The following is a 115343-nucleotide window of genomic DNA, read 5'->3' as shown; positions in this document are numbered from 1 at the left end:
CGCGGGTGCTGGAGGCGTGGGACCGCCAGTGCGCGTTCTGCGGCTTCGACGGCCAGGTCGGCGGCGTGCCGGTGGGCCTGGAGGCGGCGCACATCCGCTGGTTCACCGTCGACGGGCCGGACGAGCTCGACAACGGCCTGGCGCTGTGCTCGCTGCACCACAAGCTCTTCGACCGCGGTGTGCTTGGCCTCGACGACGACCTGGCGCTGGTGGTGTCCCAGCGCTTCTCCGCTCGAACCTCCCACGGCCGAGCCATCTACGAGCTCCACGGTCGTCGGCTCCAACCGCGCCCAGGGACACCGACGCCAGCCGCGCGACACGTCGTCTGGCACCGCGAGCAGGTCTTTCACGGGCTACCACTGGCCGCATGAACGAGGAGCACGACAGCAACCTGGACCTCGACGCAGTAGCTCGGTTCCTCGCCCCCGACCGCGTCTGGCGTCGCGAGGACGTCCTCCGCAGGCCTTGCCCGATCCCCGCCGTCCCCGGCGTCTACGGGTGGTGGTTCGACCAGCCACCGGCGCTCATCGACTCGAGCAACTGCCAAACCTGGCAGGGCCTCACGCTCCTCTACACGGGGATCAGTCCCAAGCGACCGCCGGTGAACGGACGACCGCCGAGCAAGGGCCAACTCCGGCAGCGCATCAGGACTCACTACTCGGGCAACGCCGAGGGATCGACGCTCCGTAAGACGCTCGGCTGTCTCCTGGCCGACGAGTTGGGCATCCAGCTGCGCAGAGTCGGTTCGGGGCGTCGACGCACTCTCGTCGCTGGAGAGCAGGTCCTGTCGGCCTGGATGGCCGAGCACGCCTTCGTGAGCGTGGTCAAGCATCCGCGGCCTTGGGAGCTCGAGGACCAACTCATCGCCACGTTGGACCTGCCGCTCAACCTGGACGGCAACAGCCGCAACGCCTTCCACGGTGACCTCTCGGAGGTCCGTCGCCGCGCCGTGGCCACCGCCAACGAGCTACCTGTCGTGCCGAATCCAGGAGTCGGTGGCCGCTGACCGAGTGGCTCACGAGCTGACGGTTGTGTTCCGGTTACGGTCCGTCCATGGGGGATCTGACACCCGGCGTCTACGAACACTTGCTGACCGAGTCGCTACACGACCGTCTGGCCGGCATGACTCCGGAACTTCTCTCCCTTGGTGAGTTGGACCCCGCAGACGCCCATGAGGTCCTGACGCGGCACATCACCGAGCTGGCGTCGCGCGCCCTGCGCATAGCCGGCGGCAGTGACCGCACCGCGGTCAGTCGGCAGGTCGCGCTAGCGAACGACATGGTCAAGGCCATCACCGCAATGGCGCCGGAGGCCGCAGCCCCTCAGGACGCCGTCGTCGAGCCGCCGCGCACGCTGCTCGCCGTCGCTCAGCCCTCCCCCACACCCGGCCCGGCGACCTTCCCGGACCGACCGGCCGTCCCGATGTCCACCAGCGCATTGCTGGTCAACGGTCGCGGTCAGCCGCGTATCGGCTTCGAGGTCGCCCGCGAGCTCGCCTCCGCCGATTCCGTCGACCTGCTGTGCGCCTTCATCAAGTGGCAGGGTCTGCGGGTCCTCGAGAAACAACTCACCGAGCTGCGCGAGCGCGGCGGCCGGCTGCGCGTCATCACCACCACGTACATGGGCGCCACCGACCAGCGCGCCCTCGACCGCCTGGTCGAGCTCGGCGCCGAGGTGAAGGTCTCCTACGAAACTCGGACGACCCGGCTGCACGCCAAGGCATGGCTGTTCCGCCGCGCCACCGGGCTGTCGACGGCGTACGTCGGCTCCTCCAACCTCTCGCGGACCGCCCTGACCGACGGCCTTGAGTGGAACGTGCGGCTGTCCAACGTCGAGCAAGCGCACCTGCTCACCACGTTCGCCGAGACCTTCGACAGCTACTGGCTCGACCCGTCGTTCGAGATCTACGAGCCGCCCCGCGACGGCGACCGGCTCCGCGAGGCCCTCGCGGCCGAACGCGGCGGCCCGTCCGACCTGCCAATCCAGATCACCTCGCTAGACGTTCGCCCCTATGGCTACCAGCAGGAGATCCTCGAGGCACTCGACGCCGAGCGGACCGTCCACGAGCGGTGGCGCAACCTCGTCGTGATGGCGACCGGCACCGGCAAGACGGTCGTCTCCGCGCTGGACTATCGACGACTACGCGACAGCGGCATGGTCGACCGGCTCCTGTTCGTCGCCCACCGCGAGGAGCTGCTGACCCAAAGTTTGTCGACGTTCCGCCACGTCCTACGCCAGGGCGACTTCGGCGAGCTGTTCGTCGGCGGCCAGCGGCCCCGCGAGTGGCGGCACGTGTTCGGCTCGGTCCAGTCGCTCAACCAGCTCGACCTCGACAAGCTCGACCCCACCCACTTCGACGTCGTCATCGTCGACGAGTTCCACCACGCGGAGGCGGCCACCTACCGACGGCTGCTCGAGCACCTCAAGCCCATTGTCCTCCTCGGACTGACGGCGACGCCCGAGCGGGCCGACGGCGCCGACGTGCGCACCTGGTTCGACGGACGCACCGCTGTCGAGCTACGACTGTGGGAGGCACTCGAGCAGAACCTGCTCGCGCCGTTCCAGTACTTCGGCATCCACGACGACGTCGCGCTCGACCAGCTGCGGTGGAAGCGCGGCCGCGGGTACGACGTCGCCGAGCTGACCAACGTCTACACCGGCGACGACCACCGCGTCCGGCTGGTCCTGCAGGCGGTGAAGGACAAGGTCGAGGACCCCGGCCGGATGCGCGCGCTCGGCTTCTGCGTCAGCGTTCGGCACGCCCAGTACATGGCCGAGCGATTCACCAGGGCCGGCATCCCGAGCCGCGCGGTGATCTCGACGTCGACCCGTGAGGAGCGAGCCGCGGCGTTGGCGGCGCTGCGCGACCGGACGGTGAACGTCCTGTTCACCGTCGACCTGTTCAACGAGGGCCTCGACATCCCGACCGTGGACACCGTGCTCTTCCTCCGCCCCACGGAGAGCGCGACAGTGTTCCTCCAGCAGCTGGGCCGTGGCCTACGCCTGGCCGAGGACAAGCCCTGCCTGACCGTCCTCGACTTCATCGGCTTCCAGCACAAGCAGTTCCGCTTCGACCTGCGCTTCCGCGCGCTGACCGGCAGCTCACGACGAGGTGTGCAGCGGGACGTCGAGCAGGGCTTCCCCACCCTCCCGGCGGGGTGCCACATCGAGCTCGACCGTGTGGCGCAGCGGATCGTCCTCGACAACATCAAGCAGTCGCTGAACGTGTCGTGGAAGGGGCTGGTCAGCGAGGCGAAGCAGGAGAAGTCGCCCTCGCTGTCCAACTTTCTCGAGGAGACGGGCGTCGAGCTCGAGGACCTCTACCGCGGCAACGGCCGCAGCTGGTTGGACCTGCAGCGCGCGGCCGGCTGGGTCGACGACGTGCCTGGCTCGGACGACGCCCTCCTGGGCGCCGCACTTGGCCGGATGCTGCACGTCGACGACCTAGAACGGCTGCGGTTCTTCCAGTCGGCCGCGCGACCGGGCACCGCAGCCCAGACCAGCGCTCGTCTGCGTCGACTGACCGCGATGCTGCACTTCTCCCTGTTCGGCTCTCGGACACCGTTCAGCAGCATCGAGGAGTCGCTGGCTCGACTGCTGGCCAACCGTGGCCGCGCCCAGGAGCTCGTCGAGCTGAGCGACGTCCTGCACGAGCGGATCCACCGGGTGGCTCGCCCGCTGAGCGAGGCCGGCGACCGTCCGCTACACGTGCACGCGCGCTACAGCCGCGACGAGGCCCTCTCGGCCTTCGGGCTCGAGGACCTCAACGGCACGTGGGGCTCCGGCGTGCGCTGGGTGCCCGGCGACCGCGCTGATGTCTTCTTCGTGACCCTGCAGAAGACGGAGGCGCACTTCTCCCCCACCACGATGTACGCCGACCACGCCATCACGCCGACGCTATTTCAGTGGGAGTCGCAGAACGCGACGGCCGAGCGATCAGCGACAGGTCAGCGCTACGTCAACCACCGGGAGATGGGCACGTCCGTGCACCTGTTCGTCCGGGAGTCCAAGACGGCGGACGGCACGCTCGGCACGCCGCCCTACCTCTACGCCGGGCCGATGTCCTACGTGTCCCACACCGGCGAGCGCCCGATGCGCATCCTGTGGCAGCTCGACCATGCGCTGCCGGCCGATGTCTTCCACGCCGCCAAGGTGGCGTGAGCCGTCGATGCACCACCCTGGCCACCGTCCTGATAATGCAGCAAACCGAGATCCTTGCAGCAGTCGCGGCATGACCCCCGACTCTCGGGCCTCGAGTTCAGTGGTGAAGTGGTCAGCCGCGGGCATGAGCGGTGAGATCGCCGAAGGCTGCGAGCAACTGCTCGCCGCCGAGGCGGCACGTCGGCCCACAGAAACGATCCCCGAGGCACTGGACTGGGCCCTCGCCTGGAGCCTGACCGGGCTGCCGTTCGAACATGCCGCGCGTTGGTGTGACCTTCCCTTGCCGCTCGCTGACCTTCCAGTCGCAGCGGCGGTCGCCACCCGTCACGGTGTCACACCCTGGCTCATCGAGGCGTGGGTCGGACTCGACGTGCGGCCCACCGTCGGCGACATCCCCGTCATCGGGGAGCTGCAGAGAGTGGGCTGGGGCAGGCCCGCCCTGGACCTCGTCGCCACGGCAGGTTCAGTCGACGCATCCCGGGCCGTCGAGCTGCTTGCCCGACTTCTGGTTCTGCCCCCGGCCACGGTCCTCGACGGCATCCGCACCGGACTCGACCTTCCCGCCGCGGTCGAGCTCGCGGAGTATGCCGAAGCAGGCGGCGCCACGGGGCAGCTTCTGAACCGTCTCTTGCGCGACCGGGTCGTCTCCGAGGAGCTGGGAGCGCGGATCAACGTAGCGATCACCGACATCGGCGACGCCATGCCGACCGGGCTCTGGGCCACACCCGCGGAACCGGACGCACGCGTAATCCGCTCGATGCGCGCCAGCCTGCCGGAAGGTCTGTGGGCGGTGTTCCTCTCCGCCGACGAGGAGAACCCCGGGCCACCGGAGGTCGACGAAGCGAACGGCGGCAACACTGACGCCTGGACGCGGAACGACAACACCTGGGGACTGATCGATCCTCCGGAGGACCGCGCGGTCGAGCCGACCATGAGGTGGGCGACGGCCCACCAAGTCGACGCGCTGCGCAGGTACCTGGCGAGCTACCTGCGCTTCCTCGAGCCAGGGGACTGGGTCGAGCTGTCGTGGCCGCCGACGGGGAACCTCACCACGGACGGCTACTGGAGCTACCGGGACCTGATCGAGTGCGACGAGCATGGCACAAACTGGGACGACGACTGTGCCGTCTGCGAAGAGAACCGCGACGCCTGGGATCACGAGGACGATCCGGTTTGCATCCACAGCCCGGCCCAGTGGGACTGGTACGTCGACGTACAGACGATCCGAACCATCGACGATGGTTACGAGGACGGCGTCGACGTCGACAGCTGGTTAATCATGACCACGGCGATGGATCCACGCGAGGTGCGCTACCTGTAGAGGGGCGGAGCTGGGTGGCGTAGCGCGTGCTGCGGAGCTGACACAGCGATCGACCGAGCCGCTGCAGCAGATGGAGTGGGCGCGAAGGCAGACTGCATCTGTGACTACGGACCCGCGCCAGCGCGGAATCGGCGCGACCTGGTTCATGCCCGCGAGCAGCGGGGAGCCTCTGCTCATCGACCTCCCCGGCGCGAACCTCGACTTTGCCGTCACGACTCGAGACAACCTCTCGGAGTTGGACGAGAAGTGGAACGTGCCGGGGACGTACGTGCTCGTGGACCCCGTTGATGCCGACGGCTGTGCCGGGGTCTACGTCGGCAAGGCGCCAGGCGGGCTGACCACTCGCGTTCGGCAGCACGTCCGCGCTCGCGAGAGCTGGCGCCGCGCGCTACTCATCCGCAGGCCGTACCAGGGGTTCAACAGCGCGGAGGTCGGCTGGCTCGAAGGACGTCTCTACGACGTCCTCGATTCGGCCAGCCGGGTCACCCTCGGGAACGGCAATCGACCGAGCGACGAGACCCTCCCGCAGTGGCAGCGCCAGCAACTGGAGGCAATCATCGCCCCCGTCCTCGGCGTGCTCCGCGTGCTCGGCCTCGACCCGGACACGCCCGATCAGTCTCTGCAGCTCTCGGTGGCGCAACCTGGTAGGCGCGCACACTACGGGGACACCCTCATGGACCTCATCGAGGCTGGACTTGTGAGGGACGGAACCGTTCTCCATCCAACGACCTCGTCATACGAGGCCAGTGCAATGGTGGGGGTCGACGGCGCGGTGACCGTTCGCGGTGAACGCCATGAGTCGCTGTCCTCCGCGGGCAGGGCCGTGACAGGGCACAACGTCAACGGCTGGGAGTTCTGGGGGCTCCTGTCGGGGAGCGGCGAATTGGTACCCATGAGCGTCCTGCGGAGTGCGCCCGTCGTCGGCGGCACGGAGCCGGAAACCGCACCTGCCCCGGTGGACTACTCGAACGACGCCGCCGGATCGCCCCCCGCCCGTGTCCATGGACCGGCCCAGACCCACGCCTCCGTGGACGTCTTCGCCTTGCTGCGAGCGTCCCTGTTGTCGGCCGGCGATGTGCTCGTGGTCCGCTACAAGGGCACCGACTACCGGGCCACCGTCAAGAGCAACGGCTACCTGTCCCTCGGCGGACGGGACTACCCCAGCCCCACTGCCGCAGCAGTCGCCATCACAGGCGGCAACGTCAATGGCTGGCGGTTCTGGAAGGTCACCTCGGGGGAGACGCTCGGGTCCCTGCGAGATCGACTCCCCCAGCCCTGAGCGAGCCCCACGCCCTGTGCAGGATGGCTGACACCCTCGCGCTCCGGGCGTGCGTCCACGAACTCGAGTTCCAGACGGCGCAACCGCCGGTCCGCCGGATGGCGCCAGCTACGGGCAAACGGGGGGAATGGGACTCTTCACCCCTAGCTTTCGCAGCAACTCCACCCCCTCGGGGAACGCTCGGTTCTGTGGTCCATGCCGCATGGGTGCGGCATGGACGAACCCGCCTTGAGACGCGAGAGCCCGCGGACCCATCAACCCGGTGAGCCGGAAGTGGCGCCACCGCGTTCCTTGTCCCATGGATTCGACGACGAGCAGATCGGGTCGGCTCCAAGCGACCAGCGCCCACGGTCCCGAATCGCATGTAGCCCATGCCCCGACCACGGGTTCGGTTTCGGCCGCCCCGACGGCCTGCAGGGCGACCAGCGCGGCATTGCCGAATCGGCCGGTGACGTGCAGAAGCGTCCTGCCATGACGATGGGCGCTGCGACCTCGTTCGCCGATCGCGTGGACTGCCTCGGCGATGGGATCCGCCTGGATGAGATCATCGGCCACCTGCAGGATCGCGGCCGTCTGCCCAGCCGTGCCGAACGCTCGGTCGAGCAGGATCGAGTACTCCTCGACGTATGCGGCGGTGGCCTCCGGCAGGAGATGCCCGACCGCGGTGGCCGCCTTGTTGAAGGCAACGGTGTGCGCGGTGACGGCGGCTCGGGGGATGTGCATCCGCAGCACGCCTAGGGCCACCGCTGCAAGACTGCCTACCTGCGGCTCGATCCGTTGCGGCAGATCGTCGCGATCCAGCACCGCGGTGGCCCTCGCCAGCAGGGGCAGCCAAGCCAAGTCCGTGCGCGGCCACGCACCGGCCGCGACGGTCCACAGGGTCAGACGGACGACCAGCATCCGCTCGGCCGGCCCAAGGGTGTCGGCCACCTCGACCAACCGCTCGATCCAGCGTCGATATCGGCGGCGTACCTCGATCGGAGCATGCTCCAGATTGGGCAGGGGAGGTCGGGAGCGCTCGCCCTCGACCGCGATCTCCGCCGTCTCTGCGTCATCGTCTTCCAGGGCCGCTTCGTCGTCGTCGGTGAGTTGCTCGTCCCAGGAGACTCGCAGCAGATCCTGGAAGGGGACGGTGACGCTCCCAGGCGGAACAGGCAGCCCAAGCGCGAAACGCATTAGTGGCTGACCGACGCGGCCGGCGCACTCGTCGAGGTACCGCTCCCACCCGTCGTCGTCGGCGTCCAGGGAAGCGGTAGCCCCGAGGTGCCCAACTGAGCCGGCAGCAGATGCGGTGGGGGCTCCCGGACCGAGGCCCGTGCGCAGCGTCTGCAGGTCACTGAAGAACCGCTCGGCCAGCCGCGGGTCGTCGAAGAGGTCGCGCGGCTGGGTCGTCGGCGTCCTGGGGCTATGGAGTCCCACCCGGCGGAGGACCGCATCGGCGTCCACCACGAAGACGACGTTGCTGTACTGCGGCACCCCGGCCGCCTTGACGACCAGGCGCAGCCGGCTGCCCGCATCGGCGGGCACCGTGGTGGTGTGCGAGTCCGCTCCCGCAGGAACCTCCGCAACCCGCTCCCACGACTCCGGCGGAGCAGCGGCAGCGGACAGCTCGAGAGCCGCGTCGCGGGTGAGGGGTGCCGCCAGCTGCACCTCCAACCCCTCCGGGACACGGAGTGCACCGAGCAGCAGTGGCCCCTCCTGCCGCTGGGGCCGCGGCATCGCCGGCACCGCCCGCAGCCCAGCGACCGGTTGATCGTTCCCCGCGGGCAGCAGACTGACCGGGACGGGCGCAATGAGGCCGAGCTCGCAGTTGCCGCCTTGCGGCTGCGACAGGAGCAGGGCTGCTGCGGAGATGTTGGCGCTGCCGGTGAGGGCCCATCGCCGACCGCCGGTGGTCCACTCCACAAGTTTGCCGTGCCGGTAGCGCTCCTCGTCGTCGCGCACGATTCGGCCGCCACGCTCCTCGACGAGCGCGGCCACGGCCGGTCCGTTCAGGTCCGTGAGTGCAGGCTGGTAGGCGACCGTGAGGCGACGCGGCTGGAGGCGGTCGACCAGCCGCCGCAGCGCGGCGGCCTGCGGGTCGTGGAACGGGGCGAAGACGCTGAGCTCGTCCACCGGTCCGTCCGGCAGTTGGTCCACGATGGGCGCGCGCAAGCTACTCACCAGGCGGACCGATTCGGCGGTGGGTCTGCCCGACGCGGTGAGGTTCGACAGCAACCCGGAGACACGCTCCAGTGCTTGCGGCACCCCTGGCGAGAGCCGCACCTCGGCGGGGAGCCCGCGGAGCCAGTCCACCACGTCGGGGAGGCAGGCCGGATGCGAGTCTGGCGTGGCCCGCAACACCGTCCACAGTTCGGCGTTGGCGTGCCAGCCCGCCAACGTCGTGTTGCCGGATCCCAGCGCGATTGTCGCCCGGTCGGGGCCGACGAGGACGACGAGCTTCGGATGGAAGGCGCCCGAGGATCGCGCCAGCCCGGCCAGGTAGCTGCGGCCCGCCCGCCGTACGGCCCGCGGATCGTTCTGCGACATCGTCACGTCACCGACGACGGTCACCCGCGCTCCGGTGGCCTGCGCGACGCCCAACACGGTGGATTCGAAGAAGCCGAGGTCGGCCGTGAAGCTGAGCAGCAGGATCTCCTGGAGGCCGCCCACCCCCTTGCGCTCCTCCTCGAGCAGCAGGCTCAGGGGAGACGCCAGGCCGCCCGGTGCGTCGTCCTGGGCGCCCGCCTCAGCCAACGAGCACCTGCCCGGGCGCCGTTACGGCCCACTGGGCCGCCTCGTCGTCGAACTGCAGGACACCCGCACTGGCCAGGACCGAGCCGAGCTGGTCGAGGCGCAACCCGACGTCCCCGCGCCCTTCCTGGCTGGTTCGGAACAGGAACCCACCGCGCTCGTGCAGCCGGGTGGGCAACCACATCGAACCGTCACTGCGCCGGCGAGCCTTTGACAGCGCGACACGCCGCGACCGGGCGAGCAGGTCGAACGTAAGGCGACGCGCGAAGTCCTGGAGCTGCTGCGGCTTTGCCTCATCCAGGCGCCGGCTGACCCATTCCGGCCCCAGCTCGATTCCGCGCTGGCCGAGGAAGGCGTCTCGAACCCGGCCTTCCAGCTCGTCGACCCGCCGAGCGCTGGCCGCCAACACGCGCAGTTCGGCAAGCGGGACCGAGTGACCGGACGCCCTCAGCGCCGCCTCGGCAGGAACTGGAAAGCCGCCGCCATCCTGGGTAGCCGGCAACGTGTCGAGGAACGCCTGCACCGTTCCAGTGGGCAGCTCGGCGGCGAGGCGTTCCGCCAGGTCCTCGGCAGCCATGAATCCGTCCACCTGGCTGACCAGCCACGACCACAGCCGCCGCCATGCTCCGACCGCGTAGTTGCGCAGTACCACGCCGCGCCACACCGCCGCCGTCTCCACGTCGGAGGTCACCGGATCCGCAGTGAGGAAGGGACCGAAGGCCAGCACCTGTCCCACGTCACGGGTGAAGGAAGTGACCGCATGCGTGCTAACGATGCGGGCCAGCAGCCGCACGGTCTGCCGTCGTGCCTCCGCCCGCGAGTCCGGCTCCCGATCTCCGCCGTCGGCACACATCAGCCCCGCCAACCAGCGACCGTCCGGCTGGTCCCCGCCACGGCACACGCAGAGCCGTTCGGCGACTGCCGTCAGGTCGGCCACGTGCAGCGACTCCTGAGCGGCCAGCTCGAGAACTTCCCCCAGGCCCTGCCGAACAGCCCCCACGTCAAGGCGGGGACCGGGGGCTGGCCGCGGGCCGGGACTCAGAATGCCGAGAGTTGTCTCCGATCCCGCGTACGGCCCCCAGAAGCCCCACACGCTCTGGACGTACCCGCTGCCCCCGTAACGCGAGGCGTCATCCAGTTCCACGTCTCCGGCTTGCAGCCGGCGCGCGAGCGCGTCGACGCCGTGTGCCCGCGGGAGCCAGCCGATGTCCTCCTGGGAGTGGTGAGCGAAAGAAGCGGTCGCGATCACGACTTCGGCCCGGCGCAGCAGGTCCTGAGTAGCCGGCACCGTGAGATCCCGCACTTCCGCCTCCGCGGCGATAAGTCCGTGCAGCGCGTAGTAGCGACCGTGCGGAGTCACCGCAGTGACGCCCGGTACGAGGTGATCGACCATCCGCATCACGTGGCGCTCGACGGAGAGCGGATACCTGCCGGCCGCGACGTCGAGCCCCGGGCGGCTCCACGACGGCCCGTCGAGTAGTCCATCGGATGCGGTATCGACCACCATGCCGACCGGTTCCCCTTCCGTACACCTGTGCACCTGTGCACCTGTGGACCTGTGGACCTGACGGACTGGACGAGCCTAACGAGTGCTTGTCCAGGCTTGAGCATTCTCGCCTTGTTCACCCAGAAGGCTGGCTGAGGGAGATTGGGCTTCAGCTCCTAAACGCGGTCGGGGCAGTCGAGCGCGTTGAGGATCCGTGCAAGATCGCCCGTCATAACGCCGTCCAGACAATTCCGCGTATGCGCCGCTGGACCTCAGCGGAGAAGCGGAGCCAGACGAGTCCGAACATCAGGCAGCCGGCTCCTCATCGGAGCCCTCTGTCAGTTGTCGAGGCTGCATCCCCTTCGTAGTCATGTACGCGAGAGCGCGCCTGACGACCTCACGCTTGCGGCGCAAGTCTTTGAGCCGTGGGGAGCTCCCGTCACTCAAAGGCTCCAGTCGGTTGAGCTCGGCAGCCAGCTCCGCCTCCAAGGCGACGACGTGGTACCAGAGCATGGCGTCGACCGATAGATCCAGCAGCTGGCGGGCACGGGCGGCGGAGATGCGGGCTGTCAGGTCGACGACGATCTGCTCGAGCGGCGCGTCACCGGCGCCGCCGACTGCAGCCGCGCCCGTGGCCACCGCAGCTCCGGTTGAGGCCAGCCCGCCCAGCAACGCGATGCCGCCCACCATCCCACCAGGCCCGAAGGTGGCGAGAGCGCTCGTGATCGCCGCCGCCCCTGCTAACCCGGCCGGCGCTGCCAAAGCGATGCCCAACGGCCCCGCCACCAGCAACGCGACGCCGCCGAGGCCGAAGGCGATCCGCGACCAAGGAACTCCGGAGCTGTCTTCGAGCACGCCCCTGACTTCCTGAATCGCCTTGCCGATCGTCGTCCCGCTCTCCGGCTGGATGCCGATCTCGATCGCCATGTCACGCAGTGCAGCAGTGGGTGCCTTGCCGGCATTGATGTCGTACGGCTGGACGAGGTTCGACAACGCGCACAGAACCAGGGGATCGATCGCCTCGTCCAGGTTCCAGTCCCGACGCGAACGTGGGGGCGTGCCGTTGCCGAGGCTCTCGACGATCGGCGGTACCGGGCGCCCCTCGTTGACCAGCATCAGCTTGAGCCGGTTCGCCATGTCCTCCTGGACCAGCTGAAGCGCTTGCCCGTAGCGCTCAGCCGTCTTGCGGTCATCGATCAGGCGTCGGACGTGGTGCGCGAAGGCCAGGAAGAAGATCGCCTGTTCGACCGGCGCGGGGATACGTAGTTCGACGCTGCGCTCGACCGGCACGAGACCCGTCTCCTGAGAACCGTGCATCGCCTCCCCGATGAGGGTTCGTACGGAGGGGTGCTCGAAGTACGCCTTGGCGTAGTGACGCGGCCCAACTGCCACGACGAAATCCTGGGCAGCGGGAAACGTGCCGGCGAGGCCGCGCCCCGCCGTCACCAGATCTCCACGACCGTAGACGTTCGCCCAGTCGTCGACGATGCCGTACGGGAATCGCTTGAGGAGCCGCTCGCACTTCTCGTGAATGAAGGCCGAGCCAGCTGGGCTGCCCAGAGTGATTAGGCGCCGAACTCGTAGAGAGGGCGGCAAGTGGTCGAGGAGATCGATCGCCACCACGGAACCCAGGCTGTGCCCGACGATCACAATGTCGCCCTCAGCCGGGAGCGTCTCGAGAACGCGGCGCAGGATCGCGCCCCGAAGTCCTTCGTTGTCGATGTACCTGTCGACCTGGCCGAGCTGGCCGAGCTGCAAGTCGACGACGGCCCTCTGCATCACGTCGACGACGACTTCCGGGACTGCCTCCAGTCCAGCCGTCCAGGCGTCGGGGTCGTGCCCGATGAGCCTGCTCACCCGTGCTTGCCGGCGTTCGTAGTCCCGCCGGCGAGCGTCCTCGTCCTTCGATAAGTACGTGCGCGCCGGCAACGAAGCACGGATCCCATCGGTCTCGAGCAGGTCGCTGTACCGCGGCGCGACCGTCTGCGACTTCTCCAGCGGGTCGTATCCCGCCTCGACGAGGCCGCGGTTGAGCTCCTTGAGCCAGGACCCCTGCGGATCGCCGTTGCCAACTCCGTGCAGGAAGACGAGCACCGCAGACAACCAACAACTCCTTCGCTCAAGATGCTTTACCGCCGCCGCAGCCTGCCACGGGGTGCTGACGCGGCGGAACCGCCACGCGCCGGTACAGGGCCCGGTAGGCCGCCACACGTGCGTGGTCGGACCCGGCGGTCGTTTGCGACTACCGGTCGAGCCGGTCAGCTGGAGCGCGCCGCAGCTCGTCCGGCAGCGCTTTCGCATGCACGACCGCAAGCGAGCGATTGGCCCGAGTGAGGCTCGTGTACAGGAGCCCGTGCCGTCCCAGGTTCTTGCGGAAATCAGCTGGTTCAACGACGAGGACGGCGTCGAACTCCAAACCCCGCGCGTCATCGGCTGAAAGCACTCGCACCGTCAGCTGCCCGTCCGAGTACTCGTCGCTGCCCGCGGTACGAGCCCGCCACCCTCGCGCTGCGAATGCCGCCCGCAGCGGAATCGCCTCCACGCCGATGACAGCAGTCGTCCCGCCAGCGTGGTCCCTGGCCAGCTTGGACGCCGCTGTGACAACGGCCGTCGGCATGTCCGCGGATCGGACCTTCCACGTGACCGGGCGACTGCCCTCTTCCTGCACAGCCATGCCGTGGCGCTCGTGTCGTGGCAGCAGGTGGCCAGCGAACTTGTGGATCGCTGTCGTCGAGCGGAAGACGCTCTTGTAGTCCTCGATATGCGTGTCCACAGCAAGATCCAAGAACTCGAGGCTCTGCTGCCACGACATGCTGCTGTGGTCCGAGCGGCGCTGGTTCATGTCACCGACGAGAGTCCAGCCAGCATCAGCACGGACGAGCGACCGCAGGATGCGCCACTCGATCGGGCGCATGTCTTGAGCTTCGTCGACGATCACGTGGCCCGGGGACTCGAACCGGTGCATCCCTGAGGCCAGCGCACAGTACGCGATCAGAGGCGACAGGCGCTCCGAGCGCAAGGCGACGCCCCAGTCCGGCAAGGACCGCAGGTACGCCTGCCAGTCAGGCGGCGCGAGATGCACGTTGTGACTCAGCCGGTCGTAGATGAGCCTGCCCGCCTCTGTCCTGGACTTCGCCGTCTCCAACCGCCCGCGCCTGCGTAGGGAATCCGCGACAGCGTCGACCAACGTGCAGAGCTCAAAGTCGAAATCCCGATAGGTCGCAGAGTGGCCGCTTTCGGGATCTAGCCCGTCGTTCAGCTCGGGGACGATCCTTCTGAAGATGTCGCGGAGACTGCGCACGATGACAGCGCCGTCGGGAACGAGTGCGCGTACCGCCTTCGACGTGTGCCGCACGTAGTAGTTCGTGGGGCCCAGCAGCAGCACCTTGCCCGGGATGGCAACGCCCTCCCGCTCCGGGTGCACGAGGAAGGCCGCGCGGTGAACCGCGACGATCGTCTTCCCGGCACCGGGGTGCCCCTGCACCACGAGGGGCACCCCCGCATCCCACTTGACGAGGTCGTGCTGACGAGGCTGGAGGGTTGCGAGGACCTGGCGAAGCTCGGTCCGTCGCGGTTGAGCGAGTGTCCTGAGCAGCGCTTCCCTGTGCCGCAAGGCCACTGCATCGGGAACGCGGGTGCCGCTTCGTCCCTCATCTGCATTCTCTCCAGTGGCAGCCGGTTCTGGGACGGTCGCGCGCTGCGGGGGTTGGTGGCTTGGCTTCACCGGTTGCGGCAGAGGCGCCGAGTCTTGACGAGAGCTCCCAGCCGGAGCACTAACCGACTGACCTCGCGCCGGCGGCCGCGGCACCGCGAGCGCCGCTTCTCGGTTGAAGGCTGTCTCTCCTGCGCCCTTGTCCCGCCGCTCGTCGTCGTACCCGACAATGTCATCGCCACGAGGCGTGAAGATCCGCGTGATCTGCACTTCGCCGATCAAGTCGGTACCGGGGCCATGGCCGTAGAACGCGTCGGCTGCCGGGGCCGCCCAACTGATGACCACGAAGTCTCGTTCCCGGGCGTACCACTGCCCGACGTAGACGCTGTCCGTTCCCAGGAGCGGATCCGGCGCACTCAGCCCCATCCGTCCGACGAAGGGCTGGGGCACCGGGCGGTCCAGTTGCACCACACCCTTGCGGCCCCTGACGGGTCCAGACACACGAGGCTTCGCGACCCTGACCGCTCGGGCGGCCTTGTCCGTCAGGGTCTGCACGTAGCGCTTGTTGCGCGCCCGCTCGTCAGCCAGGACAGCTGGGTCGTGCGCGCTCACTCGCACACCTCGACGACGCAGATGGCCAGCGGGGACACCGTCACGTCCGGGGCCCCGGTCTTGTCGAGGTCGTTGAGCGTCTGGCGGTGCGCCTCTTCTCGCCGTGCCAGCTGGCTGTCGAAGAGCTTCACGCCACGCGTCTTGCCGCGCTCGAGGGCGGTCCGCCGGCGGGCTCGGATCGAGGCGCGCGCCCGCTCGTGCTGGTCTTCGAGGAGAACCCTCCGAGACTCGATGAGCGCGGCGATCGCGCTCCTCCGCTTCTCGTTCTCGCGGAGCATCCGGTCGTCCATGAGTCCTTGGAGAACGTCCACACACTTGTCGAGCGCTGCGGGCACCGGCTGCGTCCCCTCCTGCAGCTCCCCGGTAGCCAGGCGGGCAAGGAGGACATCGACGTACTGCTCGCCGACGAGTCGACCGTCGATGCCCACGGCCGTCCCCCAGATCTCCTGGCCGGCACGAGGCGCCTCCCAGCGCGCGACCGCGAGCTGGACGACGAAGGTCCCGGGCTGCAGCTCCCCTCGGGCCGGCACGCGCATGACCGCGAAGCGGGCCTGACGTTGCTCGGGCACGTTGGCGGCTGCCAGAACGAGCGGGTGCCGTGCCGAGAGCAGGTCCATCGTCTGACTTGTCCGCGCGGTCTCCTGATCCAGGACGAGGTGCAGCTCCTCCTCGTTCCGCAGGGCGCGCTCGTAACGGCCGGCTTCGTCGCGGCTCAGTCGTTCCTCGGCCACCAGCCGATTCAGCCGGTCGGCCATGTCGCGGTTTCCTCGGAGGCGTAGACCCGTGCCTCCGTCGATCACCACTGGCGGCGACGCTTGGCAGAGGGAAGCCCAGTCTTCGAGGAGGTGCAGGAGCTCAGCAGCACCGACGTACCGCCCGGAGGCCACGAGGTCGCGTTCCAGGCCCGCGACGTCGTCAGTGGACGCCCCGAGCAGGAACGGTGTCGCCGTCGCGAGGTCCTCGAGACTGCTCCGCTGTTCCTCGATGGCGGCCAGTGCATGGTCCGCTTTGGCCGCTCGTTGGGCGTCGCTGAGATCAAAGTCGAACACGACGTCCTGGAGTGCCTTCAGGTGGTCGGTCACGATCGGCTCGAGGGCCCCAATGCTGCCTTCGAAGACGCCGATTCTGGCGAGGAGCCGTTGCTTGATGCGGTCGTCGAGAGCCGCCGGGCACCAGACGTTGAGGATGGAGATCTGCTCCTCCGGCTGACCGATTCGATCGATGCGCCCGATCCGCTGTTCGACCTCCATCGGGTTCCACGGCAGGTCGTAGTTCACGATCACCGAGCAGAACTCGAAGTCCAGTCCCTCGCTGGCCACCTTATTGGCGAGGACGAGGTCGTAGTGGCCATCACGGAAGTCAGCCATGACCTGGTTTCGGCGATCACGGTCGATGCCACCGTGGAGGACAGCCACTCGGCACCGGTCCCGGAGGCGCCTCTCGAGGTACGCGAGGGTCGGACGCGAGAAGGTGAAAAGTAACGCCCGGCGACCCGAGTCGATGACCTCCAAGAGCTTTGGGACGACGGCGTCGAACTTGCTGTCGACGCCGTCGATCGCTTCGGAGGCTTGCACGAGCTCGATGTGCGGCCGGAGCATCGGGGGTTTGGACGTCGATGGCAGGCTGGTCGAGTCCTCGTCGGCGACGACCTCTTCGGTGCTCCACCGCAACACCGCGTTCCGGGCGGCGGGCAAACAAGCAGATGCCAGACGCAAGGGCATCTGCATCGCGAAGCCGGCGGGTTGACCGGCGGCCGCCGCGCGATTCCGGCACCAGGTGACGTACTCGTCGTAAAACCGAGATTCGGCCGGCGTCCATACGACTTGCGTGTCCATGGCCTTCCGCACCGCCTTCTTCTCATCGACCTCCACCCGCCGCGTGCGGGTGAAGACCGAGGAGAGGACGTTCAGCTCGGAGAGGTAGCGCCGTGCCTGCACGATGTCACGAGCGCTGAGGTTCTCCTGCCCGACGATGTCCCGCAATGACGCGAACTCGACCCGCTTGACCAGCGGGCGTCCCATAGCCAGCGACCGCATCTCGTCCAGCACGCGCACGCGATCGACGCCAGCAACATCAGGGGCAGCGAGGAGGCTGCCCACGCGGTTGAGGACGACGTTCGGCTCCAGCTGGAGCTCCAGAGAGCCCGCGTCCCCGAAGTCGCCTGGCGCGAGCAGCTCCAACAGGTTGTATAGATCTTCGTTGCGCAAGTTGATGGGGGTCGCGGTCAGCAGGACGAGGGCCTCGGCCCACTCGCTTAAGAGGGAACCGGCTTGGTGAGACGCCGTGCTGGCGTTCCTCATGTTGTGCGCCTCGTCGACGATAGCGAGGCTCAGGGGACCGACCAGATCCGCCAGCTCTTCCATCGCGTGCCACATGCGGAATCGCTCGAGGCTGACGACGTAAGCGAACCGGCGAGGCAGCCGGTTCTCCCGCGCCCGCTGCTCAAACTCGGTGGCCGCAGGACCCGAGAGCTCGACGAGCTGAAATCCGAACCGGTCCTCCATCTCACGTCGCCACTTCGCGATCAATGACGCGGGACATACGACGAGGACGCGGTCGGCGGACTTCCGCGCCTCCAGCTCCGTCCAGACGAGACCAGCCTCGATCGTCTTGCCGAGGCCGACCTCATCCGCGATGAGGATGCGCGACTTGCCCGACTCCAGCATGCGGATGACTGGGCGGAACTGGTAAGCGCGAAAGATGGTTCGTGTCGCGCGGAACGAGAACAGGGTATCCGTGAAAGCCCCGGCTAGCTTTTCCCGAGTCAGCGTCGCGCTCAGTCGGCGGGCAGTGTCCGGCGCCTGCTTGATCCAGTCGAACACCGTGTCACTGGATTGGAGCTCGGCGAGCATGTCTTCGCCGTAGGCGACCTGACGTCCGTCGACACGAAGGTCGTAAATCCACTTTCCAGCGTTGAATCGGCGGCCCCGTACGGGATGGTCTCGACCGGTACTGACCACCATGACGTCGTCGTTGACCCCGAACTTCGGGGCAGGCACATCGGTTCCGAGCGACCACAGGTGGTCCAACCACGCCTCCGCGTCACGCAGAGCGTGGTCATCGGGAAGTGCATCTGCGTGGACGTGCTGGCTGTTCCCGGGCGGCGCTCCACGAGAGACGATCAAGCTCCTGGTCTCCGCTCCCCCCGAGAACCAGTAGACGCCTTCGGGGAGCTCAACATCGGCCCGACCGAGATGGCGGACTTGCCCGAAGAGATCGCGCTGATCTAACCGTGGCGGCCCGACGAACAAGGCGTCGAGGCCCGGGACCACGGCGGCGAGCTCCGCCGCATCCTGCGCTTCGGGGTGATACCCGTAGCTCGTCCTGACCTGCGCCGCCGTATACCCGAACAAGTGCTTTCGCTCCCCGTTGCTGACTGCCACCAGAAGATCACAAGCGGCGACCCAAACCACTCTTGTCTGATGCGAGTCATTCCGAAGAGTGGATACCTCTCAGCTAACCGAAGGCGCTCCTTGGTCGCTGAATCCCGTATGCCGGAACCTCGCTGCAGGACCAGACACAGAGACGAACCGTTGCCTCCAGCGCGCCGGCGCAGACCGTCACCGGCCGTAAGGACATGTACAGAACGGCGCCACTTACGGCGTGGCTCAAACGACGAACCGCGGAGCCATGGCCTCCATCTGCTCGATCACCAAGCGGATGGCCTCCGGCTGCTGGTCCGGCGGGTAGCTGTAACGGATCAGCAGCCGTTTGATGGACGACCGCAGCTTGGCCCGGACGTCGTCACGCACAGTCCAGTCGGTCTTGACGTCGCGACGCATGACCGCAACCAGTTCACGAGCGATCTGTGCGAGGACGTCGTCGCCCTGCAGCTCGACGGCCGACTCGTTGGTGTTGACCGCGTCGTAGAAGGCCAGCTCGTCCGAGCTCAGCGGCGGATCGAAGCTGGCCCCGCGCGCAGCCTCGGCCGCGACATCGCGGGCCATCTCGATCATCGCCGCGATGATCTCGGCTGACGTCAGCTGCTGATTGGTGTACTTGTTCATCAGCTCCTGGAGCCGGGCCGAGAACGCCCGCTGACGCACGAGGTTGTGCCGCGTGGCCGCGGCCGACTCACCGACCAGCAGGTCGCGCAGCGCCTCGATGGCCAGGTGCGGGTTAGCTGCCTGCTGCACCGAGGCGGTGTACTCAGGCGTCAGCTCGGTGAGCTTGGGCCGCTCCATCCCAGCCGCCTCGTAGATGTCCACGATCTCCCCGGTGACCGTCGCCGAAGCGACGAGCCCGGCCAGCATCAGTTCGATTTCCGCCGGCACCGGTCGACCTTCGGCCTGGCGGGCAGCGGCGTCGAACTTGCCCATCCACACCCGCACCTCCTCGTAGAACTGCGCAGGGGCGCGTAGCTCTGGGAGGTTCGTGCCACCGGCGGACAGCGCCCACGCTCGGGACAGGTTGTTGGTCAACTCGCGGAACCTGTCGACGAGTGCCTTCTCGTCGTCGCCGACCTGGTTGCCGGGCGTCGCGGGGGAACGAACCCAGTTGGTGAGTCCGAGCAGGGCATCGCGGTAGCTCCGGGCGTCGCCGGTGAGCTTGGAACGCCAATCAAATGCGGCGCAAAGGTCGTCCAGCTGGCCGATCAGGTCGCGGGTCAGCTGCACCGACTCGGCGACATTGCGGCCGACCGGCTTCTCGTCCTGGTCACGCTCGGTGTACTCGGCGAGCGCGGCGGCGAGGTTCTCGGTGATCGGTGCGTAGGCGACGAGCAAGCCGGCGTCCTTGGCCTTGAAGGTGCGGTTGACCCGGGCGAGGGTCTGCATGAGCAGCGCTCCCCGGAGCGGGCGGTCCAGGTAGAGGGTGTGCAGCGGTGGTGCGTCGAAGCCGGTCAGCATCATATTTTGCACGATCACCAGCTCGAGCGGGTCTGCGCCGGACTCTTCCTTCAGCCGAGCCTGAATGACCTTGTTCTGGGACTGGCGCCGCACGTGGTCGGAGACCGGGGGCTGGTCGCTTGCTGTCCCCGAGTACACGACCTTGATCACGCCGGCGTCGAGCGCATCGGACGCCCACTCGGGCTTTAGGGCAACGATCTCGTCGTAGAGCCGGGCACAGATCTCCCGGGTTGCTCCAACGATCATCGCCCGTCCGGACCAACCGAGGAACGGCCGGACGGCGTCGCGCCGGCCCTCCCAGTGCTCGACGATGTCGGCCGCCAATGCCTTCAACCGCGCAGGTGCCCCGTACACAGCATTCAGGACGGCGACGGCGGATTCGACCCGGGCGCGCTCGACGTCGTCCAGCCCCGTGGTCGCCTCGTCGGCAGCGGCGTCGAGTTGCTCCGCGGTGAGATCCTCGGTGCGCTCGACGGTGATCAACCGAGGCTCGAACATGACCGGCACGGTGGCGCCGTCGGCGACTGCACGGGTCAGGTCGTAGGTGTCGATGACCGGCCCGAAGACCTCCGCCGTGTTGCGGTCAGCGAGTGCGATTGGGGTTCCGGTGAACGCGATGAACGTGGCGTGCGGAAGGGCGTCGCGAATGTGCCGGGCGAAACCGTCGAGGTCGTCGTAGTGGCTGCGGTGCGCCTCATCGACGATCACGATGACGTTCCGCCGGTCCGACAGCAGTGGGTGGGCCTGCCCACCGGAACGTTCGTCATCGGTGCGACCGAACTTCTGCAGCGTGGTGAAGTAGATGCCGCCGGTGTTGCGATCGGCCAGTGCGGTGCGCAACTCGTCGCGGCTGCCGACCTGCACGGGGCTCTCGCGGAGCAGCCGAGAGACGGCGAAACCGGTGAACAGCTGGTCGTCGAGCTCCGTCCGGTCCGTCACGACGACGAGGGTCGGGTTGCCCAGGGCCGGGTGGTCGGCCACCGCGTGGGCGTAGAGCTCCATCTCCATCGACTTGCCTGAGCCCTGCGTGTGCCAGACAACGCCGGCCCGTCCGTCGGTCCGCACAGCGTCCACCGTGCTCCCGACGGCCTTGGTGACGGCGAAGTACTGGTGCGGCTTGGCGACCCGCTTGAGCCAACCGTCCCCGAGCTCGTCGAAGGCGATGAAGTTGCGCAGCAGCTGCGCGAACCGCTCCTGGTTCCCCAGCCCGGCAATCAGAACATCGAGGGCGATCTGGACGTCGACATCCGCCGGGTTACCGCCTGTGGCGACGACGGCTCCGTCATCGTCGACGTTCCAGGGTGCGTAGTGGTTGAGCGGGGTGAACGGCGTGCCATACGCCGCGGTCAGACCGTCACTGATGATGGTGAGCGCGCAGCCGCGGAAGGCCAACGGGAACTCACGCAGGTAGGTGGCCAGCTGGCCGTGGGCCTGGGACAGGTCGCCGTCGGCGCGCTTGAGTTCGACGATCAAGACGGGGATGCCGTTGAGGTAACCAACGACGTCGAATCGCCGCTCGATGTCGTGATCCCGGATGGTGACCTGGGACGCGACGAAGTAGTCGTTGTCCTCGACCCGATGGCCCACCACCCGGATGGTGGGGTTCTGCTCTACACCGGCGGAATCGGTGTAGGTCAGACCACGGAAGCCGCCCACCATAATCTGGTGCATCCGGTAGTTCTCGGCGATGGCGTCCGTCGACTTCGGCGCCAGGATGTCGGCGACGGCCTGCTCGCGGTACTCCAGCGGCACGTGCGGGTTGAGCCGGTGAACGGCGTCGAGCAGACGCCCCGGGCAGAAGAGGTCGGCCCAGCTGGTCCGGCCGTTCTCCGCGCCCGGCGCGATGGCGGTGCCCTTGAGCGGTTCCCAGCCGTGCTCGGCGAACTGCTCGATCGCGATAATCTCCCAGTCGGACTCGCTGAAGGTCATCTCGGCTCCCCGTGGACGGCGTCGTTGCTGGTCTCGATCATTCCTGGTGAAAAGCGCTGGGCGTGCTCCGTCGAGCGATAAGGCGCCTTATCGAGGAGCACGCGTGCCGCTAAGTGTGCATTCGGCGGGCTCGACCTGAGTCACGTCTCAGCCTCGGCGACCTCTTCGGCGTCGCGGACCGTGATGCGGCCAGACATCAGCAGCGGCAGCAATTCGTCCCGCGTCGCCTCAAGCCGTGCCGACTCGGACCTCAAAGCGCTGACGATCGCGTCTTGCTCGCGAATCCGATCGCCCACACCTGTTTGCGTATTTAGGTCCGGAAGTCGAAGGAGGAGAGCACCCAGCAGGTCGCGGCGAAGTTCGGTCTGACCGGTGCTGCCCTCTGCCAACAGCTCAATCTGGGAGTCAAGCTGCAATGCAGCTATTCCAGCGAAAGCTGGATCCACCTGCTGCTCGTCGAATCGCACGATCGTAATGTGCGAGTCGACTGTCACGGTCTCACTCTCGGTGATCCACCGTGCCGTGCGGCCCAGGGTTCCCTGGCCGGTGGAGTTGACGAGGAAGTCATGCGGCCGGAGCAACCGGTCGGCGGCGGACGGCTTTGGCTCCATCATCCGAGCCGGCTCGAGGCTCACCTGATGATCGCGCACGCACTTTTGATTGAGGACAATCCAACCCTCGTCAGTTGTGTACCGAGGGGTGATTCCGCGCGTGGTCATGGTTGCGATACTGGACAACGGAACTGGCGAACACCGAGCCGACGCACGCTGCACTTCGGCATGGGCCAGCGCGGCAATCAAGTCAACAGCGGCGGCGTTAGCAGCGATCTTGTCGTCCAGGGCGCCCAGCACTTCCGCGATCGCCCGCTGTCGCTCAACAGCGAGGTCCGGAATCGTCAACTCCCCAAGAATCCCTAGGTTTATGTGAGGTACACCCGTGGCAACGGCGCGGTTCGCGATCTGCTTCAAGAAGCCGGCCGAGCGGCAGGCGTAGAAGACGAATCGAGGGTCGGCCTTGGTCAGATCAACCCTCAGGCGCATCTGACTCTGCGAGATCACATAGGTGTCATAGGGCTCTGGAGGGACGAGCGAGACCTGCCCGAGTGTGCCCCGCTGGGTGAACACGAGGTCGCCAGGTCGAGCCGTATTCCGCGACAGGTCACGATCGAATTTGTCGTGCGTAACAAACGCAAAATCTCCCCCGACATATCGTTCGGCCATGTTGGCACCTCGGATGACCGGAACCCCGTTCACCGAGTAGTCGCTATTGACGAGGTTTGAGCCGAATGGGCCGCCCGCCAAGCCTCGCTCCACCGCTACGGAAGAAAGCGGACGGTCAGGCATGGAGGCGCTCCAGTTGGGTGCGGACGAGCTGTTCGAGGCGGTTGGATTCGTCGAAGGCGGCCAGGAGTTCGCCGCGGAGTCGGTCTATCTTGGCGTCGAGGGGTTCGCCGTCGTCCTCGACGGCGGCGGAGCCGACGTACCGGCCAGGCGTCAGCGCGTAGTCGGCCTCCTTGATCTCGGCCAGCGGCACCGAACGGCAGAAGCCGGGCACGTCCTCGTACGACAGGCCCTTGGCCGCGGCTGAGGCCGAGCCGCGCCAGGCGTGGAAGGTGTCGCCGATCCGCACGATCTCCTCGTCGGTGAGCGCCCGCTCGGCGCGGTCGACCATCACGCCCAGCTCCCGGGCGTCGATGAACAGCACCTCGCCGGCGCGGGCGCCCTTGTCCCGGGCGAAGAACCACAGGCACACCGGGATGCCGGTGGAGCGGAACAGCTGCGTCGGCAGCGCCACCATGCACGACACCAGGTCGGCCTCGACGATCGCCGCCCGGATGTCGCCCTCGCCGTTGCTCTGCGAGGACATCGATCCGTTCGCCATCACCACGCCGGCCTGTCCACGCGGCGCCAGTTTGGACAGGATGTGCTGGATCCACGCGTAGTTGGCGTTGTTCGCCGGCGGCACCCCGTACGCCCAGCGCGGGTCGTCCGCGCTGCGCGTCCAGTCCTTCACGTTGAAGGGCGGGTTGGCGAGCACGTAGTCCATCTGCAGATCGCCGTGTTGATCGCGCGCGAAGGTGTCACCCCACCGCGCACCGAGGCCCTTGTGCTCGATGCCGTGGATGGCCAGGTTCATCTTGGCCATGCGCCAGGTCTCCTCGATCGACTCCTGACCGAAGATCGCCACCTCGCTCGGGTCGCCGTCGTGCTCGCGCAGGAACTTCGTCGTCTGCACGAACATGCCGCCCGAGCCGCAGCACGGGTCATAGACCCGGCCCTTGGTCGGCTCCAGAACCTCGACCAACACCTTCACAACCGACGGCGGGGTGAAGAACTCCCCACCGCGCTTGCCCTCTGCCCGCGCGAAATTGCCCAGGAAGTACTCGTAGACCTCGCCCATCAGGTCCCGGGCCCGGTGCTCGCCCCGCCGGCTGAACCGGGCGCTGTTGAACAGATCGATCAACTCGCCCAGACGGCGCTGGTCGATGTTGTCGTTGTTGTAGAGCCGGGGCAGCGTGCCGCGCAGGCTCTCGTTGGCCACCATGAGCGCGTCCATCGCCGCCACGATCAGCTCACCGATCGTGCGATCGGGCTCGAGGCCCTCGGCCGGCTTACCCTTGGCGTACTGCGCCAAGTAGCTCCACCGCGCGACCGGCGGGACGACGAACACCCCGTACCCCTGGTACTCGTCCCGGTCGTCGATCAGCCCGGCGACCTGATCCTCGGTCCACCCGTCCGCCTTGGCGTCGGCGCGGATCTGCTCGCGCCGCTCGTCGTAAGCGTCGGACACGTACTTCAGGAACACCAACCCGAGGATCACGTCCTTGTACTGGTGCGCCGACAACGAGCCGCGGAGCTTGTCGGCGGCCTTCCACAGGGTGTCCTTGAGCTCCTTCATCGTCGAAGGGGCAGTGGTCTGCTTGAGACGGGGGGGCATGGGACTCACCTGTTCTCGAGGGTTGTAGTGGTGTCCGGGACGGCGAGCGAACCCGCCGCAACCCCGGTAACAAGCGCGTCGGCCCAGGCGTTCAGGGCCTGTTCCCGCCGACGGAGTTCGGTGCGGTACCGATTGACCTCGGCCAGCCGGGTGCCGAGTGACTCAGCCTCGGCACGGGGAAGCGCGGGCACCTCCCAGGTCCGCCACTCGGTGCCCGGCGGGGCCTGGTTGATCCGCTCCGCCAGTACGTGGGCACTGACTGGCGCGTTCTCGGCCAGGCGCAAGATGCGACTTGGCGTACCCACCAGGTTGCCGCCGCGGCTGTCAACCTCGGCTCGGGCCTGGGGCTTCTCCAGGAAGACGACGTCGCCCGGCTCGGTCCAGCCGCCGCTGCGGGCGCGGGCATCGAATGGGTCAAGCAGGACGCCGTCCAGGCTGCCGTCAGCGGTCAGGACATGCACTGTGCCCGCGGGATGCCCGTCCGCGGGCGCTATCCGGCGCCCCTGACGCAGTGTGAGTCTCTTGGCGGCGACGAGCTCACCCAGCGACACGGAGCTCGCGACCGGGCGCTCGCGCCTGACCGTCAGCGATGTCGTGACCTGGGGCAGCGGCTCGACCAGCACACTCGCCGCGGCGTACGCACGGTCTAGCACTCCGTCCTCGACAGGCAGGTGCTGAGCTCGGGTGCCGCGCGGCACCAGCGGGCCGCCGGCCAGCACCTGCCGGAGGTCGCGGGGGCGTAGGTAGCGGTAGGCGCGGGCCTCGGTCCTTCCGCTGCCCATCGGTGTCACCGCCTGAGCGATGTCGGCGGACAGGTCGGTCAGATCGATACCGCCGCCATTGTCCAGGTCTGCCAGACAGACCTCCTTGCGACCGTCGCCTCCGCTCAGTACCCAGACCGCCGGACTCTGCCGGTGGGCGGTGCGCCACATCCCCCGAGGGAGGCGAAGCGCGGCAACCAACGGCCCGGGGCGTAGCGTCGAGGCGCGGAGCTTCGCGGCCTTGCCGGTCAGCTCGTCGGTCATCGTCGCGGCAGGACCAAGCGCCACGGCGACATCGCCCGGTCGGAGGTCCACGGCCAACTCGTCCAGGGCATTCAGGACGTCGTCCCTCGGCTGACCGAGCAGCGACCGCACACGGACAACAGGGCTGGTGGTCCCCCTGTCCGTCACGGCCCAACCCAGGATGGCGGCGTGGCGGCGAAGCCTCCGGTCATCAGCCAGCAGTGCGGTGAAAAGCGGCGCCAGTGCTCGGTCCAGCAACGGGTCAGCGCTCGGGTCGAGGACGGCGCCGCTTCGCCCGGCGGCTGCGACGCTGGCAACCAGGTCAACCAACTCCTGAGTGCAGCCGCGGGCGCCGACCCCACGGGCGAGACGGCCGCCGTCCAGGCGGCTGAGCGCATCCTCATGGCCAAGGGAGGCGGCAACCAGCTCGTCGATGAACCCCGGGAGGACGGCGGGCCAGCCTCCTCGGCGCACCTCGCCGAGCAAGAACGCATCGTCGGGGTCGACCTCGGTGGCCAGCGCGATGAGGTCGGCGTCGGCCAGGTCCTCGCCGGTGACCAGGGCCAGCGCCAGCAGCGTCTCCGCGGAGGAGTGCTCGGCACCAACTGGTGCGGCCAATGCGGGGGCGTCCAGCGCAGACTCCGTGTTGCGGCCGCGTCCGGTGGCGCCCAGGTAGGCGACGACGTCGTCCATGGCGAAGTGCTCGACACCGTCGATGACTGCGGCGGCCACCGGAAACGGGACGGTGACGCCGCGGACGGAGACCCGAGTGCGCCACATCGACACAACCGGGCGTTGCACGCCGGCCAGGGCCGCGATGTCAGGCAGGGTGAGTAGCCGGGTCAGCTCAGACGTCGACATCAAGCACCTCCTCCGCAACAAGTGGGATGACCCTAGCCGCCCAGTCGTTGTCGTAGAGCGAGGAGCCGATAACCCGCCTTATTGCACGTCAGCACCCCGCGGCACCCGATCAGCGGGAATTGAGTGGGCGGGTGATGCATCGCAACGCCCGCCTCCGGAGCACCGCTGTAGAGGAGTCATCCGTAGCGGGATACATGCGGGCCATCGCCGCAGAGATGCCGAGCACCCTTGCGAGGCAGAGCCCAGCCTGGCGGAGCAGGTGTCGAGTCGGGCGGCTGCGGTATTCGGCGGAAAGCCGTCGGAGCGGAACTGCCTATGCGGGCGCGTTCTCCGCCTCGACCATGTGGAGCACGCCTCGGCCGCGCTCCTTGGCGCCGTACATCGCCCGGTCCGCCAGCGAGAGGACCTCGTCCAGCGTCGTCCCGGGCGTAGCCATCGCCAGCCCGATCGAGGCCGACACCCGTACGGTCCGCCGTCCCACCTCGACCTCGTCCACCAGGACAGCGGCGAGCCCGTGCCCGATGGCCTCGGCCGCAGCGGCGTCCACCCCGGGCAGGACCGCCACGAACTCGTCCCCGCCCAGCCGGCCGACCACGGCCCCCGGCAGCTCCCGCTCCACGTGCCGGCGCATCCGCTCGGCCAGCCGCACGAGCAGCTGGTCCCCCACCGCGTGCCCGCCGCGGTCGTTGACCTCCTTGAACCGGTCGACGTCCACGAACAGCACCGCTCCCCCGACGGCCAGCGCCGCGCGGCCGGTGTCGAGCAGGTGGCTGCGGTTGGCCAATCCGGTCAGCGGGTCCTGTCGCGCCGACCGCAGCAGCGCCTGCTTCCAGCCGTCCGCCTTCACCGCCACCGCGGTCAGCCGGTCCACCGTCTCCCGCAGCCGCCGCGACTGCGCGGCGTCCGCCTCGGAACCCAGCTCGGCCGTCGACGACGCCAGCGTGTCGAGCACCGACTCCAGCGGCAGCCCCGCCGCCACCGCCTCCAGCGTCCGCCCCTGCGCGGCCAACAGCCCGGCGTCCCACTCGTGCCAGGCCACCTGCCGCCGCAGCGACAGCACGCTGCGCACCAGCCGGACCTGGATCTCCAGCACCGCCTGCTCCGCCGGCGTGAACTCCCGCGGCTCGTCGTCGAACACTCCCAGTGAGCCGAGCACGAAGCCGTCCTCGTCGATCAGCGGCACCCCGAGGTAGGAGCGGATAGCCCCGGCCACCACCGCCGGGTTGTCGCGGAACACCGGGTGCTCGGCCGCGTCGGACACCTCCAGCGGCGCCCGCAGCGCCACCACGTACGCGCAGAACGACAGCTCGTCGGGCACCTGCGAGTACGGCGCGCCCGCACCGCGCTCGGCCGGGTAGCACTGCTCGTCCGGACCGACCAGGTTGATCGTCGCGATCGGGGCGTCCACCGTCCGCGCCATGTACGCCACCACGGCGTCGAGGTCGGCGATCCCGGCGTGCCCGGGCAGCCGATAGCTCGCCACCGCGGCCAGGCGGGTCGGCTCGGCCACGGCCGGGCGGGGGTCGGGCAGCAGGGGCGTCTCGACGGCGGCGCTCACGCGCGGCGACGCCAGCGGCCGCCCGTCACGATCAGGACACGCTGCGCGCCGGCACCCGCAGGTCGACGCCTTGACGCCGCCCTCCCCCGGCGGGACCGTTCGGCCACCGCGCCGAAGGGAGGCCGGCCATGGGGACGAGCTTCACCGAGCTGGTCGGCTGTTCCGTCCCGATCCAGCAGGCCCCGATGGGGACGGTCTCCTCGCCGGATCTCGTCGTGGCGGTCGCCGATGCCGGCGGCGTCGGCACGGTCAGCGCACTCGGCCTCCCACTGGACCTCCTGCTCCGGCGCCTGGACGGGATGCGCCGGCGCACGTCCGGCGTGCTGTCCGCCAACGTGGTCACCCCGGACGTCGACGAGGGACTGCTGGCCGACGTCGCCGCGCGGGTGCGGCTCGTCGACTTCTTCTGGTTCGACCCCTCGCCGCGGCTGGTGGAGCTCGCCCACCGATCCGGGGCGCTCGTCAACTGGCAGGTCGGGTCGGTCGCGGAGGCGCGGGCCGCGGTGGACGCCGGCTGCGACGTCGTCACGGTCCAGGGACTCGAGGCCGGCGGCCACGTCCGGGGCGCCACGCCGCTGCTCCCCCTGCTGCGGGAGGTGCTCGACGCGGTCGGGGTCCCCGTCCTCGCGGCCGGCGGCATCAGCGACGGACGGGCCTTCACCGAGGTGATGACGGCCGGTGCGGCCGGCGCCCGGATCGGCACCCGCTTCCTCGCGACGACCGAGTCCGGCGCCCACCCGGCGTACAAGCAGGCGGTCGTCGACGCCGCCGGTGACTGCACCGTCGTCACCGACGCGTTCGCCGTCTGCCCCCTGTGCGCCACCAGCCCACGGGCCCGGGTGCTGATCGCCGCGGTGCAGCGGCTCGCCGAGCTGGACGACGACGTCGTCGGGACGGTGGCCATGGGCGGCGCCCGGGTCCCCGTGGGGCGGGGGTCCGGCCTCCCGCCCGTGGTCGGCGCGGAGGGCCACCCCGACGCGATGGCCATGTACGCGGGGGCCGGCGTCGGCTCGGTGACCGACGTCCGCCCGGCCGCCGAGGTCGTCGCCGCTCTGATGGCCGAGGTCGAGCGACGTCAGCCTGCCGGGGGCCGCTGACCGCACCCGACGTCTGGGCCTGGGAGCGGCAGCACTGGCCCTCCTGCTCGCGGCTGCCTGCACCGGAGGGGACGACGCCGCGCCGGACGTGCTCGACACCGTCCTCGCCACCGTGGACCTCGACGGCGCAGTCGGCACGGACGTCGTCCTCCACGACCTGACACCGAGCCCCGACGGTCCGACCGTGGCCCTGGTCGGCGCTGCCGACCGGGGCTGGCTGGTCACCCCGGCGACCGGCGCCGTCCACGAGATCCCCGCCGTCGAGCCGGACAGCGAGCTCGTCCTCACCGACGAGGGGACGCCGCTCGTCGTCGGCACCGCGCTGACGCGGGTCGGCGGCGCCACCCTCCCGCTCCCCCTCGGCGGCCCCCCGGACGCCGTCCTCCTCGACGGCGACACCCTCCACCTCGCCCGCGGCACCCGGCTGGCCGCCGTCGACCCCGACACCGGCGCCGTCCGCGCCACCGCAACCGCGCCCGCCCCTGTCACGCACCTCGCCGCGGCACCGGACGGCGGCCTCGCCGCGCTGGTCACCGATCCCGAGGACGGCACCGTCCTCCTCCACCTCACCCCCGACCTCCGCCCGGACGGCGACCCGGTCGAGGTCGCCGGGCGCGGCAGCACGCCGACCGCCCTGCAGGTGACCGCCGACGGCACCGTCGTCGCCGCCGCCTACGTCAACGAGGCGCTCGACGCCGGGCGGCTGGTCACCGTCGTCGACGGCCGGGTGCGGACCGAGGTCGACCTGGAGGGAACCGACGACACCGCCCTCGACCTCGCCGTCGACCCGACCGGACGCCTCGCCTACCTGGTGCTGTCCGCCTCGTACCACCCGGCGGAGCTGACGGCGGTCGACCTGGCCACCGGCGAGCGCACCGGGACCGTCGGGCTGTGCGGCGGCGCCGGTGCCTTCGGTGCGATCGCGCCCTCCGCCGACGGCCGCACGCTCACCGTCATCGGCTCGTGCATCGACGCCGACGGCCCGTCGACCACCGCCTTCGTCATCGGGTGACGCGGCTCAGGGCCGTCCGCCTCTGGCACCGCGGACGTCGCCGGCGCCACCATCCGGACGACCCGCCGGAAGAGGAGGTCGGCACCGTGTACGTCACCCAGGGTCTGCACCGCCACGTCCAGCAGCGGCCGGACGAGATCGCCACCGTCTGCGCCGGCCGCACCCGCACCCACGCCGAGTCGGTCGACCGGATCGCCCGGCTGGCGTCCGCCCTCCGCGACCTGGGGGTCACGGACGGCGAGCGGGCGGCCATCCTGTCCCTGAACTCCGACCGCTATCACGAGTTCCTCGCCGCGACGCTGTGGGCCGGCGGCGTCCTCGTCCCGGTCAACATCCGGTGGAGCGTCCCCGAGATCGCCGACTCGCTCGCCGAGGTCGGCGCCCGCGTCCTCGTCGTCGACGACGTCTTCGCCGGCTGCGTCGACGGCATCCGCGCGGCCCACCCGCACCTGGAGCACGTCGTCCACGCGGGCGACGGCCCGACCCCCGACGGCATGCTCGCCTTCGAGGAACTCGTGGAGGACCACGAGCCGGTCGAGGACGCCCGCCGCAGCGGTGCCGACCTGGCCGGCGTCTTCTACACCGGCGGCACCACCGGCCGGTCCAAGGGCGTCATGCTCAGCCACGACAACCTGCTGACGTCGTCCATGGGCGGGCTGGCCAGCGAGGACTTCCCGCCCGGCCGCGTCCTCCTGCACGCCGCGCCGATGTTCCACCTCGCCGCCTTCTCCAGCTGGGTCGGCGGCGGCGTGATCGGCGGCACGCAGGTGATGATCCCGGTGTTCGACCCGGTCGCCGTGCTGACCGCCGTCCAGGAGCACGGCGTCACCGACCTGCTGCTGGTCCCCACGATGATCCAGCTGGTGGTCGACTCCCCGCGGGTCGACGAGTTCGACCTCACCAGCGTCCGCCGGGTGATGTACGGCGCCTCCCCCATGTCCGACGCCCTGCTCGGCCGGACGATGAAGGCGCTGCCCAACGCCCGCTTCATGCAGGGATACGGCATGACCGAGCTGGCCCCCGCGGCCACCGTGCTCCGGCCCGCCGACCACGAGGACCCGGCCCACCGGCGCTCCGTCGGCCGTGCCGCCCCGCACACCGAGGTGCGCGTCGTCGGCCCGGACGACGTCGAGCTGCCCCGCCGCGAGGTCGGCGAGATCGTCGTCCGCGGCGGCAACGTGATGCTCGGCTACTGGAACCGGCCGGAGGAGACCGCCGAGGCGCTGCGCGGCGGCTGGATGCACACCGGCGACGCCGGCTGGATGGACGACGCGGGCTACGTCTACCTCACCGACCGCATCAAGGACATGATCATCTCCGGTGGGGAGAACGTGTACTCGGTCGAGGTGGAGAACGTCCTCGCGCAGCACCCGGCGGTGGCCACGTGCGCGGTCATCGGCGTCCCCGACGACACCTGGGGCGAGCGCGTGCACGCCGTCGTCGTCCCGGCGGCCGGCGCCACCGTCACCCTCGAGCAGCTGCACGACTTCTGCGCCGACCGGCTCGCCGGCTACAAGGTGCCGAGGTCGATGGACGTCGTCGACGCGCTGCCGCTCTCCCCCGTCGGCAAGGTGCTCAAGCGGGAGCTGCGCGCGCCCTACTGGGCCGGACAGGAGCGCGGCGTCCACTGAGCCGCACCCGCTCACACCGGGTCGAGGAGCCGGCCGAGGTCGGCCGGGTCGGCCGGGCAGCCGAGGTGCGTGCCCTGCCCGGCGTCGCAGTCCAGCTCGCGCAGGACGGTGACCTGGGTCTGCGTCTCCACGCCCTCCGCGGTGACCGTGAGGCCCAGGAGGTGGGCCAGCGAGACGATCGACCCGACGAGCTGGACGTCGACGGGGTCGACCGCGCCATCGGAGCGCAGTCCGCGGAGGAAGGAACCGTCGAGCTTGAGCTCGTCGAGCGGCAGCCGCCGCAGGTAGGCGAGGTTGGAGTAACCGGTACCGAAGTCGTCGATGGCCAGGCGCACGCCCATCCCGGCGAGCGCGTCGAGGGTGTGACCGGTGAGCGGGTCGGTGCCGATGACCGCGCTCTCCGTGATCTCGAGCTGGAGCTGCTGCGGGTGCAGCCCGCTGTCGGCGAGCGCGGTACGGACGTCGTCGACCAGGTGCTCGTCCCGGAGCTGCCGGCTGGCGAGGTTGACGCTGACGAACGGCCCGCTCCTGCTGGCTCCGAACCAGGAGAACGCCTGTCGGCAGGCAGCCCGGAGCACGTGCCGGCCGAGGGGGACGATCATCCCCGACTCCTCCGCCAGGCCGACGAAGCTCTCGGGGCCGAGGAGCCCCATGCGCGGGTGCTCCCACCGGACCAGCGCCTCCACCCCGTGCAGCCGGCCGTCGGACAGGCGCCGCAGGGGCTGGTAGTGGACCAGCAGGTCCTCCCCCGCCAGCGCCGCGGGCAGCGCGGAGGAGAGCCGGTACCGGGTGATCTCCCTGGCGTCGCGCTCCGGCTCGAACAGCGCCCACTGGCTCCGGCCGTCCGCCTTGGCCCAGTAGAGCGTCATGTCGGCAGCCCGCAGCAGCTCCGCCGGGTCGACGTCGCCGATCGACCGCTCCACCACACCGACGCTGGCGGTGATCTCGACCCGACGACCACCCAGCTGCACCGGCTGCGCCACCGCGGCGAGAACCTCCTCGGCGAGCGCGACCAGCTGCGCGCTGCCCGACGTCCCCGGGACGAGGACGACGAACTCGTCCCCGCCGAGCCGGGCGACCGACAGCCCGCGGTCGCGCACCACGGACTCGAGGCGCTGGGCGACCGCCACGAGCAGCTGGTCACCGACCTCGTGCCCCAGCGTGTCGTTGACCGCCTTGAAACCGTCGAGGTCGAGGTAGCACAGTCCCACCCGCGCACCCGGCGACGCCCGGGCGAAGACGGCGTCCAGGTGGGCGAGGAACGTCCTCCGGTTGGGCAGTCCGGTCAACGCGTCGTGCTGGGCCTCGAACTCGAGCTGGCGTCGCAGGTGGCGCAGCGCCGTGACGTCGTGGACCAGCGCCAGCTGGTAGCGGGGCCTGCCGTCCCCGTCACGGAGCAACGACACCGTGAGGTCGGTCCACACCGACTCGCCGTCGGACTTGAGGAACTGCTTCTCCAGCCGGAAGTGCTCGCGTTCCCCGCGGATCAGCTCGCCGTAGAGCCGCCACACGTGCTCGACGTCGGCGGGGTGCATGAACTCCTGCACGGAACGACGGCGGAACTCCTCGACCGGGTGACCCAGGAGCCGCACCAGGGCGGGGTTGACGTCCAGGATCCGGCCGTCCAGGTCGCCGATCCCGATCCCGATCGCGGCGCCCTCGAAGACCGCGCGGAAGCGCTCCTGGCTGACGTGCAGCGCCTCCCGCGCCTGCTCCCTGGCCGCCGCGGCCGCGCCCAGGATCTCCTCCTCCTCCCGCAGCGCCCGCTCCTGCAGGGCCGCGCTGAAGCCCTCGGCGACCGCCGCCACGAGCGCGTGCCACCGGCGGTCGGGAGGTGCCGGGTCGCGCGGCACCTCCCGTCCACCGGACGACCCCGCCCGGCCCGCGGCCACGACGGTGCCGGGCCCGCCGTCCAGGAGCACGCACAGGGTCTGGGAGAGCGACTGCGGGTTGGTGAAGTGGGCGTCGACCAGGGCGGCCCCCACCTGCCTGCCGACGGACCCCTGGTGGACCGGCGGCTCGTCGAGCGCACCGAGGAGACGGTGCAGCAGGCCCCGCAGGAGCTCCTCGAGCTCGTCCGGCTGCAGGGGCACGTAGCTGGTCCCGGCGACGGCGTCGGCCCACCGCGCGGCGAGGGCACCGACGGGGTCCGGGGAGAGGGTGGCACCCGCCCGGTCCCCGTCGTCCCGGGAGCCCGCCACCGCCGTGCTCACGTGCGGCGGCCGACCCCGGCGAAGCCGGTGGTCCGCTCCGGGTGCCGGGCCGCCGCGTCGGGGTCCTCCGGCCGCCAGAGCGGCAACCACACCAGCCCGGGGTCGACGAGCTCGAAGCCCTCGAAGAACCGCGCGATCTCCTCGCGGTTGCGCATCGTCATCGGCGTCGGGGTGCGGCTGTAGAGCTCGCGGTGCGATGCGGCCGCCTCGGGACGTCCGTCGGCGCTGGCGTGGGACAGGACGAGGTGACTGCCCGGGGCCAGCTCGTCCCGGATCCGTGCCACCGCCCCGAAGGGGTCGTCCTCGTCGCTCAGGAAGTGCAGGACGGCGACCACGAGCACCGCGACCGGCTGGTCCAGGTCGAGCGTCGTCCGGACCGCCGGGTCCTCCAGGATCGTCTCCGGCGCGCGCAGGTCGCCGTGGACCACCGCGGTCTGCTCGTCCCCGGCCAGGATCGCGCGGCTGTGGGCCACCGCCACCGGGTCGCTGTCGACGTACACGACGCGGGCCCCCGGGTCCACCTGCTGCGCGGCCTCGTGCACGTTGCCCACGGTGGGGATGCCGGAGCCGATGTCGAGGAACTGGGTGGTGCCCCGTTCCGCCAGGTGGCGGACCGCCCGGCGCAGGAACGCACGGTTGGCGTGCATGATCACGGGGAGGTCCGGCCACAGGGAGATGGCCTCCCGCGCCATGCGCCGGTCGACCTCCAGGTTGTGCGAACCCCCGAGGTAGTAGTCGTACACCCGGGCCGCACTCGGGCGACTCAGGTCGACCTCGGCCGGGACCCAGCTCGGACGGTCCATGTTCCGTACTCCCATCGGGGTGCCCATCGCTGGCACCCAGCGGCTCGACGCACGACGGCCTCGGTTCCACCCGCATCTGTACCCGAGATCCCGCCGTCCCGGTGCTCGATCGTGCCGGGTGTCGGGCGACACGCCGGAGCGCCCGGCCCGCCGGACGCTCCGCCCGGCCCGCCGTTTCCGTCACGCACGAGGACCGGGCCGTCACTCGACTGTCGGATCCTGGTCGATGATGTAACGGAGATGACCAGGACCGGTTGCGTCGACGTCGCGGTCTGCACGAACGGCGAGTTGACGTACGACGGGATCGGGGGACACCTGCGCCCCGCGGGCGGCACTGGACCGGTCGAGATCGACCTGACCCGGCTGCGGTTCATCGACCCCGCCGGCCTGGTCAGCCTCGCCGTCGTCGCCGAGCGGGCGACGCTGCTGCGCCGTCCGGTCCGCTTCCGCAAGCCCGCGGGCGGCGACGTCGCCAACTACCTCACCCGGATGCGGCTCGGTGCGGAGCTCGGGGTGCTCGACGTGGTCCACGACCTCCCGCAGGTCCGGGAGCGCCGGCTGGGCCACCGGCTCGTCGAGCTGCGCCGGTTCGACGGGGAGGCCGGGCTCGACACCGTCGCCGCCGCCCTCGTGCAGACCTACGTCGACGACCATCCGGAGCTCGTCCAGCCGCTGTACGCCGCGCTCGACGAGATGGCCCGGAACGTCCTGGAGCACAGCACCCGGTCGCACGGCTACGTGGCGCTGCAGCGCTACGACAACCGGGGGGACATCTCCTTCGCCGTCGGCGACAGCGGCATCGGCCTGCGCGAGCGGCTGGCCGCGACGGTCCCCGTGCCCGACGACCGGACGGCGATCGTGCGCGCGTCGCAGGTGCACGTGTCCTCCATCGACCGCCCGGGCCGCGGGCGCGGCATCAGCCGGGTCATCGGCATCACCGGTGAGCACCGCGGCAGCGTGACGCTCGTCAGCGGGCAGGCCAGCGGTACCTTCCGGCGCGGGCACCCGGATTCCGAGCTGACCGATCTGCCCGCGTCCTACCCCGGTACGCTCGCGCACGTGCGACTGAGCCTGTGAGGAGGTCCACGATCGTGACTTCTGTGCTCCCACCCATCGAGGTCCCCCAGCTGAGCGGCGGACGCGAGCGCGCCCGGGCGCTGGTGGAGGGCCTCGGTCAGCGCATGGCCGGCGCCGTCATCGTGGTCGACTTCCGGCGCATGGTCGCCGGCACCCCCTCCTTCGCCGACGAGCTCGTCACCCGGGTGCTGGTCGACGGCGGCGCCGCGGCGCTGCGCGCGGTGCACGTCAGCCGGGAGTTCTGGGACTACCTCCTCGAGGCGGCGCGGGACCACGGCGTCGCGGAGCGCCTGCAGACCGCCTGACCGCGCTCAGTCGGTGGCGCGGACGGCCTCACCGGTCACCCGCATCGCCGTCTCCCACGCCTGCGCCTCCGCCGCGGCGGTGCCGGCGTCGTCGCGCTGGAACCAGGGCAGGGCCGCCTCCTCCCACCGCAGGGCGGCCTCCCGCGCGGGGGACGACGACACGCGGTGCACCAGCATCTGGTACCGCGACCGGGCCGCCGAGACCTGCGCCTCCGTGCCGCGCAGGGGCAGGATCTGGCCCCGGTCCCGGTCCAGCGCCGCCCGGTACTCGGCCATCGCGGCCTGCAGCTCGATCAGGGTCTGGCGCTGGAACTCCCGCGACGCGCGGGCCCGCTGGTCCTGCCGGGCCCGCTCGGCGGCACGGGCCTTGAGCGACTCGGCCGTGGCCTGGGCCGCGACCGTGAGCAGCCCACCGACCACCACGCCGATGAACGCCCACACCGCAGTGCTCACTGTGCCCCCTTGCTCACTCAGGGTACACGGCACGCCCAAGACGCGACAGTCCTCGGCACTCCCTGCCCGGGCACGGGCGCACGCTCAGCCTCCCCGCCGGGCCCACGGGAGGCGACGGCGCCCCGGTCCGCTGCGGAGGCCGGGGCGCCGTCGGGCAGGGACCGCTCAGGCGCTGGAGTGCGGCGCCCCCATCCCCGGGTCGATGCGCACCGGTCCCGAGGCCGACGGCGCCACGTCGAAGTCGAAGATCCCGGTGGGGATGTAGACGGTCGCGCAGGAGTTGGGGATGTCGACGACGCCGGACAGCCGGCCCTCGATCGGCGCCGAGCCCAGCAGCAGGTACACCTGCTCGGGGCTGTACCCGAACGTGGTGAGGTAGTCGATCGCGTGCAGGCAGGCCCGCTGGTAGGCCAGGTCGGCGTCGAGGTAGTGCTGCTCGTCGTCCAGCGTCACCGACGTGCCCGAGAAGGCCAGCCACCGGTCGTAGCGGGGCTCGACGTTGCCGGGCAGGAAGACGGCGTTCCCCGACACCCCGTAGGTCTGCATGCCGCCCTTGATCAGGTCGACGTGGAGGTCGATGAAGCCGCCCATCTCGATGGCGCCGCAGAAGGTGATCTCGCCGTCGCCCTGGGAGAAGTGCAGGTCGCCCACCGACAGGTTCGCCCCCGGCACGAAGACCGGGTAGAACACGCGGCTGCCGCGGGTGAGGTTCTTGATGTCCTGGTTGCCGCCGTTCTCCCGCGGCGGGGCCGTCCGGGCGGCCTCCGCCGCCACCCGGTCGAAGGCCTCCCCGGACAGGGAGCCCAGGATCGCGTCGTCCGGCAGCGGCGGCAGCGCCAGCGGCGGCACCCGGTCCGGGTCGGTGGCGATCAGCGCGCCCTCCCGCCGGTTCCAGCGGGCCAGCAGGTCCGCCGACGGCGCGGTGCCCATCAACCCGGGGTGGGTGATCCCGGTGAACGACACCCGCGGGACGTGCCGCGACGTCGCCGTCTGCCCGCGGAAGTCCCAGATCGCCTTGTAGGCGTCGGGGAACTGGTCGGTGAGGAACCCGCCACCGTTGTGCCTGGCGAAGATGCCGGTGTAGCCCCAGCCCTGGCCGGCCAGCGGGCCGGAGTCCTCCTGCGGGATCGGGCCCAGGTCGAGGACGTCGACCAGCAGCAGGTCGCCGGGCTCGGCGCCCTGCACGGCGATCGGCCCGGACAGCGCGTGCACCCGCGACAGCGGGGCGTCCCGGACGTCGTCGGCGGAGTCGTCGTTGTGGATCGCGCCGTCGAACCACTCGCGGCAGTGCACCCGGAAGACGTCGCCCGGGCGCACGGTGACCGCCGGTGGGATGTCGGGGTGCCAGCGGTTGTGACCGACGAGCTCCTGGTCGGGAAAGGACCTGCTGGAGTCGAGGGGGAAGACGACCTCGGGCATGGCGGACCTCCGGGCGCGGACGGGTCAGGGACGGGGCAGGCGGGCCAGCGCCGGGTTCGCGGCTCGCGCCGCAGGGCGGGAGGGCGGCGGGGCGGGGACCACCGCCGGCGCGTCGGCCGTGCGCCGGGTGCGGTCGATCAGCGCCCGGTTGCGGGCCGACCCGAGGGAGAGCCGCGGGGCGGTGAGGACGCGGGACGCGGGAGCCGCGCAGGTCGGGCAGGGCTCGCGGTCGGCCGCGGTGCCGATCGGGCGGGCGACCTCCAGGAGACCGTGGTCGGCGCACCGGTACTGGTAGACGGCCATCGCGGCCCCTCCTCACCCCCGCCGGTGGACCGGGGCCCTGGCCGGGAGAGCCGTGCTGCTGCGGCTCAGGCCCCCGAGCCTCGGGGACGCGGGACGGCGGTCCAACCGGACGGCACACCTCCTGCGCCGCGACCTGCGCGTGCTGACCGGGAGGCACCGGCGGGTCACGCCGCGGGGTCGGCCGGCCTCTCCGACGCCGCGGTCCCCGGCGCTGCGCCGGCCCATCGCGTCGAAGGGCCGCAGTAGCGTCCGCCGGCGCGTTCCTCGCGGCGGTGCGCGGCCTGGACGAGGACAACGCGGACCGACCTGGTGCCCGGTCTCGCCGGGCCGCCCGGTGGCCGCTCGACGACTGGAGACCTCAGGACGAGCCGAGGACAGCGACACCTGCCTGCCACGTCCCCGACCGTCGATCCTACGGATGGCCTACAGTCGTAGCCATGCGGGTGGCGTCCAGAGAGCTGCGCAACGACACGGCCGGGGTCCTGCGGCGGGCCGCCGCAGGCGAGGTGGTGCACGTGACGGTGAACGGCGAGCCCGTCGCCCAGCTGGGTCCGATCCACGAACGCCGGTCCCACTGGACGCCGAAGGAGGTGTTCGCCGCGCGGCTGGCGAAGGCGCAGGCGGATCCCGCACTCCGGGAGGACCTGCGCGCCCTGACCGGGGACACCGACGAGCTCGGGCCCATCCGGTGAGCCGCGGCCTGTTGGACACCAGCGTCTTCATCGCCCAGGAGGGGCGGGAGCTGGACCTCTCGGCGCTGCCGGACGAGGTCGCCGTCTCGGTGGTGACCTACGGCGAGCTGCGCGCCGGCGTCCTCGCCGCCACGGACGTCTCCGTTCGGTCGCGTCGGCTGTCCACCCTGCAGAACGTGGCCGACCTCCATCCCCTCCCCGTCGACACGGCCGTGGCCGACGAGTGGGCCCGGCTGCGACTCCTCCTGGCCGCGGCTGGCCGGCGGGTCGACGTCCACGACACCTGGATCGCCGCGACCGCGCTGACACACGACGTCCCGGTGGTCACCCAGGACGCCGACTACGAGGTGCTCGCCGAGATCAGCGACCTCCGCGTCGTCACCGTCTGATCCCCGCGGTCGGGCCGTTCGACACGAGCCGGCCGTCCCCGCCGGGGAGGTTCGTCCCGACGGGTCCGTCCTCGTCCGGCTCGACCTACCGGGCCGAGCGGCGCATCGACCACATCTGCGCCGGGCGCTCGAACTGGGTGGCGACCTCCCAGCTCACCGCGCCGTTGACGACCTCCTTGCGGAAGTTGCCCACCGCCACCCGCGCGAGCTCGGGGTCGGCGGCCACGCGGCGGGCCAGCTCCAGCGCGCGGTCCTCGACGGCGGCGTCGTCCACCGCCTCCCACGCCAGGCCCAGGTCGACCGCGCGGGTCCCGTTGACCTCCTCGCCGAACAGCGCCATCGCCGCGGCGGCCTCGCGGCCGATCAGCCGCGACAGGATGACGAAGTGCCCGCCACCGGGGTGCATGCCCCGCTTGAGGAACCCGGCGATCAGGCGGGCGTCCGACGCCACGATCCGCAGGTCGGCCGCCAGCAGCATGTTCATCCCGGCGCCCACCGCCGACCCGCGCACCGCCGCGACCGTCGGCACCCTGACCTGCCCCAGCCGGTAGAAGGAGTCGTAGATCCGGCTCATGCCCTCGTAGGCCTCGGGCGCGGCCGGGTCCCTGCCCGCGGAGGTCAGCGTCGCGATGTCCCCGCCGGCGCAGAACGACCTGCCCACCGCCCGCACCACCAGCGCGCCGACCTCGGGCCGGGCGTCCACCTCGTCGAACACCGAGATGAGCTCCTCGGCCATCTGCGGCGTCAGCGCGTTGCGCCGGTCGGGCGCGTTGAGCGTCACCACCGCCACGCCGCCGTCGACCTCGAGCAGGACCTCAGCGTCAGCCACGAGCGCACCTCCGGATCAGGGGCTCGGCACCGCTGCCGGCCCGCCGGGGCATCAGACCACGACACCGGACGACGCCGTCAGCGAGCCCCGCGGTTGCCGCCCCGGCCAGCGCGTACGCACACTCGCCGCACCGACTCCCGGAGCCCTGATGCCGCCCGCCCGCCGCGCCGCCGCGGTCCTCGCCGCGCTGCTGGTCACCGGCTGCACCAGCGGGTCCCCGGAGCCGGCGCCACCCCGGCCGTTCACCGAGGTCCTGGGCACCGTCGACCTCGACGCCGTCGCGCCCGGCGGCGTCGACGTCCTCGACCTCGCCCCCACCGAGGACGGCGGCGCGCTCGCCCTCCTCGCCGGCACCGACGACCCGGCCGTCGGCTACCTCGCCTCCGTCACCGCGGAGGGGCTCGGCGACGTCCGGCGCATCGACGGCGTCGGCACGCAGCTGTTCCTCACCCCCGACGGCACCGCGCTGGCCGCCGGCCCCGACCGGCTGACCGCCGTCCGGAGCGACAGGTCCGCGGTCACCGGACTCGGCGTCACCGTGACCACCGCGGCCCTCTCCCCCGACGGGCGGCGTCTCTACGCCGCGACGGAGAAGGGGACGCTCGCGAGCGTCGACGTCGCCACCGGCGACGTCCTCACCGAGACCGACCTCGACGAGGGGCTCACCGTCCACACGCTGGCCGTCCGGGACGACGGCGGGCCGACCGCGCTGCTCAGCGACGCCCGCGCCCCCGACCTCGCCGACGTCGCGGTCCTGGCCGGCTGGGACGCGCAGCTCGAGCGGATGACCGGCCCGGTGGAGCTGGCCCCCGACCGGCCGGCCAGCATCCCGTCCGCCCTCCGCCTCGCCGACGACGGCACCGCCGTCGCCGTGCTCACCGCCGGCTCGGGCGACGACCCGTTCCGCGTGGTCGTCGTCGCCGGCGGCGAGGTCACCGCCTCGCACGCCGTCCCCGGCACCGACCGCGTGCCGGCTGACCTCGCCGTCACCCCGGACGGGCGCGCGGCCCACCTGCCCGTCGCCGGCTTCGAGGTCGAGTCCGGCGTCATCACCCTCGACCTGGCCAGCGGGGAGCAGGTCGGCGACGTGCGGCTGTGCGAGGGCCAGGCCACCTTCGGCCGGGTGGCGCTGGCCGGCGACCGGCTCACCGTCATCGGCTCCTGCATCACCAGCGACGCCCCGTCGTCCACCGCGTTCGTCGTCGGCTGACCCGCCCGGGGGCATCGCCACGGGGGTGTGACCTGGATTACTTTCCGGGACACCGCCAACCCGAGGAGACCCCATGGACCGGCTGCGCTTCGGCACCTTCCTGGCCCCGTTCCACCCCGCCGGGGAGAACCCGACGCTCGCGCTGCAGCGCGACCTCGAGCTCGTCGAGCACCTCGACCGGCTCGGTTACGACGAGGCCTGGATCGGCGAGCACCACTCGGCCGGCACGGAGATCATCGCCTCGCCGGAGATCTTCATCGCCGCGGCCGCCGAGCGCACGCGGCACATCAAGTTGGGCACCGGCGTCACCTCGATCGCCTACCACAACCCGCTCTGGGTGGCCGAGCGCATGGTGCTGCTCGACCACCTCACCCGCGGGCGCGCCATGCTCGGCTGCGGGCCGGGCTCGCTGCCCACCGACTCGATGATGCTGGGGCTCAACCCGACCGACACCCGCGAGCTGCTCGAGGTCGACCTCGACATCATCATGCGGCTGCTGCGCGGCGAGACGGTCACCGAGCAGACGAAGACGCACACCCTGGTCAACGCCCGGCTGCACCTGCGCCCCTACACCCAGCCCTGCTTCGAGGTCGCCGTCGCCGCGGTCGCCTCCCCCACCGGCCCGCGCATGGCCGGCCGGCACGGCATCGGGCTGCTGTCGATCGGCGCGACGCTCAGCAAGGACGGCTTCGACGCCCTCGCCCACCACTGGAACGTCGTCGAGGAGCGGGCGCAGCACTTCGGGCAGACCGTCTCCCGCCGGGACTGGCGGCTGGTCGGGCTCATGCACATCGCCGAGACCCGGGAGCAGGCCTACGCCGACGTCCAGTACGGCATCGAGACCTGGTTCCGCTACTTCCAGAAGACGGCGGCGTTCCCGCAGATGGCGGTCGAGGGCGGCGACGCCAAGGAGATGATCGACTTCATCAACGAGGCCGGCATCGGCGCCATCGGCACCGTCGAGGACGCCCGCGCGCAGGTGCAGCGGCTGTGGGACCAGTCCGGCGGCTTCGGCGCGATGCTGCTGCTCGGCCACGAGTGGGCCAACCCGCAGGCCACCAGGCGGTCGTGGGAGCTCATCGCCCAGCACGTCATGCCGCACTTCCAGGGCGGCCAGGTCACCCACGCCCAGGCGACCCTGGACGCCAAGGAGCACGCCATGGGCAAGCGCGAGGACTACGCCGCCCAGCAGATGCAGGCCGTCGCCACCATGACCGAGCGGTACGAGAAGGAGAAGTCGGGCCAGAGCTGAGGACGACGGAGGTCGGGTGGCGGCGCGGCCGTCACCCGACCAGCTCGTCGGACAGCCGGCGCAGCGCCGCCCGCGCGGCCGGGTCGTAGGCCTGCTCGTGCGCCCGGGTCTCGCGCAGCCCGTCGAAGTAGCGCCCGGTCACGCCCTCCAGCGCCGGGTCGACCACCAGCCGCGCCGTCGCCTCGACGCCCTCCTCGATGGTCGACGTCGGCGTGGCGACGATCTTCGTCGGCATGAACGTCGCCGGGTGCAGCGCGTTGACCGTGATGCCGGTGCCCTCGAGCTCCTCCGCCAGGTCGACCGTCGACAGGATCTGCGCGAGCTTGCTCTGGCTGTACGCCCGCGTGCCGCTGTAGCCGCGGGTCAGGTGGACGTCGTCGAGGTCGAGCAGCATCTGCGCCGCCGACGAGACGTTGACGATCCGCGCCGACCCCGCGGCCCGCAGCAGCGGCAGCAGCTCGCGGGTGAGCAGGTACCCGGCCAGGTAGTTGACGGCGAACCGCAGCTCGACGCCGTCCGCGCTCTCCTGCCGGGCCGGGCCGCCGGGCACCTCGCGGCCGATGCCGGCGTTGCTGACCAGCACGTCGAGCCGGTCGACGTCGGCCTTGATCGCCGCGGCCATCGCCCGCACCTGCGCCAGCGAGGCCAGGTCGGCGAGGTACAGCCGCGCCCGCGACCCCAGCTCGTCGACCACCGCCTGCCCGCGCGCCCGGTCGCGGCCGTGCACCAGCACGGTCATGCCGCGGCCGGCGAGGTCGCGGGCCAGCGCCCGGCCGAGGCCGTCGGTGGCGCCGGTGATCAGCACGGTCTGCTCGTCGAGGGGACGCACGCCCCCAGCCTCGGCCCTCAGCCCGGCGGCCGCCAGGACGGATCGCGGCCGGTGGCGCCGATCAGCCGGTCGAGCGCCGGGGCGTCGTCGGGCACCGGCACGCGCGGGCCGAACAGGCTCGGCGGCCGGTCGTCGCCGAAGGACGCCACGAAGCCCATGGCGGCCTCCGCGGAGGCGTCGTCGACGGCGTAGGGCTGGCCGGTGGCGACGGCGAGGTCCCAGCCGTGGACGACGACCTCGTCGAGCGCCACCAGCGCGCAGACGTCGGCCGGCATCACCACTCCCCCGGCCGACGCGGTGCCCTGCCACGCGGACGGCTCCCGCCAGGCCACCGCCAGCGCGTCGAGCTGCTCGGGGATGCGGGTGCGCCAGTCGGCGGGCAGCGCGTCGGCGGAGGCCCGCGGCGCGCCGTCCACCGGCGTCTTCTCCGCGGCCATCCGGAAGGCGTGGGTCAGCCCGGCGAGGTGGTCGAGGACCGCGGCCACCGGCATCTCCGTGCACGGTGTCGGCGCGGAGAGCTGGTCGTCGCGCACGCCCGCCACCACCGCGGTCACCGCGGCCGCGGCCGGGCCCAGGTCGATCGTCGTCATGCGGGGCAGACCGCCCGCCCCGCCACGACTCATCGGTCCCCGCGGGAGCCCGTGCAGCGAGGAGGATGGGCCCGTGACAGGGGGACGAGGGACCGACGCCGCCCTCGTCCTCCCCAGCGCCGGACCCGACCCGATCGCGCTGCCCACCGCGCTGGCCGCCGTCCTGGGCTACGCGCGCGGGCGCCGTCCGCTGTTCTTCCGCTCCCCCAGCGCGCCGCAGGGCCGGTGGTTCCAGGTGCTCGCCTACGGGTTCGACCGCTACGACGGCCAGCGCCGCGAGACCGGCGACGCGGCCACCGACCGCGACGTCCTGCTCGCCGAGGGCCTGCACGGCCGGCTCGACCCGGCCGGCTGGCGCGAGGTCCGCACCGCGCTGGACGACGTCCGGCCGCTCGCGCAGGCCCTCGAGGACCGCGCCGCCGGGAAGGCCTTCTGGGAGCTGCCCGACGACGAGTTCTCCGTTCTCGCCGAGCCCGGCACCGTCGGCGCGCTGCTGCGTGCGCTCGGCGAGCGGCCCGGCGCGCGCCACGTCGTCGCCGCGCTGCACCACCGGCAGCCGTCACTCGTGCCGCTGCTCGACGGCGTCACCCGCCGCCAGCTGTCCGGGCACGTCGTCGAGGGTGACAGCGGGCCGGAGGCCGTCGTCTCCCGCGAGCTGCGGGCCAACGCCGTGGCCTTCACCCGGCTGGAGACGGCGGCGGCGACGCTCCTCGGCCGGCCGATCACCCGGCTGCGGCTGCACGACGTCCTGCTGTGGCTGGCCGGCAGCCTGCGGATGACCCACGCGGTCGCCGTGGGCCGGGCGCTGGCCGCCGAGACCGAGGAGGGGCTGGAGCTGGTCGTCAGCAGTTGACCATCGGGTCGTTGCCGCCGACACGCGCCGACACACCGGCGGGAACGGCAACGACCCGATGATCGAGACGGAACCCGGGCCCTCAGCGGGCGTGCGCCGGCGGGGAGCTGCGGGCGGGGTCGCCGCCGCCCGGGACGGCCACCGGCGGAGGCGGGGTCCACTGCGCCGGCACCCCACCGGACGGCGGGTACTGCCCGGCCCGCCGCACCGCGTTCGCGATCAGCAGGACCCCGAGACCGGCGAGGACCAGCCCGAGGACCAGCAGGCCCGCGGCCATCCAGGTCAGCCCCGGCACCGTGGCCGCCGCCCGGATGTCGGCGGACACGTCCGCGCCGCCGTCGGCGCGCATCACCACGACGGTCCAGTCGCCCTCGACCGGACGCCAGTCGAGCACCTGCGTCCCGCTCCCGGTCGCCGACGCGGCCCAGACGTCGGCCTCACCCGGGGGCACGGCCGGCGGGCCGCCGGGGACGGGAACCGGCCGCAGGTCGTCCGTCACGTCGTCGCGAGACCCGAGCGAGCCGAGCACCCCGCGGCCCACACCGCTCAGGTACCCATCGACCTCGGCGGTGCGCCCGACCGCGACGAACAGCTCGTCGTCCGGGTCCGTGGGCGTCACCTCGAGCAGCGCGGTGCCCAGCAGGTCGTCGACGACCCAGTCGAGCCCCTCGCCCTCCAGGACGACGCCCTCGCTGGCCAGCGCGTACTCCGCCGTGCTCACCGTGGCGTCCGGCGTCCACACGAAGCCGGAGTCGTCGCGGTCGACCTGGTCGGCCCACAGCAGCGCGCTCCCGGCGGCCAGCGGACCCGTCGAGGCCAGCACCAGCAGCGCACCGACCACCACCGCGACCACGCGTCCCGCCGTCCAGCTGCCCGGCGACGACGCGGCGGGAGCGCTCACCGGCCGTGCGGCCACCCCGCCGGCCGGCGCGGTCGGCGACGGGCCGGCCGGGACCGAGCCGGGGTCCGTGCCGCCCATGTCGAGGCGGAACGGCGGGTACCGGTCGGTCATCAGGCCGACGTAGGCCGCCACCCGCAGCGCCCAGCGGTCCATGCCGAGCACGAAGTCGTAGACCGGCCGCGGGTAGCGCCCGGTGACCAGCAGCACCACACCGGCGACCAGCACCAGCAGCGCCACCAGCCCGCCGAAGGCCCAGCCGTCGTCCCGGGCGTCGTCCCAGACGCCGTCCCCGGCCCCCCAGCCGGCGCCGAACCACACGCCCCCGCCGACGAACAGCGCCAGCACGAGGTAGTGCGGGAGGGCCAGCAGCCACCACTTCACGAGGACCAGACCCCGGGACAGCCGCTCGGGGTAGGGGACGTCGAGGTGGGCCGGGTACTCGGGGACGTCGGCGAGGGTGAACGGCGGGTAGCGGTCGGTGCCCAGGGCCCCGTAGCCGTAGTGGTGCACCCGCCAGCTCCACCGCAGGACGCCGACGTTGAAGTCGAACAGCGCCCGCGGGTAGCGCCCGGTGAACAGGATCGCGAAGAACGCCACCACGCCCACGACCGTGTAGGCGATCCACAGGAAGAACAGCACAACGTAGTGCGGGATCAGCAACAGCCACTTCACCAGCCACAGCCCGCGGGAGAGCGAGGCGTCGAGCGACGCGTCGACCCGCACGGGATACGGCGTCCGGTCGTCGGACACGACGTCCTCCCCACCCCACCGGCCGGGACCGGGGGCGGTCACCCCCGGGCGCCGGTGGCCTGACCCGAGACTGGCGACCGGCGTCCCGGGGCGGTACGGACCAAGGGCGGCGCCGACCGGGGTCCCAGGTCCCCGGTCACGACGGCGATCCCCGCTCCGCACCCGGAGGTGCCCGGTGTCCACTCCCGACCGTCCCGCCCCACGACGACCGCCGCGCGCCTCCACACGGAGGGTGGCCGCGGCCGGGCTGCCCGCCGGGCCCGCGGCGCCCGGGCCGGGGACCGAGGACGACCTCGCCGGACTGCCGCCCGTGGCCGCCCGCCACCTGCGCGCGACGGGCGTCGTCGGCCGGCCGCGGACGTGGTCCCTGCTGGCGCCGCGGACCACCGGGGACGCCGCGACGGACGACGGCTTCCGGGTCTCGGTGAGCGACGCCGGCGACCGCTGGGCCGACCTCCCCGGCGGGCCGGTGCGGGCCACCTGGAGCACGCCGGTGGACGGGTGGACCGTCGTCGACGGCCGCGCCCGCCCGGTCCGCGGGGCCGCCGTCTGGCACCTCCCGGGCGGCGCGTTCCGGTACGCCGAGCTGGCCTTCCCCGAGCTGCGCCTCGACGTCCCGCCCGGCGGCCGGGACCGCTGAGGGTGGTCGCCCGGACGGGGAACGGAGGGGTTCCACCCCACGGAGGCCCGTGCCAGGCTCGGCGACGGAGGTCCCACCATGCCGTCTGCCCCACCCGGAGCCCTCGTGCACGCGGGATCCCCCCTGGCCGGCATGCGGCTGACCGAGCTGCTCGACGAGGTGCAGGAACGGCTCGGCGTCCTCGCCCGCAACCAGGGCCGCGTCCAGCACCTGCTCGACGCGTTCCTCACCGTGTCCACGGGGCTGGACCTCGAGACCACCCTGCGGCGCATCGTGGAGGCCGCCGCCGACCTGGTCGACGCCCGGTACGGGGCACTCGGCGTGCTCGCCGCCGGCGGCGGGCTGGCCGCCTTCATCCACGTCGGGATCGACGACGAGCACGCCGCCCGCATGGGGTCGTTGCCCGAGGGCAAGGGCGTCCTGGGCCAGCTGATCACCGAGCCGCGGCCGCTGCGGATCCCCGACCTGGGCCGGCACCCCTCCTCGGTGGGCTTCCCGCCCCACCACCCGGAGATGCGGACCTTCCTGGGCGTCCCCGTGCTCGTGCGGGGCGAGGTCTTCGGCAACCTCTACATGACCGAGAAGCGGCAGGGCGAGTTCACCGTGGAGGACGAGGCGGTGCTGACCGCCCTCGCCGGTGCCGCGGGCATCGCCATCGACAACGCGCGCCTCTACGAGGGGGCCGAGACCCGGCAGCGGTGGATGACCGCGGTCTCCGACGTGCGGGCGAGCCTGCTCAACGCCTCGACGCCGGACGAGGCACTGCGGCTGATCGCCGAGCGGGTGGCCGCGCTCTGCGAGGCCGACGGGACGTGGATCATGGCCGGCCCGGACCCGGCCGACCGGAGCTACTCGGTGCGGGTCCAGGTCGGGGACGGGCTCGACGCCCTCGCCGGCCGGCGGCTGACCACCGCGGAGAGCCCGGTCCTCGAGGCGGCCGCCGCCGCCGAGGGGGTGGTCACCCTCGACATGAGCGGGCTGTCCTACGAGGGGCCGAACGCCCACGTCGGCTGGGGCCCCTGCACCGCCGTCCCGCTGCGCAGCGCGCACGCCGAGGACCTCGTGCTCATCGCCGCCCGCCGGGCGGGTGCCCCACCGTTCGACGCCGCCCTCGCCCCGCTCATCGGCTCCTTCGCCGACCAGGCGGCCGTCGCGCTCGACCTCGCCGCGCAGCAGCGCCTCGCCCGCCGGGTCGACGTCTACGAGGACCGCGACCGCATCGCCCGCGACCTGCACGACCACGTCATCCAGCGGGTGTTCGCCGCGGGGCTCGGCCTGCAGTCGGTCCTCCCCCGGATCCCGGACGGCGAGGCGCGGCGGCGGATCGAGGCGGTCATCGGCCAGCTCGACGAGACGGTGCGCGACATCCGGACGACGATCTTCGACCTGCACACCACCGACGAGACCGCGCGCCAGACGAGCCTGCGCCGGCGGGTGCTCGACGTCGTCACCGAGACCGCCGGCGGCACGCTGCGCCCGACCGTGCGCATGTCCGGGGCGCTGGACAACCTGGTCACCGGGGAGCTGGCCGCCGACGTCGAGGCGGTCACCCGCGAGGCGGTGAGCAACGCCGCCCGGCACGCGGGCGCGTCGTCGGTGACGGTGACCCTGGACGTCGGCGACGAGGTGGTCCTGGAGGTCGTGGACGACGGCCGGGGCATCGACCCGCGCGCCGCGCGCAGCGGGCTGCGCAACCTGCACGAGCGGGCGGCGCGGCGCGGCGGCGGGGCGCTGGTCGAGCCGCGGCCCGACGGCGGGACGCGGCTGCGCTGGTGGGCGCCGCTGCGCTGACGGCGGTGCTCAGTGCGGCCGGGACGCCGGCGACCCGCTGCGCAGCTCCGTGGCGAGCACCGCGACCTGCGTGCGGCGCTCCAGACCCAGCTTCGCCAGCAGGTGCGAGACGTAGTTCTTGACCGTCTTCTCCGCCAGGAACATGCGCTCGCCGATCTGGCGGTTGGTCAGCCCCTCCCCGATCAGCTGCAGGACGGTGCGCTCCTGCGCGCTGAGCCCGGCCAGCGGCCCGGCGGGCTCGGCCGCGCGCCGCATGCGCTCCAGCACCGCCGTGGCCGCCCGCGGGTCGAGCAGCGAGCCGCCGCCGGCGACCGTGCGCACGCCGCTGACCAGGTCCTGGCCGAGGATCTGCTTGAGCAGGTAGCCCGAGGCCCCGGCCACGATCGCCTCGAACAGCGCCTCGTCGTCGCTGTAGCTCGTCAGCATGATCACCTTGAGCTCGGGCACGAGGGCGCGGACCTCCCGGCAGACCGCGACCCCGTCGCCGTCGGGCAGCCGCACGTCGAGGACCGCGACGTCCGGGCGCAGCGCGGGGATGCGGGCGATCGCCTCCGCGGCGTTCTTCGCCTCCCCGACGACGGCGATCCCCGGGTCGGTCCCGAGCACGTCGGCGACCCCGCGCCGGACGATCTCGTGGTCGTCCAGCAGGAACACCCGGATGACGCCGTCCCGGTCGTCGTCCACGGCCATCTGTCCTCCCCGCCGGCCGGAGCCGGGCCCTGTCCCGGTCGCTCGCCCGAGGCTAGGGCGCGCGGGCCCCCCGCCGGGCAGGGCCGGAGGTCCCGAGGAGCGACCCGGCCGGCCTCACAGCCAGCCGAGCACGGCCTCCAGCGCCGTCGCGGGGAGCAGGCGCGCCCGGAGGGGACGGCGGGTCCGCGACACGGGTGCCGCCGGGTGCGCCCGGTCGCGCCGCCACAGCCGGTTCGCGGGGCGCACGGCCATCGCGCCGCCCTTCATGCTCACCCAGCCGCCGGGGCCCGAGCAGGAGCGCCCTCCGCCCGTGGTCGGCGCGCGGGACGGCCGTCGCTGCGGGCGTCGACCTCCGGGTCGTTGCCGCCGACGCGGGCGGACACGCCGTGGCGAGCGGCAACGAGCCGATGATCACCCGCAGGCGCAGCGACGACCGCGCGTCGCTCAGCGCACGGGGTCGCCGACCAGCGCCTCCAGGGTGGCCCGGGCGCCGCGCTCGTGCAGCGACGCCAGCGTCTGCAGGTAGGAGGTGGTGAACCGCTCGTCGTCCACCAGGTCGCCGAAGACCTCGCGGTCGGCGAGGAACGCCAGCGGCTCCTCCCGCTGCCGGAGCGCGTTGGCGGTGAGCCGATCGCGCCGGCGGTCGGCGATCTCGATCGGCGCGCCCTGCTCGTCCACGCCCTCGGAGTAGCGCGCCCAGCCCGCCACCACCGCGGCCGACCGGCGGACCTCGCCGCCGTTGGCCAGGTTGTCCCGCACCACCGGCAGCAGCCACTTGGTCAGCCGCTCGGAGCCGTCGAAGGCCAGCCGCGCCAGGGTGTCGCGGATGGCCGGGTTGGCGAAGCGCTCCAGCAGCTGCCGGCGGTAGGCGTCGAGGTCGATGCCGGGCACCGGCAGCAGGGTGGGTGTGGCCTCCTGCTCCATGTAGTCGAGCAGCAGCCGCTGGAACAGCGGGTCCTGCGCCGCGTCGTGCACGAGCCGGTAGCCGGCGAGCGTGCCGAGGTAGGCCAGCGCCTGGTGGCCGGCGTTGAGCAGCCGCAGCTTCATCCGCTCGTAGGGATCGACGTCGTCCACGACCTGCACGCCCGCCTCCTCCAGCGGCGGCCGGCCGAGCGGGAACCGGTCCTCGAGCACCCACTGGGTGAACGGCTCGCACACCACCGGCCAGCCGTCCTCGACGCCGAACCGCGCGGCCACGTCGGCCCGGTCCTCGTCGGTGGTCGCGGGGGTGATGCGGTCGACCATCGAGTTCGGGAAGGCCACCTCCCGCTGCACCCACTCCCCCAGCGAGGGGTCGCGCAGCGCGGCGAAGGCGGCGAAGCTGCGCCGGGCGACGTCGCCGTTGTGCTGGATGTTGTCGCAGGACACGACGGTGAACGGCGCCAGGCCGCGGTCGCGCCGGCGCACCAGCGCCTCGGTGACCAGGCCGAACGACGTCCGCAGCGCGGCCCCCGGCTCGAGGTCGGCCACCACGTCGGGGTCGGTCGCGTCGAACTCGCCGGTGGTCGCGGCGATGTTGTAGCCGCCCTCGGTGACCGTCAGCGACACGATCCGCGTCGTCTCCGCCGCCATCTTCTCGACCACGGCCTCGGGGTCGTCGGGCGCGAGGAGGTACTCCACGATCGAGCCGACGACCCGCGCCTCGGCGCTCCCGTCGGGGTGCCGGACGACGAGGGTGTACAGGCAGTCCTGGGCCGCCATCACCTCGGCCATCCGGCGGTCCGACGGCAGCACCCCGACGCCGCAGATGCCCCACTCCTGCGCCGTCCCCTGCTCGAGCAGCCGGTCGACGTAGAGGGCCTGGTGCGACCGGTGGAACGCCCCCACCCCGAGGTGCACGATCCCGGCCCGCACCCGTGACCGGTCGTACGTCGGCACCGGCAGCGAGCCGGCGAGGGCGGGCAGGGTCGCGGTGGTGAGGGCGGGCACGGCGGTCTCCTGGGGTCTCAGACGGACAGGCGCCGGCCGGTCGACGGCGAGAAGAGGTGCTCGCGGCCGGGCTGGATCCGCAGGTGCACCCGCTCACCCTTCGCCGGCGGCCGGTTGGGGTCCACGCGGGCGATGACGTTCTCGTTGAAGGCGCCGGAGGAGGCCTGGGGCAGGTCCGGCAGCGTCCCGTGCAGGAAGGCGTCGGAGCCCAGCTCCTCGACCACGCCGACGTCGACCGGGAAGGCGCCGGGCTCGGACTCCGACACCAGGTCCACCGACTCCGGGCGGAAGCCGGCGACCACCGAGTCGGCACCCTCCGCGGACAGGGCGCTCAGCGCCGCCGTCGGCACGGGGATGCGCGCGCTGCCGAGCACCGCGTGCCCGTTCTCCAGCCGGAACTGCGCGAGGTTCATCCCCGGCGAGCCGATGAACCCGGCCACGAAGACGTTGGCCGGCTCCTGGTAGAGCCGCAGCGGGGTGTCGCACTGCTCGAGGATCCCGGCGCGCAGGACCGCCACCCGGTCGCCCATCGTCATGGCCTCGACCTGGTCGTGGGTGACGTAGACGGTCGTCGTCCCCAGGCGGCGCTGCAGGGCGGCGATCTGGGTGCGGGTCTGCACGCGCAGCTTGGCGTCGAGGTTGGACAGCGGCTCGTCCATGAGGAAGACCTGCGGGTCGCGCACGATGGCCCGGCCCATGGCCACCCGCTGGCGCTGCCCGCCGGACAGGGCCTTGGGCTTGCGGTGGAGGAACTCCTCCAGGTCGAGGATCTTCGCGGCCTCGGCCACCCGCTTGCGGATGTCGTCCTTGTCGCGACCGGCGATCTTCAGGGCGAAGCCCATGTTGTCCGCGACGGTCATGTGCGGGTAGAGCGCGTAGCTCTGGAAGACCATCGCGATGTCGCGGTCCTTGGACTTCAGGTGCGTGACGTCGCGGTCGCCGATGCGGATGGCCCCGCGGTCGACGTCCTCCAGGCCGGCGAGCATCCGCAGCGACGTGGACTTGCCGCAGCCGGAGGGCCCGACCAGGACGAGGAACTCGCCGTCGGCGATCTCCAGGTCCAGCGAGTCGACGGCGGGACGGTCGGAGCCGGGGTAGATGCGGCTGGCGGCGTCGTAGGTGACGGAGGCCATGGGTCTCTCCTTGCTGCTGGTCGGTGGTCGGGGGCGTCAGGACCGGGGGTGGACGACGACCTTCACCGAGTCGGGGTCGCGGCGGCCGGCGGTGAGGGCGTCCTCGGCCCGGTCCAGGCCGTAGGTGCCGGTGACGAGGCGGTCGAGGTCGACGCGGCCGGCGGCGACCAGCGCGATCGCCGTCGGCCAGGTGCCGGCGTAGCGGAAGGTGCCGGTCACCTCCAGCTCGCGCTCCTGCACGACCGACAGCGGGAGCGGCACCTCGTCGCCGCCCATGCCGACGAGGACGGCGCGGCCGGCCCGGTCGAGCGCGCGGATGCCCTGGGCGATGGCCGCGGGGTGTCCCGAGCACTCGAGCAGCACCCCGGGCGGGGGGTCGAGGTCGGTGACGTCGGCCGTCCGGGCGTCGACCACCTCGGTGGCGCCGAGGTCCCGGGCGAGGGCGAGCCGGGCGGGGTTGACGTCGGAGACGACCACCTCGGTGGCCCCGAACGCCAGGGCCGCCTGCACGCTGACCAGGCCGATCGGGCCGGCGCCGACGACGAGCACCCGAGAGCCGGCGGTGACCCCGCCCCTGCGGCACGCCCAGATCCCGACCGAGAGCGGTTCGAGCAGCGCCGCGGCGTCGTCGCTGATGCCGTCGGGCACCGGGTGGGCGAAGGCGGCGTGTACGACGACGTACTCGGCGAAGGCGCCGTCGATCGGCGGGGTCGCGAAGAACCGCATCTCCGGGCAGAGGTTGTACCGGCCGGCCAGGCACTGCGGGCAGGTCAGGTCGGGGACGCCGGGCTCGACCGAGACCCGCTGGCCGACGCGCGGCGCGGACACCCCCGGGCCGACGGCGGCCACCTCGCCCGCGGCCTCGTGCCCCAGGACCAGCGGCTCCTCGACGACGAAGCGGCCGATGCGGCCGTGCTCGTAGTAGTGCGTGTCCGAGCCGCACACCCCGACCGAGGAGACCCGGACGACGACCTCGCCGGGGCCCGGCTGCGGCACCGGGCGCTCCTCGACGACGACGTCGCCGGCGCCGCGCAGCACCGAGACCCGCATCGTCGACGCCGGGTGGAGGTCCGCCGTCCCCGGCACCGTCCCGGTGGCGGTCACTTGACCGCGCCGAGCGAGAGACCCTGCACCAGCTTGTCCTGGGCGGCGAAGCCGGCGATGAGCACCGGCAGCGACACCACGAAGGCCGCGGCACACACCTGAGCGAGGAAGAGCCCCTGGCTGGTGACGAACCCGGTCAGGTACACCGGCGCGGTCTGCGCGACGGTGCCCGTGAGGGTCCGGGCCAGCAGCAGCTCGTTCCAGCTGAAGATGAAGCAGATCAGCGAGGTCGCGGCGATCCCCGGCAGGACGATGGGCGCCACCACCGAGCGCAGCGTCAGCAGCAGTCCCGCGCCGTCCATCGAGGCCGCCTCGAGGATCTCCACCGGCACCTCGGCGAGGAACGAGCGCATCATCCACACCGCGATCGGCAGGTTCATCGCCGTGTACAGGACGATCAGCAGCCAGATGTTGTCCAGCAGGCCGCTCCACTGCGCGAACAGGTAGATGGGCAGCAGCCCGGCCACGATCGGCAGCATGCGGGTGGACAGGAAGAAGAACATCACGTCGGTCCACTTGCGCACCGGCTTGATCGACAGCGCGTAGGCCGCCGGGATGGCCAGCAGCAGCACGATGACCGTGGAGACCACGCTGGCGGTCAGCGAGTTGGCCAGCGACGGCCACGGGTTGGCGCCGGTGCCGACGCCGAAGAACTCCCGGTAGCCGGCGAAGGTCAGCGGCGCGAGCAGCGACGGCGGGTTGGTCGCCGCGTCCTCCTCGCTGTGGAAGGACGTCAGCACCATCCACAGCACCGGCACGACGAACAGGAAGCCGATCAGCCAGGCGGCCAGCCCCAGCAGGGCACCGGCCCGCGGCTTGCGCGGCCGGCGCGGCTCGCCCTCGGGCGTGCGGGTCGCGGCGACCGGTGCGACATCGGTGACGGAGCTCATCGCGCGTTCTCCTCCTGGAACAGCGTCGACACCGTCCGCAGCGCCAGCGTGGCGATGAGGATCGTGCCGATGACGACGACGACGCCGGCGGCGGACGCCCGGCCGTAGTCGTGGGCCTGGTAGAAGGTCTGGTAGATGACGTACGGGAGGTTCGCCGTGCCCAGGCCGCCCGAGGTGATCGTGAAGACGGCGTCGAAGTTCTGCACGATGTAGATCGACCCCAGCAGCCCGCCGAGCTCCAGGTAGCGGCGCAGGTGCGGGAAGGTCATGTAGCGGAAGATCTGCCAGCTGCTCGCGCCGTCGATGCGGGCCGCCTCGATGACGTCCAGCGGCCGGCTCTGCAGCCCGGCCAGCAGGATCAGCATCATGAACGGCGTCCACTGCCAGATGAGCGCGATCTCCACCGAGATCAGCGGCGCGGTGGTGATCCAGTCCGGCTGCGGCGCGTTCTCGGAGCCGAACAGCCGCCAGATCGCGGTGAGCGTCCCGTTGAGCAGGCCGTACTCGGGGTTGAACAGCGCGTGCTTCCACAGCAGCGCCGCGGCCACCGGGACGATGAGGAACGGCGTGATCATCATGGTGCGCACCACGCCCCGTCCGCGGAACTTGCGGTCGAGCAGCAGCGCGATGCCCATCCCCAGCAGCAGGCTGACCAGGACGACGACCGCGGTGAGGATGACCGTGGTGAGGATCGCCTGGCGCATGTTGACGTCGGTCAGCACGCTCGCGTAGTTGCTGAACCCCGTGAACCCCCGCTCGTCGGGGTAGTAGGCGTTCCAGTCCATGAACGACACGATCAGCGTGACGACGAACGGCAGCTGCGTCACCACGATGGTGAAGACCAGCGCCGGCAGGAGCGGTGCGCGCCGGGCCCAGTCGGAGGTGCGCCGCAGCGCCCCGCCGCTCGGTGGTGGCGGCGGCGGTGTCCCGACGTCGTCGCGCCTGCGCTCGATGGTCGTGCTCATGGCCGCTCCTCCCCCTCGCGTGCGGGTCCGGTGCCCGCGGGCGCGCAGGTCCGGGTGCTGCAGGTCTGCGTGATCCGGTGCGTGGTCGTCCGGAGGTGCGTGGTCATCCGGACTCCCGCTCGCGGTAGCGCTCGGCGACGTCCTCGGCCACCTGCTGTCCTCGTTGCAGGGCCTCGTCGACCGTCATCTGGCCGGCGATCGCGGAGCTGACGTCCTGCGACACCTGGGTGGCCAGGTCCGGGAACTCCGGGATCCCGATGAACTGGATCCCCGGCGCCGGGCGGGGCTGCACGCCGGCGTCGTTCGGGTCGGCGGTCTGGATGGCCTGCAGCGTCGGCTCGGCGAAGGCGGAGGCCTCGGCGAGGTAGTCGGGGTTCTCGTACGTCGACGCCCGCTTGCCGGCGGGGACCCGCGACCAGCCGAGCTCGTCGCCGACGAGCTCCTCGTACTCGGCGCTGGAGGCCCAGGAGATGAACTCCCACGCCGCGTCCTTCTTCGCGCTCGCCTGCTGGATGCTCCACGACCAGGCGTAGAGCCAGCCCGAGCTGTCGGTCTCGACCACCGGCGCGGGCGCGTAGCCCATCAGGCCGCGGACGGGTGAGTCCTCGGCCTCCAGCGACCCGGCCGCCGAGGTGGCGTCGTACCACATGGCGGCGTTGCCCTGGACGACGTTGTTGAGGCACTCGGTGAAGCCGGCCTGCGGTGCGCCGACCTCGCCGTGCTCGCGGACGAGGTCCACGTAGAACTGCACGGCCGTCCGGAACTCCTCGCTGTCGACCTGCGGCTCCCAGTCCTCGGTGAACCAGGTGCCGCCGAAGGTGTTCACCACCGTGGTCAGCGGCGCGAAGACCTGGCCCCAGCCGGGCTGGCCGCGCAGGCAGATGCCGGCCATCCCGGGCTCGACGCCGTCGACCTCGGCCGCGATGTCGGCGACCTCCTGCCACGTCGGACTCGCCGGCATCTCGATGCCCGCGGCCTCCAGGACGTCGGCGCGGTACATGAGGAACGACGACTCGCCGTAGAACGGCTCGCCGTAGAGCCGGCCGTCGTCGCCGGACAGCGACGCCGTCAGCGGCCCGAGGACGTCGTCCTGGTCGAACTCGGGATCGGCCTCGACGTACTCGTTCAGCGGGGCGATCCACTCGCTGCGGGCGTAGATCGGGATCTCGAAGTTGCTCAGGGTGGCGACGTCGTACTGCCCCGCCTGGCTGGAGAACTCCTGGCTGATCTTGTCCCGGACGTCGTTCTCCGGGAGCACCGTGTAGTTGACCGTGATGCCGGTCTCGGCGGTGAAGTGCTCGGCGGTGAGCTGCTGCAGGTCGGCCATCTGCGGGTTGTTGACCATCAGCACGTTGATCGTGTCCGGGCCGCCGCCGGTGGGACCGCCGCCCCAGCCGGCGCACCCGCTCAGTCCCACCGTCAACGCCGCGGCTGCCGTGGCGGCGCGGGCGGGTCGTCCGTGTCTGCGCAAGGGAACGGTCCTCTCACATCTGTCGAGGACATGACAGGCCGCTCAGATGAGCACACTGTCACTCATTTGTGTGTGGCGTGAGTCTCCTTCGTGGGTGCACGATCCGTCAAGACACCGTGCATGAGTGAGCAGCGGGGCGCTCAGACGAGCAGGAGAAGCGATGGCCGACGACCGCACCGGGCCTGCCGGGATCGTCCTCAGCGCGTCCGTCGCGCGCCGCTTCTACCTGGACGGGCGCTCCAAGGTGGAGATCGCCGACGAGTTCGGGCTGAGCCGGTTCAAGGTCGCCCGCCTCCTCGACGCCGCGCGGGAGAGCGGGCTGGTCCGCATCGAGATCCGGCACGAGGGCGAGATCGACGTCGAGTCCTCGGTGCGGCTGCGCGACCGCTACGGCCTGCAGCACGCCGTCGTCGTCGACACCCCGGACGACGACGCGGCGTCCCTGCGCGGCCACCTCGGCCGCGCCGCCGCGCAGCTGCTGGCCGAGGTGATCACCCCCGACGACGTGCTGGGCCTGGCCTGGGCGCGGGCGGTGAGCGCGATGGCCGAGGCGCTGCCCCCGCTGCCCGGGACGCCGGTCGTCCAGCTCACCGGCGTCCTGTCGCTGCCCGGCGGGCCCGACACCTCGGTGGACGTCGTCCGCGGGGTGGCCCGGGCCTCGGGCGGCGCGGCGCACGTCTTCTACGCGCCGTTCACCGTCCCCGACGCCGCGACCGCGCGGGCGCTGCGACAGCAGCCGGAGGTCGCCAGCGCCTTCGCGCAGCTGCCACTGGTGACCAAGGCGGTCGCCGGGGTCGGCCAGTGGGAGCGCGGCCAGTCCACGCTGTACGACGTCGTGTCCGACGAGGACCGCGCCGCCCTGCACCGGCTCGGGGTGTGCGCCGACGTCTCCGGCGTCTTCCTGTCCGCCGACGGCGACCCGGTCCACGCAGAGCTGTCCGAGCGCATGATCGGGATCGGCGCGGACCAGATGCGCGAGATCCCCGAGGTCATCGTCATCCCCTACGGCACGGCCAAGGCCCGCGCCGTCCGCGCCGCCCTCCGCAGCGGCCTGGTCGGTGGCATCGTGACCCACACGGCACTGGCACACGCCGTCCTCGAGGAGTGAGGGACCGGACGGAGACGGAAGGGGGCCGATGCGCGGGGACGACGAGCGCGAGGTCCTGCTCGAGGGGGGCATCGCCAACCGGGGACGGGTGGTGCGGGCCGGCGACACCGTCCGGCGGCCGCTGCGGCCCACGAGCCCGGCGACCCGGGCGCTGCTGGACCACCTCGCCGGTGTCGGGTTCACCGGGGCACCCCGCTTCCTCGGGGTGGACGAGCAGGGCCGCGAGATCCTCACCTACGTCCCCGGCAGCGCCGTCACCCCGCCCTACCCCGCGTGGGCGCTGACCGACGAGGCCCTGCTCAGCGTGGCGAGGCTGTTGCGCGACTACCACCAGGCGGTGGCCGGCTTCGACCCCGCGCCGCACGGCTGGCCGCCGTCCCCGCCGCCCGCCTTCACCGGCGAGCTGGTCAGCCACAACGACGTCAATCTGGACAACGTGGTCTTCCGCGACGGGCGGGCGGTCGCCCTCATCGACTTCGACCTGGCCAGCCCCGGCTCCCGCGTGTGGGACGTCGCCTGCGCCGCCCGCCTGTGGGCACCGCTGCGGCCCGACCGCCACATCGGCGACGCCCGGCGCGGGCGGGCGCTGGACCGCCTCCGGCTGTTCGCCGACGGCTACGGGCTCACCGACGCCGACCGCGACCGGATGGCGGCGGCGGTCCTGGCCAACCACGAGTGGTGCTACGACGTGATCGGCACCGCCGTCGCCAACGGCCACGCCGCCTTCTCCCGCTACTGGACCAGCGGGACGATGGCGCGGGCGCAGGAGACCCGCCAGTGGTACCTCGACCACGCCGACGTGCTGCGGGCCGCGCTCGGCTGACCCGCCCCTGACGGCGGGCTGGGCCCGACCCCTCGTGCCAGGCTCCGGGCATGGCCTTCGACCTGCACCGCTCGGACGGTGACGTGATCCGCTACGGCGACGACGCCCGGTACAGCTTCACCTCCACCGGCCACCTCGTCGTGTACGACGCCGCGGGCAACAAGGTGCTCTACGGCCACCACAGCTGGGACCGGGTCGAGGAGCCGGTGCCGCCGCCCGCCGAGTGACCGGGTCGGGCCGGCGCCCGGACCGCCCGGTCAGGAGTTGCCGCGGCGCTCCTGCTCGCGCTCGATGGCCTCGAACAGCGCCTTGAAGTTGCCCTTGCCGAACCCCAGCGAGCCGTGCCGCTCGATGAGCTCGAAGAAGACCGTCGGCCGGTCGCCGACCGGCTTGGTGAAGATCTGCAGCAGGTAGCCGTCCTCGTCGCGGTCGACCAGGATGCCGCGGCGCTGCAGCTCCTCGATCGGCACCCGGACCGTGCCGATGCGCGCCCGCAGCTCCGGGTCCTCGTAGTAGGAGTCCGGCGTGGCCAGGAACTCGATGCCCTCGGCGCGCATGGCGTCGACCGTGCCGAGGACGTCGTTGGTCGCCAGGGCCACGTGCTGGACGCCCGGACCGCCGTAGTAGTCGAGGAACTCGTCGATCTGCGACCGCTTCCTGCCCACCGCGGGCTCGTTGAGCGGGAACTTGACCCGGTGGTTGCCGTTGGCGACGACCTTGCTCATCAGCGCCGAGTAGTCGGTGGCGATGTCCTCGCCGACGAACTCGGCCATGTTCGTGAAGCCCATGACCCGGTGGTAGAAGTCCACCCAGCGGTCCATGGCGCCGAGCTCGACGTTGCCGACGACGTGGTCGACGGCCTGGAACAGCCGCCTCGGCCGGCCCGGACGCGGCTGGTGGGACGACGTCCGCGCGACGTAGCCGGGCAGGTGGGGACCGGTGTAGCGGGAGCGGTCGACGAGGCTGTGCCGGGTGTCGCCGTAGGTGGCGATGGCGGCGAGGCGGACGGTGCCGTGCTCGTCGGTGAGGTCGTGCGGCTCCTCCAGCACGGTCGCGCCCGCCGCCCGGGCGTGCGCGACGCAGCGGTCGACGTCGGGCACGGACAGCGCGATGTCGGCGACGCCGTCGCCGTGCCGGCGGTGGTGGTCGGCCAGCGGGCTGGCCGGGTCGTAGGCGCCGGTGACGACGAACCGGGCCGCTCCGGACCGCAGGACGTGGGAGACGGAGTCGCGGTTGCCGGTCTCCGGCCCGGAGTAGGCGACCAGCTCCATCCCGAGCGCCGACTGGAGGAAGTGGGCGGTCTGGGTGGCGTTGCCGACCACCCACACCAGCGCGTCCCAGCCGGTGACCGGGAAGGGGTCGCCGGAGGCGTCGTACTCGACCAGCCCGACCAGCTGCCGGAGCTGCTCGACGTCCAGCTGCGCGAGGCGCTCCTCGTCGTTGAGTACCTGCTCGAGGCTCATGCCCGTCTCCTCCTCCGGGGTCCCTGCGGTGCCGTCCGCAGCGCACACCCGCAACCGGCGACTGGGCAAGTGGTACCGCGACGGATGGGCGAGCTGCGCACCAAGCTGCTGCGCCGAGCCCTGGTGCTGGGCAGACTGCCCACCCCAGGGCCGAGCGAGGGGGACGACCGATGACCGACAGGACGGCGCTCGACGCGCTCGACGTGGCGCTGCTGGCCGCACTCGAGGACCACCCCCGCGCCGGGGACCTCGAGCTGGCCCGCGTCACCGGGGTGGCCCGGGGCACCGTGTCCGCGCGGCTGCAGCGGCTGGCCGCCAGCGGCGTCGTCACCGGCTACGGGCCGCAGGTCGACGTCGGGGCGGCCGGCTTCGGCGTCCAGGCGTTCGTGACGCTGGAGATCGCCCAGGGCGCGATCGACGACGTGCGGCGCGACCTCGAGGCCATCCCCGCCGTCCTGGAGGCGCACGCCACCACCGGCCAAGGCGACGTGCTGTGCCGGGTGGCCGCCGGCTCGCACGAGGAGCTGCAGCAGGTCCTCGTCGACCTCAACCGCTCGCCGGCCGTGGTGCGCTCCACCAGCGTCGTCGCGCTCTCGGAGCTGGTGCCGTGGCGCACCCGGCCGCTGCTCGAGCACGGGGCGGCACCCGGCGCCGGCCGGTCGGGCATGCCCGGAGCGGGACGCCGGACGCAGCGGGCCCGTCCACCAGGTCCACGGAGGCGGTCCGTGTGAACACCGCGTGACAGGACGTGCTCCGGCTGGCGGTGCCCCGGTTGCCGCAGCAGGATGCTCACGACTCAGCCGAGACCGGTGCTGACGCCCTCCGACCCCTCCCACGGACGCACGTCCAGGACGAGAGGAGCGGACATGGCCCACGGTCCTGCTGCCGAAGGCGGCGACCTCCAGAAAGGCCTGAAGCAGCGGCATCTGACGATGATCGCGATCGGGGGCGTCATCGGTGCCGGCCTGTTCGTCGGCTCCGGCGCGATCATCGGCGAGGTCGGCCCGGCCGCCTTCCTCACCTACGCCATCACCGGCGTCCTGATCGTCATGGTCATGCGGATGCTCGGCGAGATGGCCGTCGCCAACCCCTCGACCGGGTCCTTCGCGGACTACGCACGGCAGTCCCTCGGCGGCTGGGCCGGCTTCAGCGTCGGCTGGCTGTACTGGTACTTCTGGGTCATCGTCGTCGGCTTCGAGGCCGTGGCCGGGGCGGCGATCCTGCAGCGCTGGCTGCCCGACGTCCCGCTGTGGCTCATGGCGCTGGTCCTGATGGTGCTCATGACGGCGACCAACCTGTTCTCGGTGGCCTCCTACGGGGAGTTCGAGTACTGGTTCGCCGGCGTCAAGGTCCTCGCGATCGTCGCGTTCATCGCCCTGGGCGCGCTGTTCGTCCTGGGGCTGTGGCCGGACCGTGACCTCGACTTCTCGAACCTCACCGCGCACGGCGGCCTCTTCCCCAACGGCGTCGGCACGCTCTTCTCGGGCATCGTCATCGTGGTCTTCTCGATGGTCGGTGCCGAGATCGCGACCATCGCCGCCGCGGAGTCCGACGAGCCGGAGCGCGGCATCGCACGGGCGACCAACTCCGTCGTCTTCCGGATCCTGATCTTCTACGTCGGCTCCATCTTCCTGCTGGCCACCATCCTGCCGTGGAACTCCACGGAGCTCGGTGACTCGCCCTACGTGGCCGCGATGGAGGAGATGGGCATCCCGGCAGCGGCCGAGATCATGAACGCGGTCGTGCTCACCGCCGTCCTGTCCTGCCTGAACTCCGGCCTCTATACGGCCTCCCGCATGCTGTTCGTGCTCGCCGCCCGGCACGAGGCACCCGGCCGGATGCTGTCGATCAACCGGCGTGGTGTCCCTGCGTGGGCGATCCTCTCGTCCAGCGTCGTCGGGTTCCTCTGCGTGATCGCCGCCTACATCTCGCCGGAGACGGTCTTCCTGTTCCTGCTCAACTCCTCCGGCGCGATCATCCTGTTCGTCTACCTGCTGATCAGCCTCTCCGAGCTGCGGATGCGGCCGACCATCCCGCCCGAGCGGCTCAAGGTGAAGATGTGGTTCTTCCCCGTCCTCACGCTGCTCACGGCGGCCTCGATCGTCGCGATCCTGGTGCTGATGTTCGTCCGGGAGAGCACGCGGTCGCAGCTGCTGCTCAGCCTGCTGGCCTGGGCGCTGGTCCTGGTGGCCTACCTCGTCCGGCGCAGGGTGATCGGCGATGCCCACCTGACGCAGGAGGGCGTGGCTGCCGAGCAGCGCGCCGACCGGTGGATGCACGAGCACGGCGCGGTCGTGGACGTGGAGGTCGACGCCGCCGTGGGCGAGGGGCGGCTCGACCCGCGGGTGATCCGGCGGATGGACGAGGAGGGCTACCCCACCGAGAGCCCGTAACCGCCCGCGCTGCGCCGGGCGCCGTCGAGCAGGGGGACGACGCGGCGCCCGGCGTAGCGTGGGGTCGTCGGTCCCCCTCGTGCGCCGCCTCCCGGGCGGTGCCGGACCCGACGCTCGTCAACACCGCCGTCCCGGCGGAGTCAGGCCGTCGTCCCGTGGCCCCCACCGCCCTCCCCCGCCTGCGCACCGACGCCCCGTCCCTGGGTGGCCCCGCGTGCGACGCGTGCCCGCACGCGACGTCCGACCACGACGCCATCGGACTGCGGTTCTGCCGCGCCACCCTCACGGGGGCGATCACGAGGGGCTGCATCTGCCGGCCGTCCTGACGCCGGCGGGGCCGGGGCGTCAGACCTCGTCCCCGGCCGGTGGGCGATCCCGCTCCTGCGCCAGGTACTGCGCCGTCGTGGTCACGCGCTCGACCCGCGCCAGCCGCCGCCGTTCCAGCTCGTCGAGGTCCCCGTCCGCGGCGGCGACCACGAGGGAGTCGGTGTGGCGCTCCCAGACGTCGAGGCCCAGCGGCATGGCGAGCAGGTCCGCGACGCTGGTGCCCGGAGCCGGCGTCAGGCGGGCGATCCACGTCTCCTCACCCGTCCCCACGCACACCGTCCCGGGGCCGGTGGAGGACCCGCTGGAGGAACTCCAGTGCCGCAGGCCGGTTCTCCTCCCAGCACGGTGTGATCTGCTCGGCCGGCAGGATGAACCCGCCCTCCTCCCAGGTGGCTGGGCGCAGTTCGACGGTGAGGGACACCGCGTCGTACTCGCCGTAGGTCCAGTCGGTGGTGTCTCCCGCGGTCAGGTACAACCCCGAGGACTGCTTCGCGGTGTAGGTCCTGCCGTGCACCTTCGCGATCGACCGTTCCATCTCCTCGGCCAGGTCGCGCACCTCGCCCAGGTCGGCCGCGTCCCTGATCGGCTCGGTGGTGTGGCCCCACGGGTACAGGATCAGCTGCGAGTAGCTGTGGTAGGTGAGCACGCCGCCGAACAGCTCCCGGGCGACCAGGTCGCGCACGGCGCGCACCTCCGGCTCGGAGAAGGCGCGGGGGCCGACGTACGTCTCGTCCGCGGGGACGTGGCTGGAGGTGTTGTTCCTCAGCGTGCCCCACATGTAGCCGTAGTTGCGGTTGGGGTCGACGCCGACGGTGCCGTCGTGGTTCCGGCGCCGATTCTTGCGCCACAGCCGGTTCGGCGGGGTCTGCGTGTACTCGTGCCCGTCCGGGTTGACCATCGGCGCGACCCAGACCTCGCCCTGCTGCAGCCAGCCCTGCACCGGGTCGGACGAGGAGTTCTGCAGCAGGTGCTCGGCCAGCCGGTAGGGGACCTCGACGGAGATCCACTCCCGCGCGTGGTGACAGCCCAGGAAGGCGACCTTGCGGGTGCTGCCCCGGCGCTCGCCGATGCGCAGGGCCCACAGCGGACGGCCCTCCACGCTGCGCCCGATCTCGTGCAGCTCGGCGATCTCCGGGTGCTGGTCGGCCAGGCGCCGCAGGTCCTGCTCCAGGCTCGCCGCCGTGTGGTAGCCGGTCGCCGCGGCGTCGGTCGCGAACGCCGACAGATAGGGGTCGACCGTCTGCAGCTGCTCGACGCCGTACCCCATGGCCTGCAACCGGGCGGCCTGGGCCTCGTCGGCCTGGACCACCAGGTGATCGGGCTCGACCTCCCACACGTCCAGCCCGACGGGAGCGGTGAGGAGGTCGGCCAGCGGGGCCCGCGTGCTGGCGGACGTGACCCTCGCGATCAAGCTCGCCATCGGTCTCTCCCGTTCCCGTTCCCGTGATCCGGTGCACCGGACCTGCCCGCGGCCACGTCCCCTCGGCGACCCGGGTGGGAGCCGCACCCGGCGGGTGCCCGGCTCGCGTGGATCGTCCGCTGCGCCACGCTAGGCCGGGCTCCGTCACGGCGGTGTCAACGCCTCGTCACGGCTCATGCGCTCGACGGCGACGTGACCCCCGACGAGCCGGTGCGCGGCTCGCGGGGGTCGGCACCGCGGGGCTCAGGCGGCCTGCACGGTGAACGGCACGGTGATCACGTCTCCGCCGGCGAGGCGGAACTGGGCCCACAGCCGGTAGGTCCCGGCGGTCGGGAACTCGGCGTGGACGTCGAGCTCGGGGCCGAACGTCTGGCCGGGCAGGGCGAAGACCGGCCGGCCGCGGTCGTCGGTCACCTCGGCGTGCTCGTGGGCGAAGGTCTCGCCGTCGGCGCGCACCACCACGACGTGGCCGGCGGCGGCGAGGTAGGGCTGCAGGTCGTCGACCGGCCGGCCGGTCGCCGCGTCGGTGAGCACGAGGTCCAGGTCGCTGACCTCTCCGGCCACCGCACTCCCCTCGAGCTCGACCCGCACGCCGTCGACGACCACGCTGCGCGGCCCGACGGTCAGGGCCACCGGCTCCGGAGCGGTGCCGGCCACGGTGACCACCTGCCGCTGGTGGACGTCGCCCATCTCGCCCTGCCGCCGGAACTCGGTGTTGACGACGTACCGGCCGGGGGTCGGGAACGTGACGTCGACGGCCAGCTGCCCGGGGGTGCCGGTCGGCTGCGGGTGGACGTGCGTGAACGTGCCGAGGTCCTCGCGGGTGGCGATGAGGTGCATCCACGCCTCGTGGCTGCGGGTGAGGTCCTCGACGGGCTCGCCGGAGGCGGCGTCGACGACGGTGGCGACCAGCCGCGTGGACTCGCCGGGCCGGACCTGCGCGGGCAGCTCGAGCCGCACCTCGACCCCGGCCTCGGCAGCGTCGGCCGGCGGCACCTCGGCGGTCATCATCTCGCTCATCGCCGGGCGCATCGGCATGCCGGTGCCCTGCACCCACGCCAGCGTGCCGTTCATGCCGCGCTCGGCGGCGTCCATCCGGCTGACCGCGGTCAGGCCGGCGCCGAGGGCGAGGGCGACGACGGCGACCCCGGTCAGGTAGGCGTACTGGCCGATCCGCGCCCGCACCGGCGGGTGCAGGATCTCGGCCACCGTGGCCGGACGGCGGAACCGGCGCAGCCGCAGCGCGTTGGTCAGCACGCTGACCGAGCTCATGGCCATGGCCGCGCTGGCCAGCACCGGGTCGAGCAGCAGCCCGTCCCAGGCGTACAGCGCGCCGGCGGCGACCGGGATCAGCAGCAGGTTGTAGCCGAAGGCCCAGGCCAGGCCCTGCTTCATCGTCGCCACCGTGCGCCGGGACAGGGCGATGGCCGAGACGATGCCGCGCAGGTCGCCGCCGACGAGGGTGACGTCGGAGGCAGCGACGGCGACGTCCGCGCCGGTGCCGATCGCGATGCCGACGTCGGCCGCCGACAGGGCCGCGGCGTCGTTGACGCCGTCGCCGGCCATCGCGACGACGTGCCCCTGCTCCTGCAGCCGGCGGACCTCCGCCGCCTTCTGGGCCGGCAGCACCTCGGCGAGCACGTGCTCGATGCCCACCTGGTCGGCGATCGCCCGGGCGGTGGCGGCGTCGTCCCCGGTCAGCATCCACACCTGCACGCCCAGCGCGTGCAGCTGGGCGACGGCCTCGGCGGACTCGGGCTTGACCGTGTCCGCGACGGCGATCGTCGCGGCGGGACGCCCGTCGACGGCGACGAACATCGGGGTCTGCCCGGCCGCGGCCGCACCGGCGGCGGCGCCGGCCAGCACGGACACGTCCACGCCCCGCGCGTCCATCAGCGCCCGGTTGCCGGCCAGCACGTGCCGGCCGTCGACGACGGCGTCGATGCCGTGGCCGGGGACGGCGTCGAAGGAGTCCAGCGGAGGCCGGCGCAGCCCGCGGGCGGTGGCGGCGGCGACGATCGCCTCGGCGACGGGGTGCTCGCTGCCGGTCTCCGCGCCGGCGACCAGGGTCAGTACGTCGTCCTCGGTCCAGCCGCCGGCGGTGGTCACCGCGGTCAGTGACGGCTTCCCGCGGGTGATGGTGCCGGTCTTGTCCAGGACGACGGCGGTGACCCGGCGGGCGGTCTCCAGCGCGTCGCCGTTGCCGATGAGGATGCCCAGCTCGGCGGCCCGCCCGGTGCCGACCATGACCGCGGTCGGGTGGCCAGGCCCAGCGCGCACGGGCAGGCGATGATCAGCACGGCGATCGTGGTGGTGATCGCCATCGTGAGCCGGCCGGTGTCCGGGCCGAGCAGCGCCCACGCGACGAACGTCGCCGCGGCCAGCAGCAGCACGATCGGGACGAACCAGGCCGAGACCCGGTCGGCGAGGCGCTGCATCGGCACCTTCGCGCCCTGCGCGTCCTCGACCAGGCGGACGATCTGCGCCAGCGCGGTGTCCTCACCGACCGCGGTGGCCCGCAGCACCACCGTGCCGGTGCGGTTGAGCGTCGCGCCGATGACCGTGTCGCCGGCCGCCTTGTCCACCGGCAGGCTCTCGCCGGTCAGCATGCTCTCGTCGACCGCGGTGTCGCCGTCGGTGACGACGCCGTCGACCGGCACCTTCTCCCCCGGCCGCACCCGCACCAGGTCGCCGACGACGACCTGCTCGACCGGGACGTCGACCTCGCTGCCGTCGCGCAGCACCCGCGCGGTCTTCGGGGCCAGGCCCACCAGCGCGGTGATGGCGGCGGCCGTGCGCTTCTTGGCCCGGCCCTCCATCCACCGCCCGGCCAGGACGAGCGCGAGGATGACCAGCGACGTCTCGAAGTAGACGTGCAGCGGCAGTCCCCAGCGCTCGGCCGCGGCGGGCCACAGGGTGACGAACGCGCTGTAGAGGTAGGCGACCCCGGTGCCCAGCGCGACGAGGGTGTTCATGTTCGTCGACCGGTGCCGGGCCGCCGTCCACGCGGCGCGGTAGACGTCGCGGCCGGCCCAGGACTGCACGACGGTCGCGACCACGAGGATCGCGGCATCAGCCAGTCCATCGTGTCCAGGTACAGCGGCACGTACATCAGGACCATCAGCCCGAGCCCGACGGCGAGGGTGACCTGCCACTTGCGCTTCAGCGCGGTCAGGTGGTCGTCGTCGTGGGCGTCGGGGACCTCGGCCGGCGCGGTCGCCGGCTGGGCCTCGCGGCGCGGGGTCGCGGTGTAGCCGGCACGGGCCACCGCGGCAGTGAGCTCGTCGAGGCCCACCTGCCACGGGTCGAAGCGGACGGTGGCGACCTCGGTGGCCAGGTTGACCTCCGCGGCGGACACGCCGTCCACCCGGTCGAGGGCCTTCTCCACCCGGCCCACGCACGAGGCGCAGGTCATGCCACCGATCTCCAGCGTGCACGCGGTGGTGGCCTCGGTCGCCGCGGGCGGCGGCGCGGTCGTCGTCATGGCGGATCTCCTGGTCGGACGTGGTCCTGGGTGGGACCGATGCTCGGCGGCGGGCTCCCGGCTCGGACCGGGAGAACCACCGGGTTCGCCGGACGGCGGGGTCGGCCCCGGGCGGCCGCGTCGGCGCCGGTCGGGGCGGTCGCGGCGGCGGGTACGGCTGGGACGGCTCCCGCCGCCGCGGTCGGCCTCAGCAGGAGGCGTACTCGTGCGGGCGCAGCAGCATCGCCGCGGCCATCGCCGGGAGCATGAGGACGTGGCCCCAGAGCAGCAGGGCGCCCTCGTCGACGAGCCCGAGCGCGAACGGCACGAACAGCACCAGGAACGGCAGGTACATCGCCGCGCCCATCTCGGCGATCGGCCGCCAGCGGTGGCCGCGGACCTTCATCCACGCGGACATGGCGACGGTCATGTTCGTGGCCATGATCAGCGCGCCCGTGTACGGGTTGCGCATCAGCTCGGCGGCACCGAGGGCGTCGAGGACGAACGTCCACACCGGGTGCAGCGCCACCATGCCGACGGCCATCGCCACGACCATCTCGGCGAAGTGCCGGGCGAACTTCCCCGCGCTGAGGTGGTGTGCGGTGTGTGGCGCGGGCTCGGGGTGCGCGGCGGTCGCGGTCTGGGTGGGGACGGTGCTGGACACGGCGGGCCTCCGGTAGGGATCGGGTCGGGCGGGGGTCACGGGACGAGGGCGTAGCCGGCCTCGTCGACGGCGGCGGCGATGTCGGCGCGGTCGACGGGTCGGGCGGCGGTGACGGTGACCGAGCCGGTGGCCAGGTCGACGCGGACCGACTCGACGCCGTCGACGCCCGAGATCTCCTCGGTGACCGCGCGCCGGCAGTGCTCGCAGGTCATGCCGGTGACGGTGAAGGTCGTCGAGCCGATGAAGCTGCGGGGCGTGCTGGAGAGCATGGGGACTCCTCGGTCGGACGGGTGGTGCTGCGGTCGGGGACCAGGGTCGGTGCCGGGGTGGGGACCTCTCACCGGGGAAACCGCCGGGATCTGCGCCGGGACGGCACCTCCGCACCGGATCGGGCCGATCCGGTGCCGGATCGCACTAGGGTCGCGGCGTGCTGGCCGGCCGGGACCGCGAGCGCGCGGCCATCGCGGCGCTCGTCGACGCGGCGCGGGCCGGCCGCGGTGGCGCGCTGGTCCTCACCGGGCCGCCCGGCGTGGGCAAGTCGGCCCTGCTGGCGGACGCGCTGGCCCGGGCCGAGGGGATGACGGTCCTCCGCACCCAGGGCCTGGAGTCGGAGTCGCCGCTCGCGTTCGCCGCGCTGCAGCGCCTGCTGCGCCCGGTCCTGGCCGACTGCGTGCAGCACCTGCCGCAGCCGCAGGCCCGCGCGCTGCGGGCCGCCCTGGGCGAGACCGACGACGGCCCCGGCGACCGGTTCCTCGTCTTCCTGGCGGCGTTGAGCGTCCTGGCCGACGCCGGACAGCACCGGCCGGTGCTCGCCGTCGTCGACGACGCGCACTGGCTCGACGACGCCTCGGCCGCGGCGCTGCTGTTCGTCGCCCGCCGGCTGCAGGTGGAGCGGGTCGCCCTGCTGTTCGCCGCCCGCGACGCCGACGTCCGCACCTTCGACAGCGGCGACCTCCCCCGGCTCGTCGTCGGCGGCCTCGACGCCGACGCCGCCGGGCAGCTGCTCAGCGCCCGCGCCGCCGTCGCCGTCCCCCCGGACGTGCGCGACGCGCTGCTCGCCAGCACCGGCGGCAGCCCGCTCGCCCTGGTCGAGCTGGCCGAGGTCCTGACGCCGGAGCAGCTGTCCGGCCGGGTCCGGCTGCCCGACCGCCTGCCGCTGACCGAGGGCGTCGAGCGGGCCTTCCTCGACCGCTACCGGCGGCTGCCCGGCCCGGCGCGGACGGTGCTGCTGGTCGCGGCCGCCGACGACTCCGGGCGGGCGCGGGTCGTGCGGCAGGCGGCCACCTCCCTGGGAGCCGACGAGGAGGCGCTGGCGACCGCCGAGCGCTCCGGGCTGCTGCGCGTCCGGGAGGCCGCCGTCGACCTGCGGCACCCGCTGGTGCGCTCGGCGGTGTACGGCGCCGCCACCAGCACCGAGCGCCGGCAGGCGCACCGCGCGCTCGCCGCCGCGCTGTCCGGCCCGGGGGAGGCCGACCGGCGCGCCTGGCACCTGGCCGCATCGGTCCTCGAACCGGACGAGGCGGTCGTCGCCGAGCTGGACGCCGCCGCGGAACGAGCCCGGGCGCGGGGCGGCCTGGAGGCGGCCGCGTCCGCGTGGGAACGGGCCGCCGAGCTCTCGCCGGCCGGCGACGCCCAGGCCGGACGGCTGTACGCGGCCGCCCGGGCGGCGTGGTTGGCCGCGCAGCCCGTCCGCGCGCGGGCACTCGTCGACGCTGCCGCCGCCCAGGCCGGCGATCCGCTGCTGCGCTCCGACGTCCTGCGGTTGCGGGCCCGCATCGAGTGGAACACCGGGTCGCTGGACACCGGCCGCCGGATGGTGCTCGAGGCCGCCGCGGAGGTCGCGCCGCACGACTCCCAGCGCGCCCGGGAGATGGCGATGTTCGCCGTCGCGCTCGAGGCCTTCGGCGCGCACCGGACCGGCACCGCGGACCCGACCGCCCTCGTCCCGCCGCCCGGGCCCGGTGCGCCGCTGCGCGCCCGCTGCTTCTCCGACCTGCTGTACGGCCTCGACGCGGCCGTCCGCGGGGACTGGACGGCCGCGGTGCCACCGCTGGCCGAGGCCTTCACCCTCGCCGAGGACCTCGCCGAGGAGGACCTGGACCTGCTGCCCAACCTGGGCATCGCCGCGCTCCACCTGGGCGACGACGCGCGGACCCGGCACTACCACGAGCAGCTGCTGGCCCGTGCCCGCAGCACCGGCGCCGTCCTGATGATCCTCTACTCGCTGACGCGCGTCGGCTTCGCCGAGCTGGCCACCGGGCGGTGGACCGCGGCCCGCGCCGCGGCCGCCGAGGCACTGCCGCTGGCCGACCACTCCGGGCACCGGGGGCTGGCCGCACTGCCCACCGCCTGGCTCGCGCTGCTGGCGGCGCTGCGCGGCGACGAGACGGTCGAGCAGCACCTCGCCGACGCCGAGCGGATCTGCACCGACCACCCGCTGGGCATCCTCGCCGAGGTGGTGCCCGACGTGCTGCAGTGGGCCCGCGGCGTGCGCGACGCCGCCGACCCCCCGGCCGCCCTGCACCGGCTGGAGCAGATCCGGTCCCCCATCACCCGCCGGCTGGCCGCGACCGAGCGCATCGAGGCCGCCGTCCGGGCGGGCCGGCCCGAGCTGGCGGGCGACTGGGTGGCGGAGCTGGCCGCCTTCGCCGACGCGACCGGCTCCGCGTGGGCGCAGGCCGGAGCCGAGCACGGCCGGGCCCTGCTCGGCGAGGGACCCGAGGCCGCCGGCCACTTCGAGCGGGCGCTCGCCGCGCACGCCGTGACCGACCGCCGGCCCGACCGGGCCCGCACCCAGCTGGCCTACGGCGCCTTCCTGCGCCGGTCCCGCCGCCGCGTCGACGCACGCGCCCACCTGCGCGCCGCGCTCGAGACCTTCGAGGACCTCGGCGCGCGGCCGTGGGCCGACCGCGCACGGCAGGAGCTGCGGGCCTCCGGGGAGACCGCCCGCCGCCGCGACCCCTCCACCGTCGTGGACCTCACCCCGCAGGAGCTGCAGGTGGCCCGCCTGGTGCGGCGCGGGCTGCCCAACCGCGACGTCGCCGCCCAGCTGTACGTCAGCCCCCGCACCGTCGACTTCCACCTGCGCAACGTCTTCGCCAAGCTCGGCGTCAGCAGCCGCACCGAGCTGGCCGCCACCGCGCTCGACTGACGGCGCGGCGACCCGCGGGCGATCGCCGGTGGTGTCGCTACGGTCTGGGGCCGTGCTGACCGGGCGGGACGCCGAACGTGCGGCGATCGCCGCGCTGCTCGGCGCTGCCCGCGGCGGCACCGGGGGCGCGCTCGTCGTGCGCGGCGTGGCCGGCTCCGGCAAGTCGACGCTGCTGGCCGACGCCCTGGCCGCGGCTCCGGACACGACGGTGCTGCGCACCTGCGGGGTGGAGTCGGAGTCCCCGCTGGCCTTCGCCGCGCTGCAGCGGCTGCTGTGGCCGCTGCGCTCCCGCGTCGACGCCCTGCCGTCGCCCCAGCAGGCGGCGCTGCGGGCCGCGCTGGGTGAGGCCGAGGGCGAGGGCGACCGGTTCCTGGCGTTCCTCGGGACCCTGAGCCTGCTGTCCGACGCCGCCGAGCAGCGGCCGGTGCTGGCCGTCGTCGACGACGCGCACTGGCTCGACGACGCCTCGGCCGCGGCGCTGCTGTTCGCGGCCCGCCGGCTGCAGGCCGAGCGCGTGGCGCTGCTGTTCGCCGCCCGCGACGCCGACGCCCGCACCTTCGACGCCGACGACCTGCCCACCGTCGAGCTCGGTGGCCTCACCGGCGAGGCGGCCGGTGCGGTGCTCGCCGCGCACGCGCCCGCAGGCGTCGACCCCGCGGTGCGGGACCAGCTGGTCGCCGCCACCGGCGGCAACCCGCTGGCGCTCCGAGAACTGTCCGGAGCACTCACCGGGGACCAGCTGGCCGGCCGCACCCCCCTGCCGGCGCGGCTGCCGCTCACCGGCGGGGTGGAGCGCGCGTTCCTCGACCGCCACCGGCGGCTGACCGGGCCGGCGCAGCGGTTGCTGCTGGTCGCCGCGACGGACGACACCGGGCGGCTGGCCGTCGTCCTCGACGCCGCCGGGCGGCTGGACGCCGGGGACGAGGCCCTCGACGAGATCGAGCGCACGGGACTGCTGCGGGTCGACGGGGACGCCGTCGCCCTCCACCACCCGCTGGTGCGCTCCGCGGTCTACCGGGCGGCGAGCAGCACCCAGCGGCGGGCCGCGCACCGGGCCCTGGCCGACGTGCTCGGCGGCGATCCCGACCGGCGGGCCTGGCACCTGGCCGCCGCCGTCGACCGGCCCGACGACGAGGTCGTCGCCGCGCTGGACGCCGTCGCCGAGCGCGCCGCGGCGCGGGGCGGGCACGAGGCCGCCGCGGCCGCCTGGGCCCGCGCGGCCGAGCTCTCCGGCAGCGGGGAGGCCCGTGGCCGCCGGCTGTACCTGGCCGCGTCCTCGGCCTGGCTGGGCGCGCAGCCGTCACGGGCGGCGGCGCTCGCGACCGCCGCCGCGGCCGACGTGGCCGAGCCGCTGCTGCGCGCCCGGCTGCTCACGCTGCAGGGGACGATCGAGTGGAACACCCGCTCGCTCGACGACGGCTACGACCACGTCGTGCACGCCGCGCAGGTCGCCGCCGGCGTCGACGTGGCGCTGGCCCGGCAGCTGGCGATGCTGGCCGCCTCGCTGGCCGCCTTCGGCGCCCGGTCGCCCCGGCAGTTCGACCCGGCCGCGCTCGCGCCCCCTCCGGCACCGGACGCCCTACCCCGCGTCCGCGCCGCCTCCGCGCTGCTGCACGGGTTCCGCGCCGCCGCCCGGCAGGACTGGGGCACCGCCGCCGACCGCTTCCGCGACGCCTTCGCCCTCACCGACGCCGACCCGCTCGACGACCACGTGCTGCAGCCCAACCTGGGCGTCGCGGCCATGCTGGTCGACGACGACGAGCGCGGGCTGCGGCTGCACGCCGAGCAGCTGACCGCCGCCCGCCGCGCCGGGGCACTGAGCATGGTCGAGCACGCCCTCACCCGCGGCGCGCAGTTCCAGATCGCCACCGGCGCCTGGACACAGGCCGCGGGCGCCGCGGCCGAGGCGCTGCCGCTGACCGCCGGTACCGGCCACCCCGGCCTGACCGCGCTGCCGACCGCCCAGCTCGCGGTGCTCGCGGCCCTGCGCGGGGACGACGCCGCCGACCGCCACCTGGCCGAGGCGGCGGCGATCCGGGAGGCCCACCCGATCGGGCTGAGCGACCTGGTCGTCGTCGACCTGGTGCGCTGGGCGCGCGGGCTGCGTGCCGGGCAGCCGGCGTCCGCGCTGCACCACCTGGAGCAGATCAGCTCCCCCGGGCTCCGCCGCACGGCCGCGATCGACCGGCTGGAGACCGCCGTCCGGGCCGGCCGGCCCGACCTCGCCCGCGCCTGGCTGGACGAGCTGGACGCGTTCGCCACGGGGACCGGCGCGCCGTCCGCACGGGCCGCCGTCGAGCACGGCCGGGCCCTGCTGGCCGGGGACGGCGCCGCCGCCGAGGAGCACTTCCGGCGCGCCCTGGCGGCGCACGGGAGGTCACTGCGCCTGCCCGACCGCGCCCGCACCCACCTCGCCCTCGGGGAGCACCTGCGCCGCGCCCGCCGCCGGGTCGACGCCCGCGAGCACCTGCGGGCCGCCCTCGCGCTCTTCGACGACCTCGGGGCCGCGCCCTGGGCCGAGCGCGCCGCGCAGGAGCTGCGCGCCTCCGGGGAGACCGCCCGCCGCCGCGACGTCTCCACCGCGACCGAGCTCACCCCGCAGGAGCGGCAGGTGGCCGCCCTGGTCCGGCAGGGACTGTCCAACCGGGACGCCGCCGCGCGGCTGTTCGTCAGCCCCCGCACCGTCGACTTCCACCTGCGCAACGTGTTCGGCAAGCTCGCCGTGACCTCCCGCGCCGAGCTCACCGCCCTCCCGATCGACCTGTGACGCGGCCCCGGCGAGGAACCCGGCGGTTCTCCCGGCGTGACGCCGGTCCCCCGCTCCTAGCGTCCGGGTCGGAGCACCCACCGACGCCGTGTCAGGAGACGCCATGCCCACGCCGACGACCTCCCCCGGCGGCCGCGAGCCCCTCGACGTGCTCGTCGTCGGGGCCGGCCAGGCCGGTCTCGCCCTCGGTCACCACCTCGCCCGCCGCGACGCCGACTTCCTGCTGCTCGACGCCGGCCCGGAGGTCGGCTCCTCCTGGCGCTCCCGCTGGGACTCGCTGCGCCTGTTCAGCCCCGCCCAGTACGACGCGCTGCCCGGGATGCCGTTCCCCGCCGCGGCCGACACCCACCCCGGCAAGGACGACGTCGCCGACTACCTCGCCGCCTACGCCCGCCACTTCCGGCTGCCGGTCCGGCTGGACTCGCCGGTGCTGCGGCTGCACCGCGACGAGGACGGCGCGTTCGCGGCCACCACGCCCTCCGGCACGCTGCGCGCCCGGCAGGTCGTCGTCGCCACCGGCCCGTTCCAGACGCCCTTCGTCCCCGCGGTCGCCGGCCGGCTGGACCCGGCGGTGCCGCAGCTGCACAGCGCCGGGTACCGCAACCCGGCCCAGGTCCCCGGCGCCGGCCGCGTGCTCGTCGTCGGCGCGGCCAACTCCGGCCTGCAGATCGCCGCCGAGCTGGCGGCCACCCGGCCGGTGACCGTCGCCGCCGGCTCCCGGCCGCTGGAGCTCCCGCAGCGGGTCCTCGGCCGCGACCTGTTCACCTGGCTGACTCGCTCGGGGTTCTTCGGCGTCCCGTCGCACACCCGCCTCGCCCGCCGGCTGCGCGCCCGCGGCGACCTGGTCATCGGCAGCCGCACCCGCACCCTGCGCCGCCGCGGCATCGACGTCCGGCCGCGGCTGACCGGGTTCGCCGGCCGCGCCGCCGCCTTCGCCGACGGGAGCACGGTCGAGGTCGACGCGGTCGTGTGGGCCACCGGGTTCCGGCCCGACCACTCCTGGCTGCACGTGCCCGGGGTGGTCGTCGACGGGCAGGTCCGCCACGAGGCCGGTGTCACCGACGTGCCCGGGCTGTACTTCCTCGGCCTGCCCTGGCAGACCTGCCGCGGCTCGGCGCTGCTCGGGTTCGTCGGCGCCGACGCGGCCGCCCTGTCCGACCGCATGGCCGCCGACGCCCGCCGGGACCGGTACGGCGGGACCGCCGCGGAGGACCCGCCGCTGGCCGCCGCGCGCTGAGCTCTCCCCTCCTGGGAGGGTGACGCCGCACGGAGCGCCGAGCGACCCGGGCGCCACGGCACGCAGGAGCTGATCGTCCCCATGGCAACCACGGCGCTGGTCCTCGACCTCGGCGGCACGTTCGCCTTCGCCCTCAACGGCGCCCTGACCGCCCTGCGTGCCACCCGCCTCGACATCGTCGGTGTCGTCACCCTCGGGATGATCACCGCGCTCGGGGGCGGCACCATCCGTGACCTGTTCCTCGACAGCCTGCCGCCCGCCACCTTCCTCGACTGGCGGTACCTGGCCGTGGCCGCCGGCGGCGGGCTGATCGCCTTCCTCTCCGGCTCCCACCTGGAGCGGATCAACGGGACCATCAACGTCCTGGACGCCGCCGGGCTGAGCCTCTTCGCCGTGACCGGCGCCCTCAAGGCGACCGGGCTCGGCTTCGGCCCCGCGCAGGCCGTCATCGTCGGCGCGATCACGGCGGTCGGCGGCGGCACGATCCGCGACGTGCTCACCCGCCGGGTCCCGTCGGTGCTCAGCAGCGGGCTCTACGCCGTCCCGGCCCTCGTCGGCGCCACCGCCGTCGTCGTCGCCGAGCTGCTCGGGACCCGGGGGACGGTGGCCGCGGTCGGCGCCGCGGTCCTGTGCTTCGTCATCCGCATGCTGGGGGTCCACTTCGACGTCAACGCCCCGGTCCCGCCGGGCAGCCCGCCGCCCGAGGACGGGTGACCGCGCCGTCCGCCGTGCCCCTCAGGCGGCCGGCCAGGCCGGGGCGGTGACCCGGGCTCCGCGGACCGGTCGCGGCCGGAGGCGCCACCAGAGCCACCCGAGTGCGGTGACGGCGCCGACCGCGAGCCCGGGGACCGACGACCCCAGCAGGACCAGGACGATGGCCACGCGGAGGCCCGCGGCGACGGCAGCGGGCACGTCCGGCAGCTCCCGGGGGTCCCGCTCCCGCCGCCCCGGCGGGGACGGGCCGACGGGGGGAGGTTCGTCGGCCTCGCGGTCGTAGCAGCGCACGATGCCGTCCCAGATGGCACGTTCGCGGTCATCGAGCACCGGCCACCTCCTGCTGCCGGCCCGACCATGCTCCGGTCGACGGCGCCTGGCAACGGACGGCGCAGCCGCACCGCCCCGGGACCCGTGCGCGGGACGTCGACCCCGCGCGGCCCCCGGTGCGGTCGGTGTGCACCCGGGGAGCCGGCCCGCCGTCCGGGTTGCCGGGCACCGGCAAGGTCCGCCGCGCCGAGTTCACCGGCGGCTGCCCTTCCCCGGCAGAGGGGAGCGAGGCATGGTCGGGGTGACCGGCAGAGCCGGCGCCATGGACGACGGGAGGGACGAGGGATGACCGCGCGCACGCGCCTCCCCTCCGGCACCCGCGTCCCCGTGCCCGGCGGGTCCTGCGCGGCGTCCCGCGACCGCTCGCCGTGGCCGGTCACCGGCGGCGGGCTGCCGGCGCCGTCGAGGAGTCCGCGCGCCCGCGGTCGGCGCGGCCAGGACAGGGCGCCGCCGCGGTCCCGGTGACCCCTCGGCTGCACATCTCGACGCGTCCCGCCCGCGGGACGCGTTCTCGTCGTACTCCAGGAGAGACCCATGACCACCACCCCGTCCGCGCCCCCGACGACGGCGTTCGAGCCGTTCCGGGGCCTGCTGCAGACCCAGCGGGCCGACTGCCTCCGGCAGCGGGAGCTGGCGCTGGCCGAGGCCGCCACGTCGGTTCCCGACCCGGTGGCGACCAGCCGGGCCGCCACGCTGCTGCGCACGCTCGAGGAGATCGACGCGGCCCTGGACCGGCTCGACGCCGGCACCTACGGCACCTGCGTGCACTGCGGGTCCGCCATCCCCCGCGAGCGCCTGGAGTTCCGCCCGTTCGCGGCCGGCTGCGTCTCCTGCGGGCAGGCGTCCTGAGCCCGCGGCACCCAGCGCCCTCCAGCCGCGGGCGTCCACGGGGCGCCCTGCCGAGACAGCCGCCGGTCCTCCCGGGCCGGCGGCGCCACCGCCGGTGAAGGAGCACGCATGACCACCGACCCGCACCAGCACGGTCCCGCCCTCGTGCCCGGGTCCCCCCGGCAGGTGGCCGTGGTCGGAGCCGGGATGGTCGGCCTGGCCACCGCCTGGTTCCTGCAGGAGGCCGGCGTGCAGGTCACCGTCTACGAGCGGGACCGCGTGGCCGCCGGCGCCTCCTGGGGCAACGCGGGCTGGCTGGCCCCCTCGCTGACCGCGCCGCTGCCGGAGCCGGCCGTGCTCCGCTACGGCCTGCGCGCGGTGGCCGGCCCGCGGTCGCCGGTGTACGTCCCCCTGCGCGCCGACCGAGCACTGCTGCGCTTCCTGGGCTCCTTCGTCGCGCACAGCACCGCCCGCCGGTGGCGGCGCGGCATGGCCGCCCTCGTGCCGCTCAACGAGCGGGCGCTGGAGGCGTTCGACGTGCTCGCCGCCGGCGGGGTGGAGGCGCGCACGCACCCGGCCCGGCCGCTGCTGGCGTGCTTCCGCCGCGAGCGCGACGCCGGGCCGCTGCTCGCCGAGCTGGCGGCGATCCGTGCCACCGGTCAGGACGTGGACGCCTCCTCCCTCACCGGCCGGGAGGCACGGGCCCTCGAGCCGGCCCTGACCGACCGGGTCGGGGCCGCGGTGCAGATCCACGGCCAGCGGTACCTGCACCCGCCGGAGTACCTGGGCTCGCTCGCCCGGGCGGTGCGCGCCCGCGGCGGTGAGCTGCTCGAGGGCACCGGCGTGACCGACGTCCGGGACGAGCGGGGCGGCGTCACCGTCGTCACCGGCACCGGGGAACGGCAGCGGCACGACGCGGTCGTCGTCGCCACCGGCGCCCACCTGCGCGAGCTGGCCGGCCGCTTCGGCGTCCGTCAGCCGGTGCAGGCCGGGCGCGGCTACAGCTTCAGCGTCGCGGTCGAGCGGCTCCCCCGCGGGCCGCTGTACCTCCCGGCCCAGCGGGTGGCGTGCACACCGCTGGGCGACCGGCTGCGGGTGGCCGGGATGATGGAGTTCCGCCGCCCCGAGGAGCCGCTGGACCCACGGCGGATCACCGCCGTCGTCGACGCCGTCCGCCCGTTCCTGCGCGGGGTGCACCTCGACGACCGGCGCGACGAGTGGGTCGGGTCACGCCCGTGCACCCCCGACGGGCTGCCGCTGCTGGGTGCCACCGCCTCCCCCCGGGTGTTCGTCGCCGGCGGCCACGGCATGTGGGGCATCGCGCTCGGCCCGGCCAGCGGCCGGCTGCTGGCCCAGACCGTCGTCAAGGGCGAGGCCCCGCCGGAGCTGACGCCGTTCGACCCGCTGCGCCAGGCCCCCTGATGCCTGCCCGAAGGAGCTCTCCCGTGCCGCACTCCCCTGGCCGCCCTGCGGCGCCCGACCGCACCGCGCTGCTGTCCGTCACCGCGCTCCCGGCCACCCGGCCGGGGCGCGTGGTCGTGGAGGTGGCGGGTGAGGTCGACGCGTACACCGCTCCGCTGCTCGACGCCTGCCTGAGCACCCAGACCCGCCGACGCGGCGTCTCCGAGCTGACCGTCGACATGGAGCGGGTGACGTTCCTGGGCGCCGCCGGGGTCTCCGTGCTGGCCCGGGTGCAGCGCCGGTGCCGGGTGCGCGGGGCACGTCTCGTGGTCGTCCGCGGCGGCCGGCGCAGCGTGCAGCGCCCGATCCGGCTCTGCGGACTCACGGACGTCCTGCCCGCCGAGCCGGGCGCTGCGGAGCGGCCGGGGAGCGGCGTCGTGCACACGGGGTCGCCGTCGCGCGCCCCCGTGCGCCGGACCGCGGCGCGACGCCGCCGGGAGCCGTGCCGGTGAGCGGCGGCAGCGGGCGGTGCACCGGGACGCCGGCCGGGGCGACCTCCCGCTGACCCGGGCCACGGCACCGCGCCGGCCGCATGCAGTCTGGTGTTGCCGACCGTCGGCAGGGTGGACCGGTCGGGCCGTCGGCCGCGCGGGCCGACCCGCCCGGCGTCAGGGAGGACAGATGGCACGCAGCGGGCAGCGCGGCTCCACCGGAGGGTCCGACCGGTCCCCGGCGGCCGGCGACTGGCTCGACCCGGTCGCGGCGGCGGCAGCGGCCGCGTGCCAGGCCCCCGTCGACCTGCTCGGGGAGTACCTCCCCATGCTGGCCGACGCCGCCGTCCACGGGCGCCGCCCGGACGCGTGGGAGCTCGACGCGGTCCGGGAGCTGGGCGGCCGCGCGGCTGCGGGGGGTGTGGGCGCCCGCCGCGCGGTGGAGCTCTACCTGTCGGCGGCGTGGCGCCTGTGGCGGGAGCTGCCGGCGGTCGAGCGGTCCGCCGATCCGGAGAAGGTGCGCGGTGCCGCCGAGGCGGTCCTCCGCGTGCTCGACGACGCCGTCGGGGCGCTCGTCGAGGGCCACCAGTCCGAGCGGCGCGAGATGATCCGTCACGAGGAGGCGCTGCGCCGCGAGTTCGTCGACGACCTGCTCCGGGGGGACGCCGACGTGTCGCGGATGGTGGCGCGCGCCGAGCCGTTCGGGATCGACCTGGGCAAGTCCCACCAGGTGGCGCTCGCCGCGCCGCGCGCTGCCGGCGGCGCCACCGACCGCGCGGCCGTCGTCCTCGAGCGGGTCGTCGTGGACCGGTTCGGTGACCGGGACGTGCTGGTCGCCACCAAGGACGGCCGGGTGGTCGTCGTCGTGCCGTCCCGGGCAGCCGGCACCGGCTCACCGGCGCCCGGCGCCGACGTCGGTCCGGTGCTCCACGAGGAGCTGGGCCGGCTCGGGAGCGGTCAGCGCTGGCGGGTCGCGGCCGGGCGTGCCTTCCCCGGCGCCTACGGCGTCGCCCGCTCCTACGAGGAGGCCCGCGAGGCCCTCGTCTTCGCCGACCGGCTGGACCTCGACGCCGACGTGGTGCACGCCCGCGACCTGCTGGTGTACCGGGTGCTGGGGCGGGACCAGGCCGCCATCGTCGACCTGGTGCGCGACGTCCTCGGACCCCTCGGCCGGAGTCGCGGCGGCGCGGAGGTGCTGCTCGACACCCTGCAGGCGTACTTCGCCGCCGGCGACGTCGCGACTGCGGCCGCCCGGCGGCTGCACGTCTCCGTCCGCACCGTCACCTACCGGCTGGCCCGGATCGCCCAGCTCACCGACCACAGCGTCGCCTCCCCGGACCAGCGGTTCTCCCTGCACGCCGCCGTGCTCGGCGCCCGGCTGCTCGAGTGGCCGGCGAGGCCGCTGCCGACCGACCCGTGACCGACCGGCGGCACCGCGGCCGTGCGGGCTACCGCCGGTGCCGGGACCCGCGCGACGACCGGTGCCCGTCCCCGTCGAGGAGGACGCCGCGGGGCGCCGACGGTGCGGGCGTCCCGGCACCGTCGTCGAGCAGGTACCGGTAGCGCCACAGCAGCCACCGGGGCGCGACGGCGACGGCGACGGCGAGGCCGACGACGGGAGCTCCGAGGACGACCAGCAGGACGGCGGCCGAGACACCGGCGACCGCGACGACGAGGTCTGCCGTCCCCGAGGGGCGGGGCCGCCGGACCGCCGGGTCGAGGACCGGACGGGCGGGCTCCTCGGCCTCCTCCGCGAAGCGACTCCGGATCTCGTCCCAGGCCCGCTGTTCGTCGTGGCTCAGCATCGTCCTCCACCTCCTGCCGCTCCCCAGCCTGCCGCGGACCGGGCTGGTGCACGAGGGGTCCGACCGGTCAGGTGCAGCACACCGTCGTTGCCGGGAGCCGGCAACCGCGGTCGGCGGCCCCCGCGCTCACCGGGGCGTGCGGACCACCGCCACCGGACACGGGGAGAAGGTGAGGCAGCGCAGGCCGACCGACCCCAGCAGCAGGCTCGACCAGCCGGTCCGGCCGCGCGACCCGACCACGAGCAGGTCGGCCGCCTCGGCCACCTCGGTCAGGACGTCCCACTCGACGCCCTCGACGGTCTCCGCGCGGACCTGGACGTCGGGAGCGGCGTCCCGCCACGCGCTCTGCATGCTCTGCCGGAGGACGGCGTCGGCCTGCTCGCGCAGCGTGGTGACGGGCCGCTCCCAGGGTGGGCCGCCGTAGCCGGACACGGTGTCGGTCCACGCGTGCACGACGTGCAGCTCACCACCGCGCAGCCGCGCCTCCGCCTCGGCGAAGCGCAGCGCGGCCACCGAACCGGCCGAGCCGTCGACCCCGACCACCACCCGGCTGGCGGGTTCCTGCCACAGGACGGCGCGAGGCGCGGCGTCGTCGTCGCGCACGACGACGACCGGTCCGGAGGCGTACTGGGCGCACTGCTGGCTCACCGAGCCCAGCACCGCACCGCGCACCGGTCCCCGACCGCGGGAGCCGACCACCAGCAGACCGTCGGTCCCGGCGGCGTCGATCAGCTGCTGCGCGGGCTGCCCGTGGCGGACCTCGGGGTGCACCGGGACGTCCTCGCACCCCGCCGCCGCCGCGACCTCTGCCGCCTCGCTGCCCATCCTCGACCGCACGTCGCCCTCGACGTCGGCGGCGCTCGGCGGGCCGATCCCCGCGTCGTGGACGTGCGGGGGCCGGTCCTCCGGCCACACGGTGACCGGCCGGACCACCCCGCCCCGCAGCCGCGCCTCCTGGAGGGCCCAGGCCAGGGCGGTGCGCGCGCCGGCCGACCCGTCCAGTCCCACCACGACGTCGGTGGTCGTCGCCGTCTCGTCCATCGGTGCTCCCTCCGCGGTCACCCCGGCCCTCGGTCCGCCGCCCGGTCGACCCCTACCCAGGCTCGCCGGTCGTCGTGCGGGAGGGCACCGCGCCGCACCGGCAGGTCGGGCGGGGGTTGCGGGCGGACTCCCCACCGTCCACGCTCGGCGGTCCCAGGGAGGACCGAGGGGGTCGTGGCGCGGGTGGCGGAGCCGCCGGTCGACGGTGCGGACGCCGGCGACCGGGCTCGTCGTCGGAACGCCCCGACGGGGAGGGCCGGGTCCGGGCGCCCGACCACCGCCGTCCGCCCGTCACCGCGCGACGCCCGGCGCGGACCGACCTCGAGGAGCACTCATGGCACCGGACCCCGGACTCCCACCGGCCCCGTACACCGACCGGGACGGGTGCCGGGGACCGGCCGACCCGACCGGGTCGGCCGGCAGCATCGCCTCGGTCGGCAGCGTGGGGTCGATCAGCTCGAGGGCCTCGGTGGGCAGCATCGCGTCACGGGCGAGCTCGGGCTCCCTGGCCTCGCTGGCCTCCGCCGGCAGCATCGGGAGCATCGGCTCGGCGTTCAGCCTGGCCAGCATCGGCTCGCTCGGGAGCATCGCCAGCATCGGGTCCCTCGGCAGTGTCGCCTCCATCGCCAGCAGCGGCCGGATCGGTGCCGTCTTCGGCATCCCCGTGTCCCGGTTGCTGGCCCTCGCCCTCCTCCGTCCCCGGCGTCGGCGCCCGGGACGGCGCCGTCCCCGTCGCGGCCGCTGACCGCGAGGGAGGGCGGCGGCTCGGCTCCGCGGCTCCTCGCGGACGGTCACTGCTGGGCGGCGAAGCGCTCGTCGAGCAGGTCGTTCAGGCACCCCTCCGCCGCGTCGACGGCGCGGGCGTTCTCCGCGCTCGGGCACCGGTCCCACGAGCTGCGGACGACCCCGAGGGCGATGTAGGCGACCGAGATGTCGTAGTCGAGCTGGTCGAGGCTGGTGACGGTCGGACCCATGACGACCTCCTGGGGATCGGTGCCTGCGAACTGCACGCTAGGCCGCAGGTGTGACCGTTCTGATGCGCCCAGGTCATCGGCAGATACCGATCCGTCCCATCCGGCTCTCCCTCCCCCTAGCGTCGGCACCGACCCACCGGAGGACGACGGAAGGCGATCCCATGACCGGTTCGACCACCCTCACCCGAGAGCGGGCCGACCTGATCGAGTCGCTGCGGCGGCACCGGTCCTTCCTGCGGTACACCGTCCGCGGCCTGACCGACGAGCAGGCGGTGCGGCGGCCGACCGCCAGCGCGCTCGACCTGGCCGGGCTCGTCAAGCACGTGGCGGCCACGGAGGCCGGGTGGGTGCGGTTCGTCGAGGGCGGGGCCGAGGCGATGCACCGCAACTGGGGTCCCGATGCCGCGACCCGGCACTGGCACCTCGCGCCCGGGGAGACGCTGGCCGGCGTGCTGTCCGACTACGAGGCGGTCGCCCGGCACACCGACGAGCTCGTCGCCACCCTGCCCGACCTCGACGCCGAGCACGCGCTGCCGGAGGCACCCTGGTTCGAGCCGGGCGCCCGCTGGTCGGCCCGGCGGGTGTTCCTGCACATCGTCGCCGAGACCGCGCAGCACGCCGGCCACGCCGACATCCTGCGGGAGTCGATCGACGGTCAGAAGACGATGGGCTGACCCGTGGCCGGCGTCCTCACCGGGGGGCCGCCCGCGCTCACCGCCGTCCGGCGTCGACGGTCGCGTAGAGCCCGGCGGACGCGCTCGCGCCGGTGACGAGGAGGTCGGCCACCACGCGGGAGGCGACCCAGGCCTGCACGTGGCCCGTCCCGTTGTAGCCGCCCAGCGCGAACACCCGTCCGGCGGAGCCCGGCACCGGTCCGCACCGGGGCAGGGGGTCCTCGGCGAAGCCCACGACGCCCGCCCACCGGTGCGTCACCGGTGCACCCACCCGGAGCTCCTCGAGCAGCCACCGGTCCAGTCGCGCCTGCACCGGCCCGGACACCTCGGCCCGGTCCGTCCAGCTCGCGTCGCCGTCGAGGTCGGAGAAGCCACCGAGCGCGATCCGCCCGTCCGCCGTCTGGTGCGCGTACTCGTGGCCGTGGCGCGCGTACACCGGGAACGGGAGGACCGTCCCGCCGAGGGGTGCGGTGGCGACCATGTTGAGGCGCCGCGGACGCACGGCCCCCGCCGACGGCACCAGCGCCGCCAGGTCGCCGTCCACCGCCACGACCGCCCGGTCGCACCGCACCACCCCGGACGCGGTCCGCACGCGGACGCCGTCCCCGTCGGCGGCCGGTGGCGCGACCACCGGCGTGTGCTCGCAGATCCGCGCTCCGCGCGACTCGAGGGCGTCGGCGAGCGCCCGGAGCCAGCGGACGGGGTGCACCGACCCGTCGTGGGGGAAGAGCAGCCCGACCCGCTCCGGCCGGGCGAGCGGGCCCGGGAGGTCGTCCCCGGCCACCAGCTGCCCCGGGAAACCGTCCTCGGCGAGCGCCGCGGCGTTGTCCCGGACGTCGTCCGCCTCGATCGCGTCGACGGCGAGCCGGAGCAGCCCGTCGACGCGGAAGCAGGAGCGCGCGCCCACGTCCTCGGCCACCTCGAGCACCTCCTGCTGGGCGGACAGCGTCGCCGCGTGGACGGCCGCCGCCCGCTCGCGCCCCCAGAGACGGCGGGTGTCGTGGTACATCGGCGCGGCCCCGGCGAGGAAGAACCCGCCGTTGCGGCCGCTGGCGCCGGAGGCCACCTCGGCCCGGTCCAGCACGACCACCGAGAGGCCGGCGTCGAGCAGGCGCCGGGCGGTCGCGAGACCGCCCACACCGGCGCCGATCACGCACACGTCCGCCCGCGCCTCTCCCTGCAGGGGAGGCCGCGGGGAGTACGGCTCGTCCTGCCACAGCGGAACCGAGCTGCTGGTCACCTGTGTCCACCTCCCCTGGCCGGTGTGGGCGCGTCACGACCGGCACCCTGACTGCTGCACCACGACGGTTCCTCTTGACAGGCAAGTGTTGACTTGCCTACAACGGTGCCGTGGACGCAGACGCCGACCTGTACAAGGCCATCGGTGACGCGACGCGACGCACCATCCTGGACGAGCTGACCGACAGGGACGGCCAGACGCTGTTCGAGCTCTGCGGCCGGCTGACCGTGAAGCACGGCCTGGCCTCCTCGCGCCAGGCCGTCTCGCAGCACCTCGCGGTCCTCGAACAGGCCGGCCTGGTGCACACGCGGCGGCAGGGCCGCTACAAGTTCCACCACGTCGACACGAGCCCGCTGCGCTCGATCGTCGACCGGTGGCACATCGACCGAGAGGAACCGAACCCGTGATCCGCATCAACGTCACCAGCGTCTTCGTCGACGACCAGGCCAAGGCGCTCGCCTTCTACACCGAGAAGCTGGGGTTCACCAAGAAGACCGACGTGCCCGCCGGCGAGGCCCGCTGGCTCACCGTGGTCTCCCCCGCCGACCCGGACGGCGTCGAGCTGCTGCTGGAGCCGGACGGCCACCCGGCGGCGGGCCCGTTCAAGGAGGCCCTGGTCGCCGACGGCATCCCGTTCACCCAGTTCGCCGTCGACGACGTGCACGCCGAGGTCGAGCGGCTCAAGGGGCTGGGCGTGCAGTTCACCCAGGACGCGACCGACTTCGGGCCGGTGGTCACCGCCGTCCTCGACGACACCTGCGGCAACCTGATCCAGATCGCCACCATGAAGTAGTCGCACGCACCGACCAGCCGGCAGCGCGCGGCCGGTCGAGGACGCGGCAGGCCGGGCGGTGCGGGGTACGGCGGGCGCACCGCAGCGGTCGGGCCCACCGCACCCCGCAGCCCCCGGACGGGCCGCGGTCCGAGCGTCGCGACTCAGCCGGCGGCGAGGCGTTCGACGGCGTCGGCCGCGGGGACGGGCCCGCCGGTGGCACGCACCTCGCCCCGCAGCGCCCGCGCCCGGCCGGCGCAGGCCCGCGCGGCAGCGACGGCCGAGCGCAGCGCGACCGGCTCGACGGCCCCCAGCCGGACACCCGCACCGATGCGCTCGAGGGTCTCGGCGTTGAGGAACTGGTCGACCGCCTGCGGGACGGCGACCGTCGGCACGCCGTACCAGAGGGCCTCCCCCGCGCCGCCCATCCCCGCGTGGGTGACGAACAGGTCGGCGTGCGCCAGGACGTCCAGCTGCGGCTGCACCCGCGCCACCACCGCTCCCCGCGGCAGCGGGCCGAGGTCGGCCGGGTCGACCTTGCCGCTGGCGAGGACCACGCGGTGGTCCTCGCCGAGGACCTGCAGGCACAGTCGGTAGAGGTCAGGGCGGTCGGTGTAGGCCGTGCCCAGGCCGACGTAGACCAGCGGCCGGTCGTCGCCGGGTGGTGGCGCCCAGCCGGTCAGCCGCGACGGGTCGGGGCACGGTCCGGCGAAGACGTAGCGGTCGGGGTCGACCCGGTCGGCGTGCGGCTGCAGCACCCGCGGCACCAGGACGACGCACGCCGACGGCCGGCCCACGAACGCCTCGCCGTCGTCGGTCACCCCGTGCGCGTCGAGCCAGTCCCGCAGCGCCGCGGCGAACCGCCGCCCGCTGGGGCCGGCCGCCACCGCCGCCTCGTGCTCGGCCATGTCCTCCTCGTAGCCGTCCCAGGCGACGTACGCCGGGCTCAGCTGCACGGCGGGGACGTCCCAGCGCCGCGCGGCCACGCGGCCGGCGTAGCCGCCGATGTCGTAGAGCACCGCATCGGGCCTCGCCTGCTCCTCCAGCAGCGGCAGCACCGCCGCCTGCTCGTCGAGGAACACGTGGCGCGCCTGGGCCACGTCCTGTGGCCAGTGCTCGTCCGCGGTGGGCAGCAGCGAGCGGTGCGCGAGCACGTCGGCACCCGTGGGCGCGACCAGCGGAGCGAGGCGCTCCCCGACGGCGTAGGTGACGCGGTGGCCGCGGCGGACGAGCTCGGCGATGACGGCGAGGCCGGGGTAGACGTGGCTCGGGGCGGTGGTACCGACCATCAGCAGGTGCACGGGGGCAGTCCTTCCTCGAGGCGGGACGCGACGCCCGGACGGGCGGCGCGGGGCACGCGGACGCACCCCGGGACGTCGACAGCGTCGGGGGTGCGGCCTGGGCCGGTCCTAGAGGAAGAGGAGCTGCTGCACGCGACGAGCGTGGCGCGTCGGGGCCGCGCCGGGCAACGGGGTTCTCGCGACCTCTCGCCGCAGCGGCGGGGAGTCACCCCGCGGCGACCCCCGCACCCGTCACCCGCACCGAGGGCGTGGCGGTCCCGCAGGGGGACCGTCGGCGGTGACGCCCTCGGCGCTGGACCGCGCGAGGTGCCCGTCCCGCGAGGGATCCCCCACCGACTCGCCGCGCAGGGCAGCGGCCGGCGCCGCGTGTGGTGGCGGCCGATGGGCAGCACGAGGGGCCGGCCCGACGTGGGATCGGTGATGATCCGGCTGTCCAGGCCGAACACGGCGCGCACGCTCTCCTCGGTGAGCACCTGCTGCGGCCCACCCGTCGCGTGGACCCGCCCGGACGTCAGCGCGACCAGGTGGTCGGCGTAGCGGGCGGCCATGTTGAGGTCGTGCAGCACCATGACGACGGTGGTGCCGCGTGACCGGTTGAGGTCGGTGAGCAGGTCCAGGACCTCGATCCGGTGGCTCACGTCGAGGAACGTCGTCGGCTCGTCGAGGAGCAGCAGATCGGTCTGCTGGGCCAGCGCCATGGCGATCCACACCGCCGGCGCTGCCCGCCGGAGAGCTCGTCCACGGCCCGGTCGGCCAGCTCCGTCGTCCGGGTCGCCTCCAGGGCCCCACCGCCCGGGCGGGTCTGCTGTGGACGGCCTGCGGACGGACCGTCCGGCGCCGTGGATGCTGTCCGGGTGCCTGCCGTCACGCGTCTCCCCTCACGGGCCTCGCTCCTCACCGAGCCGCCGCGGGCGGGACTGGACCTCGCCGCCCTCGCGACCACCTGGCCGTTGCTCGCCACCGCCCGCCGCGGAGACGGCCACCCGGTACTGGTGCTGCCGGGTCTGCTGACCGGCGACCCCGCCACCCTGGTGCTGCGAACCGCGCTGCGCGCCCTCGGCCACGACGTGTCCGGCTGGAGTCTGGGCCTCAACCGGGGACCGACGGGCCACGTCGTCCACACGCTGCGCGACCGACTCGAGCGGTTGCACCGCACCTCGGGACGGCGGGTCAGCCTGGTCGGCTGGAGTCTCGGCGGGCTGTACGCGCGCGAACTGGCCAGAGCCGCGCCGGGCAGCGTCCGCGGACTGGTCACCCTGGGCACGCCGGTGGTGCGATGGGCTCCCTGGGTCCGCACGGCCTCGGGCATCGTCGACGGCGGCACCGGCCTCCTCCGCCAGGCAGCAGCGCTGCCCCGGCCCTGGGCCGAGCGCGGCTCCCTGCGCGTGCCCGCCACGTCGGTCTACACGCGAGCCGACGGCATCGTGCACTGGTCCTCGTGCCGGTACGAGGTGGGCCCTCGACGGGAGAACGTGGAAGTGCGCGGCAGCCACCTCGGCCTCGCGGTCAACCCCGCGGTCCTGTGGGTGCTGGCCGACCGACTGGGGATCGCCGAGGGCGCCTGGAAGCCCTTTCGGCCTCCGCTCGGACTCAGCACGCTCTTCCCCCGCAGTCGATGACACGACCGCGGCCACGATCGTCCGCGGTCGTACTGCTCTCCCAGGTCACAGGTCAGCCGCATCCACCGTCGTCCGTCTCGCTCTGCTGTCCCCGTTGCCGTCCGGTTCGATCCCGGTCACCCACTCCACGCATCGACCAGCGCGTCTGCCTGTCCGTCCGGCTCACCCGTGGCTTCGCGCGGTCGCCGCCCACCACGGACCGGGCGGGCCCGCAGGACACGCGTCAGCGGGCGGGTCCGGCGACCGTGGCCACCGGGCTCGCGGTCCACGACCCGGGCGGCGGCGGAGTCGGCGCGAGCGGTCCGTCGGCGCTCTGGCATGCGTCCGACGAGGTCAGCCGATAGTTTCCTCGCCTCCAGCGGTACGTCGTGGAGGCGTGGATGGCCGGACCTCGCTCGATCTGCTTCTACACGCCCTCGACGGACCCCTCGGGCATGGGGGCGCACGTGCTCGACCTCGTCGCCGCGTTCGCCGGCACGGTGGACGTGTCCCTGATGGCGCGCGCGCTCCCCAGGACGCAGTGGCTGCTGGACCGGGCCACCGAGCTGGGCGCCGCCACGTTGCCGCTGCCGTCTCCGCGCGACCCGCGGTTCGGGCCCCGGGTCACCGGGTTCCTCGCGGCGCACCCGGCCGACGTCTTCCACTGCCACGTCGGGACCGGCAGCGAGAACTGGGACGGGGTCCGGCTGGGCCGGAGCGCCGGGTGCGCCGTGGTGGTGCAGACCCAGCACCTGCCCTACGCGCTCTCCTCCCCGCGCAGGCGGCAGGCCTACTTCTCCGCGATCGCGCCGGTGGACCGGCTCATCGCGGTCTCCACCGGCCTGCGCCGGACGTACGAGCGGATCGGGGTGCCGGCTGAGCTCTTCACCACGGTGGCGAACGGGATCGCCCCGCTGGCCCGGCGGATGCCGCGGGCGGAGGCACGGCGCGCCCTGGGGCTGGACGCGGAGCAGCCGGTGGTGCTGACCGTGGGCAGGCTCACCCACATGAAGGCCCAGTGGCAGCTGGTCGACGCGGTGCCGGATCTGGTCGCCCGCTTCCCGCAGCTGGCGGTCGTCCTGCTCGGCGACGGGCCGCTGCGGGAGGCGCTCGTCGAGCGGACGTGTGCACTCGGTGTGGCCTCCGCCGTGCAGTTCGCCGGGCACCGTCCCGACGCCCGGCTGCTGCTGGCCGCAGCCGACGTGTTCGTCCTGCCGTCGAGGTACGAGGGGATGTCCCTGGCCGCGCTGGAGGCGATGGAGGCCGGGCTGCCGGTGGTGGCCACCCGCGTGGTCGGCAGTGAGGAGGTGGTCGTGGACGGCGTGACCGGAGCGCTGGTGCCGTTCGGACGCCCGGCCGAGCTCGGCGCCGCGCTCGCGGCGCTGATCGCCGACCCGGGGCTGCGCCGCCGGCAGGGCGCCGCCGGGCGCCGCCGGTACCTGGCCGGGTTCACCCGGGACCGGATGGCGGCGGACACCGCGGCGGTCTACGACGGGCTGCTGCGGGCGTCGACCCAGCCGGCGCTGACCGGGAGCCGGTCGTGACGCGGCTACGGGTGGCCTGTGTGGGCAGCGGCTTCATCGCCGGGAGACACCTGCAGGCGCTCGCGGGGATGGCGGACGTACAGGTCGTCGCGGTCGCCGACACGCAGCCGGAGCGCGCGGCTCAGGTCGCCGCCCGGTACGGCGCCCGCCCCTACGGCGACGGTCTGCACCTGCTGGAGGCCGAGGAGCTGGACGCGGTCTGGCTGTGTGTGCCGCCGTTCGCGCACGGCCCCCTGGAAGCCGCTGCCATCGCCCGCGGGCTGCCGTTCTTCGTGGAGAAGCCCCTGGCGCTGGACCTGTCGACCGCGCAGGAGATCGCCGACCGGCTGGCCGGCGCCGGGCTGACCACCGCCGTCGGGTACCACTGGCGACACCTCGACGTCGTCGAGCGGGCCGCGCAGCTGCTCGCCGAGACGCCCGCCCAGCTGGTGACGGGCTACTGGTGGGACAGGACGCCGCGCGTGCCGTGGTGGCCGCAGCGGGCGTACTCCGGCGGCCAGGTGATCGAGCAGACCACGCACATCTTCGACCTGGCCCGCCACCTCGCCGGCGCGGTCGAGAGCGTCACCGCGGCCGAGCGGGCCGCTCCCGAGGGGGTGGAGGACGTCCCCACGGCCGCCTCGTCGCTCCTGCGGTTCGCCTCCGGCGCGGTCGGGAGCATCTCCTCGGCGCGCGTCCTGGGCGGGCGGCACCGGGTCGCGCTGCACGTCGTCGCGGAAGGCCGCGTGCTGGAGGTCTCCGAGCGCGGCCTGACCGACCACGAGCTCCTGGTGGGGACGGGGGACGGCACGGAGGTGCTGCGCTCGGAGCAGGACCCGATCGCCGCCGAGGACCGCGAGTTCGTCGACGTCCTGCTCGGCCGGGCGCCTCGGACCCGCGTCCCGTACTCCGAGGCACTGCGCTCGCACGCCCTGGCCTGCGCCGCCGATCGCTCCGCCCGGGAGGGTACGCCGGTGCGCCTCACGGGCGGGAGCGCCGGCGGCTGAGCGCCCGCTGCGGCCGATCGCCGTGTCCGCTCCACGCCTGCCTCGCCTCCCAGGACCGTCTCCCGTGTGTCACCCGGACTCCTCGCGAGGGCCTGCCTGGCCACGACCCAGCCGAGCCGGCAGCGCGCCCGCTGCGCCGCGCGGACGTAGGACGGCACCCGGCGGGGCAGGCCCACGGAGGGTCTGACTGCGGTGTTCGCCGACGGCAGGCCGGTGAGGCACGTCCAGGGCGTCAGCTGGCCCACCGACTGGACGGTGGCACCCGGCCACGGTCCCTGCTCGGCCCTCCGGCCCTGCGGCACCGCCGGTGCGCGACGGCCCGCACCAGCGCAGGGACGCTCCCCCGTCTCGGCCACCACAGCGCGCTCGTTCGCAGCAGGTGGCCGACCGGGCGCACGGCGCCCGGAGGGCGGCTGCTCACGTCTCCGCGGCAGGGTCCTCCCCGGGGAGCGGCACGGCGTCACGCGGCGGAGCGGCCGGCAGGCCGCTGCCGGTCAGGTGGTCGGCGTCGTTGAACGAGACCAGCGTCCACTCCGGCTCGCCGGCGGACGAGAGCCGGTGCCGCCAGTGGGTGAGGCTGGTGTTCAGCGGCGCGCAGTCCACCCGGTTGCCGCTCGCGCCCAGGCCGAACGCCAGCGCGAACGACGCCTCCACGACCCCCGCGTGGCACACCGCCACCACCGTCTCGTCCCGGTGCCGGGCGACCAGACGGGACAGCGCGCCGCCCGCGCGGGCCAGGAACGTCGCCCAGCTCTCGCCCCCCGGGGAGAACGCCCGGTAGGGGTCCCGCGTCCCCGGAGGCTCCTCGCCGCCGCGGTACCGAGCCCGCCACTGCTCCACGGTCAGCCCGTCGGCCTCCCCGGGACGCAGCTCGTGCAGCCCGTCGTCGTGCTGCACGGGCAGGCCCAGCGCCCTCGCGACGTACTCGGCGGTCTCCAGCGCCCGCGGCAGGGTGCTGGCCACGAGCCGGTCGGCGTGCAGGGGCCGGTCCACCAGCCGTTCCTCGAGCAGGCGGGCCTGGTCCCGTCCCCGAGCAGTGAGGCCCGCGTCGCCACGCATCCCGCCGATCACCGGTTCGACGTTCGCCACGGCCTCGCCGTGCCGCACCAGGTACAACTCCGTCGCCACCAGGTCCTCCCCTCGGGAGCCCCCGCGGCCCCGCCGGGACAGCGTTCCCCACCGCGCGGTCCAGTGCTGCGGCGCGGAGGCACCTGCGGTCGCTGCTGCGCCGAGCGGCACGGTGCCCCACCGCGGACGACGGGCTGTGGTCCGTCTCCGCCGCACCGCGGCCGGTTCACGCTCCACCTGCCCGAGAGGTCGCCGCCGGGTCCGGCGCGATCGCCCCCCACGGTCCAGCCGGGCGAGCGGCTCGCTCGCCCGGCTCAGCCGGCGGGACGCCGCGGCCCGGCGCTTCAGCCGCCCTTGCGGCGGGCGAAGACCAGGCCGGCCACCTCGGCCGCGCCGGCTGCCCGCAGCACTCGCGCCATCTCCCGCAGGGAGAACCCCTCCGAGTACACGTCGTCGAAGACCAGGATCCGCCGTCCCACGACCCGCTCGGGCTCGGGGACCGACAGCGCGGCACGCAACTCGCCCTCGGCGATCCTCTGGCGCTCCGCCGGGCTGATGCCGAGGAACCGCCCGGTGGGTCCCGACTTGGCGATGAGGCCCGGCACGAAGGGCCAGCCCGGCCCGTCACGCCGGGCCGCCTCGACGATCACCTGCAGGTAGTCCCACAGCCGCTGCGCTCGCGGACCGACGTAGATGGCGCCGGTCGTGATCAGGTCGTAGCCGGCCAGCTCCTCGCGGTTGTCCTCGAGGAAGCCGACGAGGATGCGCCCGAGGACCTCGGCCAGGTCGCGCTCATCCCCGTACTTGTACCGGTAGATCGCGCTCCACATCTCCTCCGCCCTGCCCGACACGGTGTACAGGCGGGAGAAGTAGCGGTCGTCGAAGCCGCACACAGTGTTGGGGCACGAGCCCCGCTCATCCACGACCTGACCGCAGACGTCGCACACCAGGCCGTCGGATGCCGCGCCGCCGTCGACGGTGCACGCGAAGCAGATGGCCGGAGTCCCCGCGATCCGGTAGGCGCACGAGGCGCAGGCGTCGAAACCCGCCGGCGCCGGCTCGAGCGCCTCCAGACTGATGGGCATCGTCACCTCTGCAGACAGCCGGGGAGCACGCACTCGGGCAGGCGGACTCTAGGGCACGGAGCCCCGAGCAGGCTCGCGGTCGCCGGGGTCCGCCGGCGCCTCCGGCCCGCCGCCCGACCTCGCCGACCCCTCGGCTGCACCGTTGAGGGATCCCTGGGAGACAGGCAGCGCCGGGTCGCGCTGGGTGGGCGACGCCCCCGTAGTGGGTTCGGCCCACGGGAACGACGGGACGACGTCCGGACGGTACGGCTGATGCCAGGCACGCCACCCTCGGCAGCTGAGGTAGGCCATGAGCAGGATGGCCGACAGGGCGCCGTCCCCCACGAGCATCGTCCCTGTGTCGACGGCCCGCTCACCGGAGGCCTAGGACAGCGCCGTGGTGGTCACGGCGACCTTGTGGAAGATGACGAGCTCCCACACGCCGCGGTAACCCAGGGGCCGCCAGGCCAGCAGCGCGAACAACCCTGCGAAGACCACCAGTCCGTAGGCGCGCCAGGCCTCACCACCGCGGTCTCCGGACCTGGACCACGCGGTACCGCATCCGCTGCTCGGCCAGGTCTCCCTTCGCTGGATCCACGTGCACATGGTCGGGGAGACCGCACGGCACGCTGGTCACGCGGACGTCCTCCGCGAACTCACCGACGGCAGGACCGGGCTGGCCTGACCGCCGGCGTCCAACGGGGCCGCGTCGATCCCCCTGCGTGCCGCTGGAGGACCCCCTGCGGTACGGCGATGGCCGACCGGGACAGGACGCCACGTCGACGCCAGTGGGGGTTCCCGAACGGGCCGCCACGGGCGTCTGCTGCAGGCGTGGTCGTCGGCGGTAGCGCCCGACGGCGAATCGGATGTGCCCTCGCCCGGCAGGACGGCACGGACGAGGACGTCGTCGTCGGGTGCCGCCGAGGGCACCTCGACCATTCGTGGCCACCGCCAATCGGGCCGAGGACGAGCGCAACCGGTGCCGCCACCCGGACCAGTTCGGCGAGTGCGTGCAACGGGACCGTGGCGAAGTGCAGCGCGTCCAGGTGGGCGAGGAGGTTCCCGCTGCCGCACCGACGTCGAGCACCCGTCGGCCGGGGCCGATGCCCGTGGCGTCGAGAGTCGCACGCCATCCCGGTAGCGCGACACCGCCCCACGACCGGTCCCACTCCGCCGCGACGGCTGACCAGCGGTCTGGACCGGCGCCGTTCACCGGGCCACGGGCGCCGGGAGGCGACCGGCCAGGCGGGCGACCCCGTCACCGGACAGGCCGGCCAGCCCGGCGGGTCGGCCGGTCGCCGCCAGGAGCAGGTCGTCGGTGGTCCCACGCACCTGCTCGGGTCCGTCCCCCAAGGTGTGGCCGGTGTCGGTGGCCACGAGCACGAGGCCGGCCAGGCGCACGGGCCCGCCGTAGAAGGCGACGCCCGCCACGAACGCGAGTGCGGCGGTCGCGGGCTCGGCGGGCATCGGGCGCCGGCGCCCGAGCGGACGGGCGATGTCCTGTCCGTGCACGAGGACGTCGATCAGCGGGGCCATCGGGCCGCTGCCGGGCATGCGGCGGGCCGATCCGGCGCTCTCCCGCAGCTGCTGGGTCAGTTGCGCCGGAGTGGAGGCGGCTGCCCGCGCGCGAGCGCCCGTGGAGGTCATGCGGTGGAAGTCGCCGCGTGCCTTGAGCATCCCGACGACCATGCCGGGCAGGCTGGTCCGGGTCGGGATGGTCAGGTGGGCGACCACCTCACGGACGGTCCAGTCCGGACACAGCGACCGCACGGCCCACTCCGCCTCCTCCAGGTCGTCCAAGAAGTCGGCCAGGCCGAGCCGCTCGGATCCGACGGCGGCGCGGATCTGTCCCTCGTCCACGGGTGGTCCTCCTCCGGAGTCGGTCGTGCGGTCAGCTGAAGCGCTGCTGCAGGTGGACGGTGACCTGTTCGCCGGCGTCGGCCTTGCCGATGGCCGTGCACAGAGCGGCCCGCAACGGCAACCAGTGCGGTCCTGCGCCGGAGGGCATCAAGGTGGCCTCGAAGGGGTGCCCGTCAAGGGTCCCGGCGACCTTCACGGCACGACGCGTGCCGAGGAGTTCAGCAGAGCCGGAGAGCTCGAGGTAGGTGGGAAACGCACCGTCCTTGCGGATCGGAGCGGAGAAGAAGGCGTCCAGGGGCTGGACGACCTTCGTCGTTGCGGTCAACAGATCTCCTGGGCATCGGGAGGGTGGCGATCGGTCACGGTGGTGACGACCTCAGCGGGGCGAACTCATCGGTCCAGCGTCCCCGGATCCCGTGATCAGCCGGCGCTTCGTCAGGCAGCCGTCAGCCCGTCCCGCTGACCGATCGGTCACCGGACGTCTCGACACGGGAGTTCGGACGTAGCGCGATGAGTCCGCCCTCGCGGCGCAGTCGAACTCATCAGACGAACCTAACCGATGAGGGGTCAGCCATGACGCAGATGGTCCGAGTGCACAACTTCATGCTCTCCAGCGACGGCTACGGCGCCGGTGAAGGACAGAGTCTGGAACGCCCGTTCGGCCACGCCGACCCCGCTCAACTCGGCGCCTGGGCCTTCGCGACGGCGAGCTGGCCCAACCGGACCGACCCGGGAGGGAGCCGCGGTCTGGACGACTACATGGTCCGGGACTTCCACCGCAACATCGGCGCCGAAATCATGGGCCGCAACAAGTTCGGCCCGCAGCGTGGACCCTGGGCCGACCACGACTGGCAGGGGTGGTGGGGCCAGCAGCCCCCGTTCCACACCCCGGTCTTCGTCATGACCCACCACGACCGGCCCTCCTTCCAGCTGTCCGACACCACCTTCCACTTCGTCGGCGGTGATCCAGCCACCGTGCTGCAGCGCGCGTTCGAAGCGGCCGACGGCAAGGACGTCCGGTTGGGCGGCGGCGCCAACACCATCCGGCAGTTCCTCGACGCCGACCTCATCGACACCCTGCACGTCGCCGTCGCCGCGGTGGAGCTCGGCGCCGGGTCCCGGCTGTGGAGCTCCCCCGAAGAGCTCCTGGAGCGCTACCACTGTGACGTCGTGCCCAGTCCCACCGGCGTGGTGCACCACCTGTTCTGGCGACGCTGACAGCGGCCCGCCGGTGGCCGCGGGCGGCCGCCACCCGGTCACCTCGCCCCTGGTTCCGGCTGGACGCGGGGCGCGTGGCGCCGGTGGTCAGTGGTGGGCGCTGACGCGGTCGCCGCCGGCGGTCTTGGCCGCGTACACCGCGGCGTCCGCGCGGTGCAGGAGGTCGTGCACGTCCTCGCCGGGGACGAGGGTGGCCACGCCGATGCTGGCGGTCACCCCGACGGCGGCGCCGGCCTCGGCGACGGCCGCCCGGACCCGGGCGGCCACTCCCTCGCCGATGGCGGCGGTGGTGCCGGGCAGCAGCAGGGCGAACTCGTCGCCGCCGAGGTGGGCGACGGTGTCCACCTCGCGGACCGTCGCGCTCAGCGCGCGGGTCACGGCCACGAGCACCGCGTCACCGGCGGCATGGCCGTTCCGGTCGTTGACCGCCGTGAAGTCGTCCAGGTCGACCAGGCAGACCAGGCCGGGGTCCGTCGGCCCGGCCATCATCTGCTGCAGCCGGGCGAGGAAGGCGCGCCGGTTGAGCGCGCCGGTCAGGGGGTCGGTGCTGGCCAGCACCTCCTGCGTGCGCAGCAGCAACAGCAACTGGTCGGAGGCGTCCCAGGAGTTGCCCGAGCTGAGCGCGCAGCAGATCGTGAACGCCACCATCACCAGGGCGAGGAAGCCGGCGGACAGCGTCACCTGCCCCGAGCAGATGACCGCCAGGTGCACGGCGGTCATCACCCCGCCCATGGCCAGCACCCCCAGCGGCGGGTAGGCCACCGCCATGAAGGCCAGGGTCAGGAACAGCAGTGCCGCCAGGGGGCTGCTCCCCCGCCGTCGAGCCGGGCGATGACCGCGATGACCGCGGTGTCGGCCATGCTCCAGGCGTAGAACGTCATCGCGCCGCGGCGGTCGTACACCCAGCGGCCCCAGGGCAGGGCCAGCAACCCCGGCGAGCCGAGCACCACCGCCCCGGCGAGCACCAGCACCAGCGGGTGGGCGTGGGCCGGTGTGGTCGTGAGCACCGCGTACAGAGCACCGAGACGCCGGCGACCTCGCTGAGCACCACCCCGATGAACACGTGACGGCGCCAGTAGGCCACCCGGCGTTCGTCGCCGGCCAGGAGCCGGGCGAACCGCTGATCACGACCGCACGCCACCAGGGCACCGATCCGACTGCGGCGACACCCGGCAGGGCTCGTGGCCTCCGCTTCTCCGACACACCCGGGAGCTCGACCCGGCGGTCTCCGCCCTGGAGGGCCTCCCACCTGCAGGGGTGGGGTGGGGTGGGGTGGGCCGTGGGCCGTGGGCGAGTTCGGCTCTCGCGCACCGGGCCGCGACCTCCCGGCTGCGGGCCAGCGACCCCAGCTCCGGCCGCGGAGCAGAGTGCCACCGGACTGGCTACGAGGGAGGGATCCGGTCGATCCGCGGACGGCTCCGAGCCGAACCCCACCGACAGCCGGGTTGAGCCCCGGAGTGCCGGCGCGAGCGCTCGCCCCACTCCTCACGGAGCAGTCGCTGGCCGTTCCTGCTTCGAGACACCGCCCCGTCGGCCTGGACGCTGAGGGCACGGCGGCGCGGCTGGAGCGCAAGTGATCGGGGCGGCCGGCATGGGCGCGAGGGGTCGGGCGGTGGAGTCCAAGGCTCTGCTCAACACCTGAACACGGCCCACGACATCGAGCTCATGAGGCGACAGGCGAGGCGAAAGAGCTCCAGCGAGGAGCAGGACTCGATCCAGGTGATGATCGCCGGGCGGAGCTCTTCTCGCGTCATCCAGCGCTGCCGGTCCAGGACGTTCCTCTGCAGCAGGGCGAGGAAGGACTCCATCGCGGCATCGTCGCCGCAGGCCCCGATCCGGCCCATCGAGCCGACCAGCCCGTGGTCGGCGCAGCGTGCGGATCACCCCCACGGCGATCCCGCCTGCGATCGGCCACCAGGACGGTGTGGCACACCGCTCAGCACCCCGCGCCCGGGCGAGGCGGGTCAGGCAGCCTTCCGGTTGCTCTTGGCGAGCACCTTGTCGGCCTTGTCCTCCTTGACCAGGCGGCGCCGCTTGACCGTGTAGCCCGGCGGGAGCGTCCCCTCGGCGAGGGCGCGGAGGGGACACCGCTTGCAGCGCGGCTTGTCCTGGCAGCACTTCTTCTTGGGCAGGCGCGCCGACTTGGCCACCTGGTGAGGCTAGCCTGCCCTTCTCCGGCGGTCCACGGGCGTCGGCGGATCACCGGATACCGTCCGGTGACCGCCACCGCACACGTCCGGGAGTCCCGATGGCCGCCCCTGCCTTCGTCGAGTTGTTGAACACGCAGATCGGCAACGAGTTCGCCGCGCACCAGCAGTACGTCGCCTGCGCCGTCTACTTCGACCAGCTGACCATGCCCCGGACGGCACGGTTGTTCTTCGACCAGGCGCTCGAGGAGCGCGAGCACGCCATGATGATGGTCCGCTACCTGCTCGACTCCGACGCGCTGGTGCGCATCCCCGCCGTCGCGGCCCCGGTCAACGAGTTCCCGGACGTCGTCGCGCCGGTCGCCCTGGCGCTGGAGCAGGAGAAGCGGGTCACCGAGCAGATCAACGCGCTGATCGGCGTCGCACGGCGGGAGAACGACTTCGCCTCGGACCAGTTCATGCAGTGGTTCATCAAGGAGCAGATCGAGGAGGTCAGCAAGATGAGCGATCTGCTCACGGTCGTGAAGCGGTCCACCCACGACCTGGAGACGATCGAGGACTACGTGCTCCGGGAGGTCACTACCGAGGCCGCCGACCCCACCGCGCCACCGGTCGCAGGGGCCTGAGCCGAGGGCCTCGCAGCGCTCACAGTCGGAAGACGCCATGGCCGACCTCTGCCGACGGGCCCTTCGCACCCGCCGACGGGGGCAGGCGGAGCACGGAGCGGATCTGGCTGGGTCGATGACGCCGTCGTCCTACGGCCGGGCGGTGGCGTAGCAGGAGTGCCCTGGGCCCCATGCTGGTCGCGGATCGGCATCGTGAACGCCTGCTCGTCCTCGGCCAGCCACTGCTCGCGCGGGCCGTGAGCTCGTCGCGGCGCGCCCGGGCGAGCACCGGGGCCACTGCTCCCTGCTCATGACCGAGCTGCGGGAGTGGGCCCACTTCCCATCCCCGCCGCGCTGCTCCGCCGCGCGGGGGCGGTCCTGGTCGAGGCCCATGACGAGTGGCAGGTCTCCGACCGCCGCTACCTCTCCGAAGGCTCCATGGCCCAGCTCGACCGCATCTGTGACCCGTCGACGCCGCCTGTCACGCCGCCGACCAGGACCACTCCGCCCGGGTCCGCGTCCGCTGCCGGCGCTGCCCAGGCGACAGCCGACACCGGCCCTGGACACCACCACCGAACGGGCGACGGATGGCGGGATCCGCATGATGGCGGTGCGCTTCGCACGGCGCCCGGTCGTGGAGGTGCGCCTGCGCCTCCCCTCGGGGGACGGGCTGGCGCTGGCCGGAACTCGTCGACCCGGTGCTCGCGGCGGCCTGCGTCGCCGTATCCGCCGAGCAGCGAGCCCATGACCTGGGTGGCGGCCCGCAGGTGGGATCGACCGGCCAGGGGCGGACACCGGCTGAGCCTGCGGGCCCAGGTGTGCAGCGTCTCGCCGACGGTGAGGTCGCCGGGGAGGCCGCTGGACTGCAGCAGGACGCCGAGGTGCGGCCGGACCCGGGCGCGCTCGGTGACGGGGTCCGCGCCGAGGATGTGGACCGAGCCTCCGTCGGCGGAGGCTCGGCCTTCGACCAGTTCCAGCACGGAGGTCGTGCCGACGCCGTTGACGCCCAGGAGCGCGAAGACCTCCCCGGGATGGACGGCGGAGGAGACGCCGCGGACGGCCTCGGAGGCGCCGTACCAGCGGTGGAGGTCGACGACCTCCACGGCGAGGTCGCGATCCACTGACTCAGGAGTGGGCACGAATTGCCTCCGCTGGGACGATGCGAGCCGGTGATCGTCGAGAAGGCGCTGTTCGAAGGTGTCGCTGAGGCCGGCGCGCGCGACAGGTGCCGGAACTCATCGGGTGCGTCGAGAGGCCCACCGAGGGATCGTGACGTGCCAGGACGCAGAGGCCCGCGTCGGCGGTCACGGCGCACTCCCCGTGCCGCGCAGCCGGTCGAGCAGCCGCCGGACTCCCCCGGCAGGCACTTCGTCCGGCCAGTCCGGCACCGGCGCGCCGTCCGGCACGATCGTGGCCAGCACCAGAGGACGGGCGTCGACCGGCTCGACGCCCAGTGAGGCGAGGGCGCGAGCCGACGCGGTGCCCGGCTCCAGCACGGTCAGCCACAGCTCGCCGGTGCCCAGCTTCAGGCCTGGCTGCAGCCGCCTGCTGCGCACCAGCGGACGCCACTTCGCGGTGAACTGCCGCGCGGCCCGGCGGAACTCGGCCGATGGCTCCGGCGTCGACCGGCGGCTCCGCGCCTCGTGGTCGCCGTCCTCCTGGGTCCGTCCGGAGGGGGCGCCCAGAGCGGTGCGGATGGCGTGCTCGGTCAGCTGAGGATGGTCGAGAGTCACGGTTGCGGTGACCGCGTCCGCGGTCCGCAACAGGCCCAGGAGGACGTGTCCGGTCTCGTACCTCGTCGCGCCCAGGCGTCGGGCTTCATCCGCTGCCACGTGCAGAGCCTCTGCAGCGGGGTCGTCGTAGAGCAGCATGGCGGCTTCCTCTCCTGGGTCGGGATGAGTCGTCTCGACGGACTTCTCCGAGCGTGTCGGCGGGCCGGGCGCGGCGCAGGTAACCGGACTTCACCGAGTTCCCGCACCAAGTGCATGGAGGTGCAGTGAGGGATGTCAGGGCCGGTGGAGGACCGACCGGCGCCAGCTCCAGACGGCGGCCAGGAGCATCCACACCAGTGCCACCGCACCGCTCACCGTCGTGGCGAGCATCGTCGCGGCCGAGAAGCCGCTCAGGGCCAGCGCGACGCCGTTGACGGCGGCCGCCCCCGCGGCCACGACGGCCAGGGCGCCCAGCCCCCGGCTGCCGTTCGGTGCGGCGAGCAGGCCCATGCCGACCGCGAGGAAGGCTACGGCGAGCAGCAGTGCGAACAGGGCATCCAGCCCGATCTCCACCTGCCGCACCACCAGCGCCCCCACGAACAGGGCGGAGCGATCCTCGCCGGCGCCCGACCACAGGTCGACCACGGCCTTGAGCGCGACTCCGTCGACGGCCTGCAGGACCGCGGCGGTGGCCAGGGCGGCCGTGGCGAAGACTGTCGTCACCCGAGCCCAAGCCGAGCCCCGCGTGCCGTCGACTGCGCGGGCCAGCATGACGACCAGCACGACCAGGCCGGCGACGCCGCCCAGCTGCACCAGATGGGCGGCCACCCATTCGCCGCGACTGACGCCGGCGTACTCGGCGAACGCCGCGGCCGGCGAGCCGGGATCGGCGTGCCCGGGATGTAGCAGGGTCCCGGCCGTCAGCAGCGCGGCGCCGAGCAACGCCAGCGCGGCGACGAATCGGTAGGGCGGGCGGGGCCCGGCCGGGTCAGGTCGAGCCACGTCGGGGAACTGCGCGAGGGAGGCGCTGGGCATGGCGGTGTTCCTCTCCGATGCGGTTGCCGGAGCGGTCCCGCTTGAGGCGGGCGGTTCGCTGCCCGAGGAAGTAGAGGCGCGGCGCGACATCGACGCTGCCGTGCTGTCCCGTCGTGCCTTCTGGCTCGGCCCGCTGGCGGCGTTGGCGCTTGCCACCGAATCCATCACGGATTCCCCTCCGGGTGGGGTGAGGACGCCCCTCCGAGCCGGCGTCGACTGCAAAGTGGTGACCTCCGAACCCCGGAGGGCTTCCAGAAGGGGTGGGAAGCTGCCGCCTTGCGCGTCGGCGGCGAGGGTTAACCCGACGGTGGCCTGCGGGCCTGGTCGCCATCGACGCAGACCGCGATGTCGCCGATGAGCCGTCCGCTGGTCCCGATGCCGGTCTGGAGCAAGACGCCGGGTTGGGCGAATCGCACGTTGCGCATCTGGGCGAGCGCCCGGGCGCTGTCGAGGGGGAATGGCGTCTCCCCTGACTGGTAGCGGGCCTGCACCGGGTCGCTTCGGTACGCCGCCAGGGCGGCGGCGTCGTCGTTGGTCATTCGGCGCAGCACCAGGTGCTCGGTGGCGGCCAGGATCTCCGCGGTCATGGTGCTCAGCTGCTCGGGGTGTCGAAGGCAGGGCGTCAGGCGTCGCGTCGGTGCAGCGTGACGGCGGCCGCCGCGATAGGGACGACGGCGTAGGCGGCCATCACGATCAGGCTCGCTTGTGCGGAGAGGTGGGCGCCTTGCGTCTCGGCTGCTCCGGTGGTCAGCAACGCCGAGGACGCCGGCAGCGGTAGGTAGCTGACGATGGTCTCCACCCAGTCCAGGCGGATGAAGCTGAGGATGCCGGGCAGCAGCAGCAGCACGGTCAGGGCAGAGGTCAGGCTGGCAGCGGTGGAGCGCAGGAGCGTGCCGACGCCGAGCGAGAACAGGGCGGCGGCGATGAGGGAGTAGAGGGCGCCCCCGAACACGCGCCAGGTGCCCGGGTCGTCCAGCGCCGGGACGAGGTCGTACTGCGAGAGCTGGGGCAGAGTGACGACGTAGGACAGGGTCACGCTGACGAGGGTCACGGCGGCGGTCAGGACGACCAGGGTGAGGGCTTTGGCGGCAAGGACCGGGATCCGGGTCGGGACTGCGGCGAACGTGGAGCGGATCGAGCCGGTGGCGTACTCGCCGGTGACGAGCAGGGCGCCCAGGACGGCGATGGTCAGCATCCCGAAGGGGAAGCCGCTGGAGACGACCTCGGCGCCGTGCACCTGCTCGACGCCCGGGGGCAAGGCGGGGTCGTCGGCCATGGCGTTCAGGGACGCGGCGGCGGCCAGGGCCGCCAGCGTGATCACTGCGGCGGTGGCGGCCAGCGCCCACCACGTCGAGCGCAGGGACAGCAGCTTGATCCACTCCCCGCGCGCGACCCCCGCGAAGGTGGGCTGCACCTGCGCGGCGGCGGGCGGGGTGGCGGCGTGTGAGGCCGTCGGGGGGTCGGCGGTCAGGGTGCTCATCGGTTCTCGGCCTTCACGGTCCTGGAAGTGGTGGGGGTGGTGTGGGCGCGGTACTCGACCGCGTCCTGTGTCAGGCTCAGGTACGCCTCCTCGAGGCTGGCGCGGCGCGGGGACAGCTCGTACAGCAGCAGCCCGTTCCTGAAGGCGACCTCGCCGACGTGCTCCGCGGTGGTCCCGCTGACCTCGAGCATCCCGGCCTCGGGCGAGGTGACGGTCGCACCGTCGGCGGCCAGAGCGGCGGCGAGCTCACCGGCGCGCGGGGAGCGCACCCGCACCGCGCCGCCGGCGACGGAGTCGATGACCTGCTGGACCGGGCCGGCGGCGATGATGCGACCGCGGCCGATCACCAGGAGATGGTCGGCGGTCTGGGACATCTCGCTCATCAGGTGCGAGGAGAGGAAGACGGTTCGTCCTTCGGCGGCCAGGGCACGAACGAACTGGCGGACCCACTGCACGCCCTCGGGGTCGAGCCCGTTGACCGGCTCGTCGAGGATGAGCGTCCTGGGGTCGCCCAGGAGGGCGGCGGCGATTCCCAGGCGCTGGCCCATGCCGAGGGAGAACCCTCCGACGCGCTTCGTCGCGACCCCGGCCAGGCCGGTCAGCTCGATGACCTCGCTGACCCGGGAGGCCTTGATGTTGTGGGTGGCGGCCATGGAGCGCAGATGTGAGCGGGCGCTGCGGCCGGGGTGCACGGCGCGTGCCTCCAGCAGGGCGCCGACTTCGCGTAGCGGGGCACGGTGCTGCCGGTAGGGCTTGCCGTTGACGGTGACGGTGCCCGACGTCGGCCGGTCCAGTCCCATGATCATGCGCATGGTCGTGGACTTGCCGGCGCCGTTCGGGCCGAGGAACCCGGTGACGGTCCCGGGCTCGATCGTGAAGCTGAGGGAGTGCACGGCGGTGGTGTCGCCGTAGCGCTTGGTGAGCTCGCGTGCCTCGATCATGACCGGGACCGTTCTGGGGATGGGGTGGGACGGAGTGCTCAACAGCGAACGCTGAGACAGGTGACCGTGCCCGCGGGTGGGGCGAGCGGAGGATGGTCGGGCCCTGGGGCGGGCAGTCACGCCTGCTGCGGCGCGCGGAGCGGCTCGCTGTGGAGGCTGGCTGCCAGGGTCGCCGGTGATGCGGTGCGGCGTGGCCAGGTCCAGGCGGAGCGCAGGATGAAGGCCAGGAGCAGCACCTCGACACCGATGGAGAGGCCGTAGAAGAAGGCCCAGTCCCAGGACTCTCCTACCGCGTTGAACATCGAGACGGGGATGTAGAGCGTTGCTACGACGAGGTTCGTGGCGCGGTTCACGCGGGCGGGCAGCGTCATGGAGAGCATCACCATCAGGGCCGGGATCGCTACGACCGCGACGAAAATGGTCAACACCGTCGGGGTGATGTCGTAATCGAGGCCGACGGCGCCGGCGCGGAGGTCGTCGATGACGCCGGGCTTGTGGAGGTGGAAGTAGTCGATGTAGATGTAGAGGAACATGAAGCTGGTCCATGCTGCTGCGAGTCTGGCCTGCACGGGCATGCGCCGGTCTTCCAGCGAGCTGTGCGATGGCGGATTCTCTCGTGCGGTGTGGGATTGAGGCCTTCTCATCACAATGCTCCCTGCCTTGATCGGGTGGGTGCTTCCACCGTCACGGATGCCGGCGGCGGGCACATCAGCCCCGGGAGCCTGATTCGACCTGGCCGTTGGCACAGCCGAGCTCTCGTGCTTTCGGCCGATACACCGAGCACGCGGGCTGCCTAGGCTGATCAGATGGCCACCAACGCACTCCACGCGCTGTGGGCCGAACCTCGACCCACGAATGCCCCGGACCAGGGGCCGCGGGACTGGGCCTTGGTCGCAGTACTGATCTGCTGGTCCCTGGTGGACGTGGTGCTTCGCCAGGACCTGGCGCCACGCCCGCTGCTGCTGCTCGCGGTGCTCGCGGTCCTCGGCCCCCTGCCGTGGCGACGCACGCACCCGCTCGTCGCGGTCGCGGTCTCCTTCGGCACGTGGACGATCGTCGACGTCGTCAGGATCCTCACCGGGTCGCAAGGCGCCCCGCTGAACAGCATGGCCGCGTCGCTGATCCTGGCCTACGCCCTGTTCCGGTGGGGCTCCGGCCGGGAAGCCGCAATCGGCCTCGGCGTCATCCTGCTCTGGCTGCCCATCACCACCGTCGCCGACCCCACCAGCCTCGCGGACAAGGTCGGCGCGTACGGGTTCTTCCTGTTCGCCGCCGCGCTCGGCGCCGCGGTCCGCTATCGCACGAAGATCCGCATCCGCGACATCGACCAAGCCAAGGCCCGCGAACGCGAACAGCTCGCGCGCGAGCTCCACGACACCGTCGCCCACCACGTGTCGGGCATCGCCATCCAGGCCCAAGCAGGACGTGCCATCGCGGCCTCCCACCCCGAGCGTGCCATCGAGGCCCTGGCCATCATCGAGGACGCAGCGACCCGCACCCTCACCGAGCTGCGCGCCATCGTCGGGGTGCTCCGCGCCACACAGGACACCGAGTTCGCGCCGCAGCCCGGCGTGGCCGAGGTCGAGCAGCTCGCCACCGATGGCCAGACGCGTCCCTGCGTCGAGGTGACGCTCTCCGGCGAGTTCGACGACCTCGGCCCGGCGGTCGGGGCCGCGATCTACCGCCTGGCCCAGGAGTCCGTCACCAACGCTCGACGGCACGCCCGCCACGCGACCCAGGTCACCGTCGCCGTCACCGGCGACGCCGACCAGGTACGGCTGACCATCGACGACGACGGCTCCGCCGCTGGCGGCCGCGCCCCAGCAGGCTACGGCCTGGTGGGCATGCGGGAACGCGCCTCACTGCTCGGCGGCACCTTCCACGCAGGCCCCGCCGCCGAGCGGGGCTGGCGGGTAGAGGCGGTCCTGCCCCGAACCGGGACGCCACGATGAGCATCAGGGTCCTCATCGCCGACGACCAGCCCATCGTGCGCACCGGGCTGACGATGCTGCTCGACGCCCAACCCGACATCGACGTGGTCGGCGCGGCCGCCGACGGGCGCGAGGCAGTCCGCCTGGCGCTCCAGCTGCGCCCCGACGTCGGCCTGTTCGACATCCGAATGCCGCTGATGGACGGCATCGAAGCCACCCGACGCCTCGCCGGCCCCGACGTCACCGACCCCCTGCCGATCGTGGTCATCACCACCTTCGACCTCGACGAGTACGTCCACGGGGCGCTCAGAGCCGGCGCCCGCGGGTTCCTGCTCAAGGACGCCGGACCCGCCCTGCTGACCCAGGCCATCCACGCCGCCGCCGACGGAGACGCACTGATCGCACCGAGCGTGACCGTCCGACTGCTCGCAGCGTTCGCTCACGCACAGACCTCACCACCGAGGCAGCCGATGGAACCGCTCACCGCTCGCGAGGAGGAAGTCCTCGTTCCTGTAGCCCGAGGCCGCACCAACAATGAGATCGCCAGCGAGCTCTACATCACCCCAAGCACCGTCAAAGCCCACCTCGCCAGCCTCATGCGAAAGCTCGGCGCCCGAAACCGCGTCGAGGTCGCCATGTGGGCCCACGAGACCGGCCGCATCTGACGCCGCAATGGCTCCGTCGCCGTTTGCCGCCACCCCCCACAGCGTCACGAAGCGGCGTGTACCCCTCGGAGGGACGCTGCGCCGTGATGCCGTTTCGCGCTGGAGCACCCGAGCGGCCAGCCACAGGGCCGCGGCCCGAGGCAGCACGCGATGGTCGACCAGAGCGAGCGTCGTCGTCATTGCAGAAGCCCCAGGACCACGTGTTACACACCGCGTGCACGACGTGTGGACCTGTGACGCCATTGAGGCGAACCAGCCATCGGAGCAGGAATCGGGCACACCCCTCCCCCAGGAGGCCGCCGTGAATCGCAGCCACCGTCTGCTCCGCTCGGCAATCGCAGCCGCCGCGGCCGTCGCGGCCGGCGTGCTGACCCGATCGATGGTGAAGGCCGTCAGTGCTCCCGAGACGGAGACGATGGTCCCGCTTCGGCTCCTCGTGCGGGTGATCCTGACTGAGTGAGCGGCACGGGTCGCCCATCAGGGGCGCGACCGCATGGGTGGAGGACGACTGGAGGTCCCTGCTGGCGGACCTACCGCTTGAGCTGCGGCTGTAGGCGCTCGCGGTGTACGAGCTGGCGAGGGATCGAGCGATGGGCCAGCCGCTCGAGACGGCGATGGCCACCGTGCGTGCTACGGCTACCGCTGAGGGACTCGATGCAGGTCACGAGTGGGTTCCGGCGGCCGCAGCCCGCATGAGCGTCGACACGGGCCTCCGTGATGTGGCTGCTGGCGCTGCCGCCACGTGGGGCGGTCACAGCGCATGGCGCCTGTACGACGGCGCCGAGCAGACGTCACGATGTTGGTGTTCGGCCCACCGCTGCGCCGATGGTGGACGCGGTCGTCGCAGCAAGGATCAAGCCCTGTGGATGGCGACTACTGTCCGACCTCGTGAGCGAGAGCGGCGCGGTTCAGGATCCCCTTGCAGGGTGGGACCCGAGACGCCGCGCCTCCCTGGAGCGCCTGTGGGAGCGATTCAGGGAGGCTGCGGGCGAGGTCCGCCTGAGCGACGAGTTGGTGGCCGAACGCCGCCTGGAAGCCGCCGCGGCCGACCGTGCTGACCTCCGCGATGAAGTCGTCATCGAGCGTGGCTTCGATCCCTCGTCGCAAGACGGCGGGCCACGCGGGGAGTGATCGTCCTGTATGCCTCTGCATCGCTGGCCCTGGTCAACCAAGAGCCCGGCGGGGAGGTCGTGACCCGCGCTGCTGCCGACGACGATGCCACGATGAGCGCGGTCAACTACTCCGAGGTGCTGCAGAAGACGGCCCGGGTCGGCATCGCCGCCGAGGAGATCGCCCGCGGACTCGACGAGCTGGACATCACCGTCACACCCTTCGGGCGGCTCCACGCCCGGCTCGCGGCGTCCTTCTACCGGCACCGGTCGAACCTGAGCCTGGCGGATCGATGCCGACCCGGGCGCAGGCCGAGCGGCGGCTGCGCGAAGCACTCCGCGACCGCAGCAGCGCCGAGACCCCGCCGGTGCCCACGGACAGCCGGCTCAGCGATGGCGGTCCGCTGGCTGGCCGACGAGGCCGGGCTCTCGGCTCGCCAGATCGCCGACCACCTCGGCCACAGCCGCCCAGCCTGACCCAGGACGTCTACCTCGGCCGCGGCACCGCCAGCCCCCGGACCGCCGCGGTCATCCGGCGGACCCTGTAAGGCCTCACATCAGCGAGGGCTCCCTCACCGCTCCGCACTGCTGGGCACTCCGAGGACGGCAGCCACTCGACGGCCGGGCTCTCGGACAGCGGCCCCGCGACGTCGACCGAGCCCACGTCGAGACCCCGTCAGAGGTCCCACCCAGCGCCGTCACGCGCTCCGAAGTCGCGGGTTCCTTGCGACTCCGGCGAATATTGGTTCCGGCCTGGAGGCGCCCACGAGCCGCTGAACTGCGGTGTTGCTCCCCCGATTGGACTCGAACCAATAACCCTGCGAGAACGCGCCGGGGACGTTTGAGGACATTGGTACATGACGGAACTTGCAGATCAGCTGCCCGTTCGGTGTTGACGAGCGTTGACTGAAAAGTGGAGATTACGGTTGATTAATCGTCGTAAGTTCGTCGCTCCGACAAGGTTCACTGGTGGAAGGAAGTGGTCGAGATTTGCCGCCGACGGCCTGCCTCGCGGCCCGCCAGGAGCCGTCAGCGGACAGGATGCCCAAAGGTCTCGGCAACCCAGTCGGCAACGAACCGGGTGGCGTTCATCGGGTCGTCGAGGTTGCAGTGCTCGACGCCTCCTTCCCGTTCGGTGAACACCTTCAGCTCACGCTTGGGGCTGTTGACCGCCTGCTCGTAGCTGCGGTGCGCGTACTCGACGGGGATCTGCCGGTCGTGCGCACCGTGGACGACCAGGTACGGCACGCGGATCCGCTCGACGACTCCGTCGAGATTGATGCGGTCCCAGAGCTTTTCGAAGTCGTCCATCGATGTCTGGCCCCACACCCAGAGCGTGTGCTCCCAGTAGTGCGGAACAGGGTTCTCCCCCATGTTCAGGGCGGTGACCGACTCGAGCATGCCTGCGACCGCGCAGGCTGACCGGGCGTGGACCGCCGCATAAACACGAAACTTGTCATTCGCGAACCGTCCTGGCGCGCTTTCGCGGCCATCCACGGCGGGCTGTTCGTCGGCGGGGCACAACGGCGGTGTCTGTTCCGCTGGGGGGATCCGGGCACCGAGCGGTGGCGCGACCTTGATGCCGGGGCGCTACCGGCTCAACGGAGCAGGAAAACAACGGCGCTGCCCGTCGCGGACCCTGCCTGGCCGAAGGTAGGCGGTCGCTGCTGCGAGCTCCAGCTCAGCCGTACCTCTCATCGTACGGGCGGCACCGTAGGGAGGACCTCCAGCGCGGGTGCTTCCGCCCGCGCGCGGAGCACGACGGCGGCGACGACGGCTGCGACGAGCGCGATCGCCGCGAGCACGAGCCAGCCGGTCCGGAATGCGGTCAGCGCCGCGGTGCTCGACGTCGGGGTGCCGAGCAGCGCGACGAGCAGGGCCACGCCGAGCGCCACGCCGACCTGGCGCAGCATGTTGACCACGGCCGACCCGGTCGCGAACGCCCGAGGAGGCAGCGAGGCGGCCGCCGTGGCCATGAGTGTTGGCAGAGTCAACCCGACGCCGACGCCGGTTACCAGCACTCCCCCCAGGAGGCTGCCGACGTAATCAGGCTCGACCTGCGCTGCGGCCGCCCACCACACCAGGCCGGCGGCGAAGATCGCTGTGCCGGCGGTCACCACCGGCGCCGGGCCGAACCGCGCGATCAGCCGGCCGGCGACGAGGAACGAGAAGAGCGGGACCATCAGCGGCCCCGGTGCGATGGCCAGCCCGGTGGCCAGCGCCGACCAACCCCAGACGTCCTGCATCCACAGCACGAGGGACAAAAGCATTGCGCCGAACGACATCGAGAACAGTGTCATGACGATCGAGGAGCCCGCGAAGCCGCCGGCACGGAAGAGTTCGGGCTCGACGAGGGGGTTGCGGGCGCGCATGCAATGCCCGACAAAGACAGCCAGCAGCGCCACGGATATGCCGAGCGTCGTCAGCGTCGCGGTCGACCCCCAGCCCCAGTCTTCGCCCCGGACCAGCGCGAGGGTGAGTCCCGCCACGCCGGCGCTCAGCAGCCCGGCGCCGAGCGCATCCGGCCGCGGCACGGGATGGCCGGGCACGTGTGGGAGCCGTCGCCACCCCACGTACAGCGCGGCGAGGCCGATCGGGACGTTGACGAAGAAGATCCACCGCCAGTCCACAGCCACCAGCAGGCCGCCGACGACGGGACCGAGCGCCGCCGCCAGGCCGCCAACCGCGGTCCACGCCCGAACGGAGGAGTGGCGGCGCTCCTCCGGCGCGGTGGCGAGGACGAGGCCCAGGGACGCAGCGGTGAGCAGTGCGGCGCCCGCGCCCTGAACGACTCGGAACGCAACGAGGGACTCGACGCTCGTCGCCAGGCCGCATGCGGCCGAGGCGAGGGTGAAGAGCAACACGCCCGCGAGGAAGCTGAGCTCGCGGCTGCGCCGCTCAGCTAGCCGCCCGAACAGTACGAGCAGAGACGCGAAGGCGATCGCGTAGCCGTTCAGCACCCACGACAGGCTCGAGAGCGGCGCGTCGAGGTCGTCCGCCAGCTCGGGCAGGGCGACGTTGACGATGAACAGGTCGAGGCTGGCGAGCACCACGCCGGCGCACACCACCAAGAGGACCAACGAAGGCGAGGCGTCACGGCGCCGGAGCTGGGCCAAGAAGGTCACAGCCAGGGAGCGTAGTGGGCTGACTTAGCTATGCACAAGCCAGCTATAGTCTCTGCTCATGACGCCTGTTATCCATCTGGCGGGCCGCCTCAGGTCTCGCGACGCCTGGAGCGCCGATGCCTGCGCCATGGCCCGAGCGCTCGGCGTCGTCAGCACGAAGTCGGCGATGCTCGTTCTGCGCGAGGCCTTCTACGGCGCGACGCGGTTCGACGAGTTCGTCGCGCGCACGGGCGCCAGCGAGCCCGTCGTCGCGGCGAGGCTGCGCGAGCTCGTCGCCGAGCGGCTTCTCGAGCGCGTCGAGTACCGCAACCCTGGGGAGCGCACGCGGAAGGGCTACCGGCTGACCGAGAAGGGGGCCGACGTCTTCCCGGTGCTTGCCGCGCTCATGCAGTGGGGCGAGCGCTGGCTGGGCGAGCAGAGCAGCGGCGTGCGCCTGCAGCACCATGGCTGTGGCGAGCCCGTCGCCGTTGAGCTGCGCTGCGCGGCCGGCCACGGCGTGACGAGCGGCGAGCTCGACCTGGCCGTCGACCGCAGCTCGCCGCGCTCGCCGCACGCCCCCAATGACCCCAGCTCGCCGGCCCGGACGGACCACCGATGACCCCCGAGCACCACTGCAGGCACCGGTTGGTCACGGAGATCTCTTGCCAGGCATGGGGAGCGGTCGCTACTCCCGGGGGCACCGCAAGCCGCTCCCCCACTCGCTCCTGAACTGCAGGCACATCCTAAATGAGGCAGGCACACACATGAAGGCATGCGTGGTGACCAAGTATGGCGAGGATGGGGTCCAGCTCGCGGACGTGCCCACCCCGAGCCCGGGGAGCAACGACGTCCTCGTAGAGGTTCGCGCAGCGAGCATCAACCCGCTGGACAAGATGGTCCGCGACGGCGAGTTCAAGCAACTCCTGAAGTACAAGCCTCCCTTTCCGCTCGGTCACGACGTCGCCGGTGTCATCACGACGGTGGGCGAATGCGTGCAGGACTTCAAGGTCGGCGACGAGATCTACTCCCGGCCCCGCGACCTGCGCATCGGCACGTTCGCCGAGTTCATCGTGATCGATCAGGCTGACGTCGCGCTCAAGCCCACGTCGCTGTCGCTCGAGGAGGCAGCCGCAGTGCCGCTGGTTGCTCTCGCCGCGTGGCAGGCTCTCGTCGATGTGGCCAAGGTGCAGCCGGAGCAGAAGGTGCTGGTCCACGCGGGCGCCGGGGGGCTGGGCTCGACGGTGGTGCAGGTCGCCAAGTACCTCGGCGCCTACGTGGCGACTACCGCACGCACCAAGGACGCCGACAAGGTCCGCGACCTAGGCGCCGATGAGGTCGTGGACTTCACGCAGAAGGACTTCGCCGATGTCCTGAGCGGGTACGACGTCGTGCTCGACTCACTCGGCGGAACCAACCTCGAGAAGTCCCTCACCGTGCTCAAGCGGGGTGGAATCGCGATCAGCGTCATCGGCCCGCCCGACCCAGCATTCGCCGCTCAGCTCGGACAGCCGATCCTGGCCCCGGTGATGGCGCTGCTGAGCCGCAAGGTGCGCAAGCGAGCAAAGCACCTGGGCGTGCGGTACTCGTTCTTCTTCATGAGGGCGAACGGCGCGCAACTCGAGGAACTGGCCACGCTGTACGACAGCGGCACGCTGCGGCCGGTGCTCGACCGCACCTTCCCCTTCGAGGAGACCCTCGAGGCCATGGCCTACGTCGAGCAAGGCCGGGCCAACGGCAAGATCGTCGTCACACGCTGAGCGAGGGCGTCCCGCTCCGCAGCGCGTGCATCCTCCGGAGGACGACCTCGACACCGCTCGAGACGGCGCGCCTACCGGCGAGGTCGGGACCGCCGCCGATCACCCCACGACGCGCACAGCTTTCTGCAAGCCCCGCCCCACACAGGAAGCGACCCATGCCCTCACTCAACGGAGCCGTCGTCCTCGTCACCGGAGCCAACGGCGGCATCGGAACCCATTTCGTCCACCAAGCCCTGGAGCATGGTGCCGCGAAGGTCTTCGCCACCGCCCGCAGCCCCCGCACCTGGGACGACGATCGCATCGTGCCGCTGCCCCTCGACGTCACGAGTCCCGCGTCCATCCAGGCCGCCGCCGACGTCGCCCCGGACGTGACCGTTCTGATCAACAACGCGGGCGTCTCCACGTCCAGCCCCCGGATCCTCACCCAGACCGACGAGGAAATCCGCACCAGCGTCGAGACCAACTTCCTCGGCCCGCTGTTCCTGGCCCGCGCCTTCGCCCCGATCCTGACGAGCAAGGACGAGTCGACCCTCGTCCACGTGCACTCGCTGCTGAGCTGGTACGCCGTCGCCGGGATCTATAGCGCCACCAAGGCGGCGCTGTGGTCGGCGACCAACTCGCTGCGCCTGGAACTCGCCCCGCACGGCGTGCACGTGGTCGGCGTCCACGTCGGCTACGTCGACACTCCCATGGCGGCGCACGCGCCCGAGCCGAAGACGCAGCCTGCGGACCTCGTGCGCACCGTCTTCGACGCCGTCGAGGCCGGACAGTACGAGGTCCTCGCCGACGAAGGCTCTGTTCGGGCCAAGGCCGGACTCAGTCTCCCGGTGGAAAAGGTCTACCCGCAGTTGAGGGCCACGACCGCCTGACCCGACCCCGGGGTGCCGGCGCGGTCCCGCCGCGAGCAGGTCAGCGCCACGCCGGATCGTTGGACAGCGATCGCGGCGCAATTGGGACCAGAGTCACGGGCGAACGCGGAGCCCGGGACGGCCCCCGATCCGGCGGAGCGCCTGGCCGCACCGTCGACCACCGGACCGCGACCCTCGGTGCGCCGGCACGTTGCGCCGACCAGCACCCCGAGCAAGACACTCTCCACGGCCCCGATTGGATCCCCATGCGGCTTGGCCTCGCCTGTTCGAGCACCGGAGAAGCGTCAAGATCAACTGCCACACAGACCCGTGAATAGGTGAGTTGCAGGCGCGCGTCAGCGCGGGGCGGGCGAAGCCCGTCCTTGCAGTCCTTGTGCAGTCGGGTCAGGCGGCCGGGTCGAGGACCACGGTGTGACCGAGGCGCTCCAGTTGGGCGACCAGCCGGCGGGCGTGCGCCTGGTCGTGACGGCGGGCCAGCCAGTCCGCGCCCAGGTCGGAGTAGGGCTCGTCGCGGGAGAGGATGTAGTAGGCCGAGACCAGGATGGAGTGGGCGACCGCGACCGCCGCCCGGCCCATGCCGCGGCGGGCCGTCAGCCGGGCGAACTGAGCCGACAGGTAGTTGCGGCCTTTCATCCGCCCGACCGAGCCGGCGGCCTCGACCA

General features: G+C 72.9%; 108 protein-coding genes and 2 pseudogenes (2 of these 110 cut by a window edge). 49 read left to right on the top strand and 61 right to left on the bottom strand.

The genetic code is table 11. The features are described 5' to 3' along the window. The 5 genes from JOD57_RS20795 to JOD57_RS27085 form a co-directional block, all read left to right on the top strand. On the top strand, positions 1–371 hold the final stretch of the coding sequence (locus JOD57_RS20795) for a phosphorothioated DNA-binding restriction endonuclease (RefSeq protein ID WP_307824825.1). 532 nt of this gene lie to the left of the window's left edge; the window shows 371 of its 903 coding nt (coding positions 533–903); its start codon lies beyond the left edge, outside the window; its stop codon occupies positions 369–371. Next, positions 368–1006, top strand: a complete 639-nt coding sequence (locus tag JOD57_RS20790; RefSeq protein ID WP_204693753.1) for a GIY-YIG nuclease family protein — start codon at positions 368–370, stop codon at positions 1004–1006. Before JOD57_RS20795 ends, JOD57_RS20790 begins: the two co-directional genes overlap by 4 nt. Before the next feature lie 47 nt (positions 1007–1053). Beyond that, positions 1054–4161: a DEAD/DEAH box helicase gene (locus JOD57_RS20785; RefSeq protein WP_204693752.1), complete on the top strand. Its 3108-nt coding sequence runs from the start codon at positions 1054–1056 to the stop codon at positions 4159–4161. 124 nt (positions 4162–4285) lie between these two features. After that, positions 4286–5482 (top strand): hypothetical protein, encoded by a 1197-nt coding sequence (locus tag JOD57_RS20780; protein ID WP_204693751.1) that lies wholly within the window; start codon positions 4286–4288, stop codon positions 5480–5482. Positions 5483–5582: 100 nt separating this feature from the next. Beyond that, positions 5583–6761, top strand: a complete 1179-nt coding sequence (locus tag JOD57_RS27085; protein ID WP_204693750.1) for a restriction system modified-DNA reader domain-containing protein — start codon at positions 5583–5585, stop codon at positions 6759–6761. Positions 6762–6869: 108 nt separating this feature from the next. Here JOD57_RS27085 and JOD57_RS20770 read toward each other — a convergent pair whose 3' ends face one another. The 10 genes from JOD57_RS20770 to JOD57_RS20725 all read right to left on the bottom strand — a co-directional run bounded on the left by JOD57_RS20770 (position 6870) and on the right by JOD57_RS20725 (position 28380). Further along, complete coding sequence (locus tag JOD57_RS20770) at positions 6870–9497, bottom strand: phospholipase D-like domain-containing protein (protein ID WP_204693749.1); 2628 nt, start codon at positions 9495–9497, stop codon at positions 6870–6872. Next, positions 9490–11001, bottom strand: a complete 1512-nt coding sequence (locus JOD57_RS20765) for a hypothetical protein (RefSeq protein WP_204693748.1) — start codon at positions 10999–11001, stop codon at positions 9490–9492. Before JOD57_RS20765 ends, JOD57_RS20770 begins: the two co-directional genes overlap by 8 nt. Positions 11002–11286: 285 nt before the next feature. Beyond that, the gene (locus tag JOD57_RS20760) at positions 11287–13074 is read right to left on the bottom strand and encodes an alpha/beta hydrolase family protein (RefSeq protein ID WP_204693747.1); all 1788 of its coding nucleotides are present in this window, start codon (positions 13072–13074) and stop codon (positions 11287–11289) included. A gap of 148 nt (positions 13075–13222) precedes the next feature. Further along, positions 13223–15244 (bottom strand): UvrD-helicase domain-containing protein, encoded by a 2022-nt coding sequence (locus tag JOD57_RS20755; RefSeq protein WP_204693746.1) that lies wholly within the window; start codon positions 15242–15244, stop codon positions 13223–13225. Beyond that, positions 15241–18627, bottom strand: coding sequence for a DEAD/DEAH box helicase (locus JOD57_RS20750; RefSeq protein WP_204693745.1), 3387 nt, complete (start codon positions 18625–18627; stop codon positions 15241–15243). The genes JOD57_RS20755 and JOD57_RS20750 overlap by 4 nt, the downstream gene beginning before the upstream one ends. Positions 18628–18852: 225 nt before the next feature. Then, positions 18853–22020 (bottom strand): type I restriction endonuclease subunit R, encoded by a 3168-nt coding sequence (locus tag JOD57_RS20745; protein ID WP_204693744.1) that lies wholly within the window; start codon positions 22018–22020, stop codon positions 18853–18855. A 140-nt stretch (positions 22021–22160) separates the two neighbouring features. Beyond that, positions 22161–23363, bottom strand: a complete 1203-nt coding sequence (locus JOD57_RS20740) for a restriction endonuclease subunit S (RefSeq protein ID WP_275582107.1) — start codon at positions 23361–23363, stop codon at positions 22161–22163. After that, positions 23356–24918 carry a class I SAM-dependent DNA methyltransferase gene (locus tag JOD57_RS20735; RefSeq protein ID WP_239568699.1) on the bottom strand — a complete coding sequence of 521 codons (1563 nt, stop codon included), beginning with the start codon at positions 24916–24918 and terminating at the stop codon, positions 23356–23358. The genes JOD57_RS20740 and JOD57_RS20735 overlap by 8 nt, the downstream gene beginning before the upstream one ends. A 44-nt stretch (positions 24919–24962) precedes the next feature. Next, positions 24963–26822, bottom strand: coding sequence for a hypothetical protein (locus JOD57_RS20730; protein ID WP_204693741.1), 1860 nt, complete (start codon positions 26820–26822; stop codon positions 24963–24965). Positions 26823–27135: 313 nt separating this feature from the next. After that, on the bottom strand, positions 27136–28380 hold the full coding sequence (locus JOD57_RS20725) for a GGDEF domain-containing protein (RefSeq protein WP_204693740.1): 1245 nt from the start codon (positions 28378–28380) through the stop codon (positions 27136–27138). A 128-nt stretch (positions 28381–28508) separates the two neighbouring features. Here JOD57_RS20725 and JOD57_RS20720 point away from each other — a divergent pair, with 128 nt between their 5' ends. From JOD57_RS20720 to JOD57_RS20710, 3 genes are all read left to right on the top strand, one after another. Continuing rightward, positions 28509–29477 carry an NAD(P)H-dependent flavin oxidoreductase gene (locus tag JOD57_RS20720; protein ID WP_204693739.1) on the top strand — a complete coding sequence of 323 codons (969 nt, stop codon included), beginning with the start codon at positions 28509–28511 and terminating at the stop codon, positions 29475–29477. An 88-nt stretch (positions 29478–29565) separates the two neighbouring features. Further along, positions 29566–30489 (top strand): YncE family protein, encoded by a 924-nt coding sequence (locus JOD57_RS20715; protein ID WP_204693738.1) that lies wholly within the window; start codon positions 29566–29568, stop codon positions 30487–30489. Between the two features lie 86 nt (positions 30490–30575). Then, positions 30576–32120, top strand: a complete 1545-nt coding sequence (locus JOD57_RS20710) for a long-chain-fatty-acid--CoA ligase (protein WP_204693737.1) — start codon at positions 30576–30578, stop codon at positions 32118–32120. An 11-nt stretch (positions 32121–32131) separates the two neighbouring features. On the opposite strand, the gene JOD57_RS20705 is transcribed toward JOD57_RS20710, so the two are convergent. Together JOD57_RS20705 and JOD57_RS20700 are read right to left on the bottom strand one after the other, a co-directional pair. Next, positions 32132–34333: a putative bifunctional diguanylate cyclase/phosphodiesterase gene (locus JOD57_RS20705; protein ID WP_307824824.1), complete on the bottom strand. Its 2202-nt coding sequence runs from the start codon at positions 34331–34333 to the stop codon at positions 32132–32134. Continuing rightward, positions 34330–35136 (bottom strand): SAM-dependent methyltransferase, encoded by an 807-nt coding sequence (locus JOD57_RS20700; protein ID WP_204693736.1) that lies wholly within the window; start codon positions 35134–35136, stop codon positions 34330–34332. The genes JOD57_RS20705 and JOD57_RS20700 overlap by 4 nt, the downstream gene beginning before the upstream one ends. Before the next feature lie 240 nt (positions 35137–35376). Between JOD57_RS20700 and JOD57_RS20695 the strand changes: the two genes are divergently transcribed. Both JOD57_RS20695 and JOD57_RS20690 read left to right on the top strand, forming a co-directional pair. Beyond that, on the top strand, positions 35377–36213 hold the full coding sequence (locus JOD57_RS20695; RefSeq protein ID WP_204693735.1) for an ATP-binding protein: 837 nt from the start codon (positions 35377–35379) through the stop codon (positions 36211–36213). A 14-nt stretch (positions 36214–36227) separates the two neighbouring features. Further along, positions 36228–36518 carry a hypothetical protein gene (locus JOD57_RS20690; RefSeq protein WP_204693734.1) on the top strand — a complete coding sequence of 97 codons (291 nt, stop codon included), beginning with the start codon at positions 36228–36230 and terminating at the stop codon, positions 36516–36518. Positions 36519–36524: 6 nt separating this feature from the next. On the opposite strand, the gene JOD57_RS20685 is transcribed toward JOD57_RS20690, so the two are convergent. The 3 genes from JOD57_RS20685 to JOD57_RS20675 all read right to left on the bottom strand — a co-directional run bounded on the left by JOD57_RS20685 (position 36525) and on the right by JOD57_RS20675 (position 38693). Further along, on the bottom strand, positions 36525–36971 hold the full coding sequence (locus JOD57_RS20685; RefSeq protein ID WP_204693733.1) for a hypothetical protein: 447 nt from the start codon (positions 36969–36971) through the stop codon (positions 36525–36527). 165 nt (positions 36972–37136) lie between these two features. Further along, positions 37137–38390 carry a formamidase gene (fmdA, locus tag JOD57_RS20680; protein ID WP_204693732.1) on the bottom strand — a complete coding sequence of 418 codons (1254 nt, stop codon included), beginning with the start codon at positions 38388–38390 and terminating at the stop codon, positions 37137–37139. A gap of 24 nt (positions 38391–38414) precedes the next feature. Continuing rightward, positions 38415–38693, bottom strand: a complete 279-nt coding sequence (locus JOD57_RS20675) for an FmdB family zinc ribbon protein (RefSeq protein WP_204693731.1) — start codon at positions 38691–38693, stop codon at positions 38415–38417. Positions 38694–39130: 437 nt separating this feature from the next. Between JOD57_RS20675 and JOD57_RS20670 the strand changes: the two genes are divergently transcribed. Beyond that, positions 39131–39385 (top strand): type II toxin-antitoxin system Phd/YefM family antitoxin, encoded by a 255-nt coding sequence (locus JOD57_RS20670; protein WP_204693730.1) that lies wholly within the window; start codon positions 39131–39133, stop codon positions 39383–39385. Next, positions 39382–39774 (top strand): PIN domain-containing protein, encoded by a 393-nt coding sequence (locus tag JOD57_RS20665; RefSeq protein WP_204693729.1) that lies wholly within the window; start codon positions 39382–39384, stop codon positions 39772–39774. The genes JOD57_RS20670 and JOD57_RS20665 overlap by 4 nt, the downstream gene beginning before the upstream one ends. 85 nt (positions 39775–39859) lie before the next feature. On the opposite strand, the gene JOD57_RS20660 is transcribed toward JOD57_RS20665, so the two are convergent. Next, positions 39860–40603, bottom strand: coding sequence for an enoyl-CoA hydratase/isomerase family protein (locus tag JOD57_RS20660; protein WP_204693728.1), 744 nt, complete (start codon positions 40601–40603; stop codon positions 39860–39862). Between the two features lie 148 nt (positions 40604–40751). Between JOD57_RS20660 and JOD57_RS20655 the strand changes: the two genes are divergently transcribed. Both JOD57_RS20655 and JOD57_RS20650 read left to right on the top strand, forming a co-directional pair. Then, the gene (locus tag JOD57_RS20655; RefSeq protein ID WP_204693727.1) at positions 40752–41813 is read left to right on the top strand and encodes a hypothetical protein; all 1062 of its coding nucleotides are present in this window, start codon (positions 40752–40754) and stop codon (positions 41811–41813) included. Between the two features lie 73 nt (positions 41814–41886). Further along, positions 41887–43065 carry an LLM class flavin-dependent oxidoreductase gene (locus JOD57_RS20650; protein ID WP_204693726.1) on the top strand — a complete coding sequence of 393 codons (1179 nt, stop codon included), beginning with the start codon at positions 41887–41889 and terminating at the stop codon, positions 43063–43065. A 31-nt stretch (positions 43066–43096) separates the two neighbouring features. Here the strand turns inward: JOD57_RS20650 and JOD57_RS20645 are convergent, their stop codons facing one another. After that, complete coding sequence (locus JOD57_RS20645) at positions 43097–43894, bottom strand: SDR family NAD(P)-dependent oxidoreductase (protein WP_204693725.1); 798 nt, start codon at positions 43892–43894, stop codon at positions 43097–43099. A 17-nt stretch (positions 43895–43911) separates the two neighbouring features. Beyond that, on the bottom strand, positions 43912–44484 hold the full coding sequence (locus JOD57_RS20640) for a TIGR03086 family metal-binding protein (RefSeq protein ID WP_204693724.1): 573 nt from the start codon (positions 44482–44484) through the stop codon (positions 43912–43914). Between the two features lie 73 nt (positions 44485–44557). On the opposite strand from JOD57_RS20640, the gene JOD57_RS20635 reads away from it, so the two are divergent. Next, positions 44558–45337, top strand: coding sequence for a DUF6308 family protein (locus JOD57_RS20635; protein WP_204693723.1), 780 nt, complete (start codon positions 44558–44560; stop codon positions 45335–45337). An 82-nt stretch (positions 45338–45419) separates the two neighbouring features. Here the strand turns inward: JOD57_RS20635 and JOD57_RS26510 are convergent, their stop codons facing one another. Further along, positions 45420–46988 (bottom strand): DUF4389 domain-containing protein, encoded by a 1569-nt coding sequence (locus tag JOD57_RS26510; protein ID WP_307824823.1) that lies wholly within the window; start codon positions 46986–46988, stop codon positions 45420–45422. Positions 46989–47163: 175 nt separating this feature from the next. Between JOD57_RS26510 and JOD57_RS27080 the strand changes: the two genes are divergently transcribed. Both JOD57_RS27080 and JOD57_RS20620 read left to right on the top strand, forming a co-directional pair. Next, a complete protein-coding gene (locus JOD57_RS27080) occupies positions 47164–47628 on the top strand; it encodes a DUF6544 family protein (protein WP_204693722.1) in 465 nt (154 codons plus the stop codon). A gap of 105 nt (positions 47629–47733) precedes the next feature. Then, on the top strand, positions 47734–49419 hold the full coding sequence (locus JOD57_RS20620) for a GAF domain-containing sensor histidine kinase (RefSeq protein ID WP_307824822.1): 1686 nt from the start codon (positions 47734–47736) through the stop codon (positions 49417–49419). Positions 49420–49428: 9 nt separating this feature from the next. On the opposite strand, the gene JOD57_RS20615 is transcribed toward JOD57_RS20620, so the two are convergent. The 8 genes from JOD57_RS20615 to JOD57_RS20580 all read right to left on the bottom strand — a co-directional run bounded on the left by JOD57_RS20615 (position 49429) and on the right by JOD57_RS20580 (position 57547). Beyond that, complete coding sequence (locus JOD57_RS20615) at positions 49429–50109, bottom strand: response regulator (RefSeq protein ID WP_204693720.1); 681 nt, start codon at positions 50107–50109, stop codon at positions 49429–49431. Between the two features lie 114 nt (positions 50110–50223). After that, positions 50224–50382 carry a hypothetical protein gene (locus JOD57_RS20610; RefSeq protein WP_204693719.1) on the bottom strand — a complete coding sequence of 53 codons (159 nt, stop codon included), beginning with the start codon at positions 50380–50382 and terminating at the stop codon, positions 50224–50226. Between the two features lie 171 nt (positions 50383–50553). Further along, on the bottom strand, positions 50554–52038 hold the full coding sequence (locus JOD57_RS20605; RefSeq protein ID WP_204693718.1) for a mannitol dehydrogenase family protein: 1485 nt from the start codon (positions 52036–52038) through the stop codon (positions 50554–50556). Positions 52039–52055: 17 nt separating this feature from the next. Continuing rightward, positions 52056–53171: an ABC transporter ATP-binding protein gene (locus JOD57_RS20600; RefSeq protein WP_204693717.1), complete on the bottom strand. Its 1116-nt coding sequence runs from the start codon at positions 53169–53171 to the stop codon at positions 52056–52058. A gap of 36 nt (positions 53172–53207) precedes the next feature. Further along, on the bottom strand, positions 53208–54275 hold the full coding sequence (locus JOD57_RS20595) for an NAD(P)-dependent alcohol dehydrogenase (RefSeq protein WP_307824821.1): 1068 nt from the start codon (positions 54273–54275) through the stop codon (positions 53208–53210). Then, positions 54272–55165 (bottom strand): carbohydrate ABC transporter permease, encoded by an 894-nt coding sequence (locus JOD57_RS20590; protein WP_204693716.1) that lies wholly within the window; start codon positions 55163–55165, stop codon positions 54272–54274. Before JOD57_RS20590 ends, JOD57_RS20595 begins: the two co-directional genes overlap by 4 nt. Continuing rightward, positions 55162–56130, bottom strand: a complete 969-nt coding sequence (locus JOD57_RS20585; protein ID WP_204693715.1) for a carbohydrate ABC transporter permease — start codon at positions 56128–56130, stop codon at positions 55162–55164. The genes JOD57_RS20590 and JOD57_RS20585 overlap by 4 nt, the downstream gene beginning before the upstream one ends. A 103-nt stretch (positions 56131–56233) precedes the next feature. After that, complete coding sequence (locus tag JOD57_RS20580) at positions 56234–57547, bottom strand: ABC transporter substrate-binding protein (protein ID WP_307824820.1); 1314 nt, start codon at positions 57545–57547, stop codon at positions 56234–56236. 214 nt (positions 57548–57761) lie between these two features. On the opposite strand from JOD57_RS20580, the gene JOD57_RS20575 reads away from it, so the two are divergent. Genes JOD57_RS20575 through JOD57_RS20565 form a run of 3 tightly spaced genes read left to right on the top strand, consistent with a single transcriptional unit; the run spans position 57762 to position 59759 of the window. After that, positions 57762–58709, top strand: a complete 948-nt coding sequence (locus JOD57_RS20575; protein WP_204693713.1) for a sugar-binding transcriptional regulator — start codon at positions 57762–57764, stop codon at positions 58707–58709. 28 nt (positions 58710–58737) lie between these two features. Further along, complete coding sequence (locus tag JOD57_RS20570) at positions 58738–59532, top strand: phosphotransferase (RefSeq protein WP_204693712.1); 795 nt, start codon at positions 58738–58740, stop codon at positions 59530–59532. A 50-nt stretch (positions 59533–59582) separates the two neighbouring features. Next, complete coding sequence (locus tag JOD57_RS20565; protein WP_204693711.1) at positions 59583–59759, top strand: hypothetical protein; 177 nt, start codon at positions 59583–59585, stop codon at positions 59757–59759. A 30-nt stretch (positions 59760–59789) separates the two neighbouring features. Here JOD57_RS20565 and hppD read toward each other — a convergent pair whose 3' ends face one another. Next, complete coding sequence (gene hppD / locus JOD57_RS20560; RefSeq protein WP_204693710.1) at positions 59790–60995, bottom strand: 4-hydroxyphenylpyruvate dioxygenase; 1206 nt, start codon at positions 60993–60995, stop codon at positions 59790–59792. A gap of 170 nt (positions 60996–61165) precedes the next feature. Here hppD and JOD57_RS20555 point away from each other — a divergent pair, with 170 nt between their 5' ends. The 3 genes from JOD57_RS20555 (at position 61166) to JOD57_RS27370 (ending at position 63714) form a co-directional block, all read left to right on the top strand. Continuing rightward, positions 61166–61726: an Lrp/AsnC family transcriptional regulator gene (locus tag JOD57_RS20555; protein WP_204693709.1), complete on the top strand. Its 561-nt coding sequence runs from the start codon at positions 61166–61168 to the stop codon at positions 61724–61726. Between the two features lie 54 nt (positions 61727–61780). After that, positions 61781–63388 (top strand): amino acid permease, encoded by a 1608-nt coding sequence (locus JOD57_RS20550; protein WP_372440266.1) that lies wholly within the window; start codon positions 61781–61783, stop codon positions 63386–63388. Between the two features lie 98 nt (positions 63389–63486). Next, the gene (locus JOD57_RS27370; RefSeq protein ID WP_372440265.1) at positions 63487–63714 is read left to right on the top strand and encodes an RGCVC family protein; all 228 of its coding nucleotides are present in this window, start codon (positions 63487–63489) and stop codon (positions 63712–63714) included. A gap of 19 nt (positions 63715–63733) precedes the next feature. Here JOD57_RS27370 and JOD57_RS20540 read toward each other — a convergent pair whose 3' ends face one another. The 7 genes from JOD57_RS20540 to JOD57_RS20520 form a co-directional block, all read right to left on the bottom strand. After that, complete coding sequence (locus JOD57_RS20540; protein ID WP_204693706.1) at positions 63734–63985, bottom strand: hypothetical protein; 252 nt, start codon at positions 63983–63985, stop codon at positions 63734–63736. Further along, entirely contained in the window at positions 63972–65135 is a 1164-nt protein-coding gene (locus JOD57_RS20535; RefSeq protein WP_204693705.1) for a M14 family metallopeptidase, read from the bottom strand. The genes JOD57_RS20540 and JOD57_RS20535 overlap by 14 nt, the downstream gene beginning before the upstream one ends. 243 nt (positions 65136–65378) lie before the next feature. Beyond that, the gene (locus JOD57_RS25770) at positions 65379–67343 is read right to left on the bottom strand and encodes an HAD-IC family P-type ATPase (RefSeq protein ID WP_307824947.1); all 1965 of its coding nucleotides are present in this window, start codon (positions 67341–67343) and stop codon (positions 65379–65381) included. Continuing rightward, positions 67250–68194, bottom strand: coding sequence for an HAD-IC family P-type ATPase (locus JOD57_RS25765; protein WP_307824819.1), 945 nt, complete (start codon positions 68192–68194; stop codon positions 67250–67252). Before JOD57_RS25765 ends, JOD57_RS25770 begins: the two co-directional genes overlap by 94 nt. After that, a complete protein-coding gene (locus JOD57_RS25760; RefSeq protein WP_239568694.1) occupies positions 68107–68619 on the bottom strand; it encodes a cation transporter in 513 nt (170 codons plus the stop codon). Before JOD57_RS25760 ends, JOD57_RS25765 begins: the two co-directional genes overlap by 88 nt. 187 nt (positions 68620–68806) lie before the next feature. Further along, positions 68807–69262 carry a hypothetical protein gene (locus tag JOD57_RS20525; protein ID WP_204693704.1) on the bottom strand — a complete coding sequence of 152 codons (456 nt, stop codon included), beginning with the start codon at positions 69260–69262 and terminating at the stop codon, positions 68807–68809. Positions 69263–69297: 35 nt separating this feature from the next. Continuing rightward, a complete protein-coding gene (locus JOD57_RS20520) occupies positions 69298–69531 on the bottom strand; it encodes a heavy-metal-associated domain-containing protein (protein WP_204693703.1) in 234 nt (77 codons plus the stop codon). A gap of 158 nt (positions 69532–69689) precedes the next feature. On the opposite strand from JOD57_RS20520, the gene JOD57_RS20515 reads away from it, so the two are divergent. The 4 genes from JOD57_RS20515 to JOD57_RS20500 all read left to right on the top strand — a co-directional run bounded on the left by JOD57_RS20515 (position 69690) and on the right by JOD57_RS20500 (position 77131). Next, positions 69690–72413, top strand: a complete 2724-nt coding sequence (locus JOD57_RS20515) for an ATP-binding protein (RefSeq protein WP_204693702.1) — start codon at positions 69690–69692, stop codon at positions 72411–72413. 52 nt (positions 72414–72465) lie between these two features. Continuing rightward, on the top strand, positions 72466–75180 hold the full coding sequence (locus JOD57_RS20510) for an AAA family ATPase (RefSeq protein WP_204693701.1): 2715 nt from the start codon (positions 72466–72468) through the stop codon (positions 75178–75180). Between the two features lie 103 nt (positions 75181–75283). Then, complete coding sequence (locus JOD57_RS20505) at positions 75284–76417, top strand: flavin-containing monooxygenase (RefSeq protein ID WP_204693700.1); 1134 nt, start codon at positions 75284–75286, stop codon at positions 76415–76417. An 81-nt stretch (positions 76418–76498) separates the two neighbouring features. Next, positions 76499–77131, top strand: a complete 633-nt coding sequence (locus tag JOD57_RS20500) for a trimeric intracellular cation channel family protein (RefSeq protein WP_204693699.1) — start codon at positions 76499–76501, stop codon at positions 77129–77131. A gap of 21 nt (positions 77132–77152) precedes the next feature. Here JOD57_RS20500 and JOD57_RS20495 read toward each other — a convergent pair whose 3' ends face one another. Continuing rightward, complete coding sequence (locus JOD57_RS20495; protein ID WP_204693698.1) at positions 77153–77461, bottom strand: hypothetical protein; 309 nt, start codon at positions 77459–77461, stop codon at positions 77153–77155. Positions 77462–77995: 534 nt separating this feature from the next. Between JOD57_RS20495 and JOD57_RS20490 the strand changes: the two genes are divergently transcribed. The 4 genes from JOD57_RS20490 to JOD57_RS20475 all read left to right on the top strand — a co-directional run bounded on the left by JOD57_RS20490 (position 77996) and on the right by JOD57_RS20475 (position 81601). After that, a complete protein-coding gene (locus JOD57_RS20490; RefSeq protein WP_204693697.1) occupies positions 77996–78310 on the top strand; it encodes a TraR/DksA family transcriptional regulator in 315 nt (104 codons plus the stop codon). Between the two features lie 108 nt (positions 78311–78418). Further along, positions 78419–79711 (top strand): NAD(P)/FAD-dependent oxidoreductase, encoded by a 1293-nt coding sequence (locus tag JOD57_RS20485; protein WP_204693696.1) that lies wholly within the window; start codon positions 78419–78421, stop codon positions 79709–79711. A 23-nt stretch (positions 79712–79734) separates the two neighbouring features. Next, a complete protein-coding gene (locus JOD57_RS20480; RefSeq protein WP_204693695.1) occupies positions 79735–80202 on the top strand; it encodes an STAS domain-containing protein in 468 nt (155 codons plus the stop codon). Positions 80203–80371: 169 nt separating this feature from the next. After that, the gene (locus JOD57_RS20475; protein WP_204693694.1) at positions 80372–81601 is read left to right on the top strand and encodes a PucR family transcriptional regulator; all 1230 of its coding nucleotides are present in this window, start codon (positions 80372–80374) and stop codon (positions 81599–81601) included. 28 nt (positions 81602–81629) lie between these two features. Here JOD57_RS20475 and JOD57_RS20470 read toward each other — a convergent pair whose 3' ends face one another. The 4 genes from JOD57_RS20470 to JOD57_RS20455 all read right to left on the bottom strand — a co-directional run bounded on the left by JOD57_RS20470 (position 81630) and on the right by JOD57_RS20455 (position 84001). Further along, a complete protein-coding gene (locus JOD57_RS20470) occupies positions 81630–81986 on the bottom strand; it encodes a DUF3040 domain-containing protein (protein ID WP_204693693.1) in 357 nt (118 codons plus the stop codon). A gap of 126 nt (positions 81987–82112) precedes the next feature. Next, positions 82113–83027, bottom strand: coding sequence for a universal stress protein (locus JOD57_RS20465; RefSeq protein WP_204693692.1), 915 nt, complete (start codon positions 83025–83027; stop codon positions 82113–82115). Between the two features lie 291 nt (positions 83028–83318). After that, positions 83319–83687 (bottom strand): hypothetical protein, encoded by a 369-nt coding sequence (locus JOD57_RS20460; protein WP_204693691.1) that lies wholly within the window; start codon positions 83685–83687, stop codon positions 83319–83321. Positions 83688–83818: 131 nt separating this feature from the next. After that, a complete protein-coding gene (locus tag JOD57_RS20455) occupies positions 83819–84001 on the bottom strand; it encodes a hypothetical protein (protein WP_204693690.1) in 183 nt (60 codons plus the stop codon). Positions 84002–84162: 161 nt separating this feature from the next. Here JOD57_RS20455 and JOD57_RS20450 point away from each other — a divergent pair, with 161 nt between their 5' ends. Then, positions 84163–84675, top strand: a complete 513-nt coding sequence (locus tag JOD57_RS20450) for a DinB family protein (protein WP_204693689.1) — start codon at positions 84163–84165, stop codon at positions 84673–84675. 37 nt (positions 84676–84712) lie between these two features. Here JOD57_RS20450 and JOD57_RS20445 read toward each other — a convergent pair whose 3' ends face one another. Next, entirely contained in the window at positions 84713–85915 is a 1203-nt protein-coding gene (locus JOD57_RS20445) for an NAD(P)/FAD-dependent oxidoreductase (RefSeq protein WP_204693688.1), read from the bottom strand. A 110-nt stretch (positions 85916–86025) separates the two neighbouring features. Here JOD57_RS20445 and JOD57_RS20440 point away from each other — a divergent pair, with 110 nt between their 5' ends. Then, entirely contained in the window at positions 86026–86322 is a 297-nt protein-coding gene (locus JOD57_RS20440; RefSeq protein ID WP_204693687.1) for an ArsR/SmtB family transcription factor, read from the top strand. After that, positions 86319–86708: a VOC family protein gene (locus JOD57_RS20435; protein WP_307824818.1), complete on the top strand. Its 390-nt coding sequence runs from the start codon at positions 86319–86321 to the stop codon at positions 86706–86708. The genes JOD57_RS20440 and JOD57_RS20435 overlap by 4 nt, the downstream gene beginning before the upstream one ends. Positions 86709–86851: 143 nt before the next feature. Here the strand turns inward: JOD57_RS20435 and JOD57_RS20430 are convergent, their stop codons facing one another. After that, complete coding sequence (locus tag JOD57_RS20430; protein ID WP_204693686.1) at positions 86852–87988, bottom strand: macrolide family glycosyltransferase; 1137 nt, start codon at positions 87986–87988, stop codon at positions 86852–86854. Continuing rightward, positions 87976–88686, bottom strand: coding sequence for an ABC transporter ATP-binding protein (locus tag JOD57_RS20425; protein WP_204693685.1), 711 nt, complete (start codon positions 88684–88686; stop codon positions 87976–87978). The genes JOD57_RS20430 and JOD57_RS20425 overlap by 13 nt, the downstream gene beginning before the upstream one ends. A 156-nt stretch (positions 88687–88842) precedes the next feature. Here JOD57_RS20425 and JOD57_RS20420 point away from each other — a divergent pair, with 156 nt between their 5' ends. From JOD57_RS20420 to JOD57_RS20410, 3 genes are all read left to right on the top strand, one after another. Next, positions 88843–89607, top strand: coding sequence for an esterase/lipase family protein (locus JOD57_RS20420; RefSeq protein ID WP_204693684.1), 765 nt, complete (start codon positions 88843–88845; stop codon positions 89605–89607). A 380-nt stretch (positions 89608–89987) separates the two neighbouring features. Then, positions 89988–91130 (top strand): glycosyltransferase family 4 protein, encoded by a 1143-nt coding sequence (locus JOD57_RS20415; protein WP_204693683.1) that lies wholly within the window; start codon positions 89988–89990, stop codon positions 91128–91130. Continuing rightward, positions 91127–92116 (top strand): Gfo/Idh/MocA family protein, encoded by a 990-nt coding sequence (locus JOD57_RS20410; protein WP_307824817.1) that lies wholly within the window; start codon positions 91127–91129, stop codon positions 92114–92116. The genes JOD57_RS20415 and JOD57_RS20410 overlap by 4 nt, the downstream gene beginning before the upstream one ends. Before the next feature lie 417 nt (positions 92117–92533). Here JOD57_RS20410 and JOD57_RS20405 read toward each other — a convergent pair whose 3' ends face one another. Both JOD57_RS20405 and JOD57_RS20400 read right to left on the bottom strand, forming a co-directional pair. After that, positions 92534–93244 (bottom strand): histidine phosphatase family protein, encoded by a 711-nt coding sequence (locus JOD57_RS20405; RefSeq protein WP_204693682.1) that lies wholly within the window; start codon positions 93242–93244, stop codon positions 92534–92536. A gap of 284 nt (positions 93245–93528) precedes the next feature. After that, positions 93529–94269, bottom strand: coding sequence for a ComF family protein (locus tag JOD57_RS20400; RefSeq protein WP_204693681.1), 741 nt, complete (start codon positions 94267–94269; stop codon positions 93529–93531). Between the two features lie 520 nt (positions 94270–94789). Here JOD57_RS20400 and JOD57_RS20395 point away from each other — a divergent pair. Continuing rightward, on the top strand, positions 94790–94933 hold the full coding sequence (locus JOD57_RS20395) for a mycothiol transferase (RefSeq protein WP_204694971.1): 144 nt from the start codon (positions 94790–94792) through the stop codon (positions 94931–94933). Positions 94934–95457: 524 nt separating this feature from the next. Here JOD57_RS20395 and JOD57_RS20390 read toward each other — a convergent pair. Next, positions 95458–96108 carry a maleylpyruvate isomerase family mycothiol-dependent enzyme gene (locus JOD57_RS20390; protein WP_204693680.1) on the bottom strand — a complete coding sequence of 217 codons (651 nt, stop codon included), beginning with the start codon at positions 96106–96108 and terminating at the stop codon, positions 95458–95460. A 31-nt stretch (positions 96109–96139) separates the two neighbouring features. Beyond that, positions 96140–96433, bottom strand: coding sequence for a DUF1905 domain-containing protein (locus tag JOD57_RS20385; RefSeq protein ID WP_204693679.1), 294 nt, complete (start codon positions 96431–96433; stop codon positions 96140–96142). A gap of 248 nt (positions 96434–96681) precedes the next feature. On the opposite strand from JOD57_RS20385, the gene JOD57_RS20380 reads away from it, so the two are divergent. Further along, a complete protein-coding gene (locus JOD57_RS20380) occupies positions 96682–97326 on the top strand; it encodes a dihydrofolate reductase family protein (protein ID WP_204693678.1) in 645 nt (214 codons plus the stop codon). Between the two features lie 87 nt (positions 97327–97413). Here JOD57_RS20380 and JOD57_RS20375 read toward each other — a convergent pair whose 3' ends face one another. The 4 genes and pseudogenes from JOD57_RS20375 to JOD57_RS20360 all read right to left on the bottom strand — a co-directional run bounded on the left by JOD57_RS20375 (position 97414) and on the right by JOD57_RS20360 (position 99476). Next, positions 97414–98094, bottom strand: a complete 681-nt coding sequence (locus JOD57_RS20375) for a GGDEF domain-containing protein (protein ID WP_204693677.1) — start codon at positions 98092–98094, stop codon at positions 97414–97416. An 11-nt stretch (positions 98095–98105) separates the two neighbouring features. Further along, on the bottom strand, positions 98106–98333 hold the full coding sequence (locus JOD57_RS20370; protein ID WP_204693676.1) for a hypothetical protein: 228 nt from the start codon (positions 98331–98333) through the stop codon (positions 98106–98108). Between the two features lie 702 nt (positions 98334–99035). Next, positions 99036–99188 (bottom strand): annotated as a pseudogene (locus JOD57_RS20365) (IS3 family transposase); the annotation flags it as partial. A gap of 102 nt (positions 99189–99290) precedes the next feature. Continuing rightward, positions 99291–99476, bottom strand: a complete 186-nt coding sequence (locus tag JOD57_RS20360; protein WP_204695065.1) for a hypothetical protein — start codon at positions 99474–99476, stop codon at positions 99291–99293. 98 nt (positions 99477–99574) lie between these two features. Between JOD57_RS20360 and JOD57_RS20355 the strand changes: the two genes are divergently transcribed. Together JOD57_RS20355 and JOD57_RS27450 are read left to right on the top strand one after the other, a co-directional pair. Then, positions 99575–100099 (top strand): ferritin, encoded by a 525-nt coding sequence (locus JOD57_RS20355; RefSeq protein ID WP_204693675.1) that lies wholly within the window; start codon positions 99575–99577, stop codon positions 100097–100099. Between the two features lie 306 nt (positions 100100–100405). Next, positions 100406–100546, top strand: a pseudogene (locus JOD57_RS27450) (IS256 family transposase); the annotation flags it as partial. On the opposite strand, the gene JOD57_RS20350 reads toward JOD57_RS27450, so the two are convergent. The 7 genes from JOD57_RS20350 to JOD57_RS20320 all read right to left on the bottom strand — a co-directional run bounded on the left by JOD57_RS20350 (position 100498) and on the right by JOD57_RS20320 (position 105821). Next, positions 100498–101181, bottom strand: coding sequence for an ATP-binding cassette domain-containing protein (locus JOD57_RS20350; protein WP_307824946.1), 684 nt, complete (start codon positions 101179–101181; stop codon positions 100498–100500). The pseudogene JOD57_RS27450 and the gene JOD57_RS20350 sit on opposite strands and share 49 nt — an antisense overlap. Before the next feature lie 201 nt (positions 101182–101382). Further along, a complete protein-coding gene (locus tag JOD57_RS20345) occupies positions 101383–101811 on the bottom strand; it encodes a hypothetical protein (protein ID WP_204693673.1) in 429 nt (142 codons plus the stop codon). 273 nt (positions 101812–102084) lie between these two features. Beyond that, the gene (locus JOD57_RS20340) at positions 102085–102825 is read right to left on the bottom strand and encodes a hypothetical protein (RefSeq protein ID WP_204693672.1); all 741 of its coding nucleotides are present in this window, start codon (positions 102823–102825) and stop codon (positions 102085–102087) included. Positions 102826–103121: 296 nt separating this feature from the next. Beyond that, positions 103122–103412, bottom strand: a complete 291-nt coding sequence (locus JOD57_RS20335; protein WP_204693671.1) for a GNAT family N-acetyltransferase — start codon at positions 103410–103412, stop codon at positions 103122–103124. A 35-nt stretch (positions 103413–103447) separates the two neighbouring features. After that, positions 103448–104305, bottom strand: a complete 858-nt coding sequence (locus tag JOD57_RS20330; protein ID WP_204693670.1) for an ABC transporter permease subunit — start codon at positions 104303–104305, stop codon at positions 103448–103450. Further along, positions 104302–105246: an ABC transporter ATP-binding protein gene (locus JOD57_RS20325; protein ID WP_204693669.1), complete on the bottom strand. Its 945-nt coding sequence runs from the start codon at positions 105244–105246 to the stop codon at positions 104302–104304. The genes JOD57_RS20330 and JOD57_RS20325 overlap by 4 nt, the downstream gene beginning before the upstream one ends. 116 nt (positions 105247–105362) lie before the next feature. Continuing rightward, the gene (locus tag JOD57_RS20320; protein WP_275582104.1) at positions 105363–105821 is read right to left on the bottom strand and encodes a DUF6326 family protein; all 459 of its coding nucleotides are present in this window, start codon (positions 105819–105821) and stop codon (positions 105363–105365) included. A gap of 231 nt (positions 105822–106052) precedes the next feature. On the opposite strand from JOD57_RS20320, the gene JOD57_RS20315 reads away from it, so the two are divergent. The 5 genes from JOD57_RS20315 (at position 106053) to JOD57_RS20295 (ending at position 109428) form a co-directional block, all read left to right on the top strand. Then, complete coding sequence (locus JOD57_RS20315) at positions 106053–107198, top strand: sensor histidine kinase (protein ID WP_204693668.1); 1146 nt, start codon at positions 106053–106055, stop codon at positions 107196–107198. Beyond that, positions 107195–107842, top strand: coding sequence for a response regulator (locus JOD57_RS20310; protein ID WP_204693667.1), 648 nt, complete (start codon positions 107195–107197; stop codon positions 107840–107842). The genes JOD57_RS20315 and JOD57_RS20310 overlap by 4 nt, the downstream gene beginning before the upstream one ends. 214 nt (positions 107843–108056) lie before the next feature. Continuing rightward, positions 108057–108302: a hypothetical protein gene (locus JOD57_RS20305; protein WP_204693666.1), complete on the top strand. Its 246-nt coding sequence runs from the start codon at positions 108057–108059 to the stop codon at positions 108300–108302. 428 nt (positions 108303–108730) lie between these two features. Next, positions 108731–108973, top strand: coding sequence for a hypothetical protein (locus JOD57_RS20300; protein ID WP_204693665.1), 243 nt, complete (start codon positions 108731–108733; stop codon positions 108971–108973). Beyond that, positions 108970–109428 (top strand): PIN domain-containing protein, encoded by a 459-nt coding sequence (locus JOD57_RS20295; RefSeq protein WP_372440262.1) that lies wholly within the window; start codon positions 108970–108972, stop codon positions 109426–109428. Before JOD57_RS20300 ends, JOD57_RS20295 begins: the two co-directional genes overlap by 4 nt. A gap of 552 nt (positions 109429–109980) precedes the next feature. On the opposite strand, the gene JOD57_RS20290 is transcribed toward JOD57_RS20295, so the two are convergent. Together JOD57_RS20290 and JOD57_RS20285 are read right to left on the bottom strand one after the other, a co-directional pair. Next, positions 109981–110352 carry an alpha/beta hydrolase family protein gene (locus JOD57_RS20290; RefSeq protein WP_204693663.1) on the bottom strand — a complete coding sequence of 124 codons (372 nt, stop codon included), beginning with the start codon at positions 110350–110352 and terminating at the stop codon, positions 109981–109983. Between the two features lie 293 nt (positions 110353–110645). Further along, entirely contained in the window at positions 110646–112076 is a 1431-nt protein-coding gene (locus JOD57_RS20285; RefSeq protein ID WP_204693662.1) for a DHA2 family efflux MFS transporter permease subunit, read from the bottom strand. 58 nt (positions 112077–112134) lie between these two features. Here JOD57_RS20285 and JOD57_RS20280 point away from each other — a divergent pair, with 58 nt between their 5' ends. The 3 genes from JOD57_RS20280 to JOD57_RS20270 all read left to right on the top strand — a co-directional run bounded on the left by JOD57_RS20280 (position 112135) and on the right by JOD57_RS20270 (position 114681). Then, complete coding sequence (locus tag JOD57_RS20280) at positions 112135–112674, top strand: winged helix-turn-helix transcriptional regulator (RefSeq protein ID WP_204693661.1); 540 nt, start codon at positions 112135–112137, stop codon at positions 112672–112674. A gap of 157 nt (positions 112675–112831) precedes the next feature. Further along, complete coding sequence (locus JOD57_RS20275) at positions 112832–113812, top strand: NADP-dependent oxidoreductase (protein ID WP_307824816.1); 981 nt, start codon at positions 112832–112834, stop codon at positions 113810–113812. A 155-nt stretch (positions 113813–113967) separates the two neighbouring features. Beyond that, positions 113968–114681, top strand: a complete 714-nt coding sequence (locus JOD57_RS20270; protein ID WP_204693659.1) for an SDR family oxidoreductase — start codon at positions 113968–113970, stop codon at positions 114679–114681. Between the two features lie 384 nt (positions 114682–115065). Here the strand turns inward: JOD57_RS20270 and JOD57_RS20265 are convergent, their stop codons facing one another. Then, on the bottom strand, positions 115066–115343 hold the 3' portion of the coding sequence (locus tag JOD57_RS20265; RefSeq protein ID WP_239568689.1) for an IS110 family RNA-guided transposase. The gene runs 952 nt beyond the window's last position; the window shows 278 of its 1230 coding nt (coding positions 953–1230); its start codon lies off the right edge, out of view — the gene reads right to left on this strand; the stop codon is at positions 115066–115068.

Source organism: Geodermatophilus bullaregiensis (genome assembly GCF_016907675.1).
In the GTDB taxonomy this organism is placed as follows: Bacteria; Actinomycetota; Actinomycetes; order Mycobacteriales; family Geodermatophilaceae; genus Geodermatophilus; species Geodermatophilus bullaregiensis.
This window is presented reverse-complemented; position numbering and strand designations above follow the sequence as displayed.

Bases quoted from the DNA above. Each gene is read 5' to 3' on its own strand.
- JOD57_RS20355 (WP_204693675.1), top strand. From the start codon at position 99,575: ATGGCCGCCCCTGCCTTCGTCGAGTTGTTGAACACGCAGATCGGCAAC.
- JOD57_RS20720 (WP_204693739.1), top strand. From the start codon at position 28,509: ATGGGGACGAGCTTCACCGAGCTGGTCGGCTGTTCCGTCCCGATCCAG.
- JOD57_RS20670 (WP_204693730.1), top strand. From the start codon at position 39,131: ATGCGGGTGGCGTCCAGAGAGCTGCGCAACGACACGGCCGGGGTCCTG.
- JOD57_RS20520 (WP_204693703.1), bottom strand. From the start codon at position 69,531: ATGCTCTCCAGCACGCCCCGCAGCTTCATCGGCTCGACGACCTTCACC.
- JOD57_RS20425 (WP_204693685.1), bottom strand. From the start codon at position 88,686: ATGGCGCTGGCCCAGCAGACCGATCTGCTGCTCCTCGACGAGCCGACG.
- JOD57_RS20700 (WP_204693736.1), bottom strand. From the start codon at position 35,136: ATGGACCGTCCGAGCTGGGTCCCGGCCGAGGTCGACCTGAGTCGCCCG.
- JOD57_RS20490 (WP_204693697.1), top strand. From the start codon at position 77,996: ATGACCACCACCCCGTCCGCGCCCCCGACGACGGCGTTCGAGCCGTTC.
- JOD57_RS20315 (WP_204693668.1), top strand. From the start codon at position 106,053: ATGGCCACCAACGCACTCCACGCGCTGTGGGCCGAACCTCGACCCACG.
- JOD57_RS20730 (WP_204693741.1), bottom strand. From the start codon at position 26,822: ATGTCGACGTCTGAGCTGACCCGGCTACTCACCCTGCCTGACATCGCG.
- JOD57_RS20655 (WP_204693727.1), top strand. From the start codon at position 40,752: ATGCCGCCCGCCCGCCGCGCCGCCGCGGTCCTCGCCGCGCTGCTGGTC.
- JOD57_RS20335 (WP_204693671.1), bottom strand. From the start codon at position 103,412: ATGACCGCGGAGATCCTGGCCGCCACCGAGCACCTGGTGCTGCGCCGA.
- JOD57_RS20280 (WP_204693661.1), top strand. From the start codon at position 112,135: ATGACGCCTGTTATCCATCTGGCGGGCCGCCTCAGGTCTCGCGACGCC.
- JOD57_RS20570 (WP_204693712.1), top strand. From the start codon at position 58,738: ATGCGCGGGGACGACGAGCGCGAGGTCCTGCTCGAGGGGGGCATCGCC.
- JOD57_RS20475 (WP_204693694.1), top strand. From the start codon at position 80,372: ATGGCACGCAGCGGGCAGCGCGGCTCCACCGGAGGGTCCGACCGGTCC.
- JOD57_RS20615 (WP_204693720.1), bottom strand. From the start codon at position 50,109: ATGGCCGTGGACGACGACCGGGACGGCGTCATCCGGGTGTTCCTGCTG.
- JOD57_RS20695 (WP_204693735.1), top strand. From the start codon at position 35,377: ATGACCAGGACCGGTTGCGTCGACGTCGCGGTCTGCACGAACGGCGAG.
- JOD57_RS20500 (WP_204693699.1), top strand. From the start codon at position 76,499: ATGGCAACCACGGCGCTGGTCCTCGACCTCGGCGGCACGTTCGCCTTC.
- JOD57_RS20455 (WP_204693690.1), bottom strand. From the start codon at position 84,001: ATGGGTCCGACCGTCACCAGCCTCGACCAGCTCGACTACGACATCTCG.
- JOD57_RS20790 (WP_204693753.1), top strand. From the start codon at position 368: ATGAACGAGGAGCACGACAGCAACCTGGACCTCGACGCAGTAGCTCGG.
- JOD57_RS20400 (WP_204693681.1), bottom strand. From the start codon at position 94,269: ATGCCCATCAGTCTGGAGGCGCTCGAGCCGGCGCCGGCGGGTTTCGAC.
- JOD57_RS20565 (WP_204693711.1), top strand. From the start codon at position 59,583: ATGGCCTTCGACCTGCACCGCTCGGACGGTGACGTGATCCGCTACGGC.
- JOD57_RS20785 (WP_204693752.1), top strand. From the start codon at position 1,054: ATGGGGGATCTGACACCCGGCGTCTACGAACACTTGCTGACCGAGTCG.
- JOD57_RS20310 (WP_204693667.1), top strand. From the start codon at position 107,195: ATGAGCATCAGGGTCCTCATCGCCGACGACCAGCCCATCGTGCGCACC.
- JOD57_RS20675 (WP_204693731.1), bottom strand. From the start codon at position 38,693: ATGGCCGTCTACCAGTACCGGTGCGCCGACCACGGTCTCCTGGAGGTC.
- JOD57_RS20585 (WP_204693715.1), bottom strand. From the start codon at position 56,130: ATGAGCACGACCATCGAGCGCAGGCGCGACGACGTCGGGACACCGCCG.
- JOD57_RS20555 (WP_204693709.1), top strand. From the start codon at position 61,166: ATGACCGACAGGACGGCGCTCGACGCGCTCGACGTGGCGCTGCTGGCC.
- JOD57_RS20550 (WP_372440266.1), top strand. From the start codon at position 61,781: ATGCTCACGACTCAGCCGAGACCGGTGCTGACGCCCTCCGACCCCTCC.
- JOD57_RS20535 (WP_204693705.1), bottom strand. From the start codon at position 65,135: ATGGCGAGCTTGATCGCGAGGGTCACGTCCGCCAGCACGCGGGCCCCG.
- JOD57_RS20765 (WP_204693748.1), bottom strand. From the start codon at position 11,001: ATGGTGGTCGATACCGCATCCGATGGACTACTCGACGGGCCGTCGTGG.
- JOD57_RS20575 (WP_204693713.1), top strand. From the start codon at position 57,762: ATGGCCGACGACCGCACCGGGCCTGCCGGGATCGTCCTCAGCGCGTCC.
- JOD57_RS20320 (WP_275582104.1), bottom strand. From the start codon at position 105,821: ATGCCCGTGCAGGCCAGACTCGCAGCAGCATGGACCAGCTTCATGTTC.
- JOD57_RS20600 (WP_204693717.1), bottom strand. From the start codon at position 53,171: ATGGCCTCCGTCACCTACGACGCCGCCAGCCGCATCTACCCCGGCTCC.
- JOD57_RS25760 (WP_239568694.1), bottom strand. From the start codon at position 68,619: ATGACGACGACCGCGCCGCCGCCCGCGGCGACCGAGGCCACCACCGCG.
- JOD57_RS20735 (WP_239568699.1), bottom strand. From the start codon at position 24,918: ATGAAGGAGCTCAAGGACACCCTGTGGAAGGCCGCCGACAAGCTCCGC.
- JOD57_RS20330 (WP_204693670.1), bottom strand. From the start codon at position 104,305: ATGAGCACCCTGACCGCCGACCCCCCGACGGCCTCACACGCCGCCACC.
- JOD57_RS20290 (WP_204693663.1), bottom strand. From the start codon at position 110,352: ATGCTCGAGTCGGTCACCGCCCTGAACATGGGGGAGAACCCTGTTCCG.
- fmdA (WP_204693732.1), bottom strand. From the start codon at position 38,390: ATGCCCGAGGTCGTCTTCCCCCTCGACTCCAGCAGGTCCTTTCCCGAC.
- JOD57_RS20470 (WP_204693693.1), bottom strand. From the start codon at position 81,986: ATGCTGAGCCACGACGAACAGCGGGCCTGGGACGAGATCCGGAGTCGC.
- JOD57_RS20340 (WP_204693672.1), bottom strand. From the start codon at position 102,825: ATGCCCAGCGCCTCCCTCGCGCAGTTCCCCGACGTGGCTCGACCTGAC.
- JOD57_RS20325 (WP_204693669.1), bottom strand. From the start codon at position 105,246: ATGATCGAGGCACGCGAGCTCACCAAGCGCTACGGCGACACCACCGCC.
- JOD57_RS20740 (WP_275582107.1), bottom strand. From the start codon at position 23,363: ATGCCTGACCGTCCGCTTTCTTCCGTAGCGGTGGAGCGAGGCTTGGCG.
- JOD57_RS20465 (WP_204693692.1), bottom strand. From the start codon at position 83,027: ATGGACGAGACGGCGACGACCACCGACGTCGTGGTGGGACTGGACGGG.
- JOD57_RS20380 (WP_204693678.1), top strand. From the start codon at position 96,682: ATGACGCAGATGGTCCGAGTGCACAACTTCATGCTCTCCAGCGACGGC.
- JOD57_RS20745 (WP_204693744.1), bottom strand. From the start codon at position 22,020: ATGACCTTCAGCGAGTCCGACTGGGAGATTATCGCGATCGAGCAGTTC.
- JOD57_RS20650 (WP_204693726.1), top strand. From the start codon at position 41,887: ATGGACCGGCTGCGCTTCGGCACCTTCCTGGCCCCGTTCCACCCCGCC.
- hppD (WP_204693710.1), bottom strand. From the start codon at position 60,995: ATGAGCCTCGAGCAGGTACTCAACGACGAGGAGCGCCTCGCGCAGCTG.
- JOD57_RS20270 (WP_204693659.1), top strand. From the start codon at position 113,968: ATGCCCTCACTCAACGGAGCCGTCGTCCTCGTCACCGGAGCCAACGGC.
- JOD57_RS20415 (WP_204693683.1), top strand. From the start codon at position 89,988: ATGGCCGGACCTCGCTCGATCTGCTTCTACACGCCCTCGACGGACCCC.
- JOD57_RS20780 (WP_204693751.1), top strand. From the start codon at position 4,286: ATGAGCGGTGAGATCGCCGAAGGCTGCGAGCAACTGCTCGCCGCCGAG.
- JOD57_RS20640 (WP_204693724.1), bottom strand. From the start codon at position 44,484: ATGACGACGATCGACCTGGGCCCGGCCGCGGCCGCGGTGACCGCGGTG.
- JOD57_RS20375 (WP_204693677.1), bottom strand. From the start codon at position 98,094: ATGGCGGTGGCCTACCCGCCGCTGGGGGTGCTGGCCATGGGCGGGGTG.
- JOD57_RS20505 (WP_204693700.1), top strand. From the start codon at position 75,284: ATGCCCACGCCGACGACCTCCCCCGGCGGCCGCGAGCCCCTCGACGTG.
- JOD57_RS20450 (WP_204693689.1), top strand. From the start codon at position 84,163: ATGACCGGTTCGACCACCCTCACCCGAGAGCGGGCCGACCTGATCGAG.
- JOD57_RS20460 (WP_204693691.1), bottom strand. From the start codon at position 83,687: ATGCCGAAGACGGCACCGATCCGGCCGCTGCTGGCGATGGAGGCGACA.
- JOD57_RS20485 (WP_204693696.1), top strand. From the start codon at position 78,419: ATGACCACCGACCCGCACCAGCACGGTCCCGCCCTCGTGCCCGGGTCC.
- JOD57_RS20590 (WP_204693716.1), bottom strand. From the start codon at position 55,165: ATGAGCTCCGTCACCGATGTCGCACCGGTCGCCGCGACCCGCACGCCC.